The 111,329-nt window shown below is 71.8% G+C and carries 112 protein-coding genes and 2 pseudogenes (1 of these 114 running past the window's edge); 63 read left to right on the forward strand and 51 right to left on the reverse strand.

Going from position 1 to position 111,329, the window contains the following annotated elements; all coding sequences use genetic code 11:
* Positions 1-233: ATP-binding protein (locus NP777_RS18875; RefSeq protein ID WP_256651330.1), on the forward strand; the 233-nt coding region annotated here is incomplete at its 5' end.
* A gap of 441 nt (positions 234-674) precedes the next feature.
* A complete protein-coding gene (locus NP777_RS18880; RefSeq protein WP_256651331.1) occupies positions 675-1,907 on the forward strand; it encodes an MFS transporter in 1,233 nt (410 codons plus the stop codon).
* 169 nt (positions 1,908-2,076) lie between these two features.
* Here NP777_RS18880 and NP777_RS18885 read toward each other — a convergent pair whose 3' ends face one another.
* Positions 2,077-2,559 (reverse strand): hypothetical protein, encoded by a 483-nt coding sequence (locus NP777_RS18885; RefSeq protein WP_256651332.1) that lies wholly within the window; start codon positions 2,557-2,559, stop codon positions 2,077-2,079.
* 26 nt (positions 2,560-2,585) lie between these two features.
* Positions 2,586-3,185, reverse strand: coding sequence for an ATP-binding protein (locus tag NP777_RS18890; RefSeq protein WP_256651333.1), 600 nt, complete (start codon positions 3,183-3,185; stop codon positions 2,586-2,588).
* Between the two features lie 427 nt (positions 3,186-3,612).
* On the opposite strand from NP777_RS18890, the gene NP777_RS18895 reads away from it, so the two are divergent.
* Entirely contained in the window at positions 3,613-4,428 is an 816-nt protein-coding gene (locus NP777_RS18895; protein ID WP_256651516.1) for an SDR family NAD(P)-dependent oxidoreductase, read from the forward strand.
* Between the two features lie 117 nt (positions 4,429-4,545).
* Here the strand turns inward: NP777_RS18895 and NP777_RS18900 are convergent, their stop codons facing one another.
* A complete protein-coding gene (locus tag NP777_RS18900; protein ID WP_391858538.1) occupies positions 4,546-5,907 on the reverse strand; it encodes a hypothetical protein in 1,362 nt (453 codons plus the stop codon).
* A 319-nt stretch (positions 5,908-6,226) separates the two neighbouring features.
* On the opposite strand from NP777_RS18900, the gene NP777_RS18905 reads away from it, so the two are divergent.
* From NP777_RS18905 to uppS, 5 genes are all read left to right on the forward strand, one after another.
* Positions 6,227-7,093: a helix-turn-helix domain-containing protein gene (locus NP777_RS18905; protein WP_256651335.1), complete on the forward strand. Its 867-nt coding sequence runs from the start codon at positions 6,227-6,229 to the stop codon at positions 7,091-7,093.
* Position 7,094: 1 nt separating this feature from the next.
* A complete protein-coding gene (locus NP777_RS18910; protein WP_256651336.1) occupies positions 7,095-7,334 on the forward strand; it encodes a DUF397 domain-containing protein in 240 nt (79 codons plus the stop codon).
* 183 nt (positions 7,335-7,517) lie between these two features.
* Positions 7,518-8,120, forward strand: a complete 603-nt coding sequence (locus NP777_RS18915) for a hypothetical protein (RefSeq protein ID WP_256651337.1) — start codon at positions 7,518-7,520, stop codon at positions 8,118-8,120.
* Positions 8,121-8,186: 66 nt separating this feature from the next.
* Positions 8,187-8,999, forward strand: a complete 813-nt coding sequence (locus NP777_RS18920) for an SAM-dependent methyltransferase (protein WP_256651338.1) — start codon at positions 8,187-8,189, stop codon at positions 8,997-8,999.
* Positions 9,000-9,103: 104 nt separating this feature from the next.
* Positions 9,104-9,922: a polyprenyl diphosphate synthase gene (uppS, locus tag NP777_RS18925; protein WP_256651339.1), complete on the forward strand. Its 819-nt coding sequence runs from the start codon at positions 9,104-9,106 to the stop codon at positions 9,920-9,922.
* Positions 9,923-10,088: 166 nt separating this feature from the next.
* Here uppS and NP777_RS18930 read toward each other — a convergent pair whose 3' ends face one another.
* On the reverse strand, positions 10,089-11,315 hold the full coding sequence (locus NP777_RS18930; protein ID WP_256651340.1) for an acyl-CoA dehydrogenase family protein: 1,227 nt from the start codon (positions 11,313-11,315) through the stop codon (positions 10,089-10,091).
* A 193-nt stretch (positions 11,316-11,508) separates the two neighbouring features.
* Between NP777_RS18930 and NP777_RS18935 the strand changes: the two genes are divergently transcribed.
* A complete protein-coding gene (locus tag NP777_RS18935) occupies positions 11,509-12,165 on the forward strand; it encodes a TetR family transcriptional regulator (protein ID WP_256651341.1) in 657 nt (218 codons plus the stop codon).
* A 45-nt stretch (positions 12,166-12,210) separates the two neighbouring features.
* On the opposite strand, the gene def is transcribed toward NP777_RS18935, so the two are convergent.
* The gene (gene def, locus NP777_RS18940; RefSeq protein ID WP_256651342.1) at positions 12,211-12,768 is read right to left on the reverse strand and encodes a peptide deformylase; all 558 of its coding nucleotides are present in this window, start codon (positions 12,766-12,768) and stop codon (positions 12,211-12,213) included.
* A gap of 190 nt (positions 12,769-12,958) precedes the next feature.
* Here def and NP777_RS18945 point away from each other — a divergent pair, with 190 nt between their 5' ends.
* The 5 genes from NP777_RS18945 to NP777_RS18965 all read left to right on the forward strand — a co-directional run bounded on the left by NP777_RS18945 (position 12,959) and on the right by NP777_RS18965 (position 17,655).
* The gene (locus tag NP777_RS18945) at positions 12,959-14,197 is read left to right on the forward strand and encodes a Mur ligase family protein (protein WP_256651343.1); all 1,239 of its coding nucleotides are present in this window, start codon (positions 12,959-12,961) and stop codon (positions 14,195-14,197) included.
* Between the two features lie 31 nt (positions 14,198-14,228).
* Positions 14,229-14,957, forward strand: a complete 729-nt coding sequence (locus NP777_RS18950) for a type 1 glutamine amidotransferase (RefSeq protein WP_256651344.1) — start codon at positions 14,229-14,231, stop codon at positions 14,955-14,957.
* 177 nt (positions 14,958-15,134) lie between these two features.
* Positions 15,135-16,160, forward strand: a complete 1,026-nt coding sequence (locus NP777_RS18955) for a 6-phosphofructokinase (RefSeq protein WP_256651345.1) — start codon at positions 15,135-15,137, stop codon at positions 16,158-16,160.
* A 118-nt stretch (positions 16,161-16,278) separates the two neighbouring features.
* Positions 16,279-17,229, forward strand: a complete 951-nt coding sequence (locus NP777_RS18960) for a cytochrome c oxidase assembly protein (protein ID WP_256651346.1) — start codon at positions 16,279-16,281, stop codon at positions 17,227-17,229.
* Positions 17,230-17,499: 270 nt separating this feature from the next.
* A complete protein-coding gene (locus tag NP777_RS18965; RefSeq protein ID WP_167442820.1) occupies positions 17,500-17,655 on the forward strand; it encodes a hypothetical protein in 156 nt (51 codons plus the stop codon).
* 36 nt (positions 17,656-17,691) lie between these two features.
* On the opposite strand, the gene NP777_RS18970 is transcribed toward NP777_RS18965, so the two are convergent.
* The 5 genes from NP777_RS18970 to NP777_RS18990 are packed head-to-tail and all read right to left on the reverse strand — an operon-like array spanning position 17,692 to position 22,128.
* Positions 17,692-19,188, reverse strand: a complete 1,497-nt coding sequence (locus NP777_RS18970) for a cytochrome P450 (RefSeq protein ID WP_256651347.1) — start codon at positions 19,186-19,188, stop codon at positions 17,692-17,694.
* Positions 19,185-19,808 carry a GTP-binding protein gene (locus NP777_RS18975; protein ID WP_256651348.1) on the reverse strand — a complete coding sequence of 208 codons (624 nt, stop codon included), beginning with the start codon at positions 19,806-19,808 and terminating at the stop codon, positions 19,185-19,187. Before NP777_RS18975 ends, NP777_RS18970 begins: the two co-directional genes overlap by 4 nt.
* On the reverse strand, positions 19,789-20,151 hold the full coding sequence (locus NP777_RS18980) for a DUF742 domain-containing protein (protein ID WP_256651349.1): 363 nt from the start codon (positions 20,149-20,151) through the stop codon (positions 19,789-19,791). Before NP777_RS18980 ends, NP777_RS18975 begins: the two co-directional genes overlap by 20 nt.
* The gene (locus tag NP777_RS18985) at positions 20,148-20,567 is read right to left on the reverse strand and encodes a roadblock/LC7 domain-containing protein (RefSeq protein ID WP_305889916.1); all 420 of its coding nucleotides are present in this window, start codon (positions 20,565-20,567) and stop codon (positions 20,148-20,150) included. Before NP777_RS18985 ends, NP777_RS18980 begins: the two co-directional genes overlap by 4 nt.
* Positions 20,560-22,128 carry a sensor histidine kinase gene (locus tag NP777_RS18990; protein ID WP_256651351.1) on the reverse strand — a complete coding sequence of 523 codons (1,569 nt, stop codon included), beginning with the start codon at positions 22,126-22,128 and terminating at the stop codon, positions 20,560-20,562. The genes NP777_RS18985 and NP777_RS18990 overlap by 8 nt, the downstream gene beginning before the upstream one ends.
* 264 nt (positions 22,129-22,392) lie before the next feature.
* On the opposite strand from NP777_RS18990, the gene NP777_RS18995 reads away from it, so the two are divergent.
* On the forward strand, positions 22,393-23,505 hold the full coding sequence (locus tag NP777_RS18995; RefSeq protein WP_256651352.1) for an NAD-dependent epimerase/dehydratase family protein: 1,113 nt from the start codon (positions 22,393-22,395) through the stop codon (positions 23,503-23,505).
* A 12-nt stretch (positions 23,506-23,517) separates the two neighbouring features.
* Here NP777_RS18995 and NP777_RS19000 read toward each other — a convergent pair whose 3' ends face one another.
* From NP777_RS19000 to NP777_RS19030, 7 genes are all read right to left on the reverse strand, one after another.
* Complete coding sequence (locus tag NP777_RS19000; RefSeq protein ID WP_256651353.1) at positions 23,518-25,161, reverse strand: alpha/beta hydrolase; 1,644 nt, start codon at positions 25,159-25,161, stop codon at positions 23,518-23,520.
* Between the two features lie 127 nt (positions 25,162-25,288).
* Positions 25,289-26,167 (reverse strand): urease accessory protein UreD, encoded by an 879-nt coding sequence (locus tag NP777_RS19005; RefSeq protein ID WP_391858539.1) that lies wholly within the window; start codon positions 26,165-26,167, stop codon positions 25,289-25,291.
* On the reverse strand, positions 26,164-26,859 hold the full coding sequence (gene ureG, locus NP777_RS19010) for an urease accessory protein UreG (protein WP_256651356.1): 696 nt from the start codon (positions 26,857-26,859) through the stop codon (positions 26,164-26,166). The genes NP777_RS19005 and ureG overlap by 4 nt, the downstream gene beginning before the upstream one ends.
* A 40-nt stretch (positions 26,860-26,899) precedes the next feature.
* Positions 26,900-27,595 (reverse strand): urease accessory protein UreF, encoded by a 696-nt coding sequence (locus NP777_RS19015; RefSeq protein ID WP_256651357.1) that lies wholly within the window; start codon positions 27,593-27,595, stop codon positions 26,900-26,902.
* A gap of 112 nt (positions 27,596-27,707) precedes the next feature.
* The gene (locus tag NP777_RS19020) at positions 27,708-29,432 is read right to left on the reverse strand and encodes an urease subunit alpha (RefSeq protein WP_256651358.1); all 1,725 of its coding nucleotides are present in this window, start codon (positions 29,430-29,432) and stop codon (positions 27,708-27,710) included.
* Between the two features lie 87 nt (positions 29,433-29,519).
* Positions 29,520-29,825 (reverse strand): urease subunit beta, encoded by a 306-nt coding sequence (locus tag NP777_RS19025; RefSeq protein WP_256651359.1) that lies wholly within the window; start codon positions 29,823-29,825, stop codon positions 29,520-29,522.
* A gap of 13 nt (positions 29,826-29,838) precedes the next feature.
* Positions 29,839-30,141, reverse strand: coding sequence for an urease subunit gamma (locus NP777_RS19030; protein WP_256651360.1), 303 nt, complete (start codon positions 30,139-30,141; stop codon positions 29,839-29,841).
* Between the two features lie 443 nt (positions 30,142-30,584).
* Between NP777_RS19030 and NP777_RS19035 the strand changes: the two genes are divergently transcribed.
* A complete protein-coding gene (locus NP777_RS19035) occupies positions 30,585-31,538 on the forward strand; it encodes a M28 family metallopeptidase (protein WP_256651361.1) in 954 nt (317 codons plus the stop codon).
* 48 nt (positions 31,539-31,586) lie between these two features.
* Here NP777_RS19035 and NP777_RS19040 read toward each other — a convergent pair whose 3' ends face one another.
* Positions 31,587-31,889 carry a type II toxin-antitoxin system Phd/YefM family antitoxin gene (locus NP777_RS19040; RefSeq protein ID WP_198271433.1) on the reverse strand — a complete coding sequence of 101 codons (303 nt, stop codon included), beginning with the start codon at positions 31,887-31,889 and terminating at the stop codon, positions 31,587-31,589.
* An 84-nt stretch (positions 31,890-31,973) separates the two neighbouring features.
* Here NP777_RS19040 and NP777_RS19045 point away from each other — a divergent pair, with 84 nt between their 5' ends.
* The 5 genes from NP777_RS19045 to NP777_RS19065 all read left to right on the forward strand — a co-directional run bounded on the left by NP777_RS19045 (position 31,974) and on the right by NP777_RS19065 (position 35,406).
* Complete coding sequence (locus tag NP777_RS19045) at positions 31,974-32,609, forward strand: ATP-dependent Clp protease proteolytic subunit (RefSeq protein ID WP_256651362.1); 636 nt, start codon at positions 31,974-31,976, stop codon at positions 32,607-32,609.
* Positions 32,610-32,614: 5 nt separating this feature from the next.
* Positions 32,615-32,923, forward strand: a complete 309-nt coding sequence (locus tag NP777_RS19050; RefSeq protein ID WP_256651363.1) for a hypothetical protein — start codon at positions 32,615-32,617, stop codon at positions 32,921-32,923.
* 324 nt (positions 32,924-33,247) lie between these two features.
* Positions 33,248-33,721, forward strand: coding sequence for a C40 family peptidase (locus NP777_RS19055; protein ID WP_256651364.1), 474 nt, complete (start codon positions 33,248-33,250; stop codon positions 33,719-33,721).
* An 87-nt stretch (positions 33,722-33,808) separates the two neighbouring features.
* Positions 33,809-34,204: a VOC family protein gene (locus NP777_RS19060; RefSeq protein ID WP_256651365.1), complete on the forward strand. Its 396-nt coding sequence runs from the start codon at positions 33,809-33,811 to the stop codon at positions 34,202-34,204.
* Entirely contained in the window at positions 34,201-35,406 is a 1,206-nt protein-coding gene (locus tag NP777_RS19065; protein WP_256651366.1) for a hypothetical protein, read from the forward strand. The genes NP777_RS19060 and NP777_RS19065 overlap by 4 nt, the downstream gene beginning before the upstream one ends.
* A gap of 19 nt (positions 35,407-35,425) precedes the next feature.
* On the opposite strand, the gene NP777_RS19070 is transcribed toward NP777_RS19065, so the two are convergent.
* Positions 35,426-35,854: an ATP-binding protein gene (locus NP777_RS19070; RefSeq protein ID WP_037959925.1), complete on the reverse strand. Its 429-nt coding sequence runs from the start codon at positions 35,852-35,854 to the stop codon at positions 35,426-35,428.
* 275 nt (positions 35,855-36,129) lie between these two features.
* Between NP777_RS19070 and NP777_RS19075 the strand changes: the two genes are divergently transcribed.
* Together NP777_RS19075 and NP777_RS19080 are read left to right on the forward strand one after the other, a co-directional pair.
* The gene (locus NP777_RS19075) at positions 36,130-36,999 is read left to right on the forward strand and encodes a helix-turn-helix domain-containing protein (protein ID WP_256651367.1); all 870 of its coding nucleotides are present in this window, start codon (positions 36,130-36,132) and stop codon (positions 36,997-36,999) included.
* 18 nt (positions 37,000-37,017) lie between these two features.
* Positions 37,018-37,245, forward strand: a complete 228-nt coding sequence (locus NP777_RS19080; RefSeq protein WP_372461915.1) for a DUF397 domain-containing protein — start codon at positions 37,018-37,020, stop codon at positions 37,243-37,245.
* Positions 37,246-37,311: 66 nt separating this feature from the next.
* On the opposite strand, the gene NP777_RS19085 is transcribed toward NP777_RS19080, so the two are convergent.
* The gene (locus NP777_RS19085) at positions 37,312-38,502 is read right to left on the reverse strand and encodes an 8-amino-7-oxononanoate synthase (RefSeq protein ID WP_256651368.1); all 1,191 of its coding nucleotides are present in this window, start codon (positions 38,500-38,502) and stop codon (positions 37,312-37,314) included.
* A gap of 169 nt (positions 38,503-38,671) precedes the next feature.
* Here NP777_RS19085 and bioB point away from each other — a divergent pair, with 169 nt between their 5' ends.
* The 9 genes from bioB to NP777_RS19130 all read left to right on the forward strand — a co-directional run bounded on the left by bioB (position 38,672) and on the right by NP777_RS19130 (position 47,798).
* Positions 38,672-39,922, forward strand: coding sequence for a biotin synthase BioB (gene bioB / locus NP777_RS19090; protein WP_256651369.1), 1,251 nt, complete (start codon positions 38,672-38,674; stop codon positions 39,920-39,922).
* A complete protein-coding gene (locus NP777_RS19095) occupies positions 39,915-41,231 on the forward strand; it encodes an adenosylmethionine--8-amino-7-oxononanoate transaminase (protein ID WP_256651370.1) in 1,317 nt (438 codons plus the stop codon). The genes bioB and NP777_RS19095 overlap by 8 nt, the downstream gene beginning before the upstream one ends.
* A gap of 127 nt (positions 41,232-41,358) precedes the next feature.
* Complete coding sequence (bioD, locus tag NP777_RS19100; RefSeq protein ID WP_256651371.1) at positions 41,359-42,063, forward strand: dethiobiotin synthase; 705 nt, start codon at positions 41,359-41,361, stop codon at positions 42,061-42,063.
* 98 nt (positions 42,064-42,161) lie between these two features.
* Entirely contained in the window at positions 42,162-42,845 is a 684-nt protein-coding gene (locus NP777_RS19105; RefSeq protein ID WP_256651372.1) for a class I SAM-dependent methyltransferase, read from the forward strand.
* Between the two features lie 236 nt (positions 42,846-43,081).
* Positions 43,082-43,900, forward strand: a complete 819-nt coding sequence (locus NP777_RS19110; RefSeq protein ID WP_256651373.1) for an ABC transporter ATP-binding protein — start codon at positions 43,082-43,084, stop codon at positions 43,898-43,900.
* A gap of 112 nt (positions 43,901-44,012) precedes the next feature.
* Positions 44,013-44,921 (forward strand): LLM class F420-dependent oxidoreductase, encoded by a 909-nt coding sequence (locus NP777_RS19115; RefSeq protein ID WP_256651374.1) that lies wholly within the window; start codon positions 44,013-44,015, stop codon positions 44,919-44,921.
* A gap of 51 nt (positions 44,922-44,972) precedes the next feature.
* On the forward strand, positions 44,973-45,398 hold the full coding sequence (locus NP777_RS19120) for a GNAT family N-acetyltransferase (RefSeq protein WP_256651375.1): 426 nt from the start codon (positions 44,973-44,975) through the stop codon (positions 45,396-45,398).
* Between the two features lie 52 nt (positions 45,399-45,450).
* Positions 45,451-46,797 (forward strand): hemolysin family protein, encoded by a 1,347-nt coding sequence (locus tag NP777_RS19125; protein ID WP_256651376.1) that lies wholly within the window; start codon positions 45,451-45,453, stop codon positions 46,795-46,797.
* Positions 46,794-47,798, forward strand: coding sequence for a hemolysin family protein (locus tag NP777_RS19130; protein WP_256651377.1), 1,005 nt, complete (start codon positions 46,794-46,796; stop codon positions 47,796-47,798). The genes NP777_RS19125 and NP777_RS19130 overlap by 4 nt, the downstream gene beginning before the upstream one ends.
* A 22-nt stretch (positions 47,799-47,820) precedes the next feature.
* Here NP777_RS19130 and NP777_RS19135 read toward each other — a convergent pair whose 3' ends face one another.
* Both NP777_RS19135 and NP777_RS19140 read right to left on the reverse strand, forming a co-directional pair.
* Complete coding sequence (locus tag NP777_RS19135) at positions 47,821-48,075, reverse strand: hypothetical protein (protein WP_374103284.1); 255 nt, start codon at positions 48,073-48,075, stop codon at positions 47,821-47,823.
* Positions 48,076-48,165: 90 nt separating this feature from the next.
* Complete coding sequence (locus tag NP777_RS19140; protein ID WP_256651378.1) at positions 48,166-48,390, reverse strand: hypothetical protein; 225 nt, start codon at positions 48,388-48,390, stop codon at positions 48,166-48,168.
* Positions 48,391-48,456: 66 nt separating this feature from the next.
* Between NP777_RS19140 and NP777_RS19145 the strand changes: the two genes are divergently transcribed.
* From NP777_RS19145 to mug, 3 genes are all read left to right on the forward strand, one after another.
* Positions 48,457-49,227 (forward strand): SGNH/GDSL hydrolase family protein, encoded by a 771-nt coding sequence (locus NP777_RS19145; RefSeq protein ID WP_256651379.1) that lies wholly within the window; start codon positions 48,457-48,459, stop codon positions 49,225-49,227.
* Between the two features lie 85 nt (positions 49,228-49,312).
* Positions 49,313-50,746, forward strand: a complete 1,434-nt coding sequence (gene purB / locus NP777_RS19150; protein WP_256651380.1) for an adenylosuccinate lyase — start codon at positions 49,313-49,315, stop codon at positions 50,744-50,746.
* 8 nt (positions 50,747-50,754) lie between these two features.
* Positions 50,755-51,297 carry a G/U mismatch-specific DNA glycosylase gene (gene mug, locus NP777_RS19155; protein WP_256651381.1) on the forward strand — a complete coding sequence of 181 codons (543 nt, stop codon included), beginning with the start codon at positions 50,755-50,757 and terminating at the stop codon, positions 51,295-51,297.
* Positions 51,298-51,364: 67 nt separating this feature from the next.
* On the opposite strand, the gene NP777_RS19160 is transcribed toward mug, so the two are convergent.
* Together NP777_RS19160 and NP777_RS19165 are read right to left on the reverse strand one after the other, a co-directional pair.
* Positions 51,365-51,985: an L-threonylcarbamoyladenylate synthase gene (locus NP777_RS19160; protein WP_256651382.1), complete on the reverse strand. Its 621-nt coding sequence runs from the start codon at positions 51,983-51,985 to the stop codon at positions 51,365-51,367.
* Between the two features lie 107 nt (positions 51,986-52,092).
* Positions 52,093-52,533, reverse strand: coding sequence for a hypothetical protein (locus NP777_RS19165; protein ID WP_256651383.1), 441 nt, complete (start codon positions 52,531-52,533; stop codon positions 52,093-52,095).
* A gap of 150 nt (positions 52,534-52,683) precedes the next feature.
* Between NP777_RS19165 and NP777_RS19170 the strand changes: the two genes are divergently transcribed.
* Positions 52,684-53,904 (forward strand): ROK family protein, encoded by a 1,221-nt coding sequence (locus tag NP777_RS19170; protein WP_256651384.1) that lies wholly within the window; start codon positions 52,684-52,686, stop codon positions 53,902-53,904.
* A 62-nt stretch (positions 53,905-53,966) separates the two neighbouring features.
* Here NP777_RS19170 and NP777_RS19175 read toward each other — a convergent pair whose 3' ends face one another.
* Positions 53,967-54,710, reverse strand: coding sequence for a GntR family transcriptional regulator (locus NP777_RS19175; protein ID WP_210945396.1), 744 nt, complete (start codon positions 54,708-54,710; stop codon positions 53,967-53,969).
* A 201-nt stretch (positions 54,711-54,911) separates the two neighbouring features.
* On the opposite strand from NP777_RS19175, the gene NP777_RS19180 reads away from it, so the two are divergent.
* The 6 genes and pseudogenes from NP777_RS19180 to NP777_RS19205 form a co-directional block, all read left to right on the forward strand.
* Positions 54,912-55,658 carry an SDR family oxidoreductase gene (locus NP777_RS19180; RefSeq protein WP_256651385.1) on the forward strand — a complete coding sequence of 249 codons (747 nt, stop codon included), beginning with the start codon at positions 54,912-54,914 and terminating at the stop codon, positions 55,656-55,658.
* A 223-nt stretch (positions 55,659-55,881) separates the two neighbouring features.
* Positions 55,882-56,712: an alpha/beta fold hydrolase gene (locus tag NP777_RS19185; RefSeq protein WP_256651386.1), complete on the forward strand. Its 831-nt coding sequence runs from the start codon at positions 55,882-55,884 to the stop codon at positions 56,710-56,712.
* A 159-nt stretch (positions 56,713-56,871) separates the two neighbouring features.
* Positions 56,872-58,464: an alkaline phosphatase D family protein gene (locus tag NP777_RS19190; RefSeq protein ID WP_256651387.1), complete on the forward strand. Its 1,593-nt coding sequence runs from the start codon at positions 56,872-56,874 to the stop codon at positions 58,462-58,464.
* Positions 58,465-58,577: 113 nt separating this feature from the next.
* Positions 58,578-59,111 (forward strand): DUF1990 family protein, encoded by a 534-nt coding sequence (locus NP777_RS19195; protein WP_256651388.1) that lies wholly within the window; start codon positions 58,578-58,580, stop codon positions 59,109-59,111.
* A gap of 123 nt (positions 59,112-59,234) precedes the next feature.
* Positions 59,235-60,512: a GNAT family N-acetyltransferase gene (locus tag NP777_RS19200; RefSeq protein ID WP_256651389.1), complete on the forward strand. Its 1,278-nt coding sequence runs from the start codon at positions 59,235-59,237 to the stop codon at positions 60,510-60,512.
* 191 nt (positions 60,513-60,703) lie between these two features.
* A pseudogene (locus tag NP777_RS19205) lies at positions 60,704-60,928 on the forward strand (leucine zipper domain-containing protein); the annotation flags it as partial.
* Here the strand turns inward: NP777_RS19205 and NP777_RS19210 are convergent.
* A complete protein-coding gene (locus tag NP777_RS19210) occupies positions 60,844-61,809 on the reverse strand; it encodes an RNA-guided endonuclease InsQ/TnpB family protein (protein WP_256651390.1) in 966 nt (321 codons plus the stop codon). The pseudogene NP777_RS19205 and the gene NP777_RS19210 overlap by 85 nt on opposite strands.
* Complete coding sequence (locus NP777_RS48535; RefSeq protein ID WP_391858540.1) at positions 61,697-62,089, reverse strand: helix-turn-helix domain-containing protein; 393 nt, start codon at positions 62,087-62,089, stop codon at positions 61,697-61,699. The genes NP777_RS19210 and NP777_RS48535 overlap by 113 nt, the downstream gene beginning before the upstream one ends.
* A gap of 206 nt (positions 62,090-62,295) precedes the next feature.
* On the opposite strand from NP777_RS48535, the gene NP777_RS19215 reads away from it, so the two are divergent.
* Entirely contained in the window at positions 62,296-63,978 is a 1,683-nt protein-coding gene (locus tag NP777_RS19215; protein ID WP_256651391.1) for a DUF885 domain-containing protein, read from the forward strand.
* Between the two features lie 215 nt (positions 63,979-64,193).
* Here the strand turns inward: NP777_RS19215 and NP777_RS19220 are convergent, their stop codons facing one another.
* From NP777_RS19220 to NP777_RS19230, 3 genes are all read right to left on the reverse strand, one after another.
* Entirely contained in the window at positions 64,194-68,213 is a 4,020-nt protein-coding gene (locus NP777_RS19220) for an AAA family ATPase (protein WP_256651392.1), read from the reverse strand.
* On the reverse strand, positions 68,210-69,451 hold the full coding sequence (locus tag NP777_RS19225; RefSeq protein WP_256651393.1) for an exonuclease SbcCD subunit D: 1,242 nt from the start codon (positions 69,449-69,451) through the stop codon (positions 68,210-68,212). The genes NP777_RS19220 and NP777_RS19225 overlap by 4 nt, the downstream gene beginning before the upstream one ends.
* Positions 69,452-69,627: 176 nt before the next feature.
* Complete coding sequence (locus NP777_RS19230; RefSeq protein ID WP_256651394.1) at positions 69,628-71,622, reverse strand: SulP family inorganic anion transporter; 1,995 nt, start codon at positions 71,620-71,622, stop codon at positions 69,628-69,630.
* 289 nt (positions 71,623-71,911) lie between these two features.
* Here NP777_RS19230 and NP777_RS19235 point away from each other — a divergent pair, with 289 nt between their 5' ends.
* Positions 71,912-72,688, forward strand: a complete 777-nt coding sequence (locus NP777_RS19235) for a response regulator transcription factor (protein ID WP_256651395.1) — start codon at positions 71,912-71,914, stop codon at positions 72,686-72,688.
* Positions 72,685-74,199 (forward strand): sensor histidine kinase, encoded by a 1,515-nt coding sequence (locus NP777_RS19240; RefSeq protein WP_256651396.1) that lies wholly within the window; start codon positions 72,685-72,687, stop codon positions 74,197-74,199. The genes NP777_RS19235 and NP777_RS19240 overlap by 4 nt, the downstream gene beginning before the upstream one ends.
* Positions 74,200-74,234: 35 nt before the next feature.
* Here the strand turns inward: NP777_RS19240 and NP777_RS19245 are convergent, their stop codons facing one another.
* Entirely contained in the window at positions 74,235-74,861 is a 627-nt protein-coding gene (locus NP777_RS19245) for a YigZ family protein (protein ID WP_256651397.1), read from the reverse strand.
* A gap of 63 nt (positions 74,862-74,924) precedes the next feature.
* Entirely contained in the window at positions 74,925-75,257 is a 333-nt protein-coding gene (locus tag NP777_RS19250; RefSeq protein ID WP_256651398.1) for a plasmid stabilization protein, read from the reverse strand.
* A gap of 302 nt (positions 75,258-75,559) precedes the next feature.
* Here NP777_RS19250 and NP777_RS19255 point away from each other — a divergent pair, with 302 nt between their 5' ends.
* Complete coding sequence (locus NP777_RS19255; RefSeq protein ID WP_256651399.1) at positions 75,560-75,967, forward strand: CoA-binding protein; 408 nt, start codon at positions 75,560-75,562, stop codon at positions 75,965-75,967.
* A 23-nt stretch (positions 75,968-75,990) separates the two neighbouring features.
* Here NP777_RS19255 and NP777_RS19260 read toward each other — a convergent pair whose 3' ends face one another.
* Together NP777_RS19260 and NP777_RS19265 are read right to left on the reverse strand one after the other, a co-directional pair.
* Entirely contained in the window at positions 75,991-76,545 is a 555-nt protein-coding gene (locus tag NP777_RS19260; protein WP_256651400.1) for a YbaK/EbsC family protein, read from the reverse strand.
* Between the two features lie 50 nt (positions 76,546-76,595).
* On the reverse strand, positions 76,596-77,168 hold the full coding sequence (locus NP777_RS19265; RefSeq protein WP_256651401.1) for a helix-turn-helix domain-containing protein: 573 nt from the start codon (positions 77,166-77,168) through the stop codon (positions 76,596-76,598).
* Between the two features lie 107 nt (positions 77,169-77,275).
* Here NP777_RS19265 and NP777_RS19270 point away from each other — a divergent pair, with 107 nt between their 5' ends.
* From NP777_RS19270 to NP777_RS19290, 5 genes and pseudogenes are all read left to right on the forward strand, one after another.
* Positions 77,276-78,142 (forward strand): EamA family transporter, encoded by an 867-nt coding sequence (locus NP777_RS19270; protein WP_256651402.1) that lies wholly within the window; start codon positions 77,276-77,278, stop codon positions 78,140-78,142.
* Positions 78,143-78,262: 120 nt separating this feature from the next.
* Positions 78,263-79,444 (forward strand): FUSC family protein, encoded by a 1,182-nt coding sequence (locus NP777_RS19275; RefSeq protein WP_305889918.1) that lies wholly within the window; start codon positions 78,263-78,265, stop codon positions 79,442-79,444.
* Positions 79,445-79,517: 73 nt separating this feature from the next.
* A complete protein-coding gene (locus NP777_RS19280) occupies positions 79,518-80,294 on the forward strand; it encodes a VOC family protein (protein ID WP_256651403.1) in 777 nt (258 codons plus the stop codon).
* Positions 80,295-80,522: 228 nt separating this feature from the next.
* Positions 80,523-81,076: pseudogene (locus NP777_RS19285) on the forward strand (DUF2243 domain-containing protein).
* A complete protein-coding gene (locus NP777_RS19290; protein ID WP_256651404.1) occupies positions 81,076-81,954 on the forward strand; it encodes a cytochrome c oxidase assembly protein in 879 nt (292 codons plus the stop codon). Before NP777_RS19285 ends, NP777_RS19290 begins: the two are co-directional and overlap by 1 nt.
* A gap of 150 nt (positions 81,955-82,104) precedes the next feature.
* On the opposite strand, the gene NP777_RS19295 is transcribed toward NP777_RS19290, so the two are convergent.
* The 4 genes from NP777_RS19295 to NP777_RS19310 form a co-directional block, all read right to left on the reverse strand.
* On the reverse strand, positions 82,105-82,797 hold the full coding sequence (locus NP777_RS19295) for a GAF and ANTAR domain-containing protein (protein ID WP_256651405.1): 693 nt from the start codon (positions 82,795-82,797) through the stop codon (positions 82,105-82,107).
* Positions 82,798-82,820: 23 nt separating this feature from the next.
* Complete coding sequence (locus tag NP777_RS19300) at positions 82,821-83,363, reverse strand: gamma carbonic anhydrase family protein (protein WP_256651406.1); 543 nt, start codon at positions 83,361-83,363, stop codon at positions 82,821-82,823.
* A gap of 262 nt (positions 83,364-83,625) precedes the next feature.
* On the reverse strand, positions 83,626-84,294 hold the full coding sequence (locus tag NP777_RS19305; RefSeq protein ID WP_256651407.1) for a DedA family protein: 669 nt from the start codon (positions 84,292-84,294) through the stop codon (positions 83,626-83,628).
* A 203-nt stretch (positions 84,295-84,497) separates the two neighbouring features.
* Positions 84,498-84,950, reverse strand: coding sequence for a DUF4442 domain-containing protein (locus NP777_RS19310; protein ID WP_256651408.1), 453 nt, complete (start codon positions 84,948-84,950; stop codon positions 84,498-84,500).
* A 94-nt stretch (positions 84,951-85,044) separates the two neighbouring features.
* Between NP777_RS19310 and NP777_RS19315 the strand changes: the two genes are divergently transcribed.
* Together NP777_RS19315 and NP777_RS19320 are read left to right on the forward strand one after the other, a co-directional pair.
* A complete protein-coding gene (locus tag NP777_RS19315) occupies positions 85,045-86,202 on the forward strand; it encodes a hypothetical protein (RefSeq protein WP_256651409.1) in 1,158 nt (385 codons plus the stop codon).
* Positions 86,203-86,288: 86 nt separating this feature from the next.
* Entirely contained in the window at positions 86,289-87,593 is a 1,305-nt protein-coding gene (locus NP777_RS19320) for an MFS transporter (protein ID WP_256651410.1), read from the forward strand.
* Here NP777_RS19320 and NP777_RS19325 read toward each other — a convergent pair.
* From NP777_RS19325 to NP777_RS19335, 3 genes are all read right to left on the reverse strand, one after another.
* Positions 87,580-88,425: a spermidine synthase gene (locus NP777_RS19325; protein WP_256651411.1), complete on the reverse strand. Its 846-nt coding sequence runs from the start codon at positions 88,423-88,425 to the stop codon at positions 87,580-87,582. The genes NP777_RS19320 and NP777_RS19325 overlap by 14 nt on opposite strands.
* Positions 88,426-88,501: 76 nt before the next feature.
* A complete protein-coding gene (tuf, locus tag NP777_RS19330; RefSeq protein WP_256651412.1) occupies positions 88,502-89,677 on the reverse strand; it encodes an elongation factor Tu in 1,176 nt (391 codons plus the stop codon).
* A 97-nt stretch (positions 89,678-89,774) separates the two neighbouring features.
* Complete coding sequence (locus NP777_RS19335; protein ID WP_256651413.1) at positions 89,775-89,927, reverse strand: hypothetical protein; 153 nt, start codon at positions 89,925-89,927, stop codon at positions 89,775-89,777.
* Between the two features lie 252 nt (positions 89,928-90,179).
* Between NP777_RS19335 and NP777_RS19340 the strand changes: the two genes are divergently transcribed.
* A complete protein-coding gene (locus tag NP777_RS19340) occupies positions 90,180-90,929 on the forward strand; it encodes a TVP38/TMEM64 family protein (RefSeq protein ID WP_256651414.1) in 750 nt (249 codons plus the stop codon).
* A gap of 113 nt (positions 90,930-91,042) precedes the next feature.
* On the opposite strand, the gene NP777_RS19345 is transcribed toward NP777_RS19340, so the two are convergent.
* A complete protein-coding gene (locus NP777_RS19345; protein ID WP_256651415.1) occupies positions 91,043-92,599 on the reverse strand; it encodes an MFS transporter in 1,557 nt (518 codons plus the stop codon).
* Between the two features lie 324 nt (positions 92,600-92,923).
* Between NP777_RS19345 and NP777_RS19350 the strand changes: the two genes are divergently transcribed.
* The gene (locus tag NP777_RS19350) at positions 92,924-93,796 is read left to right on the forward strand and encodes an undecaprenyl-diphosphate phosphatase (protein WP_256651416.1); all 873 of its coding nucleotides are present in this window, start codon (positions 92,924-92,926) and stop codon (positions 93,794-93,796) included.
* Positions 93,797-94,064: 268 nt separating this feature from the next.
* Here NP777_RS19350 and NP777_RS19355 read toward each other — a convergent pair whose 3' ends face one another.
* Together NP777_RS19355 and NP777_RS19360 are read right to left on the reverse strand one after the other, a co-directional pair.
* Positions 94,065-94,721, reverse strand: a complete 657-nt coding sequence (locus NP777_RS19355) for an HAD family hydrolase (RefSeq protein WP_305889920.1) — start codon at positions 94,719-94,721, stop codon at positions 94,065-94,067.
* A 51-nt stretch (positions 94,722-94,772) separates the two neighbouring features.
* On the reverse strand, positions 94,773-95,393 hold the full coding sequence (locus NP777_RS19360) for a flavin reductase family protein (protein WP_256651417.1): 621 nt from the start codon (positions 95,391-95,393) through the stop codon (positions 94,773-94,775).
* Between the two features lie 347 nt (positions 95,394-95,740).
* On the opposite strand from NP777_RS19360, the gene NP777_RS19365 reads away from it, so the two are divergent.
* Complete coding sequence (locus NP777_RS19365) at positions 95,741-96,313, forward strand: TerD family protein (RefSeq protein WP_256651418.1); 573 nt, start codon at positions 95,741-95,743, stop codon at positions 96,311-96,313.
* A gap of 211 nt (positions 96,314-96,524) precedes the next feature.
* Positions 96,525-97,448, forward strand: a complete 924-nt coding sequence (locus NP777_RS19370; protein ID WP_256651419.1) for an ion transporter — start codon at positions 96,525-96,527, stop codon at positions 97,446-97,448.
* Between the two features lie 93 nt (positions 97,449-97,541).
* Here NP777_RS19370 and NP777_RS19375 read toward each other — a convergent pair whose 3' ends face one another.
* The 4 genes from NP777_RS19375 to NP777_RS19390 form a co-directional block, all read right to left on the reverse strand.
* A complete protein-coding gene (locus NP777_RS19375) occupies positions 97,542-97,805 on the reverse strand; it encodes a twin-arginine translocase TatA/TatE family subunit (protein ID WP_256651420.1) in 264 nt (87 codons plus the stop codon).
* Between the two features lie 341 nt (positions 97,806-98,146).
* A complete protein-coding gene (locus NP777_RS19380; RefSeq protein WP_391858541.1) occupies positions 98,147-100,861 on the reverse strand; it encodes an NACHT domain-containing protein in 2,715 nt (904 codons plus the stop codon).
* A gap of 2 nt (positions 100,862-100,863) precedes the next feature.
* The gene (locus NP777_RS19385; protein ID WP_256651422.1) at positions 100,864-101,589 is read right to left on the reverse strand and encodes a GAF and ANTAR domain-containing protein; all 726 of its coding nucleotides are present in this window, start codon (positions 101,587-101,589) and stop codon (positions 100,864-100,866) included.
* A 315-nt stretch (positions 101,590-101,904) separates the two neighbouring features.
* Positions 101,905-102,780, reverse strand: a complete 876-nt coding sequence (locus NP777_RS19390) for a helix-turn-helix transcriptional regulator (protein ID WP_256651423.1) — start codon at positions 102,778-102,780, stop codon at positions 101,905-101,907.
* A gap of 296 nt (positions 102,781-103,076) precedes the next feature.
* Here NP777_RS19390 and NP777_RS19395 point away from each other — a divergent pair, with 296 nt between their 5' ends.
* Positions 103,077-103,982 carry an NAD(P)H-binding protein gene (locus NP777_RS19395; protein ID WP_256651424.1) on the forward strand — a complete coding sequence of 302 codons (906 nt, stop codon included), beginning with the start codon at positions 103,077-103,079 and terminating at the stop codon, positions 103,980-103,982.
* Positions 103,983-104,053: 71 nt separating this feature from the next.
* Here the strand turns inward: NP777_RS19395 and NP777_RS19400 are convergent, their stop codons facing one another.
* A complete protein-coding gene (locus NP777_RS19400) occupies positions 104,054-104,842 on the reverse strand; it encodes an SDR family NAD(P)-dependent oxidoreductase (protein ID WP_256651425.1) in 789 nt (262 codons plus the stop codon).
* A gap of 141 nt (positions 104,843-104,983) precedes the next feature.
* Here NP777_RS19400 and NP777_RS19405 point away from each other — a divergent pair, with 141 nt between their 5' ends.
* A complete protein-coding gene (locus tag NP777_RS19405; RefSeq protein ID WP_256651426.1) occupies positions 104,984-105,622 on the forward strand; it encodes a TetR/AcrR family transcriptional regulator in 639 nt (212 codons plus the stop codon).
* A gap of 339 nt (positions 105,623-105,961) precedes the next feature.
* The gene (locus NP777_RS19410; protein ID WP_256651427.1) at positions 105,962-106,933 is read left to right on the forward strand and encodes a glycoside hydrolase family 16 protein; all 972 of its coding nucleotides are present in this window, start codon (positions 105,962-105,964) and stop codon (positions 106,931-106,933) included.
* A 67-nt stretch (positions 106,934-107,000) separates the two neighbouring features.
* Here NP777_RS19410 and NP777_RS19415 read toward each other — a convergent pair whose 3' ends face one another.
* Positions 107,001-107,528, reverse strand: a complete 528-nt coding sequence (locus NP777_RS19415; RefSeq protein WP_256651428.1) for a MarR family winged helix-turn-helix transcriptional regulator — start codon at positions 107,526-107,528, stop codon at positions 107,001-107,003.
* A gap of 42 nt (positions 107,529-107,570) precedes the next feature.
* On the opposite strand from NP777_RS19415, the gene NP777_RS19420 reads away from it, so the two are divergent.
* Together NP777_RS19420 and NP777_RS19425 are read left to right on the forward strand one after the other, a co-directional pair.
* Positions 107,571-108,485 (forward strand): EamA family transporter, encoded by a 915-nt coding sequence (locus tag NP777_RS19420; RefSeq protein WP_256651429.1) that lies wholly within the window; start codon positions 107,571-107,573, stop codon positions 108,483-108,485.
* 15 nt (positions 108,486-108,500) lie between these two features.
* Positions 108,501-109,616 (forward strand): AI-2E family transporter, encoded by a 1,116-nt coding sequence (locus tag NP777_RS19425; protein ID WP_256651430.1) that lies wholly within the window; start codon positions 108,501-108,503, stop codon positions 109,614-109,616.
* Between the two features lie 180 nt (positions 109,617-109,796).
* On the opposite strand, the gene NP777_RS19430 is transcribed toward NP777_RS19425, so the two are convergent.
* Positions 109,797-110,705 carry an MBL fold metallo-hydrolase gene (locus NP777_RS19430; RefSeq protein WP_256651431.1) on the reverse strand — a complete coding sequence of 303 codons (909 nt, stop codon included), beginning with the start codon at positions 110,703-110,705 and terminating at the stop codon, positions 109,797-109,799.
* A 100-nt stretch (positions 110,706-110,805) separates the two neighbouring features.
* On the opposite strand from NP777_RS19430, the gene NP777_RS19435 reads away from it, so the two are divergent.
* Positions 110,806-111,329: the 5' portion of an AraC family transcriptional regulator gene (locus tag NP777_RS19435; RefSeq protein WP_256651432.1), read on the forward strand. Its footprint extends 346 nt past the window's final position; the window shows 524 of its 870 coding nt (coding positions 1-524); the start codon lies at positions 110,806-110,808; the stop codon falls past the right edge of the window.

Below are 111,329 nucleotides of genomic sequence, written 5' to 3' on the forward strand. Positions count from 1 at the left end.
TGCGTCATGGACGCGTACCGGGGCGGTACTTCGAGGTGCGTATCGCATACGACGCAGAAAAAATGGTCGGGGTCGAGGTGTCCGACCCCCGCGAGGGGCACCCTGCCCTGGCAGACCCGACACCGGACGACGAATCGGGACGCGGCCTGGCGATCGTGGACGCGCTGTCCGAGACATGGGGCGTCCGGGAGCGCATCGTCGGCAAAACGGTCTGGGCCCGGATCCGCCTCTAGCGGTGCTTGGTTGGGTGCGGCGCCGTCTCGCGCCTTCGGCGCAATTGAGCATGGGTCGGGGGTGCCGGGGCGGGGGCCGCGTCGCCGGCCGCCGGGCCGGTGGGGGCGGGGCGAGTGGCGGCATCCGGGCTCGCGGATCAGGGCCGATCCGGACTGCGGGCGCGTGGCCCCTCCGGGTACCCCGCTCAAAAATGCTTGATCTGGCGCAACTAATAAGTCAAGCAATCTCCAGAGGGGTACCCCACCCCCGGCAAGTCGTCCGGCGTCGGCCCAAGCCCCCGAGTGCGGAAGCCGCCACCGGGCCCGACCTCCCATGGACCCGGCGGCCGGCGACGCAGCCCGCGCCCCCCACCCGCCCGCCCCCATGCTCAAATGCGCCGAAGGCGCGAAACGGCGCCGCAGACGGCAAACGACAAACGGCCCCGACGCTCACTCCAGGACATGCCGCAGATCTCACGCCCCTGGACCGCCTCGGCCGCGACGCGCGAACGTACGGCGATGCGCGCTTATGCGGAACTGATGCGTCATGGATCGGCTCGGCGGCTGATGTTCGCCTCCGCCACCGGCAAGCTGGGCTTCGCCGTCTTCCCCCTGGCCATCGTCCTGCTCGGGCACGGCTCGTCGGGCTCGTTCCTGGACGCGGGGGTCGTGGCCGGGGCCTGGAGCGTGGGCGGCACGGTGACGGCACCGCTCCGGGGCAGGCTGGTGGACCGTCATGGGCAACGGTGGCCCATGGGGGCCATGGCCGTGCTCACCGCGCTCGCCGTGGTCGGCCTGGTGACAGCCACGGCGACCACACAACTGGTGCTCTCCGGCACGCTCGCCGGAGCGAGCGCGCCGCCCATCGTGGCGAGCACACGCTCCCTGTGGGCGCGGGCCGTCCCCCACGACCTGCTGCGCGGCGCCTACGCGCTCGAAGCCGTCCTCACCGAGGTGACCAAGATCTGCGGCCCGCTCGTCGCGGCAGCGACGGCCGTACGGTCCCCTCGGCTCGGAGTGATCGTCGCCGGGGCGCTCCTGGTGGCAGGCTCCTGCCTGGTGATGTCCCACCCTCCGGCCCTCTCCGCCCGTGCCGCCTCCGCCCCCGACACCGGCAGCCGTGGCGCCCTGGGCTCGCCCGCGCTGCGGCTGCTGCTCCTCACCGACGTCTGCGCCGGAGTCTGCCTCGGGGCACTGACGGTCGGCCTTCCCGCCCGCGCCGCCGAGGGCGGTTCGGCGGCGGGCGCGGGCTGGATGTTCGCCTGCCTGGGCCTGGGCAGCGCACTCGCCGGCGCACGCTACGGCACCCGCCACCGCACGGCCCCGCCCGCCACCGGCTACCTCACCGCCCTCACCTGGCTCGCACTGCTCCTGGCCCTCCTGGCCGCCATATCAGCACCACCGCTCATGGCGATCCTCCTCACCCTCGCCGGTGCGGCGTTCGCGCCCATGACGGTCTGCCTGTTCGAACTGCTGGACGCACACGCGCCCCGTGGCACGGCCGTCGCGTCCATGATGTGGATGGTCGCGGGCGAGGAACTCGGCATCGCCGCCGGGACCATGGCCACCGGAGCACTGGCCCAACAGTCGGGCGCCTGGCCGACCCTCACCCTCGCGGCGGCGGCCAGCGGACTCGGCGCCACGATCACCGCGCTGCGCATCACCGAACTGGCCCGCGACGAACGATCACCGTGAGGCGAGCGAAAAGCCACTCGACTCCGGCGGGCCGCTACCGGGGTGTCCGGCGGAACGTGACGCCTGCGGCGGGCTGCTCCCCTCCCCGCCCCTTCCCACGCAGCGTCGATATGCGGCTCCGCCGCGTGGGACCAGCCACGACGCAGCCGCGGAACTTCCCGCGGAGCGCTCAGCGGAACAGCGCGCCCGGGAGGCCGGGGCGGTCGATGGCCTCCTGGAGGGCGGCGCGCAGAGTGTGGCTGTCGGTGAGGGGGCCGCCGGGCCGGATCAGCCAGACATGGCCCTGCCGTACGCAGCCGGGCCTGGGGCAGCGCAGCACCCGGCCCGGCCCCGCCGCGGCCACCGTGCGGCGGCGGGCGTACACCGTCCCGGCCAGCCAGACCTTCCACTCGGCCGCGGATCCGGGCGGTACGAGGAAGGAGAGCACATGGCTGGCGGTGGCCAGCATCACCGGCCCCGCCGCGTCGCGCCGCTGCAGCGCCTGGATCACCGCGGTGCCGATGTCGTCGCACATCCGCACCAGGTCGAAGACCGGGCCCACCGGCAGATCGGCGAGGCCGGTGCCGCTGGCCCACTGGAGCCGCACCCGCCCGGGATCGTCGCTCGCGGCCAGCAGCCATTCGGCCGCGTCGGTCTCCACGGTGACGCGCATCCGGCGCTCCCCCCACGGCCAGGCGTTCATGAGGTGGCCACCAGCGGCAGGGTGAACCACACCTTCTTCCCCCGGACTCCGGGATCGGGCGGCTCGGTGCCCCAGTCGGCCGCCAGGTCCTCGACGATGGCCAGCCCCCGTCCGGACTCCTCGGTGGGCTCCGGCTTGCGGGCCACCGGGATCACGGGCGAGCCGTCGGCCACCTCCACCCGCAGCTCACGGCCGAAGCGCTCCAGCGAGACGGTTATGGTGACGGTGTCGGCGGGGCCGGAGCTGCCGTGCTCCACGGCGTTGGCGAACAGTTCGTTGGTGGCGAGGACGACATGGTCCACGATCGCGCCGAGCCGCCAGTCGCGCAGATGCCCGGCGACCATCCGGCGCACCGCGGCGGCGCGGTCGGGCAGCGCGGGGAACTCCGCCCGGAAGAGCCGGCGGGTGTCCAGCGGGATCACCGTCCTCTCCCCTCCGGAGCCGGGGACGGGGATCGCGGCGGCGGCGGGGCCGTCGGCCGGAGCGGTTCTCGGCGCGGCGGCCCGCCCGGTAACCGGATCGGTTCGCTGGCGGTCCGCGGAGACCGCGACTCGCTGGCGGTCCGCGGAGACCGCGACACCACGGCTCGTGCCCATCGTCTCGCCCTCCTCATCGGCCGACGCCGGCCGGTGCGACAGTCCTGGACAGGAACGGCTCACGGTGTCGGTCCTCACGGTCCTCGTCGGTCTGTGGGCTCTGGTGGCATACGGGCACATGGGGTGATTGATGTCCGGGTGAGCGGGTAAGCGCATCCTGGTGACCGACGGCGTGGCATCTGAGCTGGTGGCAGGTGGTGCGCACGCCCCACCCGACCCGCCTGGACCAGCTGCCACGGACGGAGACGGCCCGGTCGCGGTGAGTGCCGGTTACCGGCATGGTTCCTCCTTCGAAGGCAGCGCAAAGCGCCATCGGTCGCCGTTCAAGTAGACAAACGGTTGGACCGGCCGGTGGGCGAGAGGGCATGGGGGTTGTCCGGTTGTACGGGCGTAGTGGTTCGGGCTCCACGGTCCGGACGTGGCAAGCGTGAGCGAGGGCCGCGAGGGGCGGCCGGGCCCTGGGGAACGGTCCGGTGTGGACGGCAAGCGGGTCCTGGTGACCGGGGGTTCCCGGGGGCTGGGTGAACAGATCGTACGGCTCTTGGCGGCCGGCGGGGCGCGGTTGGCCACCTGTGCCCGAACCCCGGAGCACCTGCGGTCCCTCACCGCGTCCCTGAGCGCCGAGGGGTACGGGGAGCCGTTCACCCGTGCGCTGGACGTCACCGAGCCGGAGCCGCTGGAGCGGTTCGTGGATGCGGCGGCGGAACGTTTCAGCGGTCTTGACGGCGTGGTGGCCTGCGCCGGTGGCGCCCGCGGCCGCGGCATCGAGGACGCCGCTCCCCAGGACTGGTCGCTGACCTGGGAGATGAACGTCGGTCATACGGCCCGGCTGGTGAAGGCCGCGGTGCCGCATCTGCGCCGGGCGGGCGGCGGCTCCGTGGTGGTGATCGCCTCCATCTCCGGCTGGAAGCCGGGGCCCCAGGCGCAGTACGGGGCGGCCAAGGCCGCCCAGATCCATCTCGCCGCCTCACTCGCCCGTGAGCTGGGCCCGGACGGGATCCGGGTGAACGCCGTCTCCCCGGGGTCCATGCTGATCCCCGGGAAGCGATGGGACCGGATGCGCACCGAAGAGCCCGAGGCCTACGCCCGGTTCACGGCCGAACTGCCGCGCGGTGAACTGGTCACCCCGCGGGAGGTCGCCCAGGTCGTGGCGTTTCTGCTCTCGGACGCCTCGAGCGGGGTCTCCGGTGCGCATCTGCCCGTGGACCGAGCCCAGAACGCCCCCACGCCGGGAGGTTATTGACCCCCCGGCGCTCCCCCGAGCGGAGGCGCTCCGGACACGTCACCGGCCGCCCACATGGAGCGGCCGGAGACTTCACTCGAGACACCGGCGGGGCGGGGCCCCGTGGCCGGACGCCTCTCAGGCGGCCATGCCGAGCACGGTCCGGGAGCGCTGCTCGAACTCCCTGACCATGGGCTCCCCGCGGTGCGGCCGCAGCCGGGTGCGGAAGTCGCGCAGCGCCTGGATCGAGCGCTCGCTGTGCACCCCGCTGAGGGTGTCGAGTGCCTCGCCCGCGGTGTCCACGGCCTCGTCCAGCCGGTTCTGCTGGAGGTAGGCCGTGGCCAGCACGGATCTGCTGATGGCCTGGCGCCGGCGCCGCTCGGCGTTGGCGCGCACGGATTCGGCGGCGGCGTGCTCGGCGTCCGAGGCGTTCCCCAGGTCGCGGAAGCACAGCGCCGCCTCGGCGGCCAGATAGTGGTGGTCGAGGAAGCGCACCCAGGGCGACTCCTGCTCGGAGCCCTGGCTGGCCTCCAGTTGGCCGTCGGCCGCGCGCAGCGACTTGGACGCCTCCCGGGGCTGGTCCAGCGCGGCGTAGCCACGGGCAGCCATGGCGTGCAGCCGCATCAGCCCGAGCGGGCTTCCGGCGTGTTTGGCGGTGGCGACACCGACCCGGGCCAACTCGACCCCCGCCTCGGGCTGGCCCAGGTTGGTCGCCAGATGGGACAGGCCGGCCAGGATCTGACCGCCCAGGACCCGGTCGCCGCCCTCGGCGCACAGCCGCAGCGCCTGGGTCATATAGCGCTGGGCCAAGCCGTATTCGGCGTTGTCATAGCTGCTCCAGCCGGCCATCGCGGCCAGCTTGGCGGCCGCGGTGAACAGCTGGCGCCGCTCCTGCGGTGGCGCGCCACGCTGCTGGAGCATGGGGACGACCTCGGTCGAGAGATAGAGCACGATGCTGGCGCGGACCTGGCCGCCGCCGAAGCGATTGTCCATCTCGTCGAACATGTTGATCGCCGCATGGACCTGTTCGACGCGGCCGCCTTCGGCCGCGGGTGCGAGCCGGGCGGTGTCCTGGTTCTCGACCAGCCACAGCAGCCATTCGCGCTGTGGGGTCACCAGCGCGCCGGCGACGAAGGGCACCGCACCCAGCAGGCTGCGGCGGGATATGTCGGTGGAGCCGAGTTCGGCGAGCGTGTGCAAGGTTTCTGCTACGTCCTCCCGGTAGGCCAGCGCCCGGGCCACGACCGGGCGCTGTCGGTCGGAGATGAACCCCAGCTCGGCGGGGCCCACGGGCCTGCCGAGCCGGTGGGAGAGCACGGCGGCGATCAGCTCCGGCGTGGTGCCGCGCGGCTGTCCGCCTTGCAGCCAGCGGGTGACGGACGCCTTGTCGTAGTTCGACTCGCGCCCCTGCCTACGGCCCAGTTCATTGACCCGCAGGGCCAATGAGGCGTAGGAGCACCCGGATTCCTTCAGAGCGGCGGCCAACGCGCCGTTGGACACGGCGCCTTGGCGCCCGCTTACCGGCTGTGCGTGATGCGTCACCGTGACCGTCCCCGTTTCGAGCCACGGCGGTCTGCGGGATCCCCGTCGCGCACTGCCCACCGGCTGGCCGGAGGCCTCAACGACGTTGTCGACATGGGTAGTTGGGAGCCCTCGCCATAGAGGGTGAGATGGGTCACGTGCTCACTATGCGTGGTGAAGCCGTCACCCCGCAAGCTTCGTTCTGATAATTTCAAAGCGTTACGCTCGCTCTGTCTGTGTCATCCATCGCGTGGCACACTGTGCAGGCATATGACAGCCATTCCTACGGGAGGCGGACGTGAGCGAGGCACGGCCGGCCGGCGCCGCCCCCACCCTCTTGCGGAGAGTTCTGGGCAAGCGTCTGCGGCATCTTCGCGAGCGGGCGAAGGTGTCGTTCGAGGAAGCCGCGAAAGCCATCGAGGTCACCCCGTTGACCGTGCGCAGGATGGAAAAGGCGGAAGTCGGCCTCAAGATCCCGTATCTGAAGGAGCTGCTGCGGAACTACGGCGTCCGCGGCCCGGAGATGGAGGATTTCCTCGCTCTGGCACGCGAGGCGAACCAGCCGGGCTGGTGGCATCAGTTCCGCGATGTGCTTCCGGACTGGTTCAGTGTTTACGTAAGCCTCGAAAGTGAGGCCACCGTCATTCGCGCGTACGAGCCCCACTACGTGCCCGGACTGCTCCAGACGGAGGACTACGCACGAGCGGTGCTACGCATGGGCTTCCCGCGCGACACCGAGGAGGAGCTGGAGCGCCGGATCGCCCTGCGGGTCACGCGCCAGGCCCTGCTCACCAAGCCGGAGGCGCCGACCATCTGGGCCATCCTCGACGAGACGGTGCTGCACCGCCCGGTCGGCGGTTCGCGGGTGATGCGCGACCAGATCGACCACCTCATCGACACCTTGGACGTCCCCAAGGTCAGGCTGCAGATCATGCGGTTCGCGGCGGGGCCGCACCCCGGGGCCTTCGGCCCCTTCCACTACTTCCGCTTCGGATTCTCCGAACTGCCGGACGTCGTCTACACCGAGAGCCTCACCGGGGCGGTCTATGTGGACAAGCCGGCCGAAGTCGTCGCCTATCTCGAGGTCCTGGACCGGATGGCGGTCCAGGCCGAGCCGATCGGCGACTCCAGCACCATCCTGGCCGAACTGCGTAAGGAGCACTGAGATGCATGACCCCGTCTACAGCGGAATGCCGGCCACGGACCTGGGCACGGAGGGCTGGGAGAAGCCCTGGAGCGGGTCCAACGGCGGCACCTGCATCGAGGCCAAGCGACTGCCGGACGGGCGGATAGCGCTGCGCCAGTCCACCGACCCGGCCGGGCCCGCGCTGATCTACACCCGCGCGGAGGTGGCGTCCTTCCTGGACGCGGCCAAGGCCGGTGAGGCGGACTTCCTCATCGCCTAGGGCGGCCGTCCACGGTCGACTCCCCGAAACTCCCCGAAAACCACTACGCCCGCACAACCGCACAACCCCGCACCGCACTCCCGTCCCCGCCGTCCCGCCACGCACACTGAAGACGCCGTGGCGGGCGGCGGTGTCGTCCCCCTTGCAGATGTGCAGACCCCATGGGACCGACAGGATGCCGTAATGAACCTCGACCAGGCGGTGACACAGCACCGCACCCTGATCGTCGAGGGCTGCGACGGAGTCGGCAGGGACGCGCTGCTGACCGGTCTCGCCCGCCGGCACGGCTACACCGTCACCCGCGCCTCCCGCGACCTCCCCCATGTCGATCCGGTCCGGCCGTACCGCGAACTCCTCCAGCACGACGGCGCCCTCGCGGTCGACGCCGGGCTGGTCGGCGAGCTCGTCTACGGGCCGCTGCGCCGTGGCCACTCCCGGGTGACGTGGATTCAGGCGTTCGACTTCGCCGAGGCGGTGGCCGAGCGCCAGGGCGCCTTCGTCCATGTGACGGCCCCGGTGCACGTACTGGAGGACCGGCTGGCCGCGCGGGGCGCCTCGGCGGCGGCCCTCGCGGAGATCGACGCCGCGGTCACCGGCTATGACCACGCCTTTTCCACTCTCGCCGAGCACGCCCCGGTCCTCACCGTCGAGGAGGGGCCGGCGTCGGGCGGCGGTCCGGACCCGGATCCGGACCGCGGTGCGGCGGCGCCGGAGCCACCGGTGGCCTCGTTCGCCCGGCCCTTCCCGCGCATCCGCTCCCCCGTGCCGTTCGCCGAGCAGAGCTGAACTCCCCGGCACCGCACCTAAGTTGGTGCTCCGCGAATCGCATCCGTACGGCAGGAGACTGGCGCTATGACAGACGGCTCGTCCACCCCCGACCAGCAGGCCTCGACCAAGATCGACACAACGGTGCCGCATTCGGCCCGGATCTGGAACTACTGGATGGGCGGCAAGGACAACTACGAGGTCGACCGGATCGCCGGTGACGAGTACCGGGAGGTCGCCCCGAACATCGAGACCATGGCCCGCGCCTCGCGCGCGTACCTCATCCGCACCGTCACCCATGTGGCGGGCGAATGCGGGATCCGGCAGTTCCTGGACGTCGGCACCGGGCTGCCCACCTACGACAACACCCACCAGGTGGCCCAGCGGGTGGCGCCCGAGGCCCGCATCGTCTACGTGGACAACGACCCCCTGGTGCTCCGGCACGCCCAGGCGCTGCTCACCAGCACCCGCGAGGGGGTGACCGACTACATCGACGCCGATCTGCACGAGCCCGAGCGGATCCTGGAGGCCGCGTCGAAGACGCTCGACTTCGACCGGCCCATCGCCCTGATGCTGATGGGCATCCTCGGCCACATCCAGAACTACGACGAGTCGGTGTCGATCGTGCGGCGGCTCCAGGCCGCCTTACCGTCCGGCAGCTACTTCGTGCACTACGACAGCACCGACACCGACCAGGCGCTCAAGCAGGCACAGCAGGGCTACGACGACACCGGCGCCGTGCCGTATGTGCTGCGCAGCGTCGAGCAGATCGGCCGCTACTACGAGGGCCTGGAGCTGATCGAGCCCGGTATCGTGTCGTGTCCGCTGTGGCGCCCGGCCCCCTCCGAGACGGACATCGAGACCACCGATGTCCACGGGGGCGTGGCGCGCAAGCCGTGACGGCGGTGACGACCAAACGAATGGTTCGGCCACCGGGGAGGTAACCCCCGCCCCCGTCGCGTCGTCAGACACGGCGCCGGGAAGCGAGGCGGAGGGACGCGCGGGTGTTCGAGGTCGGGGCCTGGAGAGTGCCCTCCGTCAAGCGGCTGCTGCGGGCGTCGGTCGCCGGTGCCCCCGCGGTCGTACGGCAGTGCCGCGGCCCCCGGGACGAGGCGCCGGGGCGGCCGCGGCACCTGGCCATCATCATGGACGGGAACGGGCGCTGGGCCGCCCTGCGCGGCCTCTCCCGCACCCGTGGCCATCAGGCGGGGGTGCTCGCGCTGCCGCGGGTGGTGGACACGGCCCTGGAGGAGGGCATCGAACACCTGTCGCTGTTCTTCTTCTCCACCGAGAACTGGAACCGGCCGCGCGGCGAGGTGGCCGCCCTGATGCGGCTCACCGCCCAGTTGGCGGATGTCTTCCGGGGCTACGGCGAGCGGGGGGTGCGGCTGCGCTGGCTGGGCTCGGAGGCCCGGCTCCCCCGGGCCACACTGGCCGCGCTCCGCCGCGCGGAGGACGACACCCGCGACAACCACGCCATGACGCTGGCCTTCTGCTTCAACCACGGCGGCCGGGAGGAGATCGCCCGCGCCGCCACCTCGCTGGCCCGCGCCTCGGCGGACGGCGCGCTGGACCCCGGGGCCATCGACGAGGCGCTGTTCACCCGCCATCTGCCGCACGCCGATCTGCCGGACATCGACATGCTGGTGCGCACCTCCGGGGAGCAGCGCATCTCCAACTTCATGCTCTGGCGGGCGGCCTACGCGGAGCTCTTCTTCGTGGACACCCTGTGGCCCGACTTCACCGGTGAGGAGCTCCGCGCGCTGCTGGCCGCGTTCGCCTCCCGGAAGCGGCGCTTCGGTGCGGGGGTCGGCCCCGTCTGACGCGTCCGCCGCTCCTAAGCAGGTCGGAGGAAGTCCGCTACGGTCCGGGCAGCGCCCCGAAGGGGCGCGGGACTGTGTCGATGTGCGGCTCCGCCGCGTGGGCGCGACCAGCCACGACGGCGCCGCAGTCGGCCGACGACGCATCGCGGCACTTCCAGCGGAGCGCTCAGCGGATCTGGACGCCGGAGAGGGTGCGGGCGATGACCAGGCGCTGGATCTCGCTGGTGCCCTCGAAAATCGTGTAGATGGCGGCGTCTCGGTGCATCCGCTCGACCGGGTACTCGCGGGTGAAGCCGTTGCCGCCGAGGATCTGCACCGCCTGGGCGGTGACCTGCTTGGCGGTCTCACTGGCGAACAGCTTGGACATGGAGCCCTCGGCCGACTCGAAGGGCCGGCCGCTCACGGCCATCCAGGACGCGCGCCACACCATCAGCCGCGCGGCGTCGATCCGGGTGCGCATATCGGCGAGCTGGAAGGCGACGCCCTGGTTGTCGATGATGGGGCGGCCGAACTGCTCCCGGGTCTTGGCGTAGTCGAGCGCGACCTCGTACGCGGCGCGGGCGGTGCCCACCGCCATGGCGCCGACGGCCGGACGGGACGCCTCGAAGGTGGCCATGGCGGCGTTCTTCAGCCGCTCCCCGCCCGACTTGGCCCGCTCCCGGGCGCGGGCGAGGCGTTCGTCCAGCTTCTCCTTGCTCCCGAGCAGGCAGCTCCCGGGCACCCGCACCTGGTCGAGGACCACTTCGGCGGTGTGCGAGGCGCGGATGCCGTGCTTCTTGAACTTCTGGCCCTGGGAGAGACCGGGGGTGCCGGGCGGGATGATGAACGAGGCGTGGCCCTTGGAGCCGAGGTCGGGGTCGACGACCGCGACCACCACGTGGACGCCTGCGATACCGCCGTTGGTGGCCCAGGTCTTGGTGCCGTTCAGCACCCATTCGTCCGTGGCCTCGTCGTAGACGGCGCGGGTGCGCATCGAGCCGACGTCGGAGCCCGCGTCGGGCTCGGAGGAGCAGAAGGCGGCGACCTTCACATCGTCGGCGTCGCCGTACATCTGCGGGATCCAGGTGCCGATCTGCTCCTCGGTGCCGTTGGCGAGGACGCCGACGGCGGCGAGGCCGGTGCCGACGATGGACAGCGCGATGCCCGCGTCGCCCCAGAACAGCTCCTCCATGGTCATGGGGATGCCGAGGCCCGTGGGGTCGAAGTACTGCTGGGCGTAGAAGTCCAGGGAGTACAGGCCGATCTTGGCGGCCTCCTGGATAATCGGCCAGGGGGTCTCCTCGCGCTCGTCCCATTCGGCGGCGGCCGGGCGCATGACGTCCGCGGCGAAGCCGTGGATCCAGTCGCGCACCGCCTTCTGATCGTCGTCGAGCTCGAACGAGAACTCCGCCATGACCCCTCCACGTGCTTGTTACCTGCGGTAACAGCAGTCTGTTACCGCCCAGTAGGGGATGTCAACTCCCCCGGGCACGCGGGCCCCGCGGCCCCTTCGGGTGTTACGTTGCGCTTCAGCGTGGAGCGCGAGCGCGCCGGGAAGCGCGAGGTGCGAAGGCGCGAGTACGACATCGGGGGCGGGGAGGCAACGCATGCGGACCGGGACCAGCCAGCGGGACGACCAGCGACAGACGGCCCAGCAGAGGCGCAAGGAACTGCTGGAGGCCGCGGACCGGGTGGTGCTGCGCGACGGGCCAGAGGCCTCGATGAACGCCATCGCCGCCGAAGCGGGCATCACCAAGCCCATTCTGTACCGCCACTTCGGCGACAAGGGCGGACTGTACCGTGCCCTCGCCAAGCGCCACACCGACGCCCTGCTCGCCTCGCTGCGCGCGGCCCTGGACGCGCCCGCCGACGACCGCAGGCAGCGGGTGGAGGCCACACTGGACACCTATCTGGCGGCGATCGAGGCCCGGCCACAGGTGTACCGCTTCCTGATGCACCCGGCCGACCACGGCCAGCCGGAGCCGGAGACGAGCTTCGACGTGGGCCACCACTCCGCCCCACTGCTGCGGCGGCTCGGCGAGGAGCTGGCCACGGTGATCGCCGAGCGGGTGGAGCTGGGATCCGGCGGCGAGGAGGTGGCCCGGGTCTGGGGCCATGGGATCGTCGGCATGATGCACGCGGCCGGTGACTGGTGGCTGCGCGACCGGCCCTGCGCACGCGGCCAGTTGGTGCACCACCTCACCGATCTGCTCTGGGGGCGGCTGTCGCTGGCGGACGACCGGGTCGGCGCACCGGGCTTCTGAGGCCCCGGCGGCTCCCCGGCAGCGGCTCATGGCCCGCCGACCCCTCTACTCCTCGGCCCCCGCCGACGGCGCCCAGGGGGCGCGGCGGATCGCCCGCAGCGCCCTGCGCCGCCGCAGCCCGGCGAGCCGGTCGATGAACAGCCCGCCGTCCAGATGGTCGGACTCGTGCTGCAGACAGCGCGCGAAGAAGCCCGTGCCCTCGATCCGCACCGGCTCCCCGGTCATCGTCACGCCCTCGATCACCACGTGGTCGTAGCGCGGAGTGCCCGCCTCCAGGCCAGGCAGCGACAGACAGCCCTCCGGCCCGCGCACCGTCACCCCGTCGGCCGCCGCCGGCCGGGGGTTGACGACATGCCCCAGATGGCGGCGGTCCTCGTCGTCCGGGCAGTCGAAGACGAAAACCCGCAGCCCGACACCGATCTGATTGGCCGCGAGGCCCACCCCGTGGGCCGCGTACATCGTGGCGTACATGTCCTCGATCAGCCGGGCCAGCTCGGCGTCGAACGCGGTGACCGCCTCGCACGGCGCACGCAGCGCCGGATCGCCGAAGAGCCGCAGGGGCCGCACCGCTCCGCGGCTGCCCGGGATCACGCCATGTCGCATGGCAGCCAAGCCTACGGGGCCGGTGAGACGGGCCCCGCACGCGCGGCCGGGATTCGGGACAGCCGCCGGATCTCGATAGGCTGCTCTCCGACCGTGGCCTCCCGGCCGGCGACGCGGCACGGAGGGGGCATACCACCGGCGCCTCGGGGGGCAGGAGCGGCGCCGGTATGCGAGGAGGATCGAGAAGACGATGGCAGGCAACTCGGAGCCGCTGTCACCGCGGGCCAAACTGGCCGTGACGGCGGGCAGGGCCGCGGCGGCGGTATCGAAGGCCGCGGGTCGCGGCAGCGGATCGGTGATCGGCGGCAAAGTGGCCCTGCGCCTCGACCCCGATCTGCTGAGCAGGCTGGCGCAGCACCTGGACGTCATCCTGGTGTCGGCGACCAACGGCAAGACCACGACCACCCGGCTCATCGCCGAGGCGCTGCGGGCGGCCGGCCCGGTCGTCTCCAACGCGCTGGGCGCCAATATGCCGGCCGGTATCACCTCGGCCCTGGCGGGCGGCTCCGATGCCCGGTACGGCGTCATCGAGGTCGACGAGAAGTACCTCGCCGGTGTGGCGCGCGACACCGAGCCCAAGGCCATCGCGCTCCTCAACCTCTCCCGTGATCAGCTCGACCGCGCCGCCGAGACCCGCATGCTCGCCGAGAAGTGGCGCGAGGGCCTGACCGGCTCCAAGGCGGTCGTGATCGCCAACGCCGACGACCCACTGATCGTCTGGGCCGCCTCCTCGAGCCCCAATGTGGTCTGGGTCGCGGCCGGGCAGGAGTGGAAGGACGACGCCTGGTCCTGCCCGTCCTGCGGCGGTGTGCTGCAGCGTCCGGGCGACGACTGGGTCTGCGGGGAGTGCGGCTTCCGCCGCCCGGTCCCCAGCTGGGCGCTGAACGGCGACTACGTCCTCGACCCGCACGGCGCCGCCTGGCCCATCCAGCTCCAGCTCCCCGGCCGCGCCAACAAGGCCAACGCGGCCACCTCGGCCGCCGTCGCCGCCACCTTCGGGGTGCCCCCGCAGGTCGCGCTGGAGCGGATGTACCAGGTCCAGGCCGTGGCCGGCCGCTACGACGTGGTCACCTTCCAGGAGCGCCAACTGCGGCTGCTGCTGGCGAAGAACCCGGCCGGCTGGCTGGAGACCTTCTCGCTGATCGACCCGCCGCCCACCCCGGTGATCCTCTCGGTGAACGCGCGGGGCGCCGACGGTACCGACACCTCCTGGCTGTGGGACGTGGACTACACCCGGCTGGCCGGGCACCCGATCTGCCTGATCGGCGACCGCAAGCTGGACCTCGCGGTGCGCCTGGAGGTCGCCGGGCTGGACTTCCGGGTCTGCGCGGACGCGGACGAGGCGGTGCGGATCTCCCCGCCCGGCCGCATCGAGGTGATCGCCAACTACACCGCGTTCCAGGACCTGCGCCGCCGGGTCGGCAACTGACCCCCGTACGAGAGGCACGAAGATGCGTAGCATGAGCCAGAACGGCCTGCGTCTGGTGTGGGTCTACCCGGACCTGCTGAGCACGTACGGCGACCAGGGCAACGTCCTGGTGGTGGAGCGCCGGGCGCGGCAGCGCGGGCTGGAGGTCTCCCGCCTGGACGTCCGCTCCGACCAGCAGATCCCCACCTCCGGGGACGTCTATCTGATCGGTGGCGGCGAGGACCGCCCGCAGCGGCTGGCCGCCGAGCGGCTGATGCGGGACGGCGGGCTGAGCCGGGCGGTGGCCAACGGGGCGATCGTCTTCTCGGTGTGCGCCGGGTACCAGATCCTCGGCCATGAGTTCGTCAACGACCTCGGGCAGCGCCAGCAGGGCCTGGGCCTGCTGGACGTGGTCAGCACCCGCGGCGAGGGCGCCCGGTGCGTCGGTGACGTGCTGGCCGACATCGACGAGCGGCTGGGGCTGCCCCCGCTGACCGGCTTCGAGAACCATCAGGGCGTCACCCACCTGGGCCCGACCGCCCGCCCGTTCGCCCGGGTCCGGTTCGGCAACGGAAACGGCACCGGGGACGGCTTCGAGGGCGCGTACAGCGACACCGTCTTCGGGACGTACATGCACGGCCCGGTGATGGCCCGCAATCCGCATATCGCGGACCACCTGCTGAAGCTGGCCCTCGATGTGAACGCGCTGCCGCCGGTCAACGACCAGTGGTACGAGGCGCTGCGCAACGAGCGGATCGCGGCGGCGACCCAGCCCGCCTGAGCCGCGCCCCGCTCGCTCGAGCGCAGCTCAGACGCCGTTCGAACACAAGGTGACCGCATGGCGGACATCAGGCCTTCGGCCGCGCCCCCGCCGCCCGCCCGCTTGTAGGGTGGCGGGGTCCCGCCGGACGACGCGGTCCGGCCGTCGGCCCCCATCTCAGACAGAGGTATGCGTGCCATGCGCATTGGTGTGCTCACGTCCGGCGGCGACTGCCCCGGCCTGAACGCGGTCATCAGGTCAGTCGTCCACCGTGCCACCGTCGACCACGGCGATGAGGTGATCGGCTTCCAGGACGGCTGGAAGGGCCTGCTGGAGTGCGACTACCGCAAGCTGGACCTGGACGCCGTGAGCGGCATCCTGGCCCTCGGCGGCACCATCCTCGGCTCCACCCGGGTGCGCCCGGAACATCTGCGGGACGGCGTGGAGCGGGCCAAGGGGCATGTGGCGGAGCTCGGCCTGGACGCGGTCATCCCCATCGGCGGTGAGGGCACGCTGAAGGCCGCCCGGCTGCTCTCGGACGCCGGGCTGCCGATCGTCGGCGTGCCCAAGACCATCGACAACGACATCGCCTCGACCGATGTGACCTTCGGTTTCGACACCGCGGTCGGGGTCGCCACCGAGGCCCTGGACCGGCTCAAGACCACCGCGGAGTCCCATCAGCGGGTGCTGATCGTCGAGGTCATGGGCCGGAACACCGGCTGGATCGCGCTGCACTCCGGCATGGCCGCGGGCGCCCACGCCATCGTCGTCCCGGAGCGCCCGTTCGACATCGAGGAGCTGGCCGGGACCGTCGGGGCACGGTTCGAGGCGGGCAAGAAGTTCGCGATCGTGGTGGTGGCCGAGGGCGCCAAGCCGCGCGAGGGCACGATGGACTACGAGGCCGGCGGCCGGGACGTCTACGGCCACGAGCGCTTCGCGGGCATCGCCCGCCACCTCTCCGTGGAGCTCGAGCGGCGGCTCGGCAAGGAGGCGCGGGCGGTCATCCTGGGCCATGTGCAGCGCGGTGGCACCCCGACGGCGTACGACAGGGTGCTGGCCACCCGCTTCGGCTGGCACGCGGTCGAGGCGGCCCACCGCGGCGAATTCGGCACGATCACGGCGCTGCGCGGCACGGACATCGCCCTGGTGCCGCTCACGGCGGCCGTGGAGCGGCTGAAGACGGTCCCCGCCGAGCGGTACCTCGAAGCCGAATGCGTACTGTAGGTACGACACAAGCCGGATACAGCCGATTCACACCGCGACCATCAATTGCGCAACCCACGCGGCGAGCGACCAGGTCCGCGAGAGCGGCGCCGGTTTAGGCGCAAAAAGGGGAGAGCTGATGGATCACGGCGGGCACGGCATGATGATGGATCTGCCGCCGTTCACGCTGTCGCGCGGGCTGGAGTTCGGCGGCGATCCGGTCTTCCTGGTCGGCTGTGTGCTGGCGCTCGGTCTTTACGGGTGGGGCGCCGCGCGGCTGTGGCGGCGCGGCGACGCCTGGCCGGTGGGGCGGGTGGTCTCCTTCGTGCTCGGGGTGGTGACCATCGCGATCGCGATGTGCACCAAGCTGAACGACTACGGCATGGTCATGTTCAGCGTCCATATGGTGCAGCACATGATCATCAGCATGGTCTCGCCGATCCTGCTGCTGCTGGGCGCGCCGGTCACGCTGACCCTGCGGGCCCTCCCCGCGGCCGGGCGCGGCCGCAAGGGGCCCCGGGAGCTGCTGGTCGCGCTGTTGCACAGCCGCTATATGCGGATCATCACCCACCCGGCGTTCACCATCCCGCTGTTCATCGCGAGCCTGTACGCGCTGTACTTCACCCCGCTCTTCGACTTCCTGATGGAGAGCAAGGCCGGGCATATCGCGATGATGGTCCACTTCCTCGCGGTGGGCCTGGTCTTCTTCTGGCCGATCATGGGCGTGGACCCGGGCCCGCACCGGCCCGGCTATGTGATGCGGATGCTGGAGCTGTTCGCGGGCATGCCGTTCCACGCGTTCTTCGGCATCGCGCTGATGATGGCGACCGAGCCCATGGTCGGCACGTACCAGCATCCGCCCGCCTCGCTGGGCATCGACGCGCTGTCGGACCAGACCTGGGCGGGCGGTATCGCCTGGGCCTTCAGCGAGATCCCGTCGGTGATCGTGCTGGTGGCGCTGGTCTACCAGTGGTACAAGTCCGAGCAGCGCCAGGCGCGGCGCATCGACCGCACCGCGGACCGGGACGGCGACCAGGAGCTCGCGGCGTACAACGCCTATCTGGCCTCGCTCCAGTCCCGGAGTAACTGAGTCCGGTCCCGGCGGCGTGCTGAGCGGGGTCCGCCTGGTCCCGCCGCCTGCGGCGGGCTGCTCCCCGCCCCGCCCCGCCCCTTCCCACAACTGGGGCTTGGCCCCAGACCCCGCTCCCCAAGCGCCGGAGGGGCTGGAAGACGGAGTTCCGCCGCATGATCCGCCGGACACCCCGTAGCGGCCAGGGCCCGGACCGCGAGACCATGGACCCGGGCCCTGGGGCCCGGGTCCTGGCGAAGGGGCGTCGGGACCGCCGTGAGGAGGTCGGGGATGCCCGGTTCCGCGAAGGCGATGACGATGGCCACGGTGGGGGGTCTGGTGCTGGTGACGGCCTACACCGTGGCGCTGGGGAGCAACGGCTGGCTCTGGTTCAGCTGGGTGGTGCTCGGACTGCTGACCGTGGGGGTCGTGGTGGCCCGGGGCTGAGACACGGGGCCGTCACCGGCCTTACGGAGCGGATCCCTACCGGGCCGAGGATCCCTTCGGAGCGGGGCCCGAGGGTCTGCCCAGCAGCCACCGCCATAACGCCGCCCACCACGGGACGCGTCCGGGGGCCGCCGCCTCGGACCCCTCGGTGCCGGACCGTGCCGGGGCCGTCGTCTCCTCCGGCGTCGAGGGCACCCGCTGCCGAGGGGCGAGGAGGGCCTCGACGGGGAGGTCCATGATGTCCGGCTCGGGGCGCCGGGGCATGAACTCCACCGGCAGCTCGACCAGATGGCGGGAGATCCAGGACGAGAGCCAGGTCAGCTCGGACTCGTCCACGGCCAGCCGCAGATCGGGCAGGCGCAGCAGCAGGGTGTCGATGGCGGTGTCCGTGATGGCGCGGCCGATGTCCTGCCCCGGGCATTCATGGGGGCCGCCGCTGAAGGCGAGATGGGAACGGTTGCCGTACATGGGCGCGCCGATGTCGGGGCGGATGGCCGGGTCGACGTTCCCGGCGGCCAGCCCCAGCAGCAGCATGTCCCCGGCCTTGATCCGCTGACCGCCCAGCTCGGTGTCGCCGGTGGCCCAGCGGCCGGGGACGACCGTGAGCGGGGGCTCGTTCCACAGCACGTGCTCGATGGCGTCCGGCAGCGTCATATGGCCGCCGGCCAGGGACGCGCGGAAGCGCGGGTCGGTGAGGACCATGCGCAGCGTGTTGGCCATCAGATTGGTGGTGGTCTCGTTGCCGGTGAGCAGCACCAGCCGCAGATGCTGGATCACCTCCTCCTCGGTGAGGCCGGAGGGGTGGGCCAGCAGCCAGGACGCCAGGTCCTCGCCGGGTTCGGCGCGCCTGCGGTCCACCAGGCCCTTGAGGGCGTCGGTGACGTACGCGTCGCTGCGCAGCGCCGTCTCGGTGCCCTTCATCAGGTCCCGGGTGGCCTCGACCAGCCGGGGGCCGTACTCGTCGGGCATGCCCAGCAGTTGGGTGAGGACGAGCATGGGCAGTTGCTGGGCGAAGGCGGTGACCATTTCGGCGCCCCCGTCGGCGCAGATGTCGTTCACCAACTGGTGGGTGAAGCGGGTGACATGGCGGCGGATCCCGCGGCGGTCGAAGCGCCCCATGGACTCGGTGAGCGCGGCCCGCAGCCGTTCGTGCTCGTCGCCGTCGGCGAAGGTGCACATGGGCTGCCAGCCGACCACCGGCAGCAGGGGCGAGTCGGCGCCGATCTTCCCGTCCTTCCAGGCGTGCCAGTGGCGGGAGTCGCGGGAGAAGCGGGAGGGGGTGCGGGAGACCTCCAGGTTCTCGCGGTAGCCGAGCAGCAGCCAGGCCGGTATGCCACCGTCCAGCACGATCGGGGCCACCGGGCCGTGCTCGGCGCGCAGCCGCTCGTACAGCCCCATCGGGTCCTTCTGGTTCTCGGGCCCGAGGAGGTCCACCAGAGCGCCGCCTCCGTCGGAGAGCGCGGTGTGGACGGGGCACCGGGTGGGCGGCAGATCGGCGGACCCGGTGCCGGGGGCGTCGGAATGAGGAGTCACGGTGTCTCCGGGGTCACGGTGTGCAGGGATTGCAGATGGCGCACGAGGGCGAGGAGGGTGTCGCGGCTGGAGACCCGGTCGCGGGCATCGCAGTCGATCATCGGTACGGAGTCGGGCAGATCCATGGCCGCACGCAGGTCCGCCATGGGGTGGACGGGGGCCTCGGGGAACGCGTTGACGGCGACCACGAAGGGCACCCCGCGCTCCTCGAGCCGCCCGACCGCGTCGAAGCTGACCTCCAGACGGCGGGTGTCGATCAGGACCACGGCGCCCAGGGCGCCCTCGAAGAGGCCGTTCCACAGGAACCAGAACCGCTCCTGGCCGGGGGTGCCGAACAGATAGAGCACCAGCCGTTCGTTGAGGCTGATCCGGCCGAAGTCCATCGCGACGGTGGTCTCGGTCTTGCGCTCGATCCCCGCGAGGTCGTCGACGCCGACCCCGGCCTGGGTCATGGTCTCCTCGGTGGTCAGCGGGCGGATCTCGCTCACCGAGCCGACCATGGTGGTCTTGCCGACGCCGAAGCCGCCGACGATCACCACCTTGACGGCGGCGGCCGCGGAGGCCGGGAGGGTGTCCTCGCTGCGCGGTCCGGCGATTCCCTCAGAGGTTCTGTAGTCCATGCATCACCGCCTGCAGCAGTTCGGGGTCGGGCAGCACGGCGGCCGGGACCGGCGCCCTGACCTCCACCCGGTCGTCCCGCAGCAGCCCCGCGAGGAGCACGGTGACGGTGGAGACGGGCAGGACCAGATACGCGGAGATCTCGGCCACCGAGAGCGGGAACTGGCACATCCTCAGCACGGCCGCGGCCTCGGGGGCCATCCCCGGCTCCGGTTCGGCGCGGGCCACGATCAGGCTGACGAGCTCGACGGGCCGGTGCCGGGGCTCCTGCGGCGCGCGGCCGCGGCTCACGGTGTAGAGCCGCTCCGGGCCGCCCTCGTCCCACGGCTTGCCGGGCTCGCTCATGTCATGCGTCCGTCGACCCGCGGCGGGCTGCTGAGGTGCTCCCCGAGCCGGGCGACGAGGTCTCTCATGCACTGGCCCATCAGCCCGGCGTCCACGCTGTCCTCGGCGAGCACCGCCAGATACGAGCTGGTGCCGGCCGCCATCAGATAGAAGAACCCGCCGTCGACCTCGATGACGACCAGCCGCATCCGCCCGTCCCCCTCGGGGAACTCGGCGGCGATCGCGCCGGAGAGGCTCTGCAGCCCGGCGCAGGCGGCGGCCAGGCGGTCGGCGGTGTCCTTGTCGGCGCCGACCTGGGCCATGCACAGGCCGTCCGAGGACAGCAGGACCACGTGCCGGGTCTCCGGAACGCTGGACGCCAGGTCCCGGAGCATCCAGTCCATGTTGAACCGCGGTTGCGTCACTTGCCTACTCATCCTTGTCCGACGTGTTCGGGGTGCTCGAGCTGTCCGGGGTGCTGGGGGACTTACGGGGGTCCGGCGCGTCCGTGGCGGCGTCCGCCGCCGGGATCGGCTCGCCGTTGAGCCCCTTGGTGAAGGCGTCCAGCCAGATCCCCGGCTGTACCGGCTGCCGGGCCGGATCGCGGGGCGTGGCGGACGCCGCCGGGGGTGCGGAGTCGACGCGGAACGGGGCCGGGGCGGTCATGGGCATCCGGCGGCGGCGCTGCGGGAGTCCGGCGCCGTTCTGCCGGAAGCCGGGGCCGGGGCGGCCCTGCGCCACCGGGCCGGGGCGAGTGGGCGACGGCAGCGGTGTGGCCCGCTTGATGGGCTTGGGCGGCGGCAGTTTGGCCGCGCGGGCGATGGCGCCGCCGGGCGCGGGGGTGGGGCAGATGATGTCCTGCGGTACGACCAGCACCGCGCGCACCCCGCCGTACGCCGAGGGCCGCAGCGAGATCTGGAACCGGTACCTCACGGCGAGCCTGCCGACCACGGCCAGGCCGAGCCGCGGTGTCTCCCCGAGGTCGTTGAGGTCGAATCCGGTGGCCGCCTGGAGCAGCACCGCGTCGGTGCGTCTGCGCGCCTCCTCCGACAGGCCCACCCCGGCGTCCTCGATCTCGATCGCGACCCCGGACTGGACCTCGATCGCGGTCAGGTGCACCCGGGTCTTGGGCGGCGAGTAGCGGGTGGCGTTGTCCAGCAGTTCGGCGAGGGCGTGGATCAGCGGCTCCACCGAGGGGCCGACGATGGCGACGTCCGCCACCGAGTGCAGATCCACCCGCTCGTACTCGAGGATGCGGGACATGGCGCCGCGGCAGACGTTGAACAGCGGCACCTCCTTCTGCCACTGACGCCCCGGGCGCGAGCCGCCCAGGACCGCGATGGAGTCCGCCAGCCGGCCGATGAGCGCGTTGCCGTGGTCCAGGTGGAGCAGATCCTCGAAGACGTCCGGGTCGGCGCCGTGCTTGTCCTCCATCTCCCGCATGTCCTGGGCCTGTTGGTGGACGATGGCCTGCACCCGGCGGGCGATGTTGACGAACGCCCGCTGGGCCGCGTCTCTCAGGTCCTCCTCGGTCCGCACGGTGTCCAGCACCCACCGCAGCAGTTGCTCGTGGGCGGCGTCGAAGTCCGGGTCGAGGTTGGGCGCGTAGTCGACGTCCTTCATCGCCTCGTGCACCATGGCGCCGCGCCGCAGCCGGGCCACCGTCGCGGGGAGCACCTCCCGGGTCAGCCGCCGGATCTCCGCCTCCTGGTCCGCCAGGCGCTGCCGGAACCCGGCCTCCTGGGCGGCGAGCCGGGTGCGCAGCGTGGTGATCAGCCGGCCGCGGCGCATCGCCTCGGCCGCCGCGAGGGCCACCGCGAGCGTCGCCGCCACTCCGCACCAGGCGACCATGGCCCGCGCCCCGGACGGGACCACGGCGACGGCCAGCCCCGCGCAGAACGCCATCGCGGCGGGAGGGATGACCCATACGAGCGTGGAGGCGGGCCGTCGGCCTCCGGGTGAGGTGCCGCCTCCGGATGAGGTGCCGGCGAAAACCATGGGCATCCTTAAAAACAGCGAAGAGAAAATGAGTGCGAAATGCGGGCGATGAACCAGCCCGTCATGGGCCCTGGAGCATAGCGGTTTCACCGTCGCATGAATCGAAGATGCTTTTTTCTTCGGAATGCATCACGGTGAATTCAAAGAGCGCGAAAAAGCGATCATCCACACTCACTCTTTGACCGTGAATGATCGGCCCAGAGCGAATCTGCTCATGGCGAAGGAGTCTGGGCAGCGTGCTGCCCGGTCCCTTAGCGTCCCGGCATGAGCACTGGGAACGCATGTGTGATCGGGGCGACGGGGCAGATCGGCCGGGCGGCGGTGCGCGCTCTCGCCGAGGAGGGATGGCGGGTGCGGGCCGCCTCGCGCGGCGGGGGCCGCGACGAGAGCTGGCCCGGGTCGGTGGAGAGCGTGACCATGGACCGGGACGACGACGCCGCGGTGGCCGCGCTGATCGGCGACGGCTGCGATGTGGTGCTGGACTGCGTCGCCTACGGCCGGGCGCACGCACGGCAGTTGCTGGGGCTCGCGGACCGGATCGGATCGGCGGTGGTGATCTCCACCGGAGCGGTGTACGAGGACGACCGGGGCCGGGGCTTCGGGACCCAGGACCAGCCGGACGGCGCCCCGCGGTATCCGGTGCCGCTCCCCGAGTCCCAGCGGACCGTTCCGCCGGGCGACGGCTACGGCAGCCGGAAGGTGGCGCTGGAGCGGGAGCTGCTGGCCGCCGGTGACCGGCTGCCGACGACCGTGCTGCGCCCCGGGGCGATCCACGGCCCGCACTGCCGCACCCCCCGTGAGCTGTACTTCGTCAAACGGGCGCTGGACGGGCGGCCGGTGCGGATCCTGGCACACGGCGGCCGCAGCCGGTTCCATCCGGTGCATGTCGACAACATCGCGGAGCTGGTGCGGCTGGCCGCCGGGCGGCCCGGTTCCCGGGTGCTCAACGCGGGCGATCCGCAGGCCCCGACGGTCGCCGACATCGCCGCCGCCGTGGACGCGGTGCTGGGGGTGCGCAGCGAGCTGGTGCTGGTCGACGGGGAGCCGCCGCATCCGCATGTCGGCAGCACGCCCTGGAGCCTGGCCCACCCCATCGTCTACGACATGTCCGCGGCCGAACGGGAGTTGGGCTACCGCCCGGTGACCGGCTATGCGGAATCGCTGCCGGCGACCGTCGCCTGGCTGGCGGACCGGCTGGCGGCCGCCCCGGACTGGCGCACGGCCTTCCCCGACATGGCCGCCGCCTACGACCCGATGACCGATCTGTTCGACTACCCGGCCGAGGACGGGTGGCTGCGGGACGTGCGGCGGACAACCGGAACCGGGCCCGTGCGGGGAACACACCGGCCCGGCCCAGCACCGCATACCGCCGACTAGCCGACTAGCCGACTACTTGACGACGGCGGCTGCCTCCTTCGCGGCCTTGGCCGCCTTCGCGGACCCGCCCGACTTCGCGGGCACCGGCGTGGCGTGCGGCGCGCAGGTCACGTCCTTGGTGTCCACCGTGCCCTTGAGCAGGTAGGCGTCCACCCGGTCGTTGACGCACGGGTTCACCAGACCGGTGACCCCGTGCGAACCGGCGTCCTTCTCGGTCACCAGACGCGAGCCGTTCAGCCGCTTGTGCAGCTCCACCGCGCCCTCGTACGGGGTGGCGGCGTCACGGGTGCTCTGCACGATCAGCGTCTTGGGCAGCCCCTTGGCGGCCCCCACCTCCAGCGGGGTCCGCTGCTTGGCACCCCAGGTGGCACACGGCAGGTTCATCCAGGCGTTGGACCAGGTCAGGAAGGGGTAGTCGCGATGGAGCCGGGTGTTGTCCCGGTCCCACTTCGCCCAGCTGGTCGGCCACTTGGCGTCGGCGCACTCGACGGCCGTGTAGACGGCGTTGCCGTTCTCCGAGGCGATGTTGCCCGCGGTGTCGGACATGTCCGGGCCCGCGGCCTCGACCAGCGCCTTCTCATCGCCGCCGAGGTAGTCGCTCCACACCTGGGCGACCGTGGCCCACGACGAGTCGTAGTACGGAGCGCTCTGGAAGAACCCGAGCAGCTCGGCCGGGCCCACGACCCCGCCGATGGGGCTCTTCTTGGCGGCCGCGCGCAGGGTCTCCCACTGCTTCTGGACCTTCGCGGGGGTGTCGCCGATGTGGTAGGCGGCGTCGTTCTTGGCGACCCACGCCTTCCAGTCGTTCCAGCGCGTCTCGAAGGCCACGTCCTGGTCCAGGTTGGCCTGGTACCAGATCTTCTCCCGCGAGGGGTTCACCACGCTGTCCACGATCAGGCGGCGCACATGGGTCGGGAAGAGCGTCGCGTAGACCCCGCCGATGTACGTTCCGTACGACACGCCCAGGTAGTTGAGCTTCTTGTCGCCGAGCGCGGCCCGGATGACGTCGATGTCCCGGGCGGTGTTGGGCGTCGTCATCTGCGGCAGCATCCAGCCGCTGCGCTCCTTGCACCCTTCGGCGTACTCACGGGCCAGCTTGCGCTGGACGCGCTTGTCCGCCTCGCTGTCGGGCACCGGGTCCAGCTTCGGGGCCTTGGCGTACTCCTGCGGGTCGGCGCAGGAGATGGCCGCGGAGTGGCCCACCCCGCGCGGGTCGAAGCCGACGAAGTCGTACGCCTTCGACACCTTCGTCCACAGCGGGTTCTTGGTGGTGACCCGGGTCGGGAAGCGCAGCCCGGAGCCGCCGGGCCCGCCCGGGTTGTAGATCAGCGAGCCCTGCCGCTCGGAGGCGGAGCCGGTGTTGGCGATCCGGTCCACCGCGAGCTTGATGGTGCGGCCGTTCGGCTTGGCGTAGTCGAGCGGCACGGTGACATAGCCGCACTGGATGGGCTTGGCGAGCCCCCAGTCGGCCGGGCAGTCCGTCCAGTCGATGCCCTTCTTCGCGGCCTCGGCCGCGGCCACCGCCACGCCATGGGCCTCGGCGGCCCCGCCGGGCGTCCGCTCCGCCGCCCCGGCCGTGGGGGCGGCCAGCGCACCGGTTATCAGCGCACCGGCGATCACACCACCGGTCACGCCGAAGAGTGCTGTGCGTCTCACGTAGTCATCCCCCTGCTTTGTTGCGCCGCCAGGAGCGGCGATGATCACAGAGTTTCAGGGGGATTCTTCTGTCTGGCTTACCGCCGAGTACAGGGCAAACCGCCGATTCTTTATCAAGACGTGAACATCAGCCCACGGAGGCTGCCGCCGCGTCGAGCGCCCGGCGGAGGTGGAGGGCGTCCGGGGCCACGGCGGTGGCGAGGGCGGCGGGGCCGGTCAGCGGGGTGAGGACGGCGGTCTCGGCGAGGTGGCGAGGGGTGCGGGCCTTGGCCTCGCAGGACGGATCGACCACGAGCAGCTGACCCACCGCCCGATGCCCGCCGAGGACCGCGCCGCCGTCCCAGCCGGGGGCGCCGGGGCCGTGGGCGAGTTCCTGGTCGAGGAGCGGGCGCCCGGCGCGGTGGACGGTGAGACGGCTGGTCAGCCGGCCCGGGGATTCGCCGGTACGGCCCAGGATCTGCTCCTCGCGGAGCACGAGGCGGGCGGTGGGCGCGAGTTCGACCCGGGTGGTCATCAGCAGTTCGCTGCCGCGGGCGGAGATCAGGGGCTCGGGCAGCCAGTGCAGGGTCGCGCCGTCGGCGACGGTCAGCCGGATCTCGTAGTGCGCGGGCCCGGCCGCCCGTCCGGGCAGGGCGATGGTGGCCGCGGCCGAACCGATGCGCAGCCGGGCGCCCGGTCCGGCGGTCACCTCCAGCGCGATCCGGTCGCCGCCGAGGGGCGCGCTCATCGCCCCGACCACGGTGACGCACGCCTCACCGGCCACGCCCCGGGTCCGCCGCAACGCGAGCGGCCCGTCCCCGGCGAGCACGGGCAAGGCGGTGCCGCCGCGCCCGTCCGCCTCGGCGACGAGACGGGCGGTGGCCCGTACGGCCGGGCTCGAGGTGCCCGACCCCTGCCGCGTGGCCGCGGCTTCCCGTTCCGGGGCGCGACCGGGCGTCCGCAACGCGCGATGTGGGTGTGGGGGCGCACCACTCGGCCCGGCCGGGGCGTCCGGGACCGGGGTCATGCCGGGGCCGCTGTCCAGGCGGCCAGGCGGGTGCGGACCCAGTCGGCGATGGGGCGGACGCCGTCCTCGGCGACCAGGGACGTGAAGGCGACCGGGAGTTCACCGCGCTGGGCCTCGGCGTCGCGGGCCATGCGCGCCAGGTCCGAACCGACGTAGGGGGCCAGGTCGGTCTTGTTGACCACGAGCAGATCGGCGGTGGTCACGCCGGGGCCGCCCTTGCGGGGGATGTCATCGCCGCCCGCGACGTCGATGACGAACACCTGCGCGTCCACCAGGCCCTTGGAGAACGTCGCGGTGAGGTTGTCCCCGCCGGACTCGACCAGGATCAGATCGAGCGGCCCCACGGTCTCCTCGAGCTCCTCGACCGCCTCCAGGTTGGCGGAGATGTCGTCGCGGATCGCGGTGTGCGGACAGGCGCCGGTCTCCACGGCGGTGATGCGCTCCGGCGGCAGTACGGCGTTGCGCAGCAGGAACTCGGCGTCCTCGCGGGTGTAGATGTCATTGGTGACCACGGCGAGGGACAACTGGTCGCGCAGCGCCCGGCAGAGCGCGGCGACGGTCGCGGTCTTGCCCGAACCCACCGGTCCGCCGAGGCCGACGCGCAGCGCCCGGCGGGTGCCGTCGGGGCGGTGGGGGCCGGTGGCGCCGTAGGTGTGGCGCGGGGGGTAGGTGTCCGCGTGGTCGAGATGCATGGACGGCTCCGAAATTCCAACAGGGGCGGCACGGGCCCGGTTACGAGGCGAAGAGGCGTACGGACCAGGTGGCGTGCTGCTCGGCGGCGATGTCGAGCAGCGGCGCGGAGGCGGCGGGCAACGCGTCGGGACCCTCGTCGAGGGCCCGCCGCGCCGCGTCGGCGGCCCGCGCCACGACCTGGTCCAGCTCGGGGGCGAGGCGGGCGAGGACGGCGGTGGCCTCGAAGGGGTCGAGGCTCAGCAGCCGTACGACGGCGGTCGCGGGCCCGCTCACCACCTCGTACCCGGCGGCGTACGCGGCCTCCGGCGGCCCCAGCGCGGCGGCGTGCGCGGTGAGTCCGAGCACCACGGGCTGATGCGCCCCGCGCGGCCGGGCGGCGGCCAGGGCGTCCAGCTCGGGCGAGGGCCAGGCGGCGCGGGCGGCCCGCATCAACTGGCGCCCGAGCCGCCGCGCGGTGACCCGCAGCGCGGAGCTGGGCGTACGGGCATCCGCCGCATCGTCGAGCACGAGCGGATCGAGCCCGGCGGCGGCCGCGGCGGCGAGCCCGGCCGCGGTGAGCCCGACGGTGTGCAGCCGCCCACGGCAGAACGCCTCCAGGGAGCCCGCGTCACGAATCCGCCCCGCCGCGACAGCGGCCTCGGCCCCACCGGAATGCGCATGCCCTCCGGCGGGAAACCGCCCATCGGCAAGAACGAGCAACGCCCCGACCCCACCGAGGACTCCGCCCCCGGGCAACGGTTGACGGCCCCGATCCGGCCCGTCCGGCGACGGGGACCGGCCACCCGCGGCCGGGCCGCGGACGTCCCGGGGAGGGGGCGGGGTCTCGTTCGTGGGCATGACGGGCCACTCAGAAGAGGAAGTACCGCTGGGCCATGGGAAGTTCCGTCGCCGGGGCCGGTTCGACGGGCTCGCCGTCGATCGTCACGGTGAACGTGTCGGGGTCGACCTCGACCCTCGGCAGGGCGTCGTTCTCCCGCATATCCGCCTTCGTGACCCCCCGCGTGCCGCGGATCGGGGCGAACCGCTTGCGGAGGTCCAGGCGGCCCACCAGGCCGTCATCCAAGGCGGCTTGCGTCACGAAGTTGACCGAGCCCGCGGCCGCCGCGCGGCCGAGCGCGCCGAACATGGGGCGCGGCAGGACCGGCTGCGGGGTCGGGATGGAGGCGTTGGCGTCGCCCATCTGCGCATACGCGATCTGGCCACCCTTGATCACCAACTGCGGTTTGACGCCGAAGAACGCCGGGTCCCACAGCACCAGGTCGGCCAGCTTCCCGGGCTCCACCGAGCCGATCTCTCCGTCGAGGCCCTGCGCCACCGCCGGGTTGATGGTGTATTTGGCGACATAGCGACGCGCCCGGAGATTGTCGGCGCGGCCGTCCCCGGCCAACGCCCCGCGCCGTCGCTTCATCACATGCGCGGTCTGCCAGGTGCGCAGCACCACCTCGCCGATCCGCCCCATCGCCTGGGAGTCGGAGGAGATGATCGAGATCGCGCCGAGGTCGTGCAGGACATCCTCGGCGGCGATCGTGCTGGGCCGGATGCGGGACTCGGCGAAGGCGAGGTCCTCGGGGACGGCCGGGTTGAGGTGGTGGCAGACCATCAGCATGTCGAGGTGCTCCTCGACGGTGTTGACGGTGTGCGGGCGGGTCGGATTGGTGGAGCTGGGCAGCACGTTCGGCTGGGAGACCACGGTGATGATGTCGGGCGCGTGCCCGCCGCCCGCGCCCTCGGTGTGATACGCGTGAATGGAGCGCCCGCCGATGGCGGCGAGGGTGTCGCCGACGAAGCCCGCCTCGTTGAGGGTGTCGGTGTGGATGGCGAGCTGGGCGCCGCTCTCCTCGCATACCCCGAGGCAGGCGTCGATCGCGGCGGGGGTCGCCCCCCAGTCCTCATGGATCTTGAATCCGAGCGCTCCACCGCGCAGTTGGGACCACATCGCCTCGCGCGAGACGGTGTTGCCCTTGCCGAGCAGCCCGATGTTGACCGGAAGCCCCTCCAGCGCCTGGAACATCCGGGCGAGATGCCAGGGTCCTGGGGTGATGGTGGTCGCCCTGGTGCCCTCGGCGGGTCCGGTGCCGCCACCGACGAGGGTGGTGATCCCGGAGCAGAGCGCCTGGTCGACGAGGGTCGGGGAGATGAAGTGGACATGGGCGTCGATGGCACCCGCGGTGAGGATCCTGCCGTTGCCCGCGATGACCTCGGTCTCGGGCCCGATGACGAGGTCGGGGTGGACACCGTCCATGGTGTCGGGGTTCCCGGCCTTGCCGATCCCGGTGATACGGCCGTCACGCAGGCCGATATCCGCCTTGACGATCCCCCAGTGGTCGAGCACGACCGCACCGGTGATCACGGTGTCGGGGGCGCCCTCGGCACGGCCGGCCCGGGACTGGCCCATGGATTCGCGGATCACCTTGCCGCCGCCGAAGACCGCCTCGTCCCCGGCCCGGCCGGGCCCGCCGCTCCGGTCCTCCTCGATCTCGATGAGGAGATCGGTGTCGGCGAGCCGGATGCGGTCCCCGGTGGTGGGGCCGAAGAGATCGGCGTACGCGGCGCGGTTGAGCTCAGCGGTCATGCTGCACCTTTCCGTTCGCTTCTCCGCCCGCGGGGCGCCGGCGCGCCCCGTCGTCCATGTGCCGCCCGGCGGCCTGGCGTGCGACGCTCACAACCGCCCTCCCGTCTCCCCGCGCAGCCCCGGCACGATCCGCTCCCCCGCGATCGGGATCAGGGCGACCTCCACGGGGATGCCCGGTTCGAAGCGCACGGCGGTGCCCGCGGCGATGTTCAGCCGCTTGCCGTGGGCGGCGGCGCGGTCGAAGTCGAGGCCGGGGTTGGCCTCGGCGAAGTGGTAGTGGGAGCCGACCTGGACGGGCCGGTCGGCGGCGTTGAGCACGGTGAGACGGGTGACCGGCCGCCCCTCGTTGAGGCGCACCGGCTCATCGGCGTGCAGGATCTCTCCGGGGATCATGGGCGGGCCCCCGTCAGACGATCGGCTGATGGACGGTGACCAGCTTGGTGCCGTCGGGGAAGGTGGCCTCGACCTGCACGTCCTGGAGCATCTCGGGTACGCCCTCCATCACCTCGTCGCGGGTGAGCACCCGGCGGCCGGAGGCCATCAGCTCGGCGACTCCGCGACCGTCGCGGGCGCCCTCCAGGATGTGGGCGGTGATCAGCGCGGTCGCCTCGGGATGGTTGAGGAGCACGCCCCGGGCCCGTCGTTTCTCGGCCACGTCGGCGGCCACATGGACGAGCAGACGTTCCTGCTCATGCGGGGTCAAGTGCACGCTTCCCACCTCATTCTCACCCTCATCGCACGGAAGCCCTCATCTCGCGGAAGCCTCATCCGGCGCAAGCCTCATCCGGCGCATGCCTTGATCAGGCGCAAGCCTTGATCCGGCGCAAGCCTTGATCCGGTGGAAAACATCCACTCGGCGCGGTCCCGACTCGCGCCCGCCCTTCGCAGGCTAGTTCCGCGGCATTTCATCGGCGTTAACTGAACCATTGGCCGAGCAACCCCGATCAATCCGATCGATGCTGGTCGAGACGGTCTTATGAGCCACGGTCACGCCTTCGTACCCCCTCGGCCACCGCCCGGCATCCGCTCGGCGGACCCGTACGTCCGGCTATCGCACTTGACGGCCCCACCGCGTACCCCCGATTCTCATCACCGCAACACCATGATTCACCTGTTCCGCTCCAACCCCCCACATCACAACGGAGCCCAACTGTGAAGCGAATAGCGTCAATTCGCCGCGGAAGTCTCGCGGCGGCAACCGGTGCCGCGCTCGCCGCGGCCCTGCTGAGCGGCGCCTCCGGCGCCGAGGCCACCGTCAACGCCAAGGCCGCCGCCCCCGACGTGGACATCGCGGCCGTCAAGGCCGATCTGGGCGAGCTGCAGTCGATCGCGGACGCCAACGGCGGCAACCGCGCCCATGGCGAGCCCGGCTACCAGAAGTCCCTGGACTACATCAAGGGCAAGCTGGACGAGGCCGGATTCACCACCTCCGTCCAGGAGTTCACCTCCGGCGGCAAGAAGGGCTACAACCTCATCGCCGACTGGAAGGGCGGTGCCGACGACAAGGTCGTGATGGCCGGTTCCCATCTCGACTCGGTCGAGGCCGGCCCCGGTATCAACGACAACGGTTCCGGCTCGGCCGCGATCCTCGAGGTCGCGCTCGCCGTGGCCAAGGCCGACCTCCAGCCCTCCAAGCACCTGCGGTTCGCCTGGTGGGGCGACGAGGAGGACGGCATGGTCGGGTCGACGCACTACGTCGACAGCCTGGCGGCCGACGACAAGTCGAAGATCGACTCCTACCTCAACTTCGACATGCTCGGCTCCCCCAACCCGGGCTACTTCGTCTATGACGACGACCCGGAGCTGGAGAAGGTCTTCAAGGACTGGTACGCGGCGAAGAACATCACGACCGAGCCGGAGACCGAGGGCGACGGCCGCTCGGACCACGCCCCGTTCAAGGACGCGGGCGTGCGGGTCGGCGGTCTGTTCACCGGCGCCGAGGCCACCATGAGCCAGGAGCAGGCCGACCAGTGGGGCGGCAAGGCGGGCGAGGCGTTCGACCCGTGCTACCACTCCGCCTGCGACAAGACGTCGAACATCGACGACAAGGCACTGGACCTGAACACCGACGCCATCGCCAACGCGATCTGGACGCTCAGCTCCTGACGAGCACCCCCACACCGGACCGGCGCCGAGCCGGTCCGGTCCCGTCCGTCACTCCTCGCGGCCCGGACGCCGATCCCCGGCGTCCGGGCCGCGGTGTTCCGCCGCGATGCCGAAGCGCCGCCGTTCGCCCGGAGCGGACGAGGTCGGGCGCATCGACGACACGGTACTGATCACCTGCTCCTCCGCGCCCGTCTCGATCTCCTCGAGTCGCTGCAGGTCCGCAGCGGACACCAGGGCGACAAGCGGCTTCCCGTGGCGCGTGACGACCACCCTCTCGCCGCCGTACACCACGCGGTTGATCAGCTCCGCGAGCTCTGCACGGGCTTGCGTCACCGGAATCTCGTAAGCCATGCTGCCATCATATCTGGATGTACATCCTGTACATTTTTTACGGAGCCTACGACACCGCTGACGACGACGCCGAGAGGTGACGCGATGGAACGACCGACCGCGCGCTATGTCCTGCCCGAGTTCACCGAGCGCAGCAGTTCGGGGACGCACACCATGGACCCGTACTCCAAGCTGCTCTCCGAGCGCATCGTCTTCCTCGGCACCCCGATCGACGACACCGCCGCCAACGATGTGATCGCGCAGCTGATCCATCTCGAGCACGCCGCGCCCGACCAGGACATCTCGCTCTACATCAACTCGCCCGGCGGCTCCTTCGGGGCCATGACGGCGGTCTACGACACCATGCGCTTCGTCTCCTGCGACATCGAGACGGTCTGCCTGGGCCAGGCCGCCTCGGCGGCCGCCGTACTGCTGGCCGCCGGCACCCCGGGCAAGCGCCTGGCCCTGCCGGGCGCGCGGATCCTCATCCACCAGGCCGCGTTCAGCGAGCCGGTCGAGGGCACCACCTCGGATCTGGAGATCCAGGCCAATGAGCTGCGGCGCACCCAGGAGATGCTCGAGGAGATGCTGGTGCGGCACACCGGCCGGAGCGTCGAGCGGATCCGGGCCGACATCGACCGCGACAAGATCTTCGATGCCGAGGCCGCGAGGGCCTATGGGCTGGTGGACGAGGTCACCCAGAGCCGTAAGCGGCCGGGCCCGTCGCCGCGGACGAGGTGAGCGCGGTGCTGCCACCGGAGCTGCCCCCGCTGCCCGCGCTCACCCGCGCCGAGGGGAACCTGATCGACGGCTATCTGGAAGTGATCGATCTGCTGGGCCGGATCAATCCGGCGCGCGGCCGTGACACCTACGGCAGTCTGCGGGCCGCCCAGGCGCTGGTGGGAAAGGCCACCGCGCTGCGGGACGCGCTGACGCTGATGCACGACCGCGGGGAGAGCGAGCTGCACACCGAGACCCTGGCCCGAGCGCTGCGGGTGCTGGACGGGGAGCGGCGCGCGGAGCGCGTCACGCTGCCCCCGGCGCTGCGGGCCTGAAGGGGCTCGCCGGGGGTGCGGGCGGCCCGCCCCGTCGCCCGAACGGCGGAGCGGCATTCCGGCGCTCCGGACGGGACCGGCTTGCGTCCCCGCCCGCCCCGGGTCCGTTCCACCACCCGCCCCACCACGCCGCGGCACGGCCGTTCGGCCAGGTCATGGACGTATGGCGGGACGGTCGACATCACCCGAACGGCCCTGACGTGACCACCGTCACACCGCGCCCTCTCGAGTCGGAACCGGCGCCGGCCTGCGTGACCATCCCTGGAGACGACAGGACCCCGCCACCACACCGGGGCGGGGTCGGCTCACGAAGGGTTCCGTGTGATGTCTGCGCACATACGTATCCCCAGGATGTTCTCCCGAGCGAGCGCCGTCTCCGCCCTCACCGTCGCCGCCGTGGGCGGCACCGTGGCGACGCCGGGCTGTCCACCGGAGGCCGAGGCCGCGACCGTCGCCGCCAAGGCGCTGCGGATCGCGGCCGCCAAGAAGGGCGCACCGTACAAGTACGGCGCGGCAGGGCCGAAGCGCTTCGACTGCTCCGGGCTGACGCAGTACGCCTACAAACGGGCGGGCAAGCGGCTGCCACGCACCGCGGCCGCCCAGTACAACCGGACCCGCCACATCAAGGCCGCCTCCCGCAAGGGCGGGGACCTGGTGTTCTTCCACTCCGGCAGCGGGGTCTACCACGTCGGGGTGTACGCCGGCGGCGGCCGCCTCTGGCACGCCCCCAAGACCGGCCAGGTGGTGCGGCTGGAGCGGATCTGGACCAAGAAGGTCTGGTACGGACATGTGCGCTGACCCGCCGTAGGGGTCAGTGACCGTGGGTAGGTTGACGGGGCCGGGACACCGCTGTGGACCGGCCCCGTCGACCACCGGAGGCTTCGCATGGCGTATCTCAACCCGGTCCGGCACATCACCTTCGACGCCCGTGATCCGCACGCCCTCGCGCGGTTCTGGTCCCGGCTGACCGGCTACCCCCTGGAGGACTCCGATCCGGACGGCGAATGGGCGCTGATCGACCCGGGGCAACCCGGGGTGCCGGGGCTGCTGTTCCTGCGGGTCCCGGACGCCAAGGCCGTCAAGAACCGCGTGCACCTGGACATCCAGCCGCCGTCGGGCACCCGGGACGCCGAGGTGGAGCGGCTGCTCGGGCTCGGCGCGGGCGTGGTGGACGACCGGCGCACGGAGGACGGGCTGGGGTGGGTGGTGATGTCCGACCTCGAGGGCAATGAGTTCTGCGTGGAGCGCGGCGCCGAAGAGCGCGGTGTGGTGGCGTCATGAGCGAGCCGTTCCAGGCGGACCGGACCTACGATCAGGTGTATCTGCTCTTCGTCGACACCTCGGGATATTCGACGATCGTCCGTTCGAACCCCAGGGACCGCGCCGCCCACGCCTTCGATCTGCTGCGCGAACGGATGCGCGCCCGGATCGAGCAGTTCTCGGACCAGCACCGCTGTGCCCGCGGCGAATTATGGAGCTGGCGCGGCGACGGGGGCTTCTTCGCGGTCCACGACGACCGCGAGAGCGTGGCCCGCGATGTGGCGCTGGAGGCGGCCCGCGCCTTTCTCACCCTCGATCTGCGCCATCTGCGCGACGAGTTCGCCCAGGCGGGGGTGGACGGCGAGCTGCATGTGCGGATGGCGCTGCACAAGGGGGCGATACGGCACACCGGCGAGGGCCGGACCGGCACCATCCACTCCCCCGACATCAATCTGGCCGCGCATCTGGAGAAGGCCACTCCGCCGGACTGCCTGGCGGTCTCGGAGGATGTGTACCGCACCGCGGGGCCGTACGCCGAGCTGTTCGCCCATGTGGGAAGCCATGAGGGCAAGGACGTCTATCTGATGGCGGGCGACGGCGGTCCGGGCGGGGCGGCCAGGGCGTGGCTGGCGGGCCGGGGGCTGGCGGACGGCGCCCCGGTGCACGCGTACCCGGAGCGGCCGAGCCCGCAGGAGAAGGCGCGGCTGCTGGACGCGGCGGCCGAGGAGGTCCTGGACATGGGGACGGCGCTGCGCACCACCTCCGGCCGGCTGGTCACCACCGAGCGCCCGGCCCGCTTCCGGGACGCGGTCCTCGGGCTGCTGCGCCGGGGCGGCACCTACCGCTGCTATCTGCTGGACCCGTCCTCGGACGCGGCGGCCACGCTCTCCCGCCAGTACCAGGAGGACATGACGCGGAAGATCAAGGATTCGCTGGAGCGGTTCGGCCGTTTCAAGGAGCGCTACGGGGCGGAGGCCGACGGCCTGCGGGTCTATCAGACGGAGGAGTTCCCGGGCTTCTCGGCGCTCACCATCGATATGCGCGGGCCGGGCGGGCTGATCCTGTACTCCTCTTATCTGCTGGGCACGAGCCGGTACGGGGTGATCGAGCGCGGCGACATGCCGCACTATCTGATCGGCCCGGCCGCCGGGCGGGTCTACACCCGGATCCGTCAGCTGGCCGAGGCGCGGGCCTCGGAGGGGCAGGCCCAGCGCGTGCTGTGAGGGTTCGGCGGACGGGCGCTCAGCGCACCGGGACGGTCCACGGCAGGGCGATCCAGACGGTCTTGCCGCCGTCCGCGGTCGGGGTGACGAACACCTCGCCGCCCGACTCCGCGGCCAGACAGCGGACGATGACCATCCCGCGCCCGCTGTCCTGCTGGGTGGCCAGCGGGAGCCACCTGGGCCATTTCGGATGGCTGTCGGTAACCCCGATCTCCAGCCGCTGCTCGCGGTCGAGCCGTAGGTCCACGGTGAAGGTGGGCGACTGGCCCACGGTGTGCTCCACGGCGTTGGTGGCGAGCTCGGAGACGATCAGCCGCACGGTGTCGGCGGCCTCCGCTCCCGCCCCGAGCCCCCATTCCGCGAGCACGTCCGTGACATAGGCGCGTGCCGCGGGAACCGACGCCGGTGCGCTCGGCAGAGTGACGGATGCTTCCTGATGGTCTGCCATGACGGCCTGTCCCTTTCCGGCCGGGGCGCGGCTGCGGACGCGTTTCGAGGGTGGTACTGCGAAGCCGGTGAAGTCGTGGGCTGCCCCGACGGCTCTACGCGTCAGACTGCCACCAATGGTCTCCGTAACGGGGACGATCCACCGAGTTATGCATATATCTGTCGCCCAAAGCGGTGAACTCTGCTACGGAAGACCGGATTTGGAAGGCACACTGGGCCACTGGTGCGACACGCGCTGTGGGTGACGCGCCGAAAGGAAGGCGGGAGGGAGAACTGATGCGATACGGCCCGGCGGTGCGTCGTCGAAAGCTCGGTGCGGAACTGCGCCGCCAGCGCGATCTGGCCGGGCTCACCAGTGGTGAGGTCGCGGGCCAGCTGGGCTGGCACCAGTCGAAGGTGAGCCGGATCGAGACCGGGCGGAGCGGGGCCAAGCCCTCGGATGTGGCGCGGCTGCTGGAGGTCTACCAGGTCGCCGACCCGGAGCTGCGGGCCCTGCTGGAGGCGCTGTGCCGCGGCGGCGCCTCGGATCCGGAGGGGTCACGGCGCGGCTGGTGGTACGCGTACCGCGATCTGCTGCCGCCCGCCTACCGGGATTTCATCAGCCTGGAGGCGGAGGCTTCGGACGCGTACACCCTGGAGACCACGGTGGTGCCGGGCCTGCTGCAGACCCCGGACTACGCCCGGGCGGTGACCCTCGCGGCGCTCCCGGATCTGCCGGGGCCGCAGGTGGACTCGCTGGTGGAGGTGCGGATCGCGCGCCAGTCGGTGCTGCACGGCGAGCGGCCGCTGCGGCTGCACGCGGTGCTCGACGAGGCGGCGCTGCGGCGCGAGGTGGGCGGACCCGGAGTGATGACGGCGCAATTGCGCCATCTGGCCGAACTCTGCGCATTGCCCCAGGTGCAGCTCCAGGTCCTGCCATTCTCTATCGGAATGCCCATTGGTATGACAGGTCCTTTCATTATTTTCTCTTTTCCGCACATTAGTGACCTGGACGTAGTAGTTCTCGACCACCTGACGAGTAGCCTCTATCTGGAGCGGAAAGAAGACCTCCGGGCGTACAGCGCCGCGTTCGAAGTACTGCGCGCTCACGCCCTGACACCTGAGGATTCGTTGTCCTTCATCAACAAAATCGGGGGCGGCGCCTGAGGGGGCACCATGTCCAAAATGTCCGCCAACTCCGTCGACTGGCTGCGCAGCAGCTACAGCGTCGGGATGAACAACTGCGTCGAGACGGCCCTGTTGGGGCCCGACCGGCTCGGCGTGCGCGATTCGAAGAACACGGCGGGCCCCGTCCTGCTGTTCACCCCGTCGACCTGGGTCTCCTTCCTCGAGGGACTCAAGGGCGACGGCCCCGGCTCCGGCACCTCCCGCTCAGCCGGAACCGGAAGCTGATCCGTCAGTGAAGTATCTGTTCCACGGGTGAGCCGCTGAGCCGGTCACCCTCCCGTCAGTAAGCCATCAGGCGGTCGGCGCGGTCCTCACGATCACGTCGACCGCCTCCTCGACCTGCTCCTCCGTCAGATCCCCGCGCGCGGTCAGCCGCAGCCGGGAGACGCCGTCCGGGACGGACGGCGGGCGGAAGCACCCCACCATCAGCCCGGCCGCGCGGCAGTCCGCGGCCCAGCGCACCGCCTTCTCCGGCGACGGGGCCCGCACCGACACCACCGACGCGTCCGGCCGCACCGCGGTCAGCCCGGCGGCGGTCAGCCGCCCGTACAGCCCCATGGCGACCGTACGGACGCGGGCGGCGCGCTCCGGCTCCCGGCGCAGCAGCCGCAGGCTCGCCAGGGCGGCGCCGACGGCCGCCGGGTTGAGCCCGGTGTCGAAGATGAACGTCCGTGCGGAGTTCACCAGATGCTCGATGACCCGGGCGGGCCCCAGCACCGCACCGCCCTGGCTGCCCAGCGACTTGGAGAGGGTGACCGTGACCACCACGTCCGGCGCGCCCGCGAGCCCGGCCTCGTGCACCGCGCCGCGCCCGCCCTCGCCGAGCACCCCCAGGCCGTGTGCCTCGTCCACCACCAGCGCCGCGCCGTACGGCCGGGAGACACCGGCGAGGGCGGCCAGCGGGGCGGCGTCGCCGTCGACGGAGAAGACCGCGTCGCTCACGACAAGGGCGCGCCGCCGCGCCTCCCCCGCGTCCGCCTCGGCCGCCTCGGCCGCCTCGGCCGCGCCCAGCGCCTTGCGCACGGCCTCCGGATCGGCGTGCGGGACGACGGCGATCCCGGCGCGGGAGAGCCGGCAGCCGTCGATGAGCGAGGCGTGGTTGTCCGCGTCCGAGACGACCAGGGCGTCCCGGCCGCTCAGCGCGGAGACGGCGGCAAGATTCGCCGCGTAGCCGGAGGAGAACACCAGGGCCGCCTCGAATCCGCAGAACTCGGCGAGTTCCCGCTCCAGCGTGGAGTGCAGCTCGGTGGAGCCGGTGACCAGGCGCGAGCCGGTCGACCCCGCGCCCCAGCGGTGCGCCGCCGCGCCCGCGGCCGCCGTCACCTCCGGATGCCGGGCCAGTCCCAGATAGTCATTGCTCGCCAGATCGAGCAGCGGGGAGTCGGCGGGGCGGGGGCTGAGCCGGCGCACCAGCCCCGCCCGGTCGCGCCGCTCCCGCTGGGCGTCGATCCATGCGAACGCGTCGTCGCGGTCCTGGGGCATCGGCTGCCTCGCCTTCCGTGGCCTCGTCTCGGGCACCGACTGTCGGGTCCGGATAGAACGTAGCCTCGTCCATGCCCGGTCATGGTGTGGCAATACACACACCCCGATCAGCGCGTCTTGTACGGTCTCTCCTTGGCCGCGGACGGTGGGGTAGGAAAGGATCGTCGCCATGGACCTGCTGAACACGCTGGTGGAGAAGGGGCTGCGGCGCGAGACGCCCACCCGCGAAGAGGCGCTCGCCGTCCTGGCGACCTCCGATGACGAGCTGCTCGATGTGGTGGCCGCGGCGGGCAAGGTGCGCCGCGCCTGGTTCGGGCGGCGGGTGAAGCTCAACTATCTGGTGAACCTCAAGTCGGGGCTGTGCCCCGAGGACTGCTCGTACTGCTCACAGCGGCTGGGCTCGAAGTCCGAGATCCTCAAGTACACCTGGCTCAAGCCGGAGCAGGCGGCCGCCGCGGCGGGCGCCGGGGTCGCGGGCGGCGCCAAGCGGGTGTGCCTGGTCGCCAGCGGACGCGGCCCGACCGACCGCGATGTGGACCGGGTCTCCCAGACCATCGCCGCCATCAAGGAGGAGCACCAGGACGTCGAGATCTGCGCCTGTCTGGGGCTGCTGTCCGACGGCCAGGCGGAGCGGCTGAAGGACGCCGGGGCGAACGCGTACAACCACAACCTCAACACCTCCGAGGCGACGTACGGCGACATCACCACCACCCACACCTACGCCGACCGGGTCTCGACCGTGCAGCAGGCCCAGGCGGCGGGGATGTCCGCGTGCTCCGGGTTGATCGCGGGCATGGGCGAGTCGGACGCGGACCTGGTGGACGTGGTCTTCTCGCTGCGCGAGCTGGACCCGGACTCGGTGCCGGTCAACTTCCTCATCCCGATCGAGGGCACCCCGCTGGCCGGGGACTGGAACCTGACCCCGCAGCGCTGTCTGCGGATCCTGGCCATGGTGCGGTTCGTCTGCCCGGACGTCGAGGTGCGGCTGGCGGGCGGCCGCGAGATCCATCTGCGGACGCTGCAGCCGCTGGCCCTGAACCTGGCGAACTCGATCTTCCTCGGGGACTATCTGACCACCGAGGGCCAGGCGGGCAAGGACGATCTGGCGATGATCGCCGACGCGGGCTTCGAGGTGGAGGGCACCGATACGACGACGCTGCCCGCGCACCGCGCGGACGCGGCTGCCGCCGCCGGTTCCGGCTGCGGTGGCCACGGCGCGGAGGGCGGCGGCTGCGGCCCGTGCGGTGACGCGGCGCCCGCCGACGCCGTAACCGCCGACGCGGTCCCCGCCGACACCGTACCGGCCCAGGCGGCGGCCGGTGCGACGGTGGCCGCCCCGGCGGGCACGCTCGAGTCCCACGCCGACCTGGTCGCGGTGCGCCGCCGCGGCGCGGGCACGGATCTGCCGCCCAATGCCTGAGCCGCTGACCCCGGCCGAGCTGCGGGAGCTGGACCGGCAGCACGTCTGGCATCCGTACGGCCCGATGCCCGGACGCCAGGACCCGCTGGTCGTGGCGTCCGCGGCCGGGGTCCGGCTGCGGCTGGCCGAGCCGGTGGACGGGGTCCGCGAGCTGGTGGACGGGATGTCGTCGTGGTGGTCCGCCATCCACGGCTACAACCACCCGGCGCTCAACGACGCCGCGCGCGGTCAGCTGGACCGGATGAGCCATGTGATGTTCGGCGGGCTCACCCATGAGCCCGCCGTCCGGCTGGCCACCCGGCTGGTGGAGATCACGCCCGAACCGCTCCAGCATGTCTTCCTCGCCGACTCCGGCTCGGTGTCGGTCGAGGTCGCGGTGAAGATGTGCCTGCAGTACTGGCGCTCCCTCGGCCGTCCCGCCAAGCGGCGGCTGCTGACCTGGCGCGGTGGCTACCACGGCGACACCTGGCAGCCGATGGCGGTGTGCGACCCGGAGGGCGGGATGCACCGGCTGTGGTCCGGTGTGCTGCCCGAGCAGATCTTCGCGGACGCGCCGCCGCCCGGCTTCGACGCGGACCCCGACCCGGCGTACGAGCGCCACGTCCGCGAGCTGGTGGCCCGTCACGCCGATGAGCTGGCCGCCGTGATCGTGGAGCCGGTGGTGCAGGGCGCGGGCGGGATGCGCTTCCACTCCCCCGCGCTGCTGCGGGTGCTGCGCGAGGCGTGCGACGAGCACGACGTACTGCTGGTGTTCGACGAGATCGCCACGGGCTTCGGCCGCTCGGGCGCGCTCTTCGCGGCCGAGCACGCGGGGGTGTGCCCCGATGTGATGTGTCTGGGCAAGGCGCTGACCGGGGGTTATCTGACCCTCGCCACCACGCTGTGCACCCCGCGGGTGGCGGAGGGCATCTCGCGCGGCGAGGTGCCGGTGCTCGCCCACGGCCCGACCTTCATGGGCAATCCGCTGGCCACGGCCGTGGCCAGCGCCTCGATCGACCTGCTGCTCTCCTACGACTGGCGGCAGGAGGTCAAGCGGATCGAGACCGGGCTGCGGGACGGTCTCGCGGAGGCGGCCGCCATGCCGGGCGTCCGGGACGTACGGGTGCTCGGCGCGATCGGCGTCGTCCAGCTGGACCGTCCGATGGACGACGCGGCGATGGCGGCGGCGACGCGGGCCGCGGTGCGCGCGGGGGTATGGCTGCGCCCGTTCCGCGATCTGCTCTACACCATGCCGCCGTACATCACCGGCGACCACGATCTGGCCCGGATCTGCGCGGCGGTCCGGGCGGCCGCGGCCGCGGCGGTCTGACCGCCCGCCCCGCTCGCGGTCGGCTCTCCCCGGGGGAACGGGACCGACCGCGGGCCGGGGTACGCGAGGGGCGGCCCGGGGCACGCCCCGGGAGCACGAACGAAAGCGAAAGGCAACGGAAACGAAGATGTCAGTCCTGGTCGTCACCGGTACGGGCACGGAGATCGGAAAAACCGTCAGCACGGCGGCCGCCGCCGCCGCGGCGCTCGCACACGGCCGCTCGGTGGCGGTGCTCAAACCCGCCCAGACCGGTGTCGCGGAGGGCGAACCGGGCGACGCCGCCGAGGTGGGCCGGCTCGCCGGGCCGGTGACCCTGCTCGAACTCGCCCGCTACCCCGAACCGCTGGCCCCCGCCACCGCCGCCCGCCGCGCCGGACGGCCGCCGGTGCGGCCGCACGAGGTGGCGGAGGCGGCCGAGAAGCTGGCCACCGAGCACGACCTGGTGCTGGTCGAGGGCGCGGGCGGGCTGCTCGTACGGTTCGACGAGACGGGGGCGACGCTCGCCGACGCGGCCCGGCTGCTCGGCGCACCCGTTCTCGTCGTCGCCCACGCGGGCCTCGGCACCCTCAACGCGACCACCCTGACCACCGAGGCGCTGCGCGCCCGCGGGCTGGAGTGCCCCGGCGTCGTCATCGGCAGCTGGCCCGCCGCCGCGGATCTCGCCGCCCGCTGCAACGTGGCCGATCTGCCGGAGTCCTCCGGCGTTCCGCTGCTGGGCGCCATCCCCCAGGGCGCCCCCGCCCTGCCGCCCGCCGAATTCCGGGCCCAGGCGCCCGGTTGGCTGGCGCCCCGGCTGGACGGCACCTGGGACCCGGCACGGCTGGCCGCGTAGCGACACCCCCCGCCTGGGCAGAATGCCGGTACCGGCCATCGCCCAGCCCCGGGATGTCCGGGACAAACCGTCCACACCTGGGACAAGGGGGAGTTCCCATGCCCGTATCCCGTCGCACACCCCCGCGTGACGCCGTCCACCACCCGCTCTTCGCCCGCTGCTACGCCAGACTCAGCCCGCTGGCCGACGAGCGGGCGGGCCTCGGTGAGCTGCGCGGCGAGCTGCTGGCCGGGCTCTCCGGCCGCGTCATCGAGATCGGCGCGGGCAATGGGCTGAACTTCCCGCACTACCCCGAGACCGTCTCCGAGGTCGTCGCCATCGAGCCCGAGCGCCATCTGCGGCGGCTGGCCGCGCGGGCGGGGCTGCGCGCCGGGGTGCCGGTGGACGTGGTGCCGGGCGTCGCCGAGGCGCTGCCGGTCAAGAGCGAGGGGTTCGACGCGGCGGTGGCCTGTCTGGTGCTGTGTTCGGTGCGCGATGTCCGGCGTGCGCTCGCCGAGCTGCTGCGGGTGCTGCGGCCCGGCGGTGAGCTGCGTTTCCTCGAACACGGCCGGGCCGAGGGGCGGGTCCTGGCGACGACCCAGCGGGCGCTGGACCGCACGGTGTGGCCGCTGATGTTCGGCGGCTGCCATACGGCGCGCGAGGTGCGGTCGGAGATCGCGGCCGCGGGGTTCGAGCCGGTCGGCCACCGCCGGCTGCGCATCCCCGACCGGGGCCCGACGCTGCCGACGTCCCCGTGCGTGCTCGGCGCCGCCCGCCGCCCATCGGCGGTTTCGGGTCCCTGATCGCCTCCCGTCGGCGGCTTCCGGTTCCCGATCACCTTCCCGTCGGCGCCTTCCGATCCCCGATCGCCTTCTCGTCGGCGACTTCCGGTCCCCGATCGCCTTCTCGTCGGCGCCTTCCGGTCCCCGATCGCCTCCCGTCGGCGTTCGCATTCCCGTACGCACGCGTCCGCGGGCGCGCGTACCGGCGGCCGGGTCCCTACCATCGAGGGCACGACGTTCCGATACGGGGAGGCATCGTGTCCACACCGGCGGCGACGAAGACGGACGGGTTCGCGGACGGCGGCGCCCATGCGGCGGCCCGCGCCCGGTCCCTGACCAAGGCATACGGCAGCGGCGAGACGGCCGTGCTCGCGCTGGACGCGGTGGACGTGGAGATCGAACGGGGCAGGTTCACCGCGGTGATGGGCCCGTCCGGATCCGGGAAGTCCACCCTGATGCACTGTCTGGCGGGTCTCGACACGGTCTCGTCGGGCCGGGCCTGGCTGGGCGACACCGAGATCACCGGACTGGGCGACAAGGAGCTGACCCAGCTCCGCCGCGACCGGATCGGCTTCATGTTCCAGTCGTTCAATCTGCTGCCCACGCTCAACGCGGCCGAGAACATCACCCTGCCCATGGACATCGCGGGCCACAAGCCCGACCGGGAGTGGGTGGACCGGGTCATCGACGCCCTCGGGCTGCGCGATCGGCTGCGGCACCGGCCCGCCCAGCTGTCCGGCGGACAGCAGCAGCGGGTGGCGTGCGCGCGGGCGCTCGCCTCCCGCCCCGAGCTGATCTTCGCGGACGAGCCCACCGGCAATCTGGACTCACGGGCGGGTCTCGAGGTGCTGCGCTTCCTGCGGGAGGCCGTGGACGAACTGGGTCAGACGGTCGTCATGGTCACCCACGACCCGACCGCCGCCGCCCACTCCGATCTGGTGCTCTTCCTCGCCGACGGCCGGATCGTGGACCGGATGGAGCGGCCCACGGCCGAGGCGGTGCTGGAGCGGATGCACATCTTCGCGGCCGCCACCGCGCCGCCCGGGGCCGCCCCGGACCCCGATCCGCTCAACTGAGCGCCGGGCCCCGGGCCCGCTCCCGGCCGGCCGGGCCGCCGAATAAGGGTGAGCGGCCCCGAAAAGAGCCGATCTCGGATACGTTCGCGGTATCCGCGATCAAGGAGGGCTCATGGCAAGGCCGTTCCGTTTCGGAGTCAATCTGCTCACCCTTGAATCGGCCGAGGCATGGCGGGGGAAGTGCCGCCACGCAGAGCAGCTCGGCTATGACGTGCTGCTGACCCCCGACCACCTCGGCAACCCCGCCCCGTTCCCGGCGCTGGCCACCGCCGCCGAGGCGACCGAGCGCCCGCGGCTGAGCACCTTCGTGCTCAACGCCGGCTTCTGGAACCCCGCGCTGCTCGCCCGGGAGGTGGCCACCTGTGACGCGCTCACCGACGGTCGGCTGGAGCTCGGCCTGGGCGCCGGCTATGTCAAGGCCGAGCACGACAGCGCCGGGCTGCCGTTCGGTTCGCCACGGGAGCGGGTGGACCATCTGGTGCACACCGTGGCCGAGTTGGATCGGCTGCTGACCGATTCCGAGCACCGACCGCGATCCACCCAGACCCCGCGCCCGCCGCTGCTGCTCGGCGGAAACGGCGACCGGCTGCTGCGGCTGGCCGCGCGCCACGCGGACATCGCGGCCTTCACCGGCGCGGTGCAGCCCGCCGACAAGCCCCAGGGCACCCTGCAGCTGATCAGCCCCGAGGCCCTGGAGGGCCGGGTCACCGCCTTCCGCCGCTTCGCCGCCGAGGCGGGGAGGATCGACGAGGGCGATGACGCCATCGAGCTGAACTACCTCATCCAGATGGTCGGGCCCACCGACGACCGGCGCGCCAAGGCCCGCGAGCTGGCCCCGTACGCACCGGACCTCACCGAGGACCAACTGCTGGAGCACCCGGCGCTGCTGGTGGGCGACGCCAAGGAGATGGCGGGGCAGCTACGGGCCCACCGCGAGCGGTTCGGCTTCTCGTACTTCACGGTGCTGGAGCACAACATGGAGGCGTTCGCCCCGGTGATCGAGGAGCTGCACGGCAGCTGACCCGGCGGAATCCCGTCGACGCCGCGGTCCGCCCGATGGTGGGATACGACCATGAACGATCTTCGGATACGGACCGCGGCCCCCGCCGACCTCGACACCGTGCTCGCCTTCTGGAAGGAGGCGGCGGAGGGCACCAGCATCAGCGACGACCGGGCCGGGGTGGCCCGGCTGCTCGACCGCGACCCGGAGTCGCTGCTGCTGGCCGAGCGCGACGGCGCGCTCGCCGGGACCGTGATCGCCGGTTTCGACGGCTGGCGCTGCCATCTGTACCGGCTGGCCGTCCATCCCGGGCACCGCCGCCGCGGCGTGGCGACGGCCCTCCTGACGGCGGCCGAGGAGCGGTTCGCGGCCCTGGGCGGACGGCGCGGGGACGCGATGGTGCTCAACGAGAACGAGCCCGCCCACCACGCGTGGAGCGCGGCGGGCTATGAGCCGCAGCCGCAGTGGAGCCGCTGGGTCAAGCCGCTGCGCCGCTGACCCCGGCGGCCCTCCCGGGCGCGGCGCCCTAGCATGGGACAGAGGTGAACCGATGACCGAAGTCCTCCTCCTGGCCGTGGCGGTCCTGCTGGCGCTGGCCTGTGGCGCCTTCGTCGCGGCGGAGTTCTCGCTGACCACGGTCGAGCGCGGCGAGCTGGAACTCGCGGCCGGGCGCGGGGAGCGCGGCGCGGCCGGGGCGCTGAAGGCCGTACGGAGCCTCACCTACCAGCTCTCCGGCGCGCAGCTCGGCATCACCGTGACCAATCTGGTCGTCGGCATGCTGGCCGAGCCGTCCGTCGCGGCCCTGCTGGCCGGACCGCTCACCGCGATCGGTGTGCCCGCGTCGGCCGTCCGCTCGACCGCGCTGGTGCTCGGCACCTTCCTGTCGACCGTCGTACTGATGGTCGTCGGCGAGCTGGTGCCCAAGAACTGGGCGATCTCCCGGCCGCTGCCGGTCGCCAAGGCCGTGGCCACCCCGCAGCGCGTCTTCAGCTCCGTCTTCCGCCCGCTGATCAGTCATCTCAACAACACCGCCAACCGCACCGTGCGCCGGATGGGCCTGGAGCCCGCCGAGGAGCTGGCCTCCGCACGCGGCCCGCAGGAGCTGATCGCCCTCGCCCGGCACTCGGCCAAGGAGGGCGCGCTGGAGAAGGGCACCGCCGAGCTGTTCGTCCGCACCCTCAACCTCGCCGGGCTCACCGCGCAGAACGTGATGACGCCGAGGGTGCGGGTGGTGGCGCTGGACGTACGGGCCACCGCCGAGGACGTGGCCAACGCGACCCGCGCCACCGGGCTGTCCCGCTTCCCCGTCTACCGGGGCAGCCTGGACACCGTGGCCGGGCTCGTCCACATCAAGGACGTGCTGGCGGTCCCGCCCGAGGAGCGGCCCCGCCGCCCGGTGTCGGAGGTGATGCGCGACGCGGTGTTCGTCCCGGAGCCGCTCACCGTGGACCGGCTGCTGGACCGGCTCTCGGACCAGCGCAGCATGGCCGTGGTGATCGACGAATACGGCGGTACGGCCGGAGTCGTCACCCTGGAGGACATCGTCGAAGAGGTCGTCGGCGAGGTCCGCGACGAGCACGACCCGCATGAGACCGCCCAGCTGATCCCCATGGGCCGGGACCCGGAGGGCCATACGCTGTACGACGCGGACGGCGCGGCCCGCGTCGACCAGCTGGAGCGCATCGGGCTGCGGGTGCCCCCGGGCCCGTACGAGACGCTGGCCGGGCTGATCGCCACCGAGCTGGGCCGGATCCCGGCCGTCGGCGACACCGTCGAGCCGGCGGACTGGTCCGTGGAGGTGCGGAAGGTGACGAGCCACCGGGCGGCCCGGGTCCGGCTGCGGGCGCCGCTGCGCGGCGACGGGGTGCGCGGGGCCGAGGGGGCGACGGGCCGATGACCGTTCTCCAACTGCTGATCGGCCTGCTGACGCTGGTCCTCAACGCCTTCTTCGTGGGCGCGGAGTTCGCCCTGATCTCGGTGCGCCGCAGCCAGATCGAGCCGCGTGCCCAGCACGGCGACCGGCGGGCCAGGGCCGTGCTGTGGGGCCTGGAGCACCTCTCCGCGCTGCTGGCCGCGGCCCAGCTCGGGATCACGCTGTGCACGCTGGTGCTGGGCGCCGTGGCGGAGCCGGCCATCGCGCATCTGCTGGAGCCCTTCTTCCATGTGGTGGGTCTGCCGCTGGGGCTGGTGCACCCGATCTCGTTCGTGATCGCGCTGACCCTGGCCACGTATCTGCACATGCTGTTCGGCGAGATGGTGCCGAAGAACGTGGCGCTGGCCGAGCCGGTGCGCACCGTGCTGCTGCTCGGTCCGCCGCTGGTCGCCCTCGCCCGCGCCCTGCGCCCGGTGATCTTCGGGGTGAACGCCCTGGCCAACGGGGTGCTGAAGCTGTTGCGCGTGGAGCCCAAGGGCGAGGTCGCGGCCACCTTCTCCGATGACGAGCTGGCCCGGATCGTCTCCGACTCCAGCGAGGCCGGGCTGCTGGACGACCGCGCCACCGAGCGGCTGCGGGACGCGCTGGAGCTGGGCCGGCGGCGGGTGCGGGACGTGGTGCTGCCCATGGACCGGGTGATCAGGGCGCGGCTCGGGGTGACCCCCGACGAGCTGGAGCGGCTGTCGGCACGCACCGGCTTCTCACGGTTCCCCGTGGTGGACGACTCCGGGCGGATCCTGGGCTATCTGCATGTGAAGGACGCGCTGGACGCACGGCCCCGGGAGGTGCCGTTCCGCCCCGATCAGCTGCGCCCGATCCCCCGGGTGCGGTCGCTCACACCGCTGGACGACGTGCTCACCGCGATGCGCGACAGCCGTACCCATCTCGCGGCGGTCATCGCCGCGGACGGACGGCTGGAGGGGCTGGTGACCATGGAGGACGTACTGCGCGAGCTGGTGGCCTGAGCGCCCCTGCCCGCCCGTCCGGTCATTCCTCGGTGCGTCTGGACTCATGGGCGATGATGCACGCCTGCCAGTGGGCCAGCGCCTCCTCCCGGCCGCCGCCGCCCTCCTCGGCCACCGCCACCAGCGCATGGGCGGCCATCGCGGCGAGCCGCACCGCGACCCGGCACACATCGCGGGTATCGAGCGGCTCCAGGAGGGCGGCGGCGCCCTCCCCGTCGTCGGCGAGCGCGGCGGCGACGATGGCCATGGTCGTACGGTCGCATTCGAAGGCATCCACGCCGACCAGACTGCCCCGCCGCGCGGCGCGCGGAACCCCGGGCGGTCCAACCGGTCCAACAGCGGCCCCGGCCGGACGGCCGCGCGAGGCTCAGCGGCGGGGGCCGGAACCGGGACCGGGCCGGGCGCCCATCGGGTCGTAGCGGAAGATCACGTACTCGACCCGTCCGATGACCTTGGTGCGGTTCGTCCGCCGGTACAGCTCGGGTGGCCGGAAGATGTTGTCGTCGTAGATGTCCGCGCCGGGCTCCACATTCCAGCCGGCGGTCGTCCCGTTCCGCGCTCCGCCCTCGAAGTAGATGTGGGTCATCGCCATGCGGCTCATCATGCTCGCGCTCGGCGGTCCACGCAGCCCACGCACCGGGATAGGATCGCCCGAGCCATGCAGACGAACATCACCTACAGCAGCTTTGTCGCCCTCGGCGACTCCTTCACCGAGGGAATGTCGGACGCGCTTCCCGACGGCACCTACCGAGGCTGGGCGGATCTGCTCGCCGGGCGGCTCGCGGCCCGAAGCCCCGGGTTCCGCTACGCCAATCTCGCCGTACGCGGCAAGCTCATCGGGCAGATCGTCGAGGAGCAGACGGGCCCGGCGGCGGCCATGGGCGCCGATCTGGTGACCCTGGTCGGCGGGCTGAACGATGTGCTGCGGCCGAAATGCGATGTGGACCGGGTGTGCGAACTGCTGGAGGAGGCCGTCGAGCGGCTGGCGCCCAGCTGCAAGCGGCTGGTGCTGATGCGCAGCCCGGGGCGGCGCGGACCGGTGCTGGAGCGGTTCCTGCCCCGGATGGAGCGGCTGTTCGCCTTCATCGACGAGTTGGGCGCACGGCATGACGCGACCGTCGTGGACCTGTACGCCTCCGAGGCCGTCGGGGACCCCCGGATGTGGCACGAGGACCGGCTGCATCTGAACGCCGAGGGCCACCGGCGGGTCGCCGAGGCCGTATGGCAGGCGCTGGGCCTGGAGCCGGAGGAGGACTGGAACGCGCCCCTGCCGCCCGCGGCGCCCGTCGGGTGGCTGACCCGCCGCACCTCGGATGCGCGGTTCGCCCGCCAGCACCTCGGGCCGTGGATCGGCAGGCGGCTGACCGGCCGTTCCTCGGGCGACGGGCGGGCCCCCAAGCGCGCCGAACTGCTGCCGTACGAGGACTGATCCAGCAAGCGCGGCCCCGGGCCGTTCGGCGGGGTCCCTCGGCCACCGGTCTGGCCTGCGAGGACGGCCAGTAGACTCTGTGCACGTGACTGGTAAGCCGCGCATTCCGAACGTCCTGGCCAACCGCTACGCCTCCACGGAGCTGGCAGTCCTGTGGTCCCCCGAGTACAAGGTGACGCTGGAGCGGCGGCTGTGGCTCGCCGTGCTCCGCGCCCAGAAGGACCTCGGAATCGAGGTGCCGGACGCCGCCCTCGCCGACTACGAGCGGGTCCTGGAGACCGTCGACCTGGCCTCGATCGCCGAGCGCGAGAAGGTAACCCGCCACGATGTGAAGGCCCGCATCGAGGAGTTCAACGCCCTCGCCGGCCATGAGCACGTCCACAAGGGCATGACCTCGCGCGATCTCACCGAGAACGTGGAGCAGCTCCAGATCCGGCTCTCCCTGGAGCTGGTGCGGGACCGTACGGTCGCGGTGCTGGCCCGGCTCGGCAAGCTGGCCGCCGACCACGCCGAGCTGGTGATGGCCGGCCGGTCGCACAATGTCGCGGCGCAGGCCACCACGCTCGGCAAGCGGTTCGCCACCGCCGCGGACGAGCTGCTGGTGGCGTACGAGCGGCTGGAGAACCTGCTGGGCCGCTATCCGCTGCGGGGCATCAAGGGCCCGGTCGGCACCGCGCAGGACATGCTGGACCTGCTCGGCGGCGACGCGTCGAAGCTGGCCGAGCTGGAGCGGCGGATCGCCACCCACCTGGGCTTCGGGCAGGCGTTCACCTCCGTCGGCCAGGTCTATCCGCGCTCGCTGGACTACGACGTCGTCACCACGCTGGTGCAGCTGGCCGCGGCCCCGTCCTCGCTGGCCAAGACCATCCGGCTGATGGCCGGGCACGAGCTGGTGACCGAGGGCTTCAAGCCCGGCCAGGTCGGCTCGTCCGCGATGCCGCACAAGATGAACACCCGATCCTGTGAGCGCGTGAACGGCCTCGCGGTGATTCTGCGCGGCTACGCCTCGATGACCGGTGAGCTGGCGGGCGACCAGTGGAACGAGGGCGATGTCTCCTGCTCGGTGGTGCGCCGGGTCGCGCTGCCGGACGCGTTCTTCGCCTTCGACGGGCTGCTGGAGACCTTCCTGACCGTGCTCGACGAGTTCGGCGCCTTCCCCGCCGTCATCGCCCGTGAGCTGGACCGCTACCTTCCCTTCCTCGCCACCACGAAGGTGCTGATGGGAGCCGTACGGGCCGGGGTGGGCCGCGAGGTCGCGCATGAGGCGATCAAGGAGCACGCGGTCGCCGCCGCCCTCGCGATGCGGGAGCAGGGCGCCGAGCGCAACGAACTGCTCGACTCGCTCGCCGCCGATGAGCGGATCCCGCTGGACCGGGCCGCGTTGGGCGCGCTGATGGACGACAAGCTCTCCTTCACGGGCGCGGCCGCGGACCAGGTGGGCGCGGTGGTCGCCCGGATCGAGGAGATCGTCAAGGAGCGTCCGGAGGCCGCCGGCTACGCCCCCGGCTCGATCCTCTGACGCGGGCGATGACCCCCGACGAACTGGAGGCCGCCCGCGACCGCATCGTCCCCGATGTGGTCGGGGACGGTCTGCGGGTCCTCTTCTGCGGCATCAACCCCGGGCTGATGACCGCCGCCACCGGCCACCACTTCGCCCGCCCCGGCAACCGGTTCTGGCCCGTCCTGCACGCGTCGGGGTTCACCCCCCGACGGCTCGATCCGTCCGAGCAGTCGGAGCTGGTGCGCTATGGGCTCGGCATCACCAATGTGGTGGCGCGGGCCAGCGCACGGGCCGACGAGCTGACCCACGAGGAGTACCGGGAGGGCGGCCGGATCCTGGAGGAGAAGGTCCGCCGCCTGCGGCCGCACTGGCTCGCGGTGGCGGGCGTCACCGCCTACCGGGTCGCGTTCGGCGACAAGAAGGCGAAGATCGGGCCGCAGACGAGGACCATAGGCGACACCCGGATCTGGGCCCTGCCGAACCCCAGCGGGCTCAACGCGCACTGGACGCTGCCCACCATGGCGGAGGAGTACGGCCGGCTGCGCATCGCCGCCGAGGCGGAGGGCTAGGCTGCCACCTTGCCGAAGCAGGCAGACCCGCACACGAGCCCCCCTCGGGAAGACTCCGTCGGCGCGGTCATTCGAACCGTGCTGTGTCGCCCGCCCCTCGACGTACGATCTCGGCTTCGCCGCCGGACAAGTCGATGACCGTGGTCGGCTCGGTGCCGCAGTCACCCGAGTCCACCACGGCGTCCACCACGTGGTCGAGCCGTTCTTTGATCTCCCAGCCCTGCGTCATCGGCTCGTCCTCATCGGGCAGGAGCAGGGTGCTGGAGAGCAGCGGCTCACCGAGGTCGGCGAGCAGGGCCTGAGTGGCGGCGTGGTCAGGAATCCGGACTCCGACCGTCTTTTTCTTCGGGTGCAGCAGCTGCCGCGGCACCTCCTTCGTCGCCGGGAGGATGAAGGTGTAACTGCCGGGCGTCGCTGCTTTGATCACGCGGAACACGTCTTTGTCGACGTGCACGAACTGGCCCAGCTGCGCGAAGTTCTGGCACACCAGCGTGAAGTGGTGACGCTCGTCGAGGTTCCGGATCGACCGGATCCGGCCGATGCCGTCACGATTGCCCAATCGGCATCCCAGTGCGAAGCAGGAGTCCGTCGGGTAGGCGATGAGCGCGCCGGAGCGGATCATGTCGGCCACATTGCTGATGGTGCGCTGCTGTGGATTTTCGGGGTGGACATCGTAGTACTTCGCCATCCGCCGAGCCTATGCGATGCCTACGCGATGCCTATGCGATGCCTATGCGATGCCTACGCGATCAGGACGCCCCGGTCGTTCCGTGCCCCGGACCGCCGGCGGGGGCGTCATATCGTCCCCTCCTCCCCTATCGCCACCAGCAGCTGGAACGGCAGCTCGCGGTCGCCCTGCCCGACCCCCAGCCCGACCCAGCGGCCGTCGACGCGCCAGACGCGCAGCTCGGGTACGTAACCGCACAGGGTGTCCAGCGGGGGCGGGACGGGCTCGCCCATCCCCGAACGCTCCAGGGAGTCGGTGAGGTCGAGGACGTCGGGGGCGCCCCACCGTAAGGTCAGCACCTGGTCCAGCACGCCCAGCTCGGCCTCGAACTCCTCCAGCACCTCCTCGACCCGGGTCAGATCCGCGTCCCAGAAGTCCTCGCTGACGCGGAGGTCGGCGACATGGAAGCCGGGGCCGCTCGCCACCCGTCCGTCGGCGGTCCGCTGCGCGGGGAAGTCCCGCACGCGCAGCTGGTCGATCGTGGCCACATGGTCCGCCGTACTGGTCATGGTGTCAGTAAACCGTGTAGGTCGGACATCTGGCCGCCCGTCAGTTGACCAGCGCGACGGCCGGGCGGCCCGAGGCCGGCAGGAGGCACTCGCCGCCTCCGAGTCCAGCGGATACGATCCGGCAGATACGCACTGGGAGGGAGGCCGACGTTGGGGCAGCTCACCGGCGGGGATCCGTCTCTGCTGCGACGCATCAACTCCGCCGTGGTCCTGCACGCGCTGCGCGCGGCCACCGCGTCCGGCACCGCCACCGGGAGTGGCCAGGACGAGACGGGCGGCTGCGCCGGGAGCGCGAGCCTCACCGATCTGACCCGGGTGACCGGGCTGTCCAGGCCCACCGTCGAGGGGGTGATCGACGGACTGGCCGGCAGCGGTCTGGTGGTCGAGGTGCCCGCCGAGGAGGGCGGTGTCCGCCGCCAGGGCCGCCCCGCGCGCCGCTTCCGCTTCCGGGCCGAGGCCGGGCATCTGCTGGGCATAGAGATAGGGGCGCACCGGGTGGCCGCGCTCCTGTCGGACCTCGACGGACACCCGCTCGGCTCGATCGTGCGCGAGGTGTCGGAGAAGGCGTCCGCGGACGAGCGGCTGGAGCGGGTGCGCACCACCGTCGCGGATCTGCTGCGGCGCGCCGGGGTGGCCCGGTTCTCGCTGCGCGCGGTCGGGGTGGCCAGCCCCGGCGTCGTCGAGGCCGACGGCACCGTCCATCTGTGCACCGCGCTCCCCGGCTGGACCGGGCTGCCCCTGGGCGAGCGGCTGCGGCGGTCCTTCCGCTGTCCGGTGCTGGTGGAGAACGACGCGAACACGGCCGCGGTGGCCGAGCACTGGAAGGGCGCGGCGGCCGGTTCGGACGATGTGGTCTTCGTGCTGGCCGGGTTGAGCCCGGGGGCCGGGTCGTTGATCGGCGGTCGGCTCCACCGCGGCTTCGGCGGCGCGGCCGGGGAGATCGGGGCGCTGCATCTGCTGGGCCAGGAGGCCGCCCCGGAGGAGGTGCTCTCCACGACCGGGGAGCCGCTGAACCCGCTGGACGAGGCGCAGGTGGCGCATGTCTTCGCGCTGGCCAGGGACGGCGACGAACGGGCGCGGGCGGCCGTGGACCGCTTCGTCCGCAGGCTGGTGCACGACACGGCGGCCCTGGTGCTGGCGCTGGATCCGGAGGTCGTGGTGGTGGGCGGCTGGGCCGCCGGTCTTGACGGGGTGCTGGCCCCGCTGCGCGACAAGCTGTCGCGCTACTGTCTGCGGCCCCCGCAGGTCGCGCTCTCGCTGCTCGGCGAGGCGGCGGTGACCACGGGGGCGCTTCGGCTGGCCCTGGACCATGTGGAGCAGGAGCTCTTCGCGGTCGACAGCACGGTGACGACCCGCCGGGCGAGCCGCTGAGTCGAGTCGCACGGGGGCCGTTTCGGGAGGCGTACGGAGCGGTGGCGTGGGGCGGGCCCGGATCAGCCGGCCAGCAGTTCCTCGCCCGCGTCGCCGAAGGTGAGCCGGCAGGTGTCGGCCCGGTACGTGGCCACCGCGACGGCCGCGGTGCGGCCCTGGGCCACATAGCGGGTGGTCACGAGGAGGACGGGGGCGCCGGGCAGCCGGTCGAGCTCCTTGGCGTCGTCCGCGCGGGCCGAGCCGAGCTCCACGGTCTGCTCACGGCCCTCCAGCTCCAGCCGGCGCAGCTCGCGCAGCACGGCGCGGGCGCGGGCCAGCCCGCTGGGGGTGTCGATGGCGGCGAGGCCGGGAACGGACTCGGACGGTACGTACAGCAGCTCGGCGGCGAGCGGCTGGCCGTGGCTCATCCGGGTGCGGCGCACCCGGTGGACCGGGGTGTCGGGGTCGATCTCCAGCAGCCGGGCGACCTCGGCGGGCGGGGCCACCTCGGTGCTGTCGACGGTCTGCCAGGTGTTCTCACCGGAGGTGTCGGTCCAGCCGTGGGCGTAGTCCCCGACGGCCACGCCGACGCGGGGCGGGGCGACGGTGGTGCCGACGCCGCGGCGGCGCTGCAGCCTGCCCTCCAGCTCGAGCTGCTCGAGGGCCTGCCGGAGGGTGGCGCGGGCGACGCCGAAGCGGGCGGCCAGCTCGCGCTCGTTGGGCAGGATCTCACCGACCGCGAACTCAGAGTCGAGCGCGTCGCTGAGCACGGTCTTCAGATGCCAGTACTTGGGCTCTGGCACCGATTCCAGCTGCGTGGTCCCCACCCTGTCCCCCTTGATTCCGACGGCCGATGGTCGCGCACGCCTTCACAGTTATGCGCGGCTTCTTTATTAAAGGTTGTTGCAGTATCAATGCGACCATAAGGCGGCGTGCGTACTTGGTCAAGACCAATCCCTGACCGGTTATCGTCGGTGACCGTCGGAACGAGAAGCGTCACGAGCGGGAGCTGAGCACATCTGATGGGCATGGACCAGGTCACGGTGGTCACGGGGGGCAGTCGCGGCATCGGCGCGGCGGTGGCGGTGCGGCTCGCGCGCACCGGGCACAGCGTCGCGATCGGCTACGAGCACGCGCGGGACGCGGCGGAGCGGTGGGCGGCGGCGGTGCGCGCGGAGGGTGTGCGGTCGATGGCCGTCCAGGCCGACACCAGCGACGCGGAGCAGGTCGAGGCGATGTTCGACCGGGTGCGGGAGGAGCTGGGCCCGATCACCGGTCTGGTCAACAACGCCGGGATCACCGGTCCGTTGGGCCGCTTCACCGAGACCTCACCGGAGGTGATGCGCCGCGTCGTGGACGTCAATGTGACCGGGGCCCTGCTGTGCGCCCGGCGCGCGGCGCGTGAGATGTCCACCCGCCACGGCGGGCAGGGCGGCGCCATCGTCAACATCTCCTCGGGCGCCGCGACGACCGGCAGCCCCGGGGAGTACGTGCACTACGCGGCCAGCAAGGCGGCGGTCGACGCGATGACCGTCGGACTGTCGAAGGAGCTGGCGGCGGAGGGGATCCGGGTCAACTCGGTCCAGCCCGGGATGACGCTGACCGACATCCACGCGCGGATGGGCGACCCCGAGCGGCCGTGGCGCGTCCAGGGGCGGGTGCCGATGGGTCGGCCGGGCGAGCCGGAGGAGATCGCGGGCGCGGTGGCGTGGCTGTTGTCGCCGGAGGCGTCGTACACGACGGGCGCGGTGCTGCGGGTCGCGGGCGGGCTGTAGCGGCGGCCGGGTTCGCGGTCGGCGGCGTGCTGTTGTCCGGGGTGTCGGGGGGCGGTTGCCGGGAGGCGGCTGTCGGCTGTCGGCTGTCGGCTGTCGGCTGTCGGCTGTCGGCTGTCGGCTGTCGGCTGTCGGCTGTCGGGTCTACCCTCCGGTAACTCTTGCTGACATGCTGTCTCATACGCCGCATGCGCCCGCCGGAACGCCGATCGTGAGGAGCCACCCGATGCCCGCGTCCCTCTCCTTCTCCGTCGCCACCCCCGGCGGCCCCCGCACCGCCCGGGTCGTCCACGAACGGCGCGGCGCGGGACGGCCGTTGGTGCTGCTGCACGGCATCGGCCACCACTGGCAGGCGTGGGAGCCGGTGCTGGACATCCTGGCCGTCGACCGCGATGTGATCGCCGTGGACCTGCCCGGCTTCGGGGCGTCGGACGCGCTGCCGGACGGCATCCCCTACGACCTCGACGGCGTCGTACCCGTGCTCGACGCGCTCTTCGAGGCCCTCGGCGTCAAGCGCCCCGACGTGGCCGGGAACTCGCTCGGCGGGCTGATCGCCCTGGAACTGGGCCGGCTCGGACTCGTACGGTCCGTCACCGCGCTGTCCCCCGCCCGGTTCTGGACCGAGGCCGAGCGCCGCTACGCCTTCGGCGTGCTGTCCGCGATGCGGGCCGGGGCGCGGGCGCTGCCGCCGCCGGTGGTGGCGTGGCTGGCCCGCGGCGCGGCCGGACGGGCCGCGCTGACCGGCGCCGTCTACGCCCGGCCCGCGCGGCGTTCACCGGACGCCGTCGTCGCCGAGACGCGGGCGATGCGCGAGGCGGTCGGCTTCGGCGCCACGCTGGCCGCCGGAAGCTCCGGGCTGTTCACCCACGACATCCCCGATGTCCCGGTCACCATCGCGTGGGGCTCGCGCGACCGGGTGATGCCGCGCCGCCAGGGCGTCCGCGCCAAGCGGGTGATCCCCGGCGCCCGGCTGGTCCGCCTCCCCGGCTGCGGCCATGTGCCCATGAACGACGATCCCGCGCTGGTCGCCCGCGTCATCCTGGACGGCAGCCGCTGACGGCCCCGCCCGCCTCCATACAGCACCCTCCGCGGCGCACGCGGGCGGGGTCCTACTTCGGCCGGCCGCACCGTTATTCACTGGGCGTTCGTAAAAGCGGCACCTTGCACCGATAACAAACACAACAGCACAGTGGTTCTACGAGCGACGGAGGGCACCATGGGGCGGGAATCGGGCAGAGGGATCGGGCGGCGCACGGTACTGCAGGGATCGGCGGCCGCGTCGGCGGCGCTCGCCGTACCCACCGTGGCATCGGCCGCCGCGTCGGCCGCGACCGGCGCGCCCGCCCAGGCGCTGTCGGGGCGTCCGAGCGCCCAGTGGGGCGTGCAGGTGGGCGATGTGACGACGTCGTCGGGGCTGGTGTGGGTCCGCTCCGACCGTCCGGCCCGGATGATCGTGGAGACCTCCGCGACCGAGTCCTTCGCGCGGGCCAAGCGCTGGCACGGCCCGCTGGTCGGCCCCGGCACCGACTTCACCGGGCGCACCGCGCTGCACGGCCTGCCCGCCGGGAGCCAGGTGCACTACCGGGTGCTGCTGGCCGACCCGGAGGACCCGCGCCGCACCAGTGAGCCGGTGCACGGCACGTTCCGTACGGTTTCCGAGCGCCGTAAGGGCGTGCGTTTCGTCTGGTCGGGCGATCTGGCGGGCCAGGGCTGGGGCATCAACCCCGACCACGGCGGCTACCGCATCTTCGAGGAGATGCGCCGCCGGGAGCCGGACTTCTTCCTGTCCAGCGGCGACAACATCTACGCGGACGGCCCGATGACGGAGACCGTCAAGCTGCCCGACGGCTCCACCTGGCGCAACCTCATCACCCCGGAGAAGACCAAGGTCGCCGAGACCCTGGACGAGTACCGCGGCAACTTCCGGTACAACCTGCTCGACCCCGCGCTGCGCCGGTTCCACGCCGAGGTGCCGACGATCACCCAGTGGGACGACCACGAGGTGCTCAACAACTGGTACCCGGGCGAGATCCTGGCCGACGACCGCTACACCGAGAAGAACGTCAACGTGCTGGCGGCCCGCGCACGCCAGGCGTTCGCCGAGTACTTCCCGATCACCACGCTGCGCCCCGACGCGAGCGGCCGGGTCTACCGGGTCCAGCACCAGGGCCCGCTGCTGGACGTCTTCGTGCTGGACTGCCGTACGTACCGCGACCCCAACTCGCCGAACCGCCAGCCGGAGGACGACCAGGGCATCCTCGGCGCCGAGCAGTTGGCGTGGCTCAAGCGCGAGCTGTCGCGGTCGCGCGCGGTGTGGAAGGTCATCGCCTGCGATATGCCGCTGGGTCTGGTGGTCCCGGACGGGAACACCGACTTCGAGGCCATCGCGCAGGGCGACCCGGGCGCCCCGCTCGGCCGTGAGCTCCAGATAGCCGAACTGCTGCGGCACATCAAGCACCGGAAGATCACCGGCACGGTGTGGTTGACGGCGGACGTCCACTACACCTCGGCGCAGCACTACGACCCGTCGCGGGCGGCGTTCAAGGACTTCGCGCCGTTCTGGGAGTTCGTCTCCGGTCCGCTGAACGCGGGCGCCTTCCCGGCGGTCAAGCTGGACGGCACGTTCGGCCCCGAGCAGCCCTTCGTCAAGGCGCCGACGGTGGCGAACGTCTCGCCCGCCGAGGGCTTCCAGTTCTACGGCGAGGTCGACATCGACGGCGACAGCGCCGAGATGACGGTCCGGCTGCGCGAGGACGGCGGCAAGGTGCTGTTCACCAAGGTGCTGCGGCCGGGTCTGGTCGGCCAGTAGCCGCGTTGTGCGGTGCGCGGCCCCGTACGGTACGTACGCCGACGGTGCCGCGCACCGTAAGGCCGCCGCGTTCCCGTGCCGCGCACCGTAAGGCCGCCGCGTACCGTACGGGCATGGGATCCAGCGACGCCCCCGGCCCGGCCTCCCGGCTCACCTATCCGGAGGTGGGCGCCACCCGGCGGTGGCCGCTGCCGTCCGGCTACCGCCATCTGCGGGTGCGGACCCGTGTCGGCCACGGGCGGGCCGCGTTCGAGGCGGCCGGGCGGGCGGTGCTGGACTGGCGGATGCACCGCGCGGTGGGGGTGTCGATCCGCGCCGCGGATCCGGTCGCCACGCCGGGGCGGCCGGTCGTGGTGGGCCTGGGAGTCGGGCGGCTGCGGCTGCGCGCCCCGTGCGAGGTGGTGTGGACGGTCGCGGAGGAGACGCGGACCGGCTTCGCGTACGGCACGCTGCCCGGCCATCCGGAGCGGGGCGAGGAGTCGTTCGTGGTGGAGCTGGAGCCGGATGGCTCAGTGGTACTGACGGTGACGGCGTTCAGCCGTTCGGAGTCCTGGTTCGGCCGGGCCGGAGGGCCGCTGGTGCCGCTCTTCCAGCGGGCGTACGCTCGGCGGTGCGGCAGGGTACTGCGCAGGTGGGCGGTAGGGTGACGGAATCTCAGGCTTCAACCTTTTGATTTCGGACAAAATAAGCTTCTATTACCAGATGCGCCCTTAACCCATAGGTCACAGTCTGTTCGTGATCAGGCAACACCTTTGCGCAAGGGTGTTTGCATGACATTTCGAGCGACCCCCGAGCCCCCTCACCGGCACCGCCCCCGCTGGCGGCACGATCTGGTCGCATGGTGGTCACGGCGCCAGGGCCACGCACCGCCGGGCGGCTCACCCTCGCCCGCGGCCGACGCCCACCCCGCCCACGCCGCGGGCGCCCCGGAGACCACGGCCCCCGAGGCCACCACACTGTGGCGGATGCGCACGACCGTACGGGACGAGCCGGGCGCCCTCGCCGCACTGTGCGCGGCACTGGCCGGGCACCAGGTCGACATCCTGGCCCTGCAGACCCACCCCCTGACGGACGGCACGGTGGACGAGTTCCTGCTACGCGCGCCCGAGACCCTCCCGTCCGACGGGCTGACCGACGCCGTCGCGGCCGCGGGCGGGCGTGACACCTGGGTCGAGCGGGCCGACACCCACGACCTGGTGGACGCGCCGACCCGGGCGCTGACCCTGGCCACCCGCACCGCCCTGGACGCCGCCGAACTCCCGCTCGCCCTGCGCCAGCTGTTCGGCCGCTGCACCATCCACTCCGTTCCCGCCAAGTCCCTCAGCGGACGGTCGCTGGACAGCACACCGCCCGCCGAAGGTGTCCTGGAGGAGACCGTGATGCGGCTGCGCGACCCGTCCGGCGGCGCGATCATCGTCGAGCGGCCCTATCTGCCGTTCACCCCCACCGAGTTCGCGCGGGCCCGCGCCCTGGTCGAGCTGGACGCCCGGCTCGGCCCGCGGATCCCGCACGACGGCGATGTGCTGACGCTGCCCGAGGGCAACGCCATCACCGTGCGCCGCGCCGACACCGGCGACCTGGCCGCCGCCCGCGAGATGCACGCCCGCTGCTCCTCCGCCACGCTCGGACTGCGCTACCACGGGCCGGTCGGCGACGCCGACCGCTACCTCGACCATCTGCTGAGCCCCCGCTTCGGCCGCACCCTGGCCGCGTACACCGCCTCCGGGCGGCTGGTGGCCCTCGGCCATCTGCTGTGGGACGGGGACGAGACCGAGGTCGCGCTGATCGTCGAGGACGAGTGGCAGCGCCGCGGGGTCGGCGGGGAGCTGCTGCGGCGGCTGGTGGCGATGGCGGCCGAGACCGGCTGCGAGAGCGTCTACGCCGTCACCCAGTCGGCCAACACCGGCATGGTCGCCGCGATGCGCGCCCTCGAACTGCCGCTGGACTACCAGATCGAGCAGGGCACGCTGGTGATCAGCGCCCGCCTCGACCCGGTACCGGCGCCCGAGCCGGCCCTTCCGCTGCCGGTCCCGCCGCACGCGCGCTGAGGCCGACCGGGGCCCCGTGCCCCGCCCGGCGGGCGTCCCGACCCGCCGGGCCGCCGTCAGAAGGGCCCTAGCTGTGCTGTCCGGGCACGTTGGTGACGGGCGACGCGCCGTGAGGGGTGCTTGAACGAGGCGAGGGCCTCTGGTTTCGGTGTGGATTGCGACATCTACCACCGGCACGCAGGAGGCCCTCGTTGATCCACCGTAACGCCCCGCTGACCCCGACCGGCAGGCTGCGTCTGGCCCGGTGTGTCGTCGACGACGGCTGGCCGCTGCGGCGGGCGGCCGAACGGTTCCAGGTCAGCCACACCACCGTCACCCGCTGGGCCCACCGCTACCGCCGATACGGCACCGCGGGCCTGCGCGACCGCTCCAGCCGCCCGCACCACTCACCCCGCCGGACACCGCCGGCGGTGGAGGTGCTGTGTCGGATGTTCACTCCCGCATTCCAGTCCCGGCAGTGCCGGACCTCGCAACTCGGGCACGTCCAGGTGCGGACGTGCAACGGCTTGGGGCCGTCGCGGTGTCCACAGGCGGAACATATCCGGGAGCTGGGGAAGTCCCGGGCGACCCTGACAAACTGCCGGGCCCTCCTGGCCGCCTTGTACTCCAGCAACATCACGAACTGGGACCAGCCCGCGTCGTGCACGCTCTTGGCCAGGCGGCCACGCGCCATTCCACTCACATTCAGGGTCTCCGTGAAGACGGCTTGGTTCTCGCTCGTCAGCTTGTGGGACCACGGGTGGTGGAAGTTCCGGCGCGCATCAGCCACGGCGGCGTGAGCGCGAGCGACCTTGATCCGGGCCTTGTCCCGGTTGTTCGATCCCTTCTTCTTCCGCGACACCTCCCGCTGCCGCTTCTTCAGCTTCTTCTCCGCCCTGCGCAGGTACCTCGGCGAAGCAATGTGCGAGCCGTCCGCGAGTACCGCGAATCGGGTCAGGCCGAGGTCGATGCCTTGATCGCCGTCGGCCGGAGGAAGCACGTCGGCGGCCGGGTCGATCTCTACCACGAAGGACACCCAGTACCGGCCGGACCGGTCCTTGATCAGCGTCACCGACGACGGAACCGAGGGAAGATCACGGGTCCACTTGATCCGCACATCGCCGATCTTCGGCAGCCTGAGCTTGCCACCGGCGAGGACTTTGAAGCGGTCGGAGAGAGTGAACCGTGCGGTCTGACGGTTGTCCTTACGGGACTTCCGGCGCGGTGGCTCCATCTTCGGGCCGTGGCGCTTGCCGACCTTGGAGTCCTCGTGAGCCTTCCAGGCTTTGTCCAGGTCGCGGAGAGTCTGCTGGAGCACACCGACCGGCGCGTCGGCGAGGAATGCCCGCTTGGGCGTCTTCTTCGCAGCGGTGATGAGCAGCTTGCCCAGCTCGGCGGCGTTCGGGATCGCCCAGTACGGGCCTTCGGCCGTGCGGTGCTTGGGGCGCCGAGCCGCTTGTTCGACACCTTGCGCGGCTTGTGATCGACAGAGCGTCGTTCCAGACCACGCGCTTGCACCCGAACACGCGGGCCGCGCTGATGCGCTGACCTGGCGCCAGGTAGGCGCGGTACTGGAAGCGGAGCTGCACAGCGATCACCTACTAAGTTAGGTTATAGCCGCCCATCAGAACATCTGTGCGGTTTGAAGTCCTGTATTCCCACGCCAGCATCGTGGTGGCGATGGCCGAGCCTCTGCTGCCGCCCGCCCGGGACGGCTCGGCAACCTCGTAGCACACCGCTGTTCCCATGCGTCACACCCCCGTGGTGCTGACGCCGCACCCCGGAACGTACGAGGATGGGCCGCATGTCCGATACCAAGAACGCTCCGCTGCCCCGTCAGGTCGCCGACAGCTATGTCGACGCCCTCATCGAACTCGACCCGATCACCGGCACCTACCTGGGCGTTCCCGAGAGTTCCCGGCGCCTTCCGGACTTCTCCCCCGAGGGGGCGAGGGCCATCGCCGACCTCGACCGCACCACGTTGGGCCGGCTGGCCGAGGCCGAGGCGCGCCCCGGCGCGGACAGCGACGCCGAGCGCCGCTGCGCCCGGCTGCTGCGGGAGCGGCTGACCGCCGAACTCGATGTGCACGAGGCCGATGAGCACCTGCGCGCGGTCAGCAATCTGAGCTCCCCGCTGCACTCGGTGCGCGGCATCTTCACGGTGATGCCCACCGAGACCGAGGAGGACTGGTCGGCGGTCGCGGCCCGGCTGCGCGCCGTACCGGCCGCGCTGGAGGGGTACCGCGCCTCGCTCGCCGAGGGGCTGCGGCGGAACCTGCCGGCCGGCCCCCGGCAGGTGGCCACGGTCCTCGAGCAGCTGGCCGAGTGGATCGGTACGGACGGCGGCTGGTTCGCGGACTTCACCGCCGAGGGCCCCGACGCGCTGCGCGGCGAGCTGGACGAGGCGGCCGTGGCGGCCACGGGCGCGCTGGCCGCGCTCCACGACTGGCTGCGGGACACCTACGCCCCGGCCATAGAGGGCGCGCCCGATGTGGTGGGGCGTGAGCGCTACCGCCGCTGGGCCCGGATGTGGAACGGCACGGACCTCGATCTGGACGAGGCGTACGCGTACGGCTGGTCGGAGTTCCACCGGATCCACGCCGAGATGCGCACCGAGGCGGAGAAGATCCTGCCCGGCGCCGACCCGTGGGAGGCGCTGCGCCACCTCGACACCCACGGCGCCCATATCGAGGGCGTCGAGGAGACCCGGGTGTGGCTGCAGGAGCTGATGGACGAGGCCATCGAGCAGCTCGACGGCACCCACTTCGACCTGGCCGAACGGGTCAAGCGGGTCGAGTCGATGATCGCCCCGCCGGGCAGCGCGGCGGCGCCGTACTACACCCAGCCGTCGGTGGACTTCTCCCGCCCCGGCCGGACCTGGCTGCCCACCATGGGCGAGACCCGCTTCCCCGTCTACGACCTGGTCTCCACCTGGTACCACGAGGGCGTCCCCGGTCACCATCTGCAGCTCGCCCAGTGGGCGCACGTCTCCGACCAGCTCTCCCGCTACCAGGCCACGGTCGGCATGGTCAGCGCCAACGCGGAGGGCTGGGCGCTGTACGCGGAGCGGCTCATGGACGAGCTGGGCTATCTGACGGACCCGGAGCGGCGGCTGGGCTATCTGGACGCGCAGATGATGCGTGCGCTGCGGGTGATCGTGGACATCGGGATGCACCTGGAGCTGGAGATCCCCGCCGATTCGCCCTTCCACCCCGGTGAGCGGTGGACTCCGGAGCTGGCGCGCGAGTTCTTCGGGCTGCACTGCGGCCGTCCGGCGGAGTTCCTCGACAGTGAGCTGGTGCGCTATCTGGGCATGCCGGGCCAGGCCATCGGCTACAAGCTGGGCGAGCGGGCCTGGCTGACGGGGCGGGAGGCGGCCCGTAAGGCGCACGGCGACGCCTTTGACGCGAAGAAGTGGCACATGGCGGCGCTGTCGCAGGGGTCGCTGGGGCTTGACGACCTGGTGGAGGAGCTGTCGGCGCTCTGAGCGCGGTGCGCTTCCGCGCTTGTAGTGAACGGGCCGCATCCGTACGGATGCGGCCCGCCCCGCGAAGCGCTCCGCGGGAAGTGCCGCGAAATGCCGTCGTGCGTCCGCGAGCCGCGTTGTGGCTGGTCGGGCCCACGCGGCGGAGCCGCACATCGACACAGCCCCGCGCCCCTTCGGGGCGCTGCCCGAACCGTAGCGGGCCTCCTCCTGCCTGCTCAGTGCGCGGCCGTCGTCCGATGCCGTACCGCCGAGCCCTGGCGGCCCTTGACGACCTCGAGCTGGGCGGGGATCCGCCGGCGCAGATCGGCGACATGGCTGACGATGCCGACCGTACGGTCGCGTTCGCGCAGCGAGTCCAGCACGTCCATGACCTCGTCCAGGGTCTGTTCGTCGAGGCTGCCGAACCCCTCGTCGATGAAGAGGGTGTCCAGGCGGACCCCGCCCGCCTCGTCGGTGACCACGTCGGCGAGGCCCAGGGCGAGGGCGAGCGAGGCGGAGAAGGTCTCGCCGCCGGAGAGGGTGGCGGTGTCGCGTTCGCTGCCCGTCCAGGCGTCGATGACGTGCAGTCCGAGACCGGAGCGGCCGCGCCCGCCGGAGCGGGCGTCGGAGTGCACCAGGGTGTAGCGCCCGGCGGACATGTGGCGCAGCCGTACGCTCGCCGCCGCGGCGACCTGCTCCAGCCGGGCCGCCAGCACATACGCCTCCAGCCGCATCCTGCGCTCGTTGTCCGCGGAGGTGCCCGCCGCGAGCGAGGCGAGGCGGGCGATCCGGTCGTGCTCGGCGCGCAGCGGGGCGAGCCGTCGGGCGTCGGCGACGGCCCGCGCGGAGAGCGTGTCGAGCTCCTCGCAGCGGGTGCGGGCCGCGGCGTCCGCGGCCGAGACCTCGCGCAGCGCGCGGGTGGCCGCGTCGGCCGCCGTCTGCGCCGCCGAGGGGTCGGCGGGTGGCGCCTGCGCGGCCGCGAGCACCCTCGGGTCGGACAGCTCGGCCGCGACCGCCGCCGACTCCGACTGCCAGGCGTCGAGACGGCGGCGTGCCTCGCGCTGCCGGTCCGCGGGCAGTACGGCCTCGGCGGCCTGCTCCGGGGTCTCGAACCCGGCCCGGTAGGCGGCGTCGGCGAGCCGCGCGTCGGCCTCCTTCAGCCGGTTCGCGGCCGCCTCGGCGGCCCGCGCCGCCTCGGCGGCGTGGGCCAGCAGCCCCGCCTGCCGCTCGAGCCGCGCCGCGCGCCGCGCGACGCTGGCGTCCGTGCCGCGCGCCTGCTCCAGCTCGGCCAGCAGCGCGGCCCGCTCCCGGACCAGGGCCTCGCGGTGCGAGGTGCGGGCGGCCGCCCGCCGCTCGGCCTCCTGCCGCTGTTCCGTACGGCGAGTGTGCTCGCCCTCGGCCCGGTCCAGGGCCGCGCGGGCGGCGTGCGCGTCGGCCGCCGCGTCGCGGGCCTCGGCGTACGCGGTGCGCAACTCGGCCAGGGCCCGGTCGAGTTCGGCCGCGTCCTCGCCCTCCGCGGTGGCCTCGGCGCCCGCGCGGGCCTCCCGCAGCGCGTTCCGCTTGCGCTCGGCCGCCTCGCGGACCTCCTCGGCGCGCTGGTAGTCCGCCAGCGCGGCCTCCTCCGCCGTACGGTCCACATGCCCGGCCCCGGGCCGGGCCGGGCTCGGGTGCTCGGTCGCCCCGCACACCGCGCAGGGCTCTCCGGCGCGCAGCCCGGCCGCGAGCTCGGCGGCGATGCCGCGCAGCCGGGCCTCTTTGAGGTCGAGCCAGTTCTGCCGCGCGGCGGCGGCCCCCTCCCGCGCCCGCAGCGACTCCTCCCGCGCCTGCTCCTCCTGCCCGGCGAGCCGGTCTCGCCGCCGGGCGGCCTCCAGCCGCCGCTCGGCGGGCTCGATCCGCCCGGCGAGCTGTTCGGCCCGGGTGACGGCCTCCTGCGCCACCTCGACCCGCCGCTGATGCGCCCGGTGGGTCTCCTCCCACCCGGCGAGCCACTCGGCGGCCTCCTCGACCGCCTCGTCGTCGGCGCGGGCCTCCCGGTCGAGCGCGGCGGTCTCACGGAGGACGGCCTCCGCCCGAACCTCCCCCCGCCGCGCGGCCCCCAACGCGCCGAGCTCCTCCCGCACTCGCCGCTCGAACCGTCCCAGCCACTCGGCATCGGCCTCGGCGAGCACCACGGCGACACCCGGGCCCCGCGAACCGGCGTCCCGCTCGCCGTACGGCCCATCACCATCACGGACCGCGCCCGCCGCCGCGCCACCACGACCCGCCTGGGGCGCGGCCCGCCCAGCCACATCGGCCCGCCCAGCCACATCGGAGCACCCAGCCACATCGGCCCGCCCAGCCACATCGGCCCGCCCAGCCACATCGGAGCACCCAGCCACATCGGAGCACCCAGCCACATCGGCCCGCCCAGCCACATCGGAGCACCCAGCCACATCGGAGCACCCAGCCACATCGGCCCGCCCAGCCACATCGGGGCACCCAGCCACATCGGAGCACCCAGCCACATCGGCCCGCCCAGCCACATCGGGGCACCCAGCCACATCGGGGCACCCGGCCGCGTCGGGGCGCGACGCGCCCGCACTCCGCGCCCCCGAGGCGGCGGCTTCGTCGCGGGCAGGCACCGCCTGCGGCACACCGCGCTCCGACGTACCGGGACCGCCCGAGGCCGCGGCGTCGCCGGTGGACGACCGGCCCGGCCCGCCTGCCCCGGAACCGGCCCGCCCACCTGCCGCCCCGCTCTCCGCGGCCGCGACCCGGCCGGAGGCCCACGCACCCGCCCCCCGCGTCTGATCCGACAGGCCCACGACGGTGCCCTCCGCCCGAACGGGCACGTCCGGGCCCGGCGCGCCCGTTCCGGTACCGCCCTCCCCTACCGGTTGCGCCATGGGGCGCCCCTGCGGGCCGGGGTCGCCGGAGGCCGACGTCCCCGCGTCGCCGGACGACGCCCGGCGCGGCGCGTCATCCGCGGCGTCCTCGTCGGGAGCGGGCCCGGCCCACGCGCCTTCCCCGACCGCGTGCGGGGCGGGCTCCTCCGGGCACGCGGTGGCCTGTGCGGGCAGGGGTGCGTGGGGCGAGGTGGCCGGGCCGGGGAGTGTGCGTTGGCCGGGGATGTCCGGGATCGGCGCGAGGGTCAGGTCCGCCAGGCCGGGTTCGGCGGACAGCCGGGCGCGGGCCTGGTGTTCGGCGGATTCGGCGGTGCGGTGGTCGCGGGCGGCGGCGGTGCGGAGGTCGAGCGCGGGGACCACCGCGTCGGCGGCGCGGGCGCGGTCCAGCAGCTCGCGCAGGCGGTCGTGGTCGGGCCGCTGCCGTTCGAGGTCGTCCGCCCGGCGGCGGGCCTCGGCGTGGCGGCGCTGCAGCTCGGCCCGTTCCCGGGTGGCTTCGGCGGTCCGCTGGGCGGCGTCGTGGGCCGCCTCGGCGGCCCGTACGGCGGACAGCGCGATGTCCCGCCGCTCGCGTGCGCCCGTGCGCGCGACGGCGGCCCACTCCAGGACGGCGTCGGCCAGCCCCGGCTCACCGGGGGTCGGCTCGGGCAGCGGTTGGCCGTCCAGCTCCGTGGTGCGGCCCGCCGCCTGCGCCATGCGGTGGGCGAGCGCGAGCAGCCGCTCGTCCCCGGCCGCGACCCGCTTCTCCGCCGCCCGCCGCTGCTCCGCCAGCCGTTCCTCGACGGCGGCGAAGCGGCCGGTGTCGAACAGCTTGCCCAGCAGCTTGCCGCGCGCCAGCTCGTCCGCGCGCAGAAAGCGGGCGAAGTCGCCCTGCGGCAACAGCACCACCTGGCAGAACTGCTCCCGGCTCATGCCGAGCAGCTGCGCCAGCTCCTCGCCGATCTCCTGGTGCGAGCGGCTGAGGGCCTTCCACTTCCCCGCCCCCGCGCTGGTCGAGGGGGTCGGCGGGACGTACTCGCGGAGCAGGGTCCGCGCCTTCTCCCGCGTCATCCCCGTGCCCCGCTTCTTGGGGCGCGGCTGCTCGGGGCGCCGGGTGATCTCCAGACGCCGCTCCCCGACGGTGAATTCGAGCACGACCTCGGTCGGGGTCAGCGGTTCGGCGTGGTCGCTGCGCAGCGAGAGCCCGCTGCCCTGGCGGGCGCCGGGCACCTGGCCGTACAGCGCGTAGCAGACCGCGTCCAGGACGGACGTCTTGCCGGCGCCGGTCGGCCCGTGCAGCAGGAAGAGCCCGGCGGCGGACAGCTCATCGAAGTCGATCTCCTGGGTGGCGCCGAACGGCCCGAAGGCCGTGACGGCGAGCCGGTGCAGCCTCATCGCGCCGCCTCCCCCGTAGTGTCCCCCGCGGTCACGGCACCCGCCGCCGTCGCCCCCGGGCCGTTCTCCTCGCCGGGCACGACGCCCTCGTGGGCCTCGCTCCGTACCGCCTCCAGCGCGTCCCCGAGCAACGCGCGCTCCGTCTCGTCCGGGCCGCGGCCGCCCCGCACATGGGCCACGAAGTCCTCGGCGATCTGCCGGTCCGAGCGGCCGCGCAGCCGCTGTGCGTACGAGGCGAGCGGATCCTCGGGGGGCCGCTCGGGGTCGAAGACCAGCGTCAGCACATGGGGGAAGCGCCGCGCCAGCCGGGCCATCGGCTCATGCGGCCGCACCGCGTCGGTCAGCGTGGCCTCGACCCACGCCTCCTCATGGCGCTCGAGCTCCGGATCGGCGAGCAACTCCTCGATCCGGCCGCGGATCCGGGCCAGCGGCCGCGGCACCGGGCACGCCACCCGTTCGCACGACGGCGCCTCGCCCGCCGCCCCCAGCTCCACCACCCACATGGACTTGCGGTGCGCCGCCTCGGAGAAGGAGTACGCGAGCGGGGAACCCGAGTAGCGGACGCGCTCGGTGATGGCCTGGCAGCCGTGCAGATGGCCGAGCGCCGCGTAGTCGACGCCGTCGAAGACCTCGGCGGGCACGGAGGCGACGCCGCCGACCGTGATGTCCCGCTCGCTGTCGCTGACCGCGCCACCGGTGACGAAGGCGTGCGCGAGGACGACGGACCGGGTGCCGGACGGCCGGGTGGCGAGGTCGGCGCGCACCCGGTCCATGGCGGCGCCCAGCACCGCCGCATGCCCGGCCGCCGAGGCGCCCAACTCCTCCCGCACCAGCCCCGGTTCGAGATAGGGCAGACCGTAGAAGGCCACCTCGCCGTGGTCGTCGGGGAGGACGACGGGCGTGGCGCAGCCGGCGGGGTCGGTGCGCAGATGGATCCCGGCCCGGTCGATCAGCCCGGCGCCGACGCCGAGACGGCGGGCCGAGTCATGGTTGCCGGAGATCATGACCGTCGGCACCCCGAGGTCCGCGAGCCGGTGCAGGGCGTCGTCGAAGAGCTCGACGGCGGCGAGCGGCGGCACGGCGCGGTCGTAGATGTCGCCCGCGACGACCACCGCGCCGATGCGCCGCTCGCGCACGGTGGTGACGAGGTGGTCGATGAACTCCCGCTGCGCGGCAAGGAGGCTGACCCGGTGAAAGGACCGTCCGAGGTGCCAGTCGGAGGTGTGCAGAATTCTCACAAGTGGTCTCCGACCCGCACTTCTGTCCTTCCTCCCACCCCGGTGGCCAGCATCACACCCGCGGCGTGTACGCCGTACGGGCACCGACCACGTTAGCCGCGGTCGGTGCCCGGTCTCGCACGGACCTCGTATTTCCCGCCCGTGTCGCGGCCCGTTTCCGGGTTTTCCGCCCGTGGCTAGCCGTGGTGGTCCCTCCACCGCGCGTCCTCGGAGTCCTGGAGACCTTCGAAGGGGCGGGTGTCCAGGTAGTACCACTCCGCGGACGGACCCGGCTGGGACGGGCCGTAGAACGCGTCGTACAGCGCACCGGACGACGACCGCTCATCCGGCCGCGGCGGTGGCCACGACGGGGACACGGGCGAGGCCGCGTACGCCGGCGGGGATTCGGGCGAGGACTCGGGCCTGGACTTCCGCTTCGGCTTCGGCCTGGGCTTCGGCCCCGGCCCCGGAAGGTCGGGCAGCAGCAATTCCACCCGTACGGTGCCCGGCGCCCGCTTCTGCTCCACGAACTCCTCGATCTGACTGCGGCAGGCGTGGTCCAGATGGGTCACCCCCATCAGGTCCAGCCGGATCCGCGGCGTCCCCGCCGACCCCACCGCCTCCAGCGCGTCGATCACCTTCGGCAGCCGCAGAAACGTGGCGTTGCCGGTCATGACCAGCTTGGCGGTGTCGCCCTCCACCCGGTGCTCGATGGACGTCTGCGACATCCGCAGCGCCGCCAGGACGATCCCGGCCGCGAGCCCGACCAGCACCCCCTCCAGCAGCGCGGTGGCGACGATCGTGCCCGTGGTGACGGCCATCACCACGAACTCACCGCGGTCCTGGCGCCACATCTTCGGGAACTGCTCGGGCGCGAGCAGCTTCCAGCCGCTGTGCACCAGCACACCCGCCAGCACCGAGATCGGGATCAGGGCGAGGACGCTCGGCAGCAGCAGCGCGAAGGCCAGCAACCACAGGCCGTGCAGGGTGCGGGAGAGCCGGGTCTTGGCCCCGGCCTGCACATTGGCCGAGCTGCGGGCGACGACGGCGGTCATGGGCAGCGCGCCGAGGACGCCGCAGACGGTGTTGCCCGCGCCCTGGGCGATCAGCTCGGTGTTGTAGCGGGTGCGCGGACCGTTGTGCATCCGGTCCACGGCGGCGGCCGTGAACAGGCTCTCCGCCGAGGCGATGACGGTGAAGGTCATGACGGCGGTGAGCACCGCCGGATCGGCCAGCCCCGCGAACTGCTCCGGCCCGGGGACCTGGACGGCCGACAGCAGATCGCCGACCTGAAGGGTCTTCACCTCCACACCGGGCAGCGCGGCGATCACGATGCCGATGGCGACGGCGACCAGCGCGGCGGGAATCCTGCTGACCGGCCCCGGCGCCTTCTTCCAGGCGAAGCTGAGGACGACCGTGGCGATGCCGAGCGACGCGGCGATGGCCGTCTGCGCGTTCGTGAAGGTGTCGAGGATATGCGCGGGAAAGCCGAGGATGTTCTCGATGGCCGTGCCGGGGGCCGTGGCATCGGCCAGCGGATACGACTGGCTGAACATCAGCGGCAGCCCGATCCCGGCGAGCATGCCCTGGACGACGGCGATGGAGATGGCCTGGAACATACGGCCCAGCCGGATCATCCCCAGGCCGATCTGGAGCAGCCCGGACATCAGCACGATCACCCCGAGCATGGCGATGCCATGGGCCTCGACGGTCTCCGCGACAAGTGCCGTGAGCCCGGCGGCGGGCCCGCTGACCTGGAGGGCGCTGCCCCGGGTCATACCGACCACCAGCCCGCCGACGACACCGGTGATGATGCCGAGTTCGGCCGGGGTGCCGGAGGCGACGGCGACACCGATGCACAGGGGCAGGGCCACGAGGAAGACGACCAGTGAGGCGGTGATCTCGGTGCCGAGATCGACGCCCTGGACGGTCCCGCCAAGCTTGCCCTTGCCCCTGCCCTTACCTTTTCCCCCGCTCTCGCCCCTGGCGTTGTCCCCCGCCCCGCCGTCGTCCTTATGGAAGCCGGGAGCGTCGGCCGTTTCTCTTACGGTTCCCGTGGCGGGCGCGTATGCGGGCATCGGCCGCGTCGACCGGGCGTCGCGCGCCCCGTCCGGCGGGAACACCTCGTCGATGTCGTACGACGGCGATGGAACCGGCTGATTCCGGCCACGGGCATGTCGTCCGCTCGTCATGAGTGCGCCCGGACGTCACCGTCGATATCGGGACCGAGTTCCCTGCCCGCGTTGTGCGGCCGGAATTCGGGAAATCGCCCGTCGGCCAGTTTCCGGTATTCGCACGAAGCCCTCATCATGCCTCCCTGACGGGTGGTTGGACCAGATGCGAATCACCGTAGGGAGGGCCGTACCAGGCGAAGGCTAAACGAACACTAGAGCATGACAAGTTCTTCTCCAATATTCGGTCCGCGCTCGCAACATTACAAAAACCAGGAAGCCATTCCGGTATTGCGGTACACAGGTCCCCATGACCGTACGAGCGCTACTCATCGAGGATGACGAGACGATCGCCGAGCCCCTCGTCGAGGGACTGGGGCGGTATGGACTGATGGTGGGTCATGTCAGCACGGGGGCAGCCGGGCTGGAGGGGCCGTACGGGGACATCGTTCTGCTCGACCTGGGACTGCCGGACATGGACGGCATCGACGTCTGCCGCGGTATCCGGCAGGTGTCCGATGTGCCGATCATCATGCTCACCGCGCGGGGCGAGGAGGCCGACCGGGTCCTGGGGCTGGAGCTGGGCGCGGACGACTACTTGGCGAAGCCGTTCAGCATGCGGGAGCTGATCGCCCGGATCCGCGCGGTGACCCGGCGCTCCCAACGCACCGCGACCGTTCCGCCCACCGCTCCGGCGGCCCCCGCGCCGACCGTCGACGTCACCCCGCCGGGCCCCGCCCAGCCGCCGCCCCGGGAGCAGGAGCCGCTGGTCGTGGACCGCCGGACGCGTCAGGTGTGGGTGGGCGGCGCACCCGTCAGCCTCACCCCCAAGGAGTTCGAGCTGCTGGCCCTGCTCACCGAGGACCCCGGCGCCGTGTACTCGCGTCAGCAGATCCTCGACCGCGTCTGGGACCCCCACTTCCACGGGCCGACCAAGACCCTGGACGTGCACATCGCCACGCTGCGCCGCAAACTGGGCGATCCGGCCTGGATCCAGACCCTGCGCGGGGTCGGCTTCCGTCTGGCCGTCCACTCGGGAGTCCCGGCGGGGACCGCTTCGGGAATACCGGAGGCCGCCCGGCCGTGACCCGACGTCTGCTGCTCGGGTATCTGAGCCTCGCCGTACTGACCCTGCTGAGCCTCGGCATTCCGCTCGGCTATGTCTACGGCAGAGCCGAGCGTGCGCAGATCATCTCCTCGGCGGAGGACGAGGCCGAGTCGGTGTCCGCGTTCGCCTCGCTGTCCATCATGGCGGGCCGGGAGCAGCGTGAGCTGCCGCAGCGGGCGCGGCACTGTGCCGAGCGCGTCCGGGGCAGGGTGGTCATCGTCGGCGACGACGGCCGGCTGCTGGCGACCTCGCATCCGCTGCCCGCCGCCGAGTCGCGGAACCTGGTGTCGCGCCCCGAGATCGCCGCCGCGCTGCGCGGCCGGGACGCGATCGACGTCCGGACCTCGACCATCGGCGGCGTCCGCTATCTCTCCGTCGCCGCGCCCGTCGTCCACGGCGACGAGTTGCAGGGCGCGGTGCGCCTCACCGTGCCCACCGACGCGGTGGAGGCCCGGGTACACCGGATCTGGCTGCTGCTGGCCGTGGGCGGACTCGCGATCCTCACGGCCGTCGCCGCCGTGGGGCTGGTCTTCGCCCGCTGGACCAGCCGCCCGATCCTGGAGCTGGAGCGGTTCGCGCACCGCCTGGCCGACGGCCGGTTCACCACACCCGCGCCCGTGACCTCCGGCCCGCCCGAGGTGCGCAGCCTCGCCACCACCTTCAACCAGACCGCCGCCCGGCTGGAGCATCTGCTGGCCTCCCAGCGCGCGTTCGCCGCCGAGGCGTCCCACCAGCTCAAGACGCCACTGGCCGCGCTGCGGCTGCGGCTGGACAATTTGGAGGCGGAGATGACCGGGCACGCCCGGGACAGCCTCGGCGCCGCGATAACCGAGACCGACCGGCTGGCCCGGATGGTCGAGGGGCTGCTGGCGATGGCGCGGCTGGAGGAGAGCGCCGTGACCCCCGAACCGGTCGACCTGGACCAGGTGTGCGCCGAGCGCCTGCTGACCTGGAGCCCGCTCTTCGACCAGCACAAGGCCCATCTCGCCCTGCTCGGCGACCGGGTCGGCCAGGCGCTCGCGGTGCCCGGAGCCATCGAGCAGATCCTGGACAATCTGCTCTCCAACGCGCTGCGTGCCACGCCCCCGGGCTCCACCGTGACCATGGTGCTGCGCTGCTCGGCCGCCGACCGCCGCCACCTCCCCGCGCGGCCCTCCTGGATCGAGCTGCATGTCGTCGACCAGGGACCCGGCATGACCGCCGACCAGCGCCGCCGCGCCTTCGACCGCTTCTGGCGCGCCCCCGACGCCCCGAAGGGCGGCACCGGTCTGGGTCTGTCGCTGGTGCAGCGGCTCGCCCATGCGAGCGGAGGGGAGGCCGCCTTGGCCCAGGCGCCCGGTGGCGGCCTCGACGCCGCGATCCGGCTGCGGCCCGCGCCCCGCGCGTCCCAGGGCCGCCCGTCCAGAATCGGCCTGCCCCGGAGAGCCCGGAGCGATCGGAGCACACCGGAGTCCACCCCGGCCCCGCCCTCGGTGCGCTCACCGGCGTGAGCCCAGGCCGTACCCAGGCCGTGCCCAGGCCGCCCTTACGCGTCCTGGTACGCCTCGCCGCCCAGTTCCAGCGCGGCGGTGCCGGCGGTGGTGTCCGCCAGCCAGTCGCGGAAGGCGTCCACGTCCACGTCGGGCAGCCCGAGTTCGATCGTCACGGCCTCGGCGTAGCGCACCTCGCGGACCGCCCGCCCCGTCGCCCGCAGGTCGTTCTCCAGCTTTCCGGCCCGCTGGTGGTCCACGGTCACGGTCACCAGCCGGAACCGCTGCCGGGTGACGGTGCCCAGCGCGTCGAGGGCCTCGCCGACCGCGCCGCCGTAGGCCCGGATCAGACCGCCCGCGCCGAGCTTCACGCCCCCGTAGTAGCGGGTGACGACGGCCACGGCGTACCGGATCTCGCGGCGCAGCAGCATCTGCAGCATCGGCACCCCGGCCGTGCCGCCCGGCTCCCCGTCATCGCTCGCCTTCTGCACACCGCCGTCCGCGCCGATGACATAGGCGAAGCAGTTGTGAGTGGCGGTGGGGTGCTCCTTCCTGACCCGCTGGATGACGTCCTGCGCCTCCTGCTCGGTCGCGGCGGGCGCGAGCGTGCAGAGGAAGCACGATCTGTTGATCTCGATCTCGTGCACGCCCTCGCGCGCGACCGTCCGGTACCGCTCCTGCATCAGGCCACCCTATGTCCCGGCTCCCGCGCGGTGGTCACGCGTGCCGGGGCGGCCGTGTCCTCGTCAGCGGCCCAGGGCCTTGGCCAGCTGGTCCTTGGTCATGTTGGAGCGGCCCTCGATGCCGCGCTGCTTGGCCTCGTTGTACAACTGGTCGCGCGTCGGGCCCTTGGGACCCGTCCGGCTGCCGGAGCGCTGGCCGCCACGCTGCGGCGCGGACTTCGGGTCCTGGGTCGAGGTCCTGCTGGCGGACCTGGACTCGCCCGAGCGGGCGCGCTCCTTGTTGACCGTACGGGCGGCCATTTCCTTCGCCCGGCCGGTGGACGCGCCGCGCTGCTCGGCGCCTTCCTTGATGTGCTCGTACTGCCGTTCACGCTTACGGCTGGATCCTGCGGGCATGGTGTCTCCCTCTCCTTCCGCCCCCTCGGTCGGTCGCGGCCGACGGCTGATGATCGCCGACCGCATGAGTCGGGTTCCCCCGCTCCCTCCCCTATAACCAGCATGCGTCTCCTGGGCGCCGCCCGGATGCCGCGCGGCGTCAGCCCGGCCGCGATCCCGATGGCGAGGGTGGCGTGGTCGCCCGGCCAAGTCGGACCCCTGACCATGGTCAGGGTTGACACCCCGGCGTACCCCGGGGAATCTCCGGGGCACCCGGCCCGTTCTGCTGCGAAGGGACCGCATCGCGACCACAGGAGGCAGGCATGTACGGCGACTCGGCAACCGTCCGCAAGATCCTCACCGAGTTGGGCGACACCTGGGCCGTCGTGGGCCTGTCGACGAACCCGGGGCGCGCGGCATACGGCGTCGCCGGGGTCCTCCAGCGCTTCGGCAAGCGCATCGTGCCCGTCCACCCGAAGGCCGAGACGGTGCACGGCGAGCGCGGCTACGGCTCGCTCGCCGAGATCCCGTTCCCGGTCGATGTGGTCGATGTCTTCGTCAACAGCGACCTGGCGGGCCCGGTCGCCGACGAGGCCGTCACCATCGGCGCCAAGGCCGTCTGGTTCCAGCTCGGCGTCATCGACCCGGAAGCGTACGACCGCACCCGCGCCGCCGGGCTCGACATGGTCATGGACCGCTGCCCCGCCATCGAGATCCCCCGGCTGGGCTGAGCCGGGTACGGCCGCGCGACCTCTCAGGCGCCCAGGTCCTCCAGGACCACCGCGCCCGGCAACCCGGCGAGCAGCTTGCCCGGCACGATGAGCTTGCCGCGTCGGCTGCCGCTGCCGATGAGGGCGTACGGGATGTCGGCCACGGCGGCGTCCACCAGGAGCGGCCAGTCGGCGGGCAGCCCGATCGGGGTGATGCCGCCGAACTCCATGCCGCTCTCGCCCGTCGCCGTCCCGATCGGGGCGAACGACGCCTTGCGGGCGCCGAGGTGGCGGCGCACCACGCCGTTGACGTCCGCGCGGGTGTGGGCCAGGACCAGGCAGGCGGCCAGGGTGGTCTCGCCGCCCCGCTTGCCCGCGACCACCACGCAGTTGGCGGACTGCTCCAGCAGCCAGGAGCCGTAGTTCTCGACCAGCACGGCGGTGTCGGCCTTGTCCGGGTCGGTGTCCACGAAGAGCACCCGCTCCACCGGCTCCGAGCCGCGCCAGGTGCGCAGCGCCTCGGCGACGGGAGCGGTCAGCAGGTCCAGGCACTCGACAGCGGGACGTACCTCGTCGAAGGCATCCATCGGCGTACTCATGCCGCCAAACTAGCAGTCGGAGCGGGGTACGAGGGCCGGGCCCGGCGGCCTCAGCGCGCGGGTGGCACCGACACCGTCATGGTCATCTCCACCGGCGCCGTACCGTCGTTGCGGTAGGCGTGCGGGGTGTTCGCCTCGAAGGCCACCGAGGTGCCGACCGGGGCGGTGTGGGTCTCGCCGCCGATCACCAGGGTGAGCTCGCCGGCCGTCACATGGATCAGCTCGACCGTGCCGGACGGATGCGGATCTGAGCTGGACTCGTCGCCGGGCATCAGCCGCCATTGCCACATCTCCAGCGGGCCGGCCGCCTCGGTGCCGACGAGCAGCGCGGTGTAGCTGCCCGCCTCGGTGGACCACATCCGCACCGCCTGGTCGGGCGGGACGAAGGTCACCCGGGGACCCTGCTCGTAGTCGAGCAGGGTCGTGATGCTCACGCCGAGCGCGTCGGCGAGCTTGACCGTGGTGCCCACGCTCGGATTCGTACGGGCCTGCTCAATCTGGATGATCATGCCCCGGCTGACCCCGGCGCGGGCCGCCAGGGCGTCGAGGGTGAAGCCGCGTTCATTGCGCCACCTTTTGAGGTTGCGGGCGAGCGACTGCGTGAGCTGGTCGAGGTCCGTCACGTTCCGGTCCGTCCATCCGTCCAAAATAGTGAATGGCATAGTCGAGTACAGTGAACTACTGTGGGCTGTACTCCCACGTCCACCACACTGTACGGCGAGGTTTCACCATGTCCGCGCTCTTCGCCCTTGCCACCAGCCTGCTCTGGGGGCTGGCCGACTTCGGCGGAGGGTTGCTCACCCGGCGCACGCCCGCGCTCACCGTGGTCGTCGTCTCCCAGATCATCGCGGTCACCGTCCTCGGCGCCATCGTGGTCGCCACCGGCGGATGGTCAGAGGCGGGCCCGCGGCTGTGGTTCGCCGCGGCGGCCGGTGTGGTCGGCCCGGCCGCGATGCTGTGCTTCTACCGGGCCCTCGCGCTCGGCCCGATGGGCGTCGTCTCCCCGCTCGGCGCGCTCGGCGGGGTCATCGTGCCGCTCGGGGTCGCGCTGGTGCTCGGGGAGCGGCCCGGTCTGCTCCAGGTCTCGGGGGTCGTGGTGGCGGTCGCGGGCGTGGTCCTGGCGAGCGGTCCGCAGACCGGCGGGGCGCCCGTTCAGCGGCAGACGCTGCTGCTCACCCTGGTGGCCGCGCTGGGCTTCGGCTCGGTGATGGCGCTGATCGCCGAGGCGTCGCACACCCTGACCGGGCTGTTCCTCGCGCTGTTCGTGCAGCGGGTGTGCAATGTGGCGGTCGGCGGCGGCGCGCTGCTGGTCTCCGTGCGGCGCGGCAGCCCCGGGCTGCCCGAGGGCGGGATGGGCGTGATGTGGGCGTCGCTGCCCGCGCTCGCCTTCGTGGGTCTCGCCGACGTGGCCGCGAACGGCACGTACAACCTCGCCGCGCACCACGGCCCGGTCACCGTCGCCGCGGTGCTCGCCTCCCTCTACCCCGTGGTGACCGCCCTCGCGGCCCGCGGACTGCTCGGCGAGCGGCTGCGGGTGGTCCAGGCCACCGGCGCCGGGCTCGCCCTGGTGGGCACGCTGCTGCTGGCCACGGGCTGAGCGGGCCGCGGCCGAGCCGCGGCCGGGCGGGCCGTGGCCGCTTACGCGTGGCCGGGCCACGGCCCGGCCACGCGTAAGCGACCATGCATAAGCCGACGTGCCCCAGGAACCCACTACGCCATGGGGCAGGTGAACGAGAAGCTGTACATGGTGCGGGCCGAGGCCCGGGGGATCGTGAACGCCGTGGCGCGGGCGTGGCAGGGGCCGGGGCGGGACCGGGACCTGCTCGTGCAGTCGCTCAAGGCGGCCGGGGCGGCCACCCTCGCCTGGGCGGTCTCGGGGTGGTGGCTGAAGGACCCGGTGGCGCTGATGGCGCCGTGGGTGGCGGTGGTCCTGGTCCAGGCCACCGTCTACCGCTCGCTGTTCAAGGGGTTGCAGCAGCTGGTGGCCATCGCCGTGGGCACGCTGCTGGCGGCGGCGGCCGAGGCCCTGACCGGGAACATCCTGATCTCGGTGGCCCTGGTCCTGCCCGTCGTGATGCTGCTCAGCAACTGGCCCCGCCTCGGCGACCAGGGCATCTACGGCCCCACCACCGCGCTGTTCACCCTCACCTCGGCCCCGGTGTCCGGCCTCACGGTCTCCCACCGGCTGCTCCAGGCCCTGCTGGGCGCCGCGATCGGCATCGCGGTCAACGCGCTGATCCTGCCGCCGGTCCATCTGCGGAACGTACGGGAGAACCTCAGCGGCCTCGCGCGCGGCGCCGAGGGCGCCCTCGCGGGGATGGCCGAGGGACTGGCCCGTGACGACTGGTCCGAGGAGACCGCCGCCGACTGGCGGCGGCTGTCCGATCGCCTCCAGCAGCGGCAAGCGAGCCTGCGATCCGCCCGGCTGTGGAGCCATGAGAGTCTCAGGCTCAATCCCGGCCTGCCGTGGAAGTCGCGCAAGAGACTGCCACCGCTTCCCGCCGAGAGCGAGGACCAGCGGTGGGGAGCGATCGTCGCCCAGATCGGCGGGATCACCAGCACCATGATCGACATCGCCGACGAGAACCGCGCCATTCCCTCCCCCGACCAGCGGGCGCTCGGCGACTACGGCCGGCTCCTGTGCGACCTGGCGACCGCGTGCGCGGCTCGGGCGGACCTGATCTGCCTGCCCTCCGCCCCCGAGGACGCGCACACCCGGCTGGAGGAGGGGCTGGACTCCGTGCAACGGCGCCACGACGACCTGCACAAGGTGCTCTGCGATCAGCGCGGCGTCTCCACCGCCACCACCGCCGTCCTCGGCACCCTGCTGGTGCAGGCCCAGAACATCTGGCATCACATCGCCCCGGACACCTGGCCCCGCGCCACCTCCCGGGCATAGCCCCCGGCCGGCGGGGTACATCGGTGCAGTCCCCCGCGGTGGTGTCGGGGCGGAGTCGTGAGGAGTGGTGCCCATGAAGCCGGTCGGCCAGGCACGGCCGGGATTCCCCTGCTGGGTGAGTCTCGCCGCCCCCAGCCTCCAGGAGGCGCAGGCGTTCTACACCGCGGTGCTCGGATGGACCTGGCACCCCACCGGACGGGGTGAGGAGTTCCGTACGGCGCTGTTCGGCGGAGCGCCGGTGGCCGGGGTCGGAGCGCTCGCGAACAGCCTCATGGGCGCGGTCGCCTGGACACCGTTCTTCGCCGTGGCGGACGCGGACGCCACCGCGGCACACATCCGTGAGCGGGGCGGCACCGTAGGTGTCGGCCCGCTCCCGTTCGGCACCGGCCGCCGCGCCGGACTGGCCGCCGACCCCGACGGCGCCGTCTTCGGCTTCTGGACGGGGGATGCGCTGCCCGGCTGGCCGGCGGGTCCGGAGGAGGGTGCCCCGGTCTGGCTGGAGCTGCGGACCCGCGACGCGTTCGCGGCCGCCCTCTTCTACGGCGAGGTCTTCGGCTGGGCGTCACCGGACGGCAACTGCTCCGTGGAGTACGAGAACGACGAGGTGATCGTGCGCGAGGAGGGCCGCAAGCTGGCGGTGGTCCACGGCGGCGCCGTCGAGCAGGCCCCCGACCCACGGGTCCGGCCACGCTGGTACGTCCACTTCCGCGTCCCCGATGTGACGGCCGCCGTGGCGGCGGCCCGCGCCGCCGGTGGCACGGTCGCCCTTCCGCCGGACGCCTCCCCCACGGGCCGTCAGGCGATCCTGTGCGACCCCGACGGGGGGCTGTTCACCGTCACCGCCGCCTGAGCGGACCGGCCTGACGCACGGCGCCGGCGGACGGCCCGCCCCGGCCCGCCCCACCCCGGTCCGCCCCAGCTCGCGCCACCCCGGCCCGCCCCGGCTCGCGCCACCCCGGTCCGGCTCGGCGAGATGGCGTAAAGACGACGCGGGCGCGTGAGGAAGCCGGTCCGGCCGGGAAGCCGTGGGGGGCGGAGAGCGCGGGGAAACCCGCTGTCGTCAGGACGGAGCGCGGTGATGACCACCACGGCGGAGGAAACCCGGGCCGAGCTGCCCGCGTCCCGCGTCATCCGGCTGCCGGGGATCGTGCTGGGGGTGGGGCTCGGCGGATTCCTCGACGGGATCCTGCTGACCAGTTGCTCCAGTGGCACCACATGCTCAGCAGCACCAACCAGGACCGCATCGGGGTGCGGTACTACAACCCGCACACCGTCTCAGGTCTGCGGATGAACACCGTGTGGGACGGCGTCTTCCACGCCGTGTGCTGGATCTCGGTGCTGCTGGGGCTGGCCATCCTCTACGCCCGGGTCACCCACGAACGGCGCCGGGTGTGGGGCTCCCGCGTCCTGTGGGGCTGGATCCTGGTCGGCTGGGGCCTGTTCAACCTCGTCGAGGGCGTACTGGACCACCAGATCCTCGGCATCCACCATGTCCGCACCGGCCCGGAGCAGCCGTGGTGGGACGCAGGCTTCCTCGTCCTGGGCGCCCTTCTGGTGGCCGGTGGCCATCTGCTGCAGCGCCGCGGGGCTCCCTCCGGCCCCGAGGCGCCCCGCGCCACCGGGCGCGTGTGATGGGTGGCGGCGCGGCGCACCCCGGCCATGGGCACGGCGGGGGCGGCGGCCCCCTGGACGTATGGCTGCCGGCCCTCGCCCTGCTGGGGTGTGCCGTCGCCTACGCGCTGACGGCCCGCCGCGCCCGGCGCCGTCACCCCGTCCAGGGCTGGCCGCTCGCGCGGTCGCTGAGCTTCGGGACCGGGCTCGTCCTGGTGGCCGTGGCGCTGCTGCCGCCGCTCGCGCCGTTCGCCCATGAGGACTTCCGCGGCCATATGGCCCAGCATCTGCTGCTCGGGATGTACGCACCGCTCGCCCTGGTGCTCGCGGCCCCGGTCACCCTGCTGCTGCGCGCCCTGCCCCCGGACCGCGGCCGACGGCTGACCGCCGTGCTCCGGTCCCGCCCCGCGCGGCTGCTCGGCCACCCCGTGACCGCCCTGCTGCTGACCACCGGCGGGCTGGTGCTCCTGTACTTCACCCCCGTCTACGACGCCACCGTGGGCCACCCCGGATGGCACTGGCTGCCCCACGCCCACTTCCTGCTCTCGGGCTGGCTGTTCGCGTATGTCATCGCCGGTCCTGATCCGGCCCCGGCCCGGCCGGGGGTGCCGGCCCGGCTGGTGGTCCTCGGCGTCGCCATCGCCGCCCACGCCGTCATCGCCCAGCTGATGTACGGGGGCTTCTGGGTGCAGGTGCGTGCCCCGATCGCCGAGGTCCGGGGCGGTGCGGAGATCATGTACTACGGCGGCGACCTCGCCGAGCTGCTTCTGGCCGCGGCCCTCGTCGCCACCTGGCGGCCGGTGCGGACGCCCCGGAGCCCGCGCGGGTCGCGGATGCCCCCGGTGCGGCGGCCGAAGGAGGGCGTCCGTGCTCCGCGGGCCCTGCCGAAATCCCGGTGACGGCGGGGGTTACCGCCGGAGGCCTCGGGGGTACCTGGGCGTCACGCCATCGGAGTGAGCCCCCGGGGGACCACGGTGGCCAGGCCCTTCCGGTCCAGACCGCGGGCCGGAAGTGCCGCTTCGGCTGATGCGTCGGCTCCGGCTGACGCTTCAGCCGTCGATTCCACCGCTCTCGCAGATCTGCCGGGCGATCTCCCGCAGCTTGACGTTGCGCTCCTGGGACACCCGCCGGATCAGTGCGAAGGCGTCGTCCTCGGTGATCTTGAGGCGTTCCATGAGGATGCCCATGGCCTCCCCGATGGTGTGCCGGGTCTGGATCGCCTGCTGGAGCTGATCGGCGGTGCGGGCGCTGGAGAAGGCGACCGCGGCGTGCGAGGCCAGCAGCCAGCCGGCCGTCTCGCTGGCCCTGGTGAAGACGGCGGGGCGTCGCGAGTAGAGGTTCAGGGCGCCGAGGTTCTCCTGCTCGGTGTAGAGCAGGAACCCCATCATGCTGCCGATGCCGAGGCTGCGGGCCTCGCTGACGAAATCCGGCCAGCGCTCCTCGGGCTCGGTGAAGTCCTTGATCCGGAACACCCGCTCGCCGTCCAGAAGACGGGCGGCGTCGAAACAGGGTCCCTCACGGAGCCGCCCCTGGAGCCGGTCCGACCGCACCACCAGCCCTTCGGTGGGCGCGAGGGACTCCACCCGGCTGCTGTGGAGCACCAGGATGCCGGCCGCGTCGCAGCCCTCCACGATGTCCACCGCGCACGCGCTGATCCGCTCCAGCGTGGCCTCCACGGACTCCTGCGCCAGCAGGTCCCGCGCCATGGTGGCCATGCGCTCGGCGAAGGCTTCCCAGTCCATGGGCACCATCCGATCACATTCGGCTATTCGCCGCTTCCGAGCGCTTCCCGGTACTGCTTCGCCCGGTCCGCGTACACCTGGGCGTTCAGTTTGATGCCCGCTCGCTCCTCGTCCGTGAGGGGGCGCTTCACCCTGGCCGGCACCCCCGCCACCAGGGAACCGGGCGGTATCTCCATCCCCTGCGGCACCAGGGCCTGAGCCGCGACCAGCGATCCCGCACCGATCCGGGCGCCGTTGAGGACCGTCGCGCCCATCCCGATCAGGACCTCGTCCTCGACCGTACAGCCGTGCACGACCGCGTTGTGCCCGACCGAGACCCGCTCACCGATCGAGACCGGGAATCCGGGGTCGACATGCACCGTGCAGTTGTCCTGGATGTTGCTGTCCGCGCCGAGGACGATGGGGCCGCCGTCACCCCGCAGCACCGCCTGGTACCAGACGCTCGATCCCGCCGCCAGCACGACATCGCCGATCACCACCGACGTGGGGGCCACGAATGTGTCGGGGGCGATCTGTGGCTCCTTCCCGTCGATGCCGAAGATCAAGGCGCGCACCGTCTCTCCCACCTGGTCGTTCCCTTCGCGTTCCACGCCCTGGCCGGCAGTTCCGGCAGAGCCCTACGGCCGGTCCGGCCGATCCGGTCCATGGGTGCCCGCCGCGTGGTGGGCTCCGCCCCAGGCCCCGGGGTCCGGGGCAGCGCCCGGGTTGTGGGAAGGGGCGGGGAGGGAAAGTGTCGATATGCGGCTGCCCCGCGTGGCCCGCCGCGGGCGGCAAGACCCGGCCGGCACCCCCAGGGTCCTTCTCCCGCGGAGATCCGTCAGCAGGACCCTAGTCCCCGGCCGGGACCGGCTCCGGCTCGGCGGTCTCGGAATCGGCCGCCGTGACGGCCGCGGCCTTGGACTTCTTGGAGCGCCACTTCATGACCAGCATCGAGCCGAGGCCGAAGAGCAGGGCCAGCACGAGCCCGAGCCAGGAGAAGCGCTTCAGCCAGTCCTCCGCGACCTTGCCCAGGGAGTAGATGACCGCGGTGGTGCCACCGGCCCAGACGATGCCGCCGAGCACATTGGCGATGAGGAACTTCCAGTACGGCATGCGCAGCACGCCCGCGAGCGGCCCCGCGAAGATGCGCAGCAGCGCGATGAACCGGCCGACGAAGACCGCCCACATACCCCACTTCTGGAAGGAGCGCTCGGCGGTGGCCACGTGCTCGGCGCTGAAGTGCTTGGGGAATTTTCGGCCCAGCCAGGCGAGCAGCGGCTGTCCGCCCTTACGGCCGATGAGATAGCCGATGGAGTCGCCGATCACCGCGCCCGCGATGGCGGACGCCCCCAGGATGTAGGGGTTGATGTGGTCCTGCGAGGCCGCCAGCAGCGTCGCGCTGACGAGGACGATCTCGCCGGGGAGCGGAATTCCCAGGCTCTCCAGGCCGATGACGATACCCACGAGCAGATACACACTGACCGCGGGCACGCTCTCGAGCCATCCCTCGATATGCAACGCCGGTTCCTCCCCATGTGGCGACCGCTTCCCGGCGTGCGCCGGACAGGAAGCGGCGCACGCTCGGAAGCCTACTCAATCGGAGCGCGGCCGCCATCATCCCCAAGTCGTGCTCCGGCCCGCGTCGGCTCCGGCGAAGGGAGGACGGACCCGGGGCCGGGCTCGGGGACGGGGAGGCCGGACTCGGGGCTGAGGAAGAGGGCTCAGGACTGGGGGCGCAGGGTCCACACGATGGACATTTCGCCCGTGACCGCACCGTCCTCGCGTGTGATCGCGACGTTCACCGGGAATTCAGGCCGCCGCCCCGCGTCCAGCTCGGCGACCACCTCGGCGGCGGGCCGGCCGAGGGTGGCGGTCGCGGTGACGGGCCCCTTGGCGAGCTTCTTGTAATCGATCTCGGCGCGCACGGCCAGCGGTACGGCGCGGCCGAGCTGATCGCCGAACGCCGCCAGCACGATGGCGCCGCTCGCGGACTCCGCCAGGGTGAACATGGCACCCGCGTGGGGGCCGCCGACGTGGTTGTGGAAGTCGGGCTGGTCGGGGAGGCACAGCACCGCGCGCTCGGGCGACGTCTCGCGGAACTCCAGGTTCAGGGTGCGCACCATGGGCACCGTGGCGGCGAGCATCTCACCGACGGAGGGCAGGGTTTCCGACATGCCCCGGAAGTTACCATCCAGCAGCAAGCGGGGAAAGGGCGGTCCACGGGGCAGCCGTAGCAGGTGTCGTCGGCCCCCTCTATCGTTACTGGCCATGTGGCCAGGACAGCAGCCGCCCGGGGGCGAGCAGAACAACCCGCACGATCAGAACCCCTATCAGCAACCGGGGTATCAGCAGCCGGGATACAACCAGCCGAACCCGTATCAGCAGCCGGGATACCAACAGCCGAATCCCTATCAGCAGCCGCCCCAGCAGCAGCCGGGACAGCCCGGTCAGCCGGGGCAGTACGGCCAGCAGGGACAGCCCGGCCAGCAGGGGCAGTACGGCCAGCCGGAGCAGCAGCCCGGTTACGGCCCGCCGCAGGGTCCGCCCGGCCGGCAGTGGGGGGCTCCGTCCGGCCCGCCCGGCGCACCCCGGCCGCCGCGCGACAACAAGAAGCGCACGACCACCATCGCCGTCGTCGCGGCCATCGCGGTCGTCGCCGCCGCGGGCATCACCGGTGCGCTGGTCCTGGGCAAGGACGACAGCGGCGGCGGTGACGAGTCGAAGGGGAAGGACAAGACGCCCGCCTCCACATCGGCCCCGGCCTCCGAGGAGCCGACCGAGGACCCGGGCGGCGGCGGTGCGGACAACCCGCGCGCCGGCGGTGACACCAGCGACGTCAAGGCGGTCATACCCGGCTGGAAGCCGGTGGTCAGCCCCAAGCGGCACAACGCCTTCGACGTCCCCCCGGACTGGACGGTCGAATCGCCGGGCCTGAGCACCGGTTTCGAGGACGACAAGGGCAAGCCACTCGTGGTCATGTCCGCTCCGGCGAGGTACAAGAAGGACTACTGCTCGGTCAAGGACAAGGACGGCTACGTCGACAAGAGCCACGCCGCCGGTGCGGGCTCGAAGGGCGCGCAGGGCGCCAAGAGCGAGGCGTCGGCCGCCAAGATCGAGGCCGAGAACTGGGTGTTCGCCGCCTTCGACCAGAAGCAGACCGGGACCCGCAAGGTCACCGACGCCAAGAAGTTCAAGAGCGCCCACGGCCTCGAGGGCTACACCGCGTCGGCCACCGTCACCGGCGTGAAGAAGACCGACAAGTGCACCACCGACGGCAAGTCGGTCACCGTGACCTACACGGACACCAACGGCGACTTCGCCACCTGGGTCCTGTACTCGGTCAAGGGCACCAAGGAAGAGGTCCCGGACTCGACCATCAAGAAGATCATGAGTTCGCTGCGGCCGGTGAAGTCGGAGGTCTCCTGACCCTCCGGCCGAAGGCAGGCGCCCTTCGCCCAGAGCGGCCGTAATTCGGTTGGACGCCGGGGCCCGCCCCCAGGGATAGTCCGGATGTGACGACTCCTCCGGCCCCGCGCATCCGACCGCGCCGCCCCGCGTGGGCCGGCCGCAACTACACACTGCTGACCACCGCCGCCGTGGTGACGGGCCTCGGAAACGCCGGAGCCCTCATCGCGGCGGCGTTCGCGGTGCTGGAGGCGGGCGGGGACGGCGGCGACGTCGGACTCGTGGCGGCGGCCCGCACCCTTCCCCTGGTCGTCTTCCTGCTGATCGGCGGCGCGGTGGCGGACCGGCTGCCCCGCCATCGGGTGATGGTCGCCGCCAACAGTCTCAACTGCCTCTCGCAGGCGGTCTTCGCCGTGCTCGTCCTGTCCGGCGAGGCGCGGCTGTGGCAGATGGCGGCGCTGTCCGCGCTCGGCGGCACCGGGCAGGCGTTCTTCTCCCCCGCCGCCGAGGGCATGCTGCTCTCCAGCGTCAAGGGCGAACAGGCCGCCCGTGCCTTCGCGCTGTTCCGGATGGGCATGAACGGCGCGCAGATCGGCGGGGCCGCGCTCGGCGGCGCGCTGGTCGCGGTGGTCGGGCCCGGCTGGGTGCTGGCCGCCGACGCCGCCGCGTTCGCGGTCGCGGGCGCCCTGCGGTCCCTGCTGGACGTCAGCGCCGTCGCCCAGCGGGAGCCCGGCGGCGGCATGCTGCGGGATCTGCGCGAAGGTTGGCGCGAAGTCGTCGGCCGGCCCTGGCTGTGGTCGATCATCGTCCAGTTCTCCGTCGTCAACGCCGTGGTGGGAGCGGCGGAGGCGGTGTTCGGCCCGCTGGTGGCCGAGGACCACCTGGGCGGGGCGCGTCCCTGGGGACTCGCGCTCGCGGCGTTCGGCGCGGGCACCGTTCTGGGTTGTCTGCTGATGGTCCGTTGGCGGCCGCGCCGGATGCTGCTCGCGGGCTCCCTGTGCATACTGCCGCTCGCCCTGCCGTCGGCCGCGCTCGCCGTCCCGGTGCCGGTGGTGCCGCTGGCCGTGGTGATGTTCGTGGTCGGGGTGTCGGTCGAGGTGTTCGGGGTGTCCTGGATGACCGCGCTGCACCAGGAGATCCCCGAGGACAAGCTGTCGCGGGTCTCGGCGTACGACTGGTTCGGCTCGATCGCCATGGTGCCGCTCGCCACGGCGCTCGCGGGCCCGGCCGAGGAGGCGTTCGGCCGGTCGGCCTCGCTGTGGGGGTGTTCGGCGCTGATCCTGGCGCTGACGCTGGCGGTGCTGACGGTCCCGGACGTACGGCGGCTGCGCCGGAGCGGGACCGAGCCCGTCGCCGAGGGCGGACCGGCCGCCGCCCCGGACACCGCCCCGGAGCCGGTCAGCCCACGCTGAACGCCCCGTCCGGCGGTTCGGGCGAGGGCGTGGCGTCCTCGTCCCGCACCGGCGCCGCGCCACCCGTGAACCGCTCCAGCGCCTCCCCGTACTCGACCCTGGCCGGAAAGGCGTCGGCCGCGGTCCGGCGGGCCAGCACGGCGACCGGCGGCTCGGACCGGGAGGCCAGCAGCACGGCGTTGCCGAACCGGCGGCCACGCAGCACCGACGGCTCCGCGATCAGGGCGAGGTGCGCGAACGCCGTTCGATAGGTGGCCAGTTGGGAGCGGAGGAAGGCGAACGGCGCCCCGTCGGCCAGATTCGCCACGTACCACCCGCCCGGCCGCAGCGCGCGGGCCGCGGCGCGGGCGTACTCGACGGAGGTCAGATGCGCGGGCACCCGCGAACCGCCGAAGACATCGGCCACGATGACATCGGCCGACCCCTCGGGCGCGGCCTCCAGCGCGGTCCTGGCGTCCTCGGGCCGCACCGTGACGCCCGCCCCGGACGGCAGCGGAAGGCGCTCGGCGACCAGTTCCAGCAGCCCCCGGTCGGCCTCGATCACCACCTGGTGGGAGCCGGGACGGGTGGCGGCCAGATAACGAGGCAGCGTCAGCGCCCCACCGCCCAGGTGCAGTACGTCGAGCGGGGCGCCGGGATCGGCGGCCGCGTCCAGGACATGGGCGATCCGCCGCGCGTACTCGAATTCGAGATGGCCCGGATCGTCCAGGTCCACATACGACTGCGGGGCGCCCTCCACCGTGAGCAGCCAGGCGCGCGGGCGGTCCAGGTCCGGCATCAGCTTGGCGGTGCCGCCGTCCACGGCGCGGCTCACGGGTATCGGCTCGTTCACCCTCTCATTGTGCCGTCGCCGGCACATGGCGGCCCGCTCGTCCGTCTCGGGGGGCGGACGAGCGGGCCGGTGATGGTCACGGCAGCACGGTGGTCACCGTCCCCGCGCCCACCGTGCGGCCGCCCTCGCGGATCGCGAAGCCGAGGCCCGGCTCCAGCGGTACGGCGCGGCCCAGCTCGACCGTCATGGTGACCGTGTCACCGGGGCGCGCCACCGCGGTGGCCCCGAGGTCCACGGCGCCGACCACATCGGCCGTGCGGAGGTAGAACTGCGGACGGTAGCCGGTGGACACCGGTGTCCGCCGGCCGCCCTCGGCCGCCGAGAGGACGTACACCCGCGCGGTGAAGCGCCTCCGCGGCACGACGCTGCCGGGCGCGGCCACCACATGGCCGCGGCGCACCGCGTCCCGCGCCACCCCGCGCAGCAGCAGCGCCACGTTGTCGCCCGCCTCGGCCGACTCCATGGACTTGCCGAAGGTCTCCACCCCGGTGACCACCGTGGCCACATCGGTGCCGGGCACCTCGACCCGGTCGCCGACCCGTACCGTGCCGCGCTCGATGGCGCCGGTGACGACCGTGCCGCGGCCGGTGATGGTCAGCACGTTCTCCACCGGTAGCAGGAACGGCGCCCCGGTGTGGCGCACGGGCGTCGGGACGTAGGTGTCCACGGCGTCCAGCAGCGCCTCGATCGCCCCGGTCCACCGCGGGTCGCCCTCCAGCGCCCGCAGCCCGGAGACCCGTACGACGGGCGTGGTGTCGCCGGGGTAGCCGTGCGCGGAGAGCAGCTCGCGCACCTCGAGCTCGACGAGGTCGGTGAGCTCGGGGTCGCCCGCGTCGGCCTTGTTGAGGGCCACCACGATGTGGTCGACGCCGACCTGGCGGGCCAGCAGCACATGCTCGGCGGTCTGCGGCATCACACCGTCGAGCGCGGAGACCACCAGGATCGCCCCGTCGATCTGGGCGGCGCCGGTCACCATGTTCTTGATGAAGTCGGCGTGGCCGGGCATGTCGACATGCGCGTAGTGCCGGGTGTCGGTCTCGTACTCGACATGCGCGATGTTGATGGTGATGCCGCGCGCGGCCTCCTCCGGCGCCCGGTCGATGCGGTTGGCCGGCACATAGGCGCCGCCGGTGCCGCGCTCGCTCAGCACCTTGGTGATGGCGGCGGTCAGCGTGGTCTTGCCGTGGTCGACATGGCCCATGGTGCCGATGTTCAGATGCGGCTTGGTGCGCACATACGTCTGCTTGGACATGCGACGGTCTCTCCTCGTCAGCGGGGGTGGGAAGCGCGGACCCCAGAACCTCGCCGACCCTCCCCCTGGGGGATCCGTCGGAGTTGTCCGAGGAGGGTCAGCTTCGGGCGCCGTCGAGGCAGGCGGCGGGAACGGCGGCGGGCGGGTCCGTGGTGAGGGCGGCGGCCGCGGCCGGAGCGAGAGAGGGGACGGCAGCCTTCGGCGCGTCCGCGACCGCGGACGTCGGCGTGAGGAAGGCGAGCCGGAACATGCTGCGATCTTCGCGCACTGTTCGGTCCGCGTCGAATGGTTTTCGGTGCGTTTCGGTACGAGCGGGGTGGGTGGGGCGGGTGGTTCGGAACCCCCTGGTTCCGCCATCAACGAGGTCCGGAACTCCCGTCGACGGGCTTCGGAACCCGTAGCCGGCGGGTTTCGGAACCTCCAGTCGACGGTCTGCCGACAATCGGACGACAACCCGACGACATCGCAGCCTCCGCCGGGTTCGGTCGGTTACGCTCCACCGATGCTCGATGTCGCCCCGCCGCCCGCGAGCCCGGCCACGCGCCGCGCCCGCGCCGTGCTCCTCTCGCCGTGGTCGCGGCTGGGGCTGCTCGCCGCGCTGCTCACCGGGTCCGCGATCGCGGTCTGGCTGTGGCAGCCGCAGCGGCTGCTGGCCCACGGCTGGCCGGAGTTGTCGGGCGGGACGGCCGTGGTGCTGTTCACGGCCGCGTACGGGGTGGGCACCGCCGCGCTGGTGCCCCGGCCGCTGCTTAATGTGGCGGCCGGTGCGCTCTTCGGCATCCAGGCCGGGCTGGCCACGGCCATCGGCGGCACGGTGATCGGCGCCGGGATCGCCTTCGGCCTCGGGCGGCTGCTGGGGCAGGACGCGCTGCGGCCGCTGCTGCGGGGGCGCTGGCTCACGGCGGCGGACCGGCAGTTGAGCCACCACGGGTTCCGGTCGATGCTGGCGATCCGGCTGTTCCCCGGCGTGCCGTTCGCCGCCGCCAACTACTGCGCGGCCGTCTCCCGGATGGGCTGGCCGTCGTTCCTGCTGGCCACCGGGCTGGGCAGTGTGCCGAACACCGCCGCCTACGTGGTGGCGGGCAGCCGCGCCACCACCCCCACCTCGCCCGTCTTCCTCCTCGCGCTGGCCTTCATCACACTGCCCGCCGTCGCGGGGGCGCTGGTGGCCTGGCGCAAACGCGGCCGTATCCGGCCCGTACGCCTCGGGGAGGACGCCGCCGCGGACGAGAGCGCACCGCCGCGGGGCTGACGGGCGGCCCCTCGGGGCCGACGGGCGGCCTCTCGGGGCCGACGGGCGGCCTCTCGGGGCCGACGGGCGGCCTCTCGGGGCCGACGGGGCCGGGGTACGTCAGCCAGGGTCCGTCAGCCACCGGCGGGTCCGGTGGCCGGGCCACCGGCGGAGGGCGACGTGGCCGCGGCGCGGGCGGACAGCGGCTCGGCGACGTCCTCCAGGGGACGCCGCTCCGCCGGAACCGCGAGGAAGAGGGCGACGAGCCCGGCGGCGACCATCAGCGTCGCCCCGATGGAGAAGGCCAGCGCGGTGTCGGCGACGACTCCGCTCGCCGTCAGATCCGAGAAGATCAGCGGTCCGCTGATGCCCCCGGCCGCCGTGCCGATGGCGTAGAAGAAGGCGATGGCCAGGGCGCGCGTCTCCATCGGGAAGACCTCGCTGACCGTCAGATACGCCGCGCTCGCACCGGCCGAGGCGAAGAAGAGGACCACGCACCAGCAGGCCGTCATCGTGGTCGCGTTGAGCCAGCCGTTGCCGAACATCCACGCCGTGATGAACAGCAGCGCACCGGAGAGGATGTACGTCCCCGAGATCATCGGCCGGCGGCCGACCGTGTCGAAGAGCCTGCTCAGCAGCAACGGCCCGAGGAAGTTGCCGAAGGCGATGACCGTGAAGTAATAGCCGGTGTTACCGCTGGGCACACCGAAGAACTTCACCAGGATCGAGCCGAAGCCGAAGGTGATGGCGTTGTAGAGGAACGCCTGCCCGATGAAGAGGGCCAGCCCCAGGAACGCGCGCCGGGGGTACGCCCGGAAGAGCGTCCGGGCGATCTCGACGAAGCCGGTGCTCTTCCGCGTGCGGATGGTGATGGCCTGGTCCGGCTCGGGGAGGCGCCGCCCGGTCTCGTCCTCGATCCGCCGTTCGGCCGCCGCGACCAGTTCGTCGGCGCCCTCCGCCCGGCCGTGGATGAACATCCAGCGCGGGCTTTCGGGGACGTTCCGCCGGACCAGCAGGATGACCAGGCCGAGGACGACACCGAGGGCGAAGGTGAGCCGCCAGCCGACGTTCAGCGCGAAGAAGTTCGTGTTGAGCATCAGCACGGAGAGCAGCGAGCCGCCCATCGCGCCGAGCCAGAAGCTCCCGTTGATGACCAGGTCGACGCGGCCCCGGTACTTGCTGGGGATCAGTTCGTCGATCGCGGAGTTGATGGCCGCGTACTCCCCGCCGATGCCGAAGCCGGTGAGGAAGCGGAAGAGGAAGAACCACCAGGCGGCGAAGGAGATGGCGGTGAGCGCGGTGGCGGTCAGATAGACCCCGAGCGTGATGAGGAAGAGCCTCTTGCGGCCGTAGCGGTCGGTGAGCCAGCCGAAGACCAGCGCCCCGGTGCATGCCCCGGCCACATAGAGGGCCGCCGCCATCCCGGTGACCTGCGCGTCGGTGATGGGCAGCCCGCTGCCGGGCTCGGAGAGACGGCTGGCGATATTGCCGACGACGGTCACTTCCAGACCGTCCAGGATCCATACGGTGCCGAGGCCGATCACGATCATCCAGTGCCAGCGTGACCAGGGCAGCCGATCCAGCCGTGCCGGGACCTCGGTGGTGATCGTGCCGCCCGGCCCGTTTCCGGTGCCGCCCCCGGCCCCGTCCCGCCGGCCGCCCTGTCCTCCGTCGTGCCCGATCGCGGCCATACGGTTCGGCTCCTCGGCTGTCCTCGACTGTTCGGCTGTCCACGGCTGCCCACGTGCTGCCCACGTGCTGCCCACGGCTGATCCTCACCAGGCGCCCGCGGCCCGGCGACCCAGCCCGAGTACCCAAGGTCAAAGCGCTGAACCGATGGTCCGACCAGGCCCTTGATGGGCCGCGCACCCGGGGACGCTACGCTGCCCCCACGACCGGCCGTTGATCCTCGACGGTCGGCTTCCCACTGACCGCCCCGCCTGAATCGGTCATGCCTGGACATCTGCGACCAGGAACCGAGCAGCGCACGATCAGCCTTGGATAGCGAAGACTCAATGTCGTGGTTTGAATCATTCATCCTCGGGCTGGTCCAGGGGTTGACTGAGTTTCTTCCGATCTCCTCCAGCGCCCATCTGCGGCTCACGGCCGCGTTCGCCGGCTGGAGCGACCCTGGGCCCGCCTTCACCGCGATCACCCAGATCGGCACGGAGCTCGCGGTGCTCATCTACTTCCGTAAGGACATCGTCAACATCGTGTCGGCCTGGTTCCGCTCGCTCTTCAGCAAGGAGTGGCGCGGCAACCACGATGCCCAGATGGGCTGGCTGGTGATCGTCGGCTCGCTGCCCATCGGGGTGCTCGGGCTCACCCTCCAGGACGCGATCGAGGGTCCGTTCCGCGATCTGCGCCTGATAGCCACGACGCTCGTGGTCATGGGCGTCGTGCTGGGCTTCGCGGACCGGCGTGCGGCCCGCGATGAGACGGGCGGCCGGCATCGCGTCGCCAACCAGCGCAAGACGCTCAAGGAGCTGAGCATCCGGGACGGGCTCATATTCGGGGTCTGCCAGGCGATGGCGCTGGTGCCGGGCGTCTCCCGGTCCGGCGCGACCATCAGCGGCGGACTGCTGATGGGCTACACCCGCGAGGCCGCGGCCCGCTACTCCTTCCTGCTCGCGGTGCCGGCGGTGCTGGCCTCGGGCGTCTTCGAGCTGAAGGACGCCTCCGAGGGCCATACCGAGTGGGGCCCGACGATCTTCGCGACGGTCATCGCCTTCGTGGTCGGCTATGTGGTGATCGCGTGGTTCATGAAATTCATCTCGAGCAAGAGCTTCATGCCGTTTGTGATCTACCGGATTCTGCTGGGCCTCGCGCTCTTCGCCCTCGTCGGCCTCGGTGTGCTGAGCGCGCACGCGGCCGAGTCGGCAGGCTGACGCACCTCTCGGGTGTCCACCGGTACCCGTCGGTATCCACGGGTATCCGCCGGCATCCGCCGGACAGGCAGGGAGATGGGCCGCCGGCCGAGGAGGGAGGAGTCCGGCGGCCCCTTCGCCCAGGGCTGGCGCCCCCTGAGCGGCATGGGACGAGTCAAGCGCCATGCCGGGCAGCAGGGAAGGGTGTGCGGTAGATATATGCAAGCACTCGCATCACACCGGGTGTGAATTCCTCACCCAGCGCACACCCCTGCCCTGAGCTGCGGCCTTACGGGGACGATGGCCCCGCCGGACCGGTGACGATCTCCACCAGCTCACTCAACGAGTCGATCCGCCAGTCCGCCATCGCCGCGTCGGCCGTATCGCCCCACAGATACGCCCACGGCCCCCGGCGGATATGCGCGGCCCGCAGCCCGGCGGCCTTCGCCGGGCGGGTGTCGAACGCCGGATAGTCACCCACGTACACCGTGTTCCCCGGCGCGGCGCCGCCGAGCTCCAGCACCCGCCGGAAGAACTCCGGATCCGGCTTGACGACCCCCCATCCACTGGACGTCGCCACGGCGTCGACCGGCAGCTCCATGCCCCGCAGCAGCTCCCCCATCCGCAGCGACTGATTCCCGGCCAGGACCACCCGCAGCCCGGACGCCCGCAGCGCGCCGAGCGCGGACCGTACGTCCGGGTACAGATCGGACTCGTCCAGCCACTCCCCCCGCCCCGCCACCTCCCGCGCCCGCCGCTCGGCCTCGATGTCCACACCCGGCCGCAGCAGCCGGATCGCGTCCCCGTCGTCCCGCCCCTGCGCGACGACGGCCCCCACCAGCGCGGACAGGGTGTGCCGGGGCACCCCGAGCCAGTCGGCCCAGGAGCCCCAGTAGCGGTCCTCGCGGACGAGGGTCGAGCCGATGTCGAACACCACGCTCTCCATCACCACACCCCCTTCCCACGGACACCTACGGCTTCCTACGGCCGGCAGCCCTCAGACCTTCTCCGGCCCCTGCCCCGCCCAGTCCGCGTAACGGATCCGGGCGAGATCCAGCACCTCACCGACCGTGCCCCATTCGTTCTTCCCCAGCCGGGACAGCGGCCGCAGCCGTGTGATCTCCGCATGCCCGTCGACCATCACCTCGTCGTCGATCACGGCGTGCACCACCCGCCCGAAGACCACCGTCGAGTTCCCGAGCCCCATCGTGCTGTGCACCACACACTCCAAGGCCACCGGCGACCCCGCCACCCGAGGCGGCTTCACCCGCAAGCTCGCCTCCTGCTCCACCCCCACCGCCTCGAACTCGCTCACCCCGTGCGGAAAGTCCGTCGCGGTCGCGTTGACCTGCTCGAACAGCCCCTCGGGAGCGAGGTTCACCACAAACTCCCCGGTGTCCTCGACATTCCGCAGCGAATCCTTACGCCCCACGGAGGTGAACTGCACGACGGGCGGAGCCACGGCCGCCACGGTGAAGAACGAATGCGGGGCGAGGTTCGCGGCACCGTCCTGGCCGACGGTCGACACCCAGGCGATCGGCCGAGGCACGATGACCGAGGTCAGCAGCTTGTAGAAGGGAGTGGCGCCCATGGTCTCGGGATCGAAATCGATACGCATGCGCCCCAGTATCCGCTGGCCGCGACGGCGCGTCCCAGCGACGGTCCGCGGTCTCGCCGTGAGCTGAGCCCGCATCGTCCGCATCTCCTTCTCAGCGATACCTCCATTGTGAGAAGAAAGCAGAATCCACGGGCTTGCAGAGCCCCCTCGCGGGCCGCGGCGGCGCCCTCGCTTCCCCTCGCTTCCCCTGGCTTCAAATGATCGGTTACGGCGCATCCGCGCCTCTACAGTGCTGTAGATTTACGGCCGGATCCGGCAGTGGCGACAGCGGAAATCTACTTCCGCGAACCTTCGCGCCCGTCCACCCCCCCATGTGTTGGTCACTTGAAACCCAGGAGCTGTGCCCTGTGACTGTGAGCCTGTCCAAAGGCGGCAATCTCTCCCTCACCCGCTCCCAGCCCGGCACCGCCAGCGTCGTCGCGGGCCTCGGCTGGAAGGTGAACACCGGCCCCGGCGACGTGGACCTCGATGCGAGCGCTCTCGTACTGGGGGCGGACGGCCGGGTCCTGTCGGATCAGCACTTCGTCTTCTTCAACAACCGGGCAACTCCCGAAAACGCCGTTCGGCACACCGGCGACAACAGGACCGGCGAGGGCGAGGGAGATGGCGAGCAGATCGCCGTCGACTTCACGTTACTTCCGCCCCAGGCGGAGTCGGTCGTCTTCGTGGTGTCGATTCACGACCAGGAAGGGGTGGCCAGCACCTTCGGCCGCGTGCGCGAGGCGTACATCCGCGTGGTGCACCAAGCGGCCGGCGTGGAGATGTGCCGCTTCGAGCTGACCGAGGATGGCCACGATGAGACCGCGATGGTGTTCGGCCAGCTGTACCGGCGCGACGAGGAGTGGAAGTTCCGCGCGATCGGCCAAGGCTATGCAGCGGGCCTGATGGGCATCGCCAAGGAATACGGCGTCAATGTGTGAGGGCCCGCGCCGCTGATGTGACACCGCGGTGCCATCGCACCGCGGCCACCCGGCGAATCGCCGGTTGGTGATACCTACGGGACTGCGGCAGTCGGCGCCGGCTCCGCCGCTGGCCGGCCCGGCACACCCGGCGGGAACGTCTTGACCGCCCGCTGCGCGCATCACCCGTCACCGCGGCTCCGAGTGGCAGCTCAGAACTGGTGGAAGCGAGATGGTGGACGGTACTGGCGCGCCCAAGGCGCACGCCCTCGTGGAGGGTTCCCGCCGGGTCGTCGACTCGGGCTGGTTCGGCGTGGTGGTCTTCAGCGTCATCATGGCCAATGCGGCGGTTCTCGGCGTCGAGACGTACAGCGGCGTGGTGGAGGACTGGCACACCGAACTGAAGGCGCTGGAACACGGGTTCCTGGCGATCTTCACAGCCGAGATCCTCCTGCGGATGGTGGCCCACGGGGACCGGCCCTGGGACTTCTTCCGCGATCCCTGGAACCTGTTCGACGTGGCGGTCGTGGCGCTGGCCTTCCTCCCCGTCACACGCGAGAACGCGACGGTTCTGCGGCTGCTTCGGCTGGCCCGGGTGCTACGGGCCGCGCGGTTCCTGCCACAGATACGGGTGGTGATCACGGCCATCGGCAAGAGCCTGCCGGGGACCCTGAGTTTCCTGCTGGTCGGCACGCTGCTGCTGTATGTGTACGCCATGGTCGGCTGGGTGTTCTTCGCCGATGACGACCCGGAGCACTACGGCTCGATCGGCCGGGCCGTCCTGACGCTCTTCTTGCTCATCACCCTGGACGGGCTGGGGGACGCGGTACGGGCGGGGCTGGAGATATCCCGCTGGACCATCGTCTACTTCGCCTCGTTCGTGCTGCTGGGTTCGTTCGTCCTGGTGAACCTGCTCATCGGCGTTGTCATCAACTCCCTTGAGGAAGCCCGCGCCATGGAGGAGGCGGACCAGGCCGAGCCGCCGGGCCCCGCGCCCATCGGGCCCACCCCGGAGCCGCTGCGTGAACGGATCGCGGCCGCTCGGCAGGCCCTGGACGACCTCGAAGCGGACCTGGGCACCACGCCCAGTGGCTGCCGATGCCAGGTGCCGGCCGACGAGGAGGAGGGGCGACGGGCTCGCGTCCCGGGCGGATAGGCGCGGCGTAAGCCTCAGATGAGAGCAGGCCGCACGATGACGTGCCGACCGGGCCACACCAGCGCCGTACCCGACACGCCCCTCCCGGCGGAATCAGCGCGGTCCGGTGCCGACACTCCCGCTGCCCGGCTCGGTGTCCGTCGTCCGGGAGCTGATCACATCGCCGGGCTGGGCCTGGATGACCCTCGGACCTGAGCGGTCCCGCTGACTGTCGTCATCGGATGCCATCGCCTTGGTCTCGCTCTTGAAGATGCGGGCCGACTTACCCATGGAACGGACCAGTTCGGGGAGCTTCTTGGCCCCGATGACGACGATGACGACAATGAGGAGGAGGGCCAGCTCGCTTATCCCTAGCACGGGCGCCTGCTTTCTCCATGGATGGGCGGGTGGTGGCGTCGCAGCACGCCGAGACATCGCGGCGGGCCCTTCTGAACGCGGCTCCTGTGCTCGATGAACCGCGATAAAAATCTACAGCACTGTAGAGGCTCGCGGGTGGGACACGGACCGAGACGGCCGGCGAACCTGCCGGCCTGCGCCGTGCTGTACGTCGTCCGCAGCCGGGCCGGCCGCGCTGCCCGGTGGCCGCCCTCGTCGCGGCGGCCGCGGCATGACGTTGTCGGGGCCGCCGGTGCCGTGGGCGAGGGCGGCGAGGTCGCCAGTAGTACGCGGCCCCAGCAGTACGCAGCCGGAAGTGACTCCTACCCCATGAGGTCCGCCGAGACGACCTCAATGGCCGGAGACAGGTTCTCGGACCCGAGGATCGCCACTCCCGCCGGCACCCGAACCTCACGCAATCGCACATCTGCCAGCGATGCCACGTCAACGCTCCCCACAGAGGATTCCAGCGTCAGCACCGCAAGATTGGGAAACATGGAAAGCCATTCCCAAGTCCACCCGACATCCACGGCCATCCATAAATGGGTCAACCGGCCGGGAGCAATTACACCCATAAGATCTTCTTGAGAAATATCTCCGATGACCTTGATCCGAGCCCTGCCCCCATACCTCTGCAATTCACGCAGCTCTCGCTCATTCGAGACCGGAAAGTACAGATTCCGCTCGTCAAGATACGCCACCACTTCTTCTCCGAAGTGTGCGGTGTCGAACCTCCCCCACACTCGAACCAGCTCGGCCCGCACACGCAGATCCTTATGGCCTCTATAACGAACCAGAACTGGAATCGCCGCATCGGTCGCAATGCGTGCGGCCGCCATAACCGTAAAGTAGTCTTCGTTCGACGCCGTTCTGTGCGCGGCGGATTTATTCTGGTTCGACAGATTTTGCGGACCGGGCAGTAATTCCAGAGCAACGGGCCCCACGTCTGCCAACGCTCGCGCCTGCTCTGCCGAGCGGGGAGGAATCAGAGCGGCCGCACGCTTTTGCACCGCATCCCTGACAGCTGGATCCAATTCGGTGGCATGTTCCAGACAGGCGGCCGCCAGCAGATGCAATCGATGGCGGCCGTCCATCGATGAGTCGCCTCGCTCCAGCAGACCGTTGAGAAGTCGAACTCGCTCGGCCGGCCGGGCGTGGGCAACGGCCATCCTGATCACGTCCTCCCACTGGTCCAGGTGGGCATTTGAGATGAGGAAATCGAAGTCAAGACCCTCAACGGCGGCCTTCGCCCCCAAGTAGTCCTGAAAAGTACGGTGAATAAAGTCCATTGATCCGACACTCGGCTCGCGCAACAGGCCGCTTCGAACCAACAAGTGCCGATAGATTTCCTCGGGCGACCCTTGATCAGCCACCTGTGGAATCGCGGGAAGCGACTGCGCCAGCAAGTCCACAGCATCACCTCGGCCCATCTCCACTCGACCATTTCTAATCATCCAGTAGGCAAGCTTCTGAATGAGTTGAATATGATGAGCTTCGCCGATGCGGATCATCCCGGGTTTGTAGATACCGCGCTCACGGTCACGACGCGAAAGAAGCATGGAAAGTGCCGCGTCGTAGAGTTCCTTTCGACCATCAGGGAGGTAGCCGCGCCGATCCTGATGTAGAGCACAAATGAGTGCGCACATCAGGGGATTGGCCGCGAGTCGCCCAAGGGCCTGCTTGGCTTGCACTTCGCCAATCAGTTCCGGGGCATACTGATCGCCGATACCGGCCGCCTTATGCCATCGCCGGATGAAGGATGCCACGTTGTCTCGGCTCATGGGAGCCATATCCAGTTCGATGAACCCCTCGTCGGCCAACCACTCTTCCCGTACCGCAGAAGGCCGCGATGTAATTAGCCAACGGTTTTTGGGGTAAGCGGCGAGAAGATCTTGCAGCCATCGCCGCGCGCCCTCTCGCTCATTTTCTGGAACTTCATCCATGCCGTCGATGAGGATCAGACCACGACCCGAGGACAAAACTCGGTCAAACCATCCCGTTGGCTGAAGTGTTGCCAGCGGGCAGCCTACCGCCGCAAGGAACTGGTCCGGGGTGGGGAATGACGCTCCGTCTCGGGTGAGTGCCCGCAGCGGAAGCACGAATGGCACAAGTCCCCATACATAGAGCAGGTGCTCGTCAGGCTCTTCTTGGGTCGCGGTGACCGCGAGCCACTGCACAAGAGTCGTTTTCCCCGATCCGGCAACGCCCCTGAGAAGTACTCGGTTACGCCCCTCCAGTACATGATCGGCAGGAAGCAGCAAAGGAACATCACTTGCTCCTCTGGACGCGGCATCCAAGCTCAGGTAGGCGGCATCCAGCGGCCAAACAGCAGACAGGCCGGGAAGATCGAGCCCGAAAATGGTCAACTTGCCGTACTTCGACATGATGTACGCGGCGTAACGATCTTCGAAGGGGCTATCCGCCGGCGAGGGAGCCCGAAAGAGTAATGCGTCGACCTTCGCTCGCAGGTCATCGAGGTGACGACTCTGTTCAACCAGCGTTCTCGGCACGAATTCAGACCGCTGGGTGAAGAAGTGCAGTACGTGGAGGCAAGCGGTGTCCATGACGCTTGCATGCAGCGTGATCGCGTCGCTTGACAGCCCGAGAGTCGCAGTCGGACTTTGGGATCTAAGACGTTGCGACAAAGCTAAATGTCCAAGGCTTACCGCTTGAACATCGTCCATGTCCAGATCGCCAATGGCGCGTAGTGAGTCGGCTACCGCATGAGCGACCGCGCGCAGTTCATAGGACGGGATCCGCCCCTCGACTCCGGTGGACTGCACAGCACGTCGCACCAACTCGTCAGCGATCTTCTGTAACTCGCGGTCGGACAGAGTGCGCTTCTCGCCTTTGAACGACACCAGCCCTGAGACACGCACGGGCTTGTCAACAAGGCCCGCCCCAGCGCTCTCCGAGACGAACAATCTCCTGACCAGCGGGAACACAACGCTCGAGGCCAAGCGAGCACCAATAGCCGCAGGTTCCACCCATGCCCCCAGACATACGAGAGGACCAGCGTAGAGCACTGCGCGAGCCACGCTCAGCGATGAGGGCGCAGTTCTGGTGCGGTGGGGGGCTGGCCGGTGAGGTTGGTGATCAGCTCGGTGCACAGGTTGCGGAGCTTGACGTTGCGGTGCTGGGAAGCGGAGCGCAGGATGCCGAAGGCCTCCTCAGCGGTGCACCGCCGCTGGCCCATGATGACGCCGAGGGCCTGGTCGATGACGCTGCGGTGCGTCATGGCGTCTTGCAACTGGCTGACGAAATCCTCTGTGTCGGTGATGCGCTGGGCCAGAGCGATGGCGCCGGTCGCCTGAGCGGCGAGCGAGCGCAACGAGGTGAGATCGGCCTGTTCGTACGCCTCCGGCGGGGCGGCGTACAGATTGAGAGCGCCGCTGGTGTGGGTGCGGGCCGCTATCGGCAAGGAGAGGGAGGAACGCATCCCGCAGGCGACGGCGTAGGCCGGGTAGTCGCCCCACCTGGTCTCCGCGAGCATGTCGTTGACGAGGAGTTCTTTCCCGGTCCGCAGCGACTGCAGACAGGGGCCGTCGTCCTGGCCGTACTGCTTCTCGTCGAGCTGCGGTGCCACCGTGCCGGAGCTGACCACGGTCAGCGGCCGGCCATCCCGCTGCAGGGTGAGGCCGGCACCTTGGGCGCGGGACAATTCCAGGGCCGCGTCGGCCAGTGTCTGCAGGAAGTCTTCGAGTGATTCGGTCTCCAGCAGCCACTGCGTGATGTGGTTGCCGTCGTACGCGTGGTCGGCGCTCATCAAGGGTCCCTTCGCAAGGCCCGCGGCCTCTCGGTCGGCAGCTTGACGTGCCACCGGGGCAACGGAGTCCAATGTCCGAAGGAACACCGCCGGTGCGGCCACTGCCTGACGCCGGTGTTCGGACGACGCAGCGTGGCCTGCTATGTCCTCACGAGTACCACGCTGTGCTCCGTGGAATCGTATGGAGATCGGTGCCGATGCGCTTCTCTTCGGCCGGGTGACTTACGAAACGATGGAGTCGGCGTGGCTCCCGTCGGCGCCGACGGGAGCGAGGCCCGACGCCGCACCGTCATGGGGGCTCCGGCGGAACCCGCCCTACTTCGTGGGCTCCATGGCTTCCGGGTTCGGACGCCCCGACGGCAGCGCCGGGGGCGCCAGGTCGAGCAGGGCGTTCGAGGTCGCGTCGTCCGCCGGGTGGAAGGCCCAGATCCTGTGGCCGTCGCTTCCCGGCAGTTCCAGGACGTGCTGGTCGAGTGCGAGCGGTCCGACCCTTGGATGCCGGAACCGTTTGTGGTCCATCGCCTTCTCATAGAGGCGGTGCTCGCCCCAGACGGATCTGAAGACATCGCTGTGCGCGGACAGCTCCCGCACAAGCTGCGTCGGGCGGGCCGCCCCCGCTTCGGAGCCGGCCTGTGCGCGGAGGGCCGCCACCATGCAGCGGGCGAGTTCGGGCCACTCGGTGAAAAAAGCCCGTGCTCCGGGGGCGAGGAACACCAGGCGGGCATAGTTGTCCCGGGGCTGCAACCCTTCATGAAGAAGATCGCCGAGAGTGTTGCTGTCCTCGATGTCCAGCCATCGGTTCACCAGCAGGGCGGGCACCGTCATGGAGTCGAGCAGCCGGCGCACGCCCTCCAGGCGATCCGTGCCCATGCGGTTCGCCTCCCCGCCCGCGGCAGTCCCCGTGGCGGAAAGTTCGCGCAGGTGACGCGCCGCGACGGCGTCCAGCAGCAGGGCCTTGCAGAGGCCCTCCACCACCGCGCGGGACGGTCGGCGTTCTCTCCCCTGTTCGAGGCGCACGTAGTAGTCGGTGCTGATCCCGGCGAGGAACGCCACTTCGTCTCGCCGCAGTCCGGGCACCTGGCGCTGTGCCCCCACGGCCAGCCGGTGGTGTTCGGGCCGCACCCGACTTCGTCTGGCACGCAGGAAGGCCGCCAGTGGCGCGCCTCCGCTGTGCCCCCTTGAAACCTGCATATCACCAGCGTAATGACGTGGCGTTCACCGTGGTGGGGACGGAGTGTGCCGGCTCCCGTGGCGGGGAGGCCCGGCCGGGCGCCGACCGGCGCGACCGGCCTTCCGGGGTGGGTGTACCACTCCTACCCGCCCGGTCCGCCGGGTGGCTAACGTGTCGAGCGCCTACCGAACGGTCCGGATTTCAGCCCAGTAACGGCCTTGCCTCCCCTGCCCCTCTCCGGAAGGGCTCAGGGCGCCGTGTGATCGCGGCTGGCCTCCCGGCACCAGTACAGAACGCCAATGAAAGAGATACGTCGATGTTCGTCATCACCGGCGCCAGTGGCCGCACCGGACGGGCCGCCGCCGTGCACCTGCTCACAGCCGGGTACCGGGTCCGAGCCGTCGGCCGTTCGGCCCGGCGGCTCGCCGACCTCGCGACGCGAGGCGCCGAGGTGTGGGAAGCCGACCCGACCGACCCGGCCGCGCTGACGGACGCCTTCCGCGGTGCGGATGGCGTCTACGCGGTGATCCAGCCCAACTACATCCCCGATCACCCCGATTTCGGCGCCTTCCAGGACCAGGTGGCGGCCTCCCTGACCGAGGCGGTATCCGAGTCCGGCGTGACCCGCGTCGTCGGGCTCAGCAGCTGGGGAGCCCGACATGCCAAGGGCACCGGACCGGTCATGGGGCTCCATCGCTTCGAGCAGCGCCTCTCGACCGTCCCCGATGTCGACACGCTGTGGCTGCGGGCCGGCTACTTCATGGAGAACCTACTGGACCACATCGACACCGCCAGGGCCCACCACCGCATCAGCGCTCCCTTCGAGCCCGACGTTCCCCTGCCCTTCATCACCACCGGCGATGTCGGGGGCCGAGCCGGGGAGGAACTCGCCACCGGGACCTGGCGCGGTACGGAGGTCCTGGAACTCCAGGGGGAACGCGACGTGAGCATGCGGGAAGCCGTGGGCGTGATCGCGAACGCCGTGCGTGCGGACGACTTCACCTACGCGCAGACCAGCCTCGCCGACTTCCACACGGAACTCCGCGGCAACGGCGTATCCGTCAACGTCGCGGACATGATGGCCGAGGTCGGCGAAGCCATCAACTCCGGGCACATGCGGATGGAGCGGCCGCGTACCGCCCGCACATCCACCCCCACCTCCATCGAACGGTTCATCGCGGAGGAATTCGCTCCCCGGTACCGCGCGGCCCGAGCGGATTGAGGATCCTGGCGGGACATGCCGACGGATTGGCTGAGCACCTCCGTCGGCCGCCGGCGGGCTGCGGGACTCGTTCAGACGATCTTGGTGGACCCCGCGTCGACAGACAGGTTCACCCCGATCGCACTCGGCATGGCCGGGGAGGCCAGCAGCAGCACCGCCCGGGCGATCTCGGCGGGGTCGATCAGGGTCTCGGTGAGCATCCCGGTCTCCTTCGGCAGGGCTGCCACCAGCGTTCCGTGGTCGACCCCCATGTTGTCCGCCACTCGTGCGACGTATCCGTCCTCGGCCGTGATCTGCGGCGTGCGCGTCGCTGACGGCGACACCGCGTTGATGCGTACTCCGGAGGGCGCCATGCGCTCGGCCAGTTGTCGGGTGAAGGCGTTGAGGGCCGCTTTGGCGACAGAGTAGGGAAGCGGCTCCGTCCCCGGCCGGCGGGCGCTGTCGGAGCTGATGTTGACCACGGCGCCCCTGGCCTCGAGGAGCGAGGGCAGTGCCGCGCGGGTGGTCCGGACGGCCGACTCGAAATTGAGGGCGAACCCGTATGCCCAGACCTCGTCCCCGCCGTTGAGGGGATCGCCGAACCCCTCCTGTGGCATCTCGCCGCCGCCGGCGTTGTTGACCAGGACGTCGATCCTGGGATCGACGGCCAGGGCGGCATCGACCAGGCGCCGCGGACCGTCGGCCGTGGCGAGGTCGGCGGGGACGAACGTGGCTCCGGTGGCCTCGAGTTCGGGTGTGCCGCGCCGCGCCGTCGCGGTCACCAGCGCCCCTTCCTGCTGGAATGCCTGAACGATCGCGAGGCCGATGCCCCTGCTCGCCCCGGTGACGAGGACGCGCTTGCCGGCGAGCTGAAGATCCATGACGTGCTCCTGTGGTGGTAAGGACTCAAGTGGCATAACTGAAACAGCGGTATCGCAGTTATGTCAATAACTGCATCATGACTGACTCACTTATCGTTGACGAGGGTAGGGTGACCCCGAGAGTGAGGCAGAGGAGGTGGCATGGGCGAGAACAGCCCTCCCCGGCGGATCCGGGCGGACGCCGAACGCAGTACGGCGCGCATCCTGGAAGCAGCGGAAACCGTGCTCGCCGCGGACGCCACCGCGTCCCTGGAGCAGATCGCGGACGCCGCGGGGCTCGCTCGCGCCACCGTCCACCGCCGGTTCGCCTCCCGCGCCGCACTGCTGGACGCCCTGGCCGAACGGCTCAGCCGGCGCTACCTCGGCGGGCTGGCCGAAGCACGGGTGAAGACCGCACCGCCCCTCATCGCGCTGCACCGTGTCACGGAGATCGTCTTCGATCTCAAGCTCTGCCACCGCTTCGCCATCCAGCTGACCGCGGCCCTCACGCCGGAAGTCCTCGACGGCCTCGACCTGCTCTTCGCCCGCCTGAGAGACACGGGAGCGATCACCGCGGTCGACCCCGCCTGGTGCCGCCAGGTCTATCTGGCCCTTCTGCACGAGGTCCACGAACTGCCCGCGGACTCCCCGACCCTGGCCTCCTCGGCCACCGCGGATGAGACCGAGGCGAAGATCGATCTGCTCGTGCGCACCACACTGGGCGCGCTGGGCGGCGGCACGCCGACCGGATCGCGCAGGAGTGCGCCGCCGGCCTGGTCACCATGCGGCGATCGCTCCTGACGGCGGCGTGGCGCGCCGTCAAGAGTTGGCGAGCACGAGTGCCGACATCCCGGGCATGCCTCCAACTCTGAAGTAGGGCAATCGATACTTCCGCGGCCGTGCGGTCAAGCCAAGGACTTTCGTTCAACTAGTGAACTCAGCAAGGCCCTTGACCGGCAAGGGCAGGGTCCAAGACAGTCATTCTGTGTGAGCGCTCTCTCGCCCTCATCGGCGCTTGCTCTGTGCTCACCGTGCCCGAGTCCCCGTAGCCCGATCTCCCGTCACCCCCACGCCAGGAGCGGGCTACGGGGGCTCGCGCATCCCGTCACTGCGTTCCTTCAAACGAAAGCAGCCCCCCACATGTTCAGGATCACTCCCTCAGCTACGACGGCGGACGCCAAACCCCGCCGCCGACGACGCCTTCTGGCCTTCGTGGCCGCCCTGTCGCTTCCGGTGACCGGACTGCTGGCTCTCACGGTGTCCTCCAACACCGCCGCCGCGGGCGAGCCCGCCGCGGCCGAGTGGACCACCGTCTTCCAGGACGACTTCGACGGCGCGGCGGGCACCGGGCTGAACAAGGACGACTGGCTGTACGACATCGGCACCGGCTACCCGGGCGGCGCCGCGAACTGGGGCACCGGCGAGATCGAGTCGGTTACGGACTCGACCGAGAACGTCTACCACGACGGTGAGGGTCACATGGTGATCAAGCCGATCCGTGACGGTTCCGGTAAGTGGACCTCCGGCCGGGTGGAGACCCAGCGCACCGACTTCGAGGCGCCCGCCGGTGGGCAGTTGGAGATCAGCGCTTCCCTCAAGCAGCCCAACCCGGAGAAGGCGCTGGGAATTTGGCCCGCCTTCTGGGCCATGGGTGCCGACGCCCGCCCGGTCGGGGCCACCAACTGGCCGAGCATCGGCGAGCTGGACATCATGGAGAACGTCAACGGGCTGAGCAAGCACTCGAACACCTTCCACTGCGGTGAGTGGGCCGGTGAGTGCCACGACCCGGACGGGATCACCAGCGATCTGCTGCCGTGCGACGGCTGTCAGACCGATTACCACACGTACTCCGTGATCGTGGATCGCACCGACACCTCCGCCGAGCAGTTGCGCTTCTACCGCGACGGCAAGGAAACCTTCACGGTGAAGCAGAACCAGGTGTCCGCCGAGACCTGGAAGAAGGCGGTCGACCACGGGTTCTTCGCCATCTTCAACGTCGCGGTCGGCGGCTCCTACCCGAACAAGGTCTGCGGCTGCACCTCACCGGCGGCGGACACCACCTCCGGCGCGGGGATGAGCGTGGACTGGTTCTCCGTCAAGGTGAGCAAGTAGCGCAGCGCGCATACATCCGGGTAGCGGAGCGCCCGGTCCCGCCGACGCGGTGGGGCCGGGCGCTCCGCTATCCGGGGGGAGTGTGGGGACGCGGGTCGTCCAGGCGGGAGAGCCAGGTCGTGAGCAACGCTTCGAGCGTCTCGGACTCCGCGGGCGTCAGGAGATTCAGCAGGTTGCGCTCGTTGCGCATGTGGTCGGTGAACGCCTGGTCGATCAGTTCGCGTCCGGGGCCGGTGAGGGCGACGATCCGGCCGCGCTGGTCGTCGTCCGAGCGGCGGCGGGTGACGAGTCCGGCCCGCTCGAGGCGGTCGATCCTCTTGGTCATCGCACCGGTGGTGACCATGGTGTGCGCGGCGAGCTCGCCAGGAGCGCGTTCATAGGGTTCGCCGGCGCGGCGCAGCGCGCACAGGACGTCGAACTCCCCCTCGCTGAGGCCGTAGCGGCTGTATACGCGGCAGAGTTCTTCGGTGAGTTGGCCGGCCAGGCGGTGCAGTCGGCCGATCACTCCTTGCGGCGAGATGTCGACGTCGGGCCGTTCGCGGCGCCAGTCGGCCTGGATGCGGGCCACGCGGTCCAGCGGTTGCCGATGTTCCATGGAAGACAAATATAGCTTCCCGGGAAGCTATATTTGTCTTCCATGGAAGCTAATGCGCGTTGGGTGGCGCTGACCGCGGTCGCGCCGGTGGCGTGGGGAGCCAACTACTTCGTCACGCACGAGTTCCTCCCCGCCGGGAGCCCGTTGTACGGGGCCGCTCTGCGGGCGCTGCCCGCGGGGCTCGTCCTGCTGGCGTTGTGCCGGTGGCGCCGGCCGCACGGCGCGTGGTGGTGGCGGTCCGCGGTGCTGGGATCGCTCAACGTGAGCGTGTTCTTCGTCCTCGTCTACGTCGCCTCCCAACTGCTGCCGACGAGCGTCGCCGCGACCGTGATGGCGGTGTCCCCGCTGACGATGACGCTCATCGCCTGGCCCCTGGTGTCCGAGCGGCCCCGGACCGCACATCTGTCCGGTGCCGTGGTCGGGCTCGCCGGGGTGTGCCTCATGCTGCTCACGGGCGCGGAAGGGGTGAGCGTGCCGGGAGTTCTCGCTTCGGCCGCCGCCATGCTGGTGTCGTCCTTCGGTCACATCCTGACCAAGCGGTGGAGCGCCGATACCGATGTGCTCGCCTCGACCGCCTGGCAGCTGACCGCCGGAGGGCTGTTCCTGCTCCCGGCCGCCGCGGTGGTGGAGGGCCCTCCACCCGCGCTCTCCACACCGGCGCTCGCCGCCTTCGGCTATGTCTCCCTGGCCGCCACCGCGCTGGCCTTCACCGCCTGGTTCACCGGGCTGCGACACCTGCCCGCGGGGACCGTGGGTCTGATCGGGCTGCTCAACCCCGTCACGGGCGTGCTGCTCGGCACGACGGTCGCCACGGAGGTGCTGACCGTTCAGCAACTGTGCGGACTGGTCCTGGTCCTGGCCGGAGTCGTCCTCGGCCGGCCCACCCGCAAAAAGGGCGGCGACACTGGGACTTTGGCCAGGGTGCCCCCGAAAAGCAGCGCCGGGAGGCACTTATGAGGTACGGGTGGCCCCATGCCTCGCACGTTGAGTTCCACGAAAGCCCGCGCAGCGCTCCGCGTATCGTCGCGTATCTCCCTCGAATTGCTTTTGATCCTCGTCATGGCCGCGGCGGTCCTGTGGGCCCTGGGCCAGATGTGGTCGGTCATCTGGCCGCTTGTCGTCGGCCTGCTCCTCACGACGCTGACCTGGCCCCTGGCCCGCCTTCTGCGCGGGTGGGGGTGGCCACCCGCGCTGGCCGCCTCGGTCGTGACGCTGCTGTTCCTCCTGGTCGCCACGGGTATCGTGGCGCTGATCGCGGTGCCCGTGGCGTCCCAGTCCGGGGAACTGGCCGACGGTGTGACCGAGGGCATCGAGCGGGTGCGTGAATGGGCCGCCGGGCCGCCGCTGAACATCGACGATGCCCAGATCGCGCAGGCCACCGACAGCGCGGCCGCCCGGTTGCAGAGCAGCGCCGGCAGCTTGGTCACCGCTGTCGTCGCGGGGGTGAGCACTGTGGTCGACGGTGTGATCACCGCCGTCCTGGCGCTCTTCTTGATGTTCTTCTTCCTCAAGGACGGCCCGCGGTTCCTGCCGTGGCTCGCCCGTCAGCTCCCCGGCCGGCTCGCCACCGACATCCCCGCCGTGGCCGAGCGCAGTTGGGACACCCTCGGCGCCTTCGTGCGTTCCCAGGCGCTGGTCGGCCTGCTCGACGCCATCCTCATCGGACTCGGGCTGTGGGCTCTGGGAGTACCGCTGGTGCTGCCGCTGGCGGTCCTGACCTTCATCTCCGCGTTCATTCCGGTCGTCGGGGCCTTGTTCGCGGGTGTGGTCGCGGTGCTCATCGCGCTGGTGTTCAACGGTCCGACGGACGCGCTGATCGCGTTGGCGATCATCATCGTGGTGCAGCAGCTCGAGGGCAATGTGTTCCAGCCCATGATCCAAAGCCGCGGGCTCGGCCTGCACGCGGCGGTCGTCCTGCTGGCGGTGACACTGGGCAGCAGCCTCGCCGGGATCGTGGGCAGCCTGCTCGCCGTACCGGTGGCCGCGCTGATCGCGGTGGCCTGGAACTACCTGCGCGAACAGCTCAGCCATCCGCCACAGGAGCCGGAGAGCGACGAGCAGCCCGCCGGTGGCGCCGTCGTGTCGTAGCCCCTCGGCATCGGCCCCCGGCGCCGGCGTCGGCAAGCGCATCGGGCGCGGCCGCCCGGACGCGCGCCGGGGGCAAGCACTTCAACCCGGGGAAGGCGAGATGAACCCGGCCCTCCGGAAGTCGTTGCCGCATCGGTGGGCGATGATCGCGTCGACCGGGGCGTTCGCGGAACCCTACGGTCACCCCGTTGCCCAAGGGCCCAGGGTGAACCCCGCGCCCGCCCGCCGGACCTCCACGGCACCCGCGGCGCCCGCGAAGTGTGCGGGAACGACCAACTCCCTTTGATCCGCGGCGCGTTGGAGGATGCGCAGACGGCTCGCCACCGCTTGTGCCGAGTCCAGGCAGGCATTGCTGTTGCAGCAGGGTTGGAGGATCTGCACCGGGGTGTGCAGCAGGTCTCCGACGAAGACGGCCCGGTCGCCGCCGGAGGCGAGCCGCAGCACGGAAGAGCCGGGGGTGTGGCCGGGCGCGGACTCCAGGATGAGGTGCTCGTCGATGCGGTGGCAACCGTCCCACCGCACGGCCTGTCCGGCCCGGTGGATGGGCGCGACGCTGTCCTCGTAGATCAGGCGGCCGTCCGCCTGCGACCCATTGCCGTATCCGCCGTCCGGACCGAAATGGACGTCGTCGGCTGCCGGGATGAGGTACTGGGCATTGGCGAACGCCGGTATCCACTCCCCGTCCGCCTCGACGGTGTTCCCGCCGACATGGTCGATGTGCAGGTGGGTGTTGACGACGACGTCGACGTCCTGCGGGCGGACGCCGGCCTTCGCCAGGCCGCCGAGGAGATCGCCCTGCCAGTGGTGGAACGGCGGCGAGCCCGGCCGTTCGCGTCCCTTGCCCACTCCGGTGTCGACCAGGACGGTCCGCCCGCCGCTGCGCAGCACCCAGGTCTGCAGCGCCACCACCAGCCGGCCGGAATCCGGCTCCCAGTGGTCCGGCGCCAGCCAGTCCGCATTGTCCTTCCACACCTCGCCGGCGGTCTCCGCGACCAGGTCGGCGACCGGCACCAACGGGCCCTGCCACTCCACGATCCGGATGACCTCGACATCGCCCAGCACAAGGCGACGCACACTCTCGTTCGTCATACTCCGGACTCTAGGAAGGCCGTAAGAGCCTCTCAATGCGCATCCGGCTCACTGGGATACGCATGCGTCTCATGTCCCATACGGGAGATACTCTGCGCGAATGGATGTGGTGAGCGACGCGATCTCCGCCATGCGGCTGGGGCACCCCTCGTCCCACCGGTTGCGGATGAACGACGGTGGGCGCACGCGGCTCCGCCCGTTCGGCGGCGCGGGCTTTCACGTGGTGCTCAAGGGCGGCTGCCGACTGCTGCCCGACGGCGGCGACCCGGTGTCCCTCGGCGTGGGGGACGCGGTGCTGCTCCCCCATGGCACGGGCCATGAGCTCGCCGACTCCCCGACCGAGACGGAGCTCCTCTGCGGCCAGTACCGGCTCGACTGCAGCCGTATCCACCCGCTGCTCGCGGAGCTGCCCCGGGTCGTCCACCTTCCCAGCCGTGTGGGCGGCCACCTCGAGCTGCGCGCCGCGATCGACCTGCTCGCCGGTGAGGTGGACGAAAGCCGGCCCGGCTCCTGCATCGCGCTGCCGAACCTGCTCGACCTGCTCCTCGTCTACATGATCCGCGCCTGGATGACCGAGGCCACCAGCGGAGCCTGGCCCCGCGTCCTGGGTGACCCGGTGACGGC

Origin of the sequence: Streptomyces rugosispiralis, from assembly GCF_024505145.1 — a bacterium.
Classification (GTDB): domain Bacteria; phylum Actinomycetota; class Actinomycetes; order Streptomycetales; family Streptomycetaceae; genus Streptomyces; species Streptomyces rugosispiralis.

Excerpts from the sequence above, each read along its gene's own strand:
- NP777_RS18880 (WP_256651331.1), top strand. The coding sequence starts at position 675 with ATGCCGCAGATCTCACGCCCCTGGACCGCCTCGGCCGCGACGCGCGAA.
- NP777_RS18885 (WP_256651332.1), bottom strand. The coding sequence starts at position 2,559 with ATGCGCGTCACCGTGGAGACCGACGCGGCCGAATGGCTGCTGGCCGCG.
- NP777_RS18890 (WP_256651333.1), bottom strand. The coding sequence starts at position 3,185 with ATGGGCACGAGCCGTGGTGTCGCGGTCTCCGCGGACCGCCAGCGAGTC.
- NP777_RS18910 (WP_256651336.1), top strand. The coding sequence starts at position 7,095 with ATGCATGACCCCGTCTACAGCGGAATGCCGGCCACGGACCTGGGCACG.
- NP777_RS18915 (WP_256651337.1), top strand. The coding sequence starts at position 7,518 with ATGAACCTCGACCAGGCGGTGACACAGCACCGCACCCTGATCGTCGAG.
- NP777_RS18920 (WP_256651338.1), top strand. The coding sequence starts at position 8,187 with ATGACAGACGGCTCGTCCACCCCCGACCAGCAGGCCTCGACCAAGATC.
- NP777_RS18930 (WP_256651340.1), bottom strand. The coding sequence starts at position 11,315 with ATGGCGGAGTTCTCGTTCGAGCTCGACGACGATCAGAAGGCGGTGCGC.
- NP777_RS18935 (WP_256651341.1), top strand. The coding sequence starts at position 11,509 with ATGCGGACCGGGACCAGCCAGCGGGACGACCAGCGACAGACGGCCCAG.
- def (WP_256651342.1), bottom strand. The coding sequence starts at position 12,768 with ATGCGACATGGCGTGATCCCGGGCAGCCGCGGAGCGGTGCGGCCCCTG.
- NP777_RS18945 (WP_256651343.1), top strand. The coding sequence starts at position 12,959 with ATGGCAGGCAACTCGGAGCCGCTGTCACCGCGGGCCAAACTGGCCGTG.
- NP777_RS18950 (WP_256651344.1), top strand. The coding sequence starts at position 14,229 with ATGAGCCAGAACGGCCTGCGTCTGGTGTGGGTCTACCCGGACCTGCTG.
- NP777_RS18955 (WP_256651345.1), top strand. The coding sequence starts at position 15,135 with ATGCGCATTGGTGTGCTCACGTCCGGCGGCGACTGCCCCGGCCTGAAC.
- NP777_RS18960 (WP_256651346.1), top strand. The coding sequence starts at position 16,279 with ATGGATCACGGCGGGCACGGCATGATGATGGATCTGCCGCCGTTCACG.
- NP777_RS18965 (WP_167442820.1), top strand. The coding sequence starts at position 17,500 with ATGCCCGGTTCCGCGAAGGCGATGACGATGGCCACGGTGGGGGGTCTG.
- NP777_RS18975 (WP_256651348.1), bottom strand. The coding sequence starts at position 19,808 with ATGGACTACAGAACCTCTGAGGGAATCGCCGGACCGCGCAGCGAGGAC.
- NP777_RS18980 (WP_256651349.1), bottom strand. The coding sequence starts at position 20,151 with ATGAGCGAGCCCGGCAAGCCGTGGGACGAGGGCGGCCCGGAGCGGCTC.
- NP777_RS18985 (WP_305889916.1), bottom strand. The coding sequence starts at position 20,567 with ATGAGTAGGCAAGTGACGCAACCGCGGTTCAACATGGACTGGATGCTC.
- NP777_RS18990 (WP_256651351.1), bottom strand. The coding sequence starts at position 22,128 with ATGGTTTTCGCCGGCACCTCATCCGGAGGCGGCACCTCACCCGGAGGC.
- NP777_RS18995 (WP_256651352.1), top strand. The coding sequence starts at position 22,393 with ATGAGCACTGGGAACGCATGTGTGATCGGGGCGACGGGGCAGATCGGC.
- NP777_RS19005 (WP_391858539.1), bottom strand. The coding sequence starts at position 26,167 with ATGACCCCGGTCCCGGACGCCCCGGCCGGGCCGAGTGGTGCGCCCCCA.
- ureG (WP_256651356.1), bottom strand. The coding sequence starts at position 26,859 with ATGCATCTCGACCACGCGGACACCTACCCCCCGCGCCACACCTACGGC.
- NP777_RS19020 (WP_256651358.1), bottom strand. The coding sequence starts at position 29,432 with ATGACCGCTGAGCTCAACCGCGCCGCGTACGCCGATCTCTTCGGCCCC.
- NP777_RS19025 (WP_256651359.1), bottom strand. The coding sequence starts at position 29,825 with ATGATCCCCGGAGAGATCCTGCACGCCGATGAGCCGGTGCGCCTCAAC.
- NP777_RS19040 (WP_198271433.1), bottom strand. The coding sequence starts at position 31,889 with ATGGCTTACGAGATTCCGGTGACGCAAGCCCGTGCAGAGCTCGCGGAG.
- NP777_RS19045 (WP_256651362.1), top strand. The coding sequence starts at position 31,974 with ATGGAACGACCGACCGCGCGCTATGTCCTGCCCGAGTTCACCGAGCGC.
- NP777_RS19055 (WP_256651364.1), top strand. The coding sequence starts at position 33,248 with ATGTCTGCGCACATACGTATCCCCAGGATGTTCTCCCGAGCGAGCGCC.
- NP777_RS19060 (WP_256651365.1), top strand. The coding sequence starts at position 33,809 with ATGGCGTATCTCAACCCGGTCCGGCACATCACCTTCGACGCCCGTGAT.
- NP777_RS19065 (WP_256651366.1), top strand. The coding sequence starts at position 34,201 with ATGAGCGAGCCGTTCCAGGCGGACCGGACCTACGATCAGGTGTATCTG.
- NP777_RS19070 (WP_037959925.1), bottom strand. The coding sequence starts at position 35,854 with ATGGCAGACCATCAGGAAGCATCCGTCACTCTGCCGAGCGCACCGGCG.
- NP777_RS19075 (WP_256651367.1), top strand. The coding sequence starts at position 36,130 with ATGCGATACGGCCCGGCGGTGCGTCGTCGAAAGCTCGGTGCGGAACTG.
- NP777_RS19080 (WP_372461915.1), top strand. The coding sequence starts at position 37,018 with ATGTCCGCCAACTCCGTCGACTGGCTGCGCAGCAGCTACAGCGTCGGG.
- NP777_RS19085 (WP_256651368.1), bottom strand. The coding sequence starts at position 38,502 with ATGCCCCAGGACCGCGACGACGCGTTCGCATGGATCGACGCCCAGCGG.
- bioB (WP_256651369.1), top strand. The coding sequence starts at position 38,672 with ATGGACCTGCTGAACACGCTGGTGGAGAAGGGGCTGCGGCGCGAGACG.
- NP777_RS19095 (WP_256651370.1), top strand. The coding sequence starts at position 39,915 with ATGCCTGAGCCGCTGACCCCGGCCGAGCTGCGGGAGCTGGACCGGCAG.
- bioD (WP_256651371.1), top strand. The coding sequence starts at position 41,359 with ATGTCAGTCCTGGTCGTCACCGGTACGGGCACGGAGATCGGAAAAACC.
- NP777_RS19105 (WP_256651372.1), top strand. The coding sequence starts at position 42,162 with ATGCCCGTATCCCGTCGCACACCCCCGCGTGACGCCGTCCACCACCCG.
- NP777_RS19115 (WP_256651374.1), top strand. The coding sequence starts at position 44,013 with ATGGCAAGGCCGTTCCGTTTCGGAGTCAATCTGCTCACCCTTGAATCG.
- NP777_RS19120 (WP_256651375.1), top strand. The coding sequence starts at position 44,973 with ATGAACGATCTTCGGATACGGACCGCGGCCCCCGCCGACCTCGACACC.
- NP777_RS19125 (WP_256651376.1), top strand. The coding sequence starts at position 45,451 with ATGACCGAAGTCCTCCTCCTGGCCGTGGCGGTCCTGCTGGCGCTGGCC.
- NP777_RS19130 (WP_256651377.1), top strand. The coding sequence starts at position 46,794 with ATGACCGTTCTCCAACTGCTGATCGGCCTGCTGACGCTGGTCCTCAAC.
- NP777_RS19140 (WP_256651378.1), bottom strand. The coding sequence starts at position 48,390 with ATGGCGATGACCCACATCTACTTCGAGGGCGGAGCGCGGAACGGGACG.
- NP777_RS19145 (WP_256651379.1), top strand. The coding sequence starts at position 48,457 with ATGCAGACGAACATCACCTACAGCAGCTTTGTCGCCCTCGGCGACTCC.
- mug (WP_256651381.1), top strand. The coding sequence starts at position 50,755 with ATGACCCCCGACGAACTGGAGGCCGCCCGCGACCGCATCGTCCCCGAT.
- NP777_RS19160 (WP_256651382.1), bottom strand. The coding sequence starts at position 51,985 with ATGGCGAAGTACTACGATGTCCACCCCGAAAATCCACAGCAGCGCACC.
- NP777_RS19165 (WP_256651383.1), bottom strand. The coding sequence starts at position 52,533 with ATGACCAGTACGGCGGACCATGTGGCCACGATCGACCAGCTGCGCGTG.
- NP777_RS19180 (WP_256651385.1), top strand. The coding sequence starts at position 54,912 with ATGGACCAGGTCACGGTGGTCACGGGGGGCAGTCGCGGCATCGGCGCG.
- NP777_RS19185 (WP_256651386.1), top strand. The coding sequence starts at position 55,882 with ATGCCCGCGTCCCTCTCCTTCTCCGTCGCCACCCCCGGCGGCCCCCGC.
- NP777_RS19190 (WP_256651387.1), top strand. The coding sequence starts at position 56,872 with ATGGGGCGGGAATCGGGCAGAGGGATCGGGCGGCGCACGGTACTGCAG.
- NP777_RS19195 (WP_256651388.1), top strand. The coding sequence starts at position 58,578 with ATGGGATCCAGCGACGCCCCCGGCCCGGCCTCCCGGCTCACCTATCCG.
- NP777_RS19200 (WP_256651389.1), top strand. The coding sequence starts at position 59,235 with ATGACATTTCGAGCGACCCCCGAGCCCCCTCACCGGCACCGCCCCCGC.
- NP777_RS19215 (WP_256651391.1), top strand. The coding sequence starts at position 62,296 with ATGTCCGATACCAAGAACGCTCCGCTGCCCCGTCAGGTCGCCGACAGC.
- NP777_RS19220 (WP_256651392.1), bottom strand. The coding sequence starts at position 68,213 with ATGAGGCTGCACCGGCTCGCCGTCACGGCCTTCGGGCCGTTCGGCGCC.
- NP777_RS19230 (WP_256651394.1), bottom strand. The coding sequence starts at position 71,622 with ATGACGAGCGGACGACATGCCCGTGGCCGGAATCAGCCGGTTCCATCG.
- NP777_RS19235 (WP_256651395.1), top strand. The coding sequence starts at position 71,912 with ATGACCGTACGAGCGCTACTCATCGAGGATGACGAGACGATCGCCGAG.
- NP777_RS19245 (WP_256651397.1), bottom strand. The coding sequence starts at position 74,861 with ATGCAGGAGCGGTACCGGACGGTCGCGCGCGAGGGCGTGCACGAGATC.
- NP777_RS19250 (WP_256651398.1), bottom strand. The coding sequence starts at position 75,257 with ATGCCCGCAGGATCCAGCCGTAAGCGTGAACGGCAGTACGAGCACATC.
- NP777_RS19255 (WP_256651399.1), top strand. The coding sequence starts at position 75,560 with ATGTACGGCGACTCGGCAACCGTCCGCAAGATCCTCACCGAGTTGGGC.
- NP777_RS19260 (WP_256651400.1), bottom strand. The coding sequence starts at position 76,545 with ATGAGTACGCCGATGGATGCCTTCGACGAGGTACGTCCCGCTGTCGAG.
- NP777_RS19270 (WP_256651402.1), top strand. The coding sequence starts at position 77,276 with ATGTCCGCGCTCTTCGCCCTTGCCACCAGCCTGCTCTGGGGGCTGGCC.
- NP777_RS19275 (WP_305889918.1), top strand. The coding sequence starts at position 78,263 with ATGGGGCAGGTGAACGAGAAGCTGTACATGGTGCGGGCCGAGGCCCGG.
- NP777_RS19280 (WP_256651403.1), top strand. The coding sequence starts at position 79,518 with ATGAAGCCGGTCGGCCAGGCACGGCCGGGATTCCCCTGCTGGGTGAGT.
- NP777_RS19290 (WP_256651404.1), top strand. The coding sequence starts at position 81,076 with ATGGGTGGCGGCGCGGCGCACCCCGGCCATGGGCACGGCGGGGGCGGC.
- NP777_RS19295 (WP_256651405.1), bottom strand. The coding sequence starts at position 82,797 with ATGGACTGGGAAGCCTTCGCCGAGCGCATGGCCACCATGGCGCGGGAC.
- NP777_RS19310 (WP_256651408.1), bottom strand. The coding sequence starts at position 84,950 with ATGTCGGAAACCCTGCCCTCCGTCGGTGAGATGCTCGCCGCCACGGTG.
- NP777_RS19315 (WP_256651409.1), top strand. The coding sequence starts at position 85,045 with ATGTGGCCAGGACAGCAGCCGCCCGGGGGCGAGCAGAACAACCCGCAC.
- tuf (WP_256651412.1), bottom strand. The coding sequence starts at position 89,677 with ATGTCCAAGCAGACGTATGTGCGCACCAAGCCGCATCTGAACATCGGC.
- NP777_RS19335 (WP_256651413.1), bottom strand. The coding sequence starts at position 89,927 with ATGTTCCGGCTCGCCTTCCTCACGCCGACGTCCGCGGTCGCGGACGCG.
- NP777_RS19340 (WP_256651414.1), top strand. The coding sequence starts at position 90,180 with ATGCTCGATGTCGCCCCGCCGCCCGCGAGCCCGGCCACGCGCCGCGCC.
- NP777_RS19345 (WP_256651415.1), bottom strand. The coding sequence starts at position 92,599 with ATGGCCGCGATCGGGCACGACGGAGGACAGGGCGGCCGGCGGGACGGG.
- NP777_RS19350 (WP_256651416.1), top strand. The coding sequence starts at position 92,924 with ATGTCGTGGTTTGAATCATTCATCCTCGGGCTGGTCCAGGGGTTGACT.
- NP777_RS19355 (WP_305889920.1), bottom strand. The coding sequence starts at position 94,721 with ATGGAGAGCGTGGTGTTCGACATCGGCTCGACCCTCGTCCGCGAGGAC.
- NP777_RS19360 (WP_256651417.1), bottom strand. The coding sequence starts at position 95,393 with ATGCGTATCGATTTCGATCCCGAGACCATGGGCGCCACTCCCTTCTAC.
- NP777_RS19370 (WP_256651419.1), top strand. The coding sequence starts at position 96,525 with ATGGTGGACGGTACTGGCGCGCCCAAGGCGCACGCCCTCGTGGAGGGT.
- NP777_RS19385 (WP_256651422.1), bottom strand. The coding sequence starts at position 101,589 with ATGAGCGCCGACCACGCGTACGACGGCAACCACATCACGCAGTGGCTG.
- NP777_RS19390 (WP_256651423.1), bottom strand. The coding sequence starts at position 102,780 with ATGCAGGTTTCAAGGGGGCACAGCGGAGGCGCGCCACTGGCGGCCTTC.
- NP777_RS19395 (WP_256651424.1), top strand. The coding sequence starts at position 103,077 with ATGTTCGTCATCACCGGCGCCAGTGGCCGCACCGGACGGGCCGCCGCC.
- NP777_RS19400 (WP_256651425.1), bottom strand. The coding sequence starts at position 104,842 with ATGGATCTTCAGCTCGCCGGCAAGCGCGTCCTCGTCACCGGGGCGAGC.
- NP777_RS19405 (WP_256651426.1), top strand. The coding sequence starts at position 104,984 with ATGGGCGAGAACAGCCCTCCCCGGCGGATCCGGGCGGACGCCGAACGC.
- NP777_RS19410 (WP_256651427.1), top strand. The coding sequence starts at position 105,962 with ATGTTCAGGATCACTCCCTCAGCTACGACGGCGGACGCCAAACCCCGC.
- NP777_RS19415 (WP_256651428.1), bottom strand. The coding sequence starts at position 107,528 with ATGGAACATCGGCAACCGCTGGACCGCGTGGCCCGCATCCAGGCCGAC.
- NP777_RS19420 (WP_256651429.1), top strand. The coding sequence starts at position 107,571 with ATGGAAGCTAATGCGCGTTGGGTGGCGCTGACCGCGGTCGCGCCGGTG.
- NP777_RS19425 (WP_256651430.1), top strand. The coding sequence starts at position 108,501 with ATGCCTCGCACGTTGAGTTCCACGAAAGCCCGCGCAGCGCTCCGCGTA.
- NP777_RS19430 (WP_256651431.1), bottom strand. The coding sequence starts at position 110,705 with ATGACGAACGAGAGTGTGCGTCGCCTTGTGCTGGGCGATGTCGAGGTC.